101 protein-coding genes, 1 rRNA gene, 2 pseudogenes and 1 riboswitch are annotated in these 101,667 nt (G+C 74.1%); of the genes and pseudogenes, 69 read left to right on the forward strand and 35 right to left on the reverse strand.

Annotated elements, in window-relative coordinates; genetic code table 11:
- A 5S ribosomal RNA gene (rrf, locus tag SM577_RS29885) occupies nt 1–90 on the forward strand; the annotation flags it as partial.
- Nucleotides 91–576: 486 nt separating this feature from the next.
- Here the strand turns inward: rrf and SM577_RS29890 are convergent.
- On the reverse strand, nt 577–1,257 hold the full coding sequence (locus SM577_RS29890; protein ID WP_474588553.1) for a hypothetical protein: 681 nt from the start codon (nt 1,255–1,257) through the stop codon (nt 577–579).
- Nucleotides 1,258–1,326: 69 nt separating this feature from the next.
- On the opposite strand from SM577_RS29890, the gene SM577_RS29895 reads away from it, so the two are divergent.
- The 3 genes from SM577_RS29895 to SM577_RS29905 are packed head-to-tail and all read left to right on the forward strand — an operon-like array spanning nt 1,327 to nt 5,710.
- Nucleotides 1,327–3,945 (forward strand): valine--tRNA ligase, encoded by a 2,619-nt coding sequence (locus SM577_RS29895; RefSeq protein ID WP_474581838.1) that lies wholly within the window; start codon nt 1,327–1,329, stop codon nt 3,943–3,945.
- Nucleotides 3,946–4,004: 59 nt separating this feature from the next.
- A complete protein-coding gene (locus tag SM577_RS29900; RefSeq protein ID WP_474581901.1) occupies nt 4,005–5,276 on the forward strand; it encodes a bifunctional folylpolyglutamate synthase/dihydrofolate synthase in 1,272 nt (423 codons plus the stop codon).
- Nucleotides 5,273–5,710 carry a DUF4233 domain-containing protein gene (locus SM577_RS29905; protein WP_474588554.1) on the forward strand — a complete coding sequence of 146 codons (438 nt, stop codon included), beginning with the start codon at nt 5,273–5,275 and terminating at the stop codon, nt 5,708–5,710. The genes SM577_RS29900 and SM577_RS29905 overlap by 4 nt, the downstream gene beginning before the upstream one ends.
- A 28-nt stretch (nt 5,711–5,738) precedes the next feature.
- On the opposite strand, the gene SM577_RS29910 is transcribed toward SM577_RS29905, so the two are convergent.
- Entirely contained in the window at nt 5,739–7,034 is a 1,296-nt protein-coding gene (locus tag SM577_RS29910) for a VOC family protein (RefSeq protein WP_474588555.1), read from the reverse strand.
- 143 nt (nt 7,035–7,177) lie between these two features.
- On the opposite strand from SM577_RS29910, the gene ndk reads away from it, so the two are divergent.
- The gene (ndk, locus tag SM577_RS29915; protein ID WP_088992371.1) at nt 7,178–7,603 is read left to right on the forward strand and encodes a nucleoside-diphosphate kinase; all 426 of its coding nucleotides are present in this window, start codon (nt 7,178–7,180) and stop codon (nt 7,601–7,603) included.
- 86 nt (nt 7,604–7,689) lie between these two features.
- Here the strand turns inward: ndk and sigJ are convergent, their stop codons facing one another.
- Both sigJ and SM577_RS29925 read right to left on the reverse strand, forming a co-directional pair.
- Nucleotides 7,690–8,568 carry an RNA polymerase sigma factor SigJ gene (gene sigJ / locus SM577_RS29920; protein WP_474588556.1) on the reverse strand — a complete coding sequence of 293 codons (879 nt, stop codon included), beginning with the start codon at nt 8,566–8,568 and terminating at the stop codon, nt 7,690–7,692.
- The gene (locus SM577_RS29925; protein ID WP_302919049.1) at nt 8,565–9,005 is read right to left on the reverse strand and encodes a carboxymuconolactone decarboxylase family protein; all 441 of its coding nucleotides are present in this window, start codon (nt 9,003–9,005) and stop codon (nt 8,565–8,567) included. Before SM577_RS29925 ends, sigJ begins: the two co-directional genes overlap by 4 nt.
- 393 nt (nt 9,006–9,398) lie before the next feature.
- Between SM577_RS29925 and ileS the strand changes: the two genes are divergently transcribed.
- Together ileS and SM577_RS29935 are read left to right on the forward strand one after the other, a co-directional pair.
- Nucleotides 9,399–12,545: an isoleucine--tRNA ligase gene (gene ileS, locus SM577_RS29930; protein WP_474588557.1), complete on the forward strand. Its 3,147-nt coding sequence runs from the start codon at nt 9,399–9,401 to the stop codon at nt 12,543–12,545.
- A gap of 186 nt (nt 12,546–12,731) precedes the next feature.
- Nucleotides 12,732–13,427: a lysophospholipid acyltransferase family protein gene (locus tag SM577_RS29935; RefSeq protein WP_474588558.1), complete on the forward strand. Its 696-nt coding sequence runs from the start codon at nt 12,732–12,734 to the stop codon at nt 13,425–13,427.
- A 39-nt stretch (nt 13,428–13,466) separates the two neighbouring features.
- On the opposite strand, the gene SM577_RS29940 is transcribed toward SM577_RS29935, so the two are convergent.
- On the reverse strand, nt 13,467–15,128 hold the full coding sequence (locus SM577_RS29940) for a hypothetical protein (protein WP_474588559.1): 1,662 nt from the start codon (nt 15,126–15,128) through the stop codon (nt 13,467–13,469).
- Nucleotides 15,129–15,301: 173 nt separating this feature from the next.
- Here SM577_RS29940 and SM577_RS29945 point away from each other — a divergent pair, with 173 nt between their 5' ends.
- The 8 genes from SM577_RS29945 to SM577_RS29980 all read left to right on the forward strand — a co-directional run bounded on the left by SM577_RS29945 (nt 15,302) and on the right by SM577_RS29980 (nt 24,712).
- Nucleotides 15,302–17,281, forward strand: a complete 1,980-nt coding sequence (locus SM577_RS29945; RefSeq protein ID WP_302919046.1) for a TIGR03960 family B12-binding radical SAM protein — start codon at nt 15,302–15,304, stop codon at nt 17,279–17,281.
- 176 nt (nt 17,282–17,457) lie between these two features.
- Nucleotides 17,458–18,177, forward strand: coding sequence for a TIGR03936 family radical SAM-associated protein (locus SM577_RS29950; protein ID WP_302919652.1), 720 nt, complete (start codon nt 17,458–17,460; stop codon nt 18,175–18,177).
- A gap of 131 nt (nt 18,178–18,308) precedes the next feature.
- Nucleotides 18,309–21,284, forward strand: a complete 2,976-nt coding sequence (locus SM577_RS29955; RefSeq protein WP_474588560.1) for an Rne/Rng family ribonuclease — start codon at nt 18,309–18,311, stop codon at nt 21,282–21,284.
- 118 nt (nt 21,285–21,402) lie between these two features.
- Nucleotides 21,403–21,885, forward strand: coding sequence for a hypothetical protein (locus SM577_RS29960; RefSeq protein ID WP_302919044.1), 483 nt, complete (start codon nt 21,403–21,405; stop codon nt 21,883–21,885).
- A gap of 165 nt (nt 21,886–22,050) precedes the next feature.
- Nucleotides 22,051–22,365 carry a 50S ribosomal protein L21 gene (gene rplU / locus SM577_RS29965; protein ID WP_088992380.1) on the forward strand — a complete coding sequence of 105 codons (315 nt, stop codon included), beginning with the start codon at nt 22,051–22,053 and terminating at the stop codon, nt 22,363–22,365.
- 11 nt (nt 22,366–22,376) lie between these two features.
- The gene (rpmA, locus tag SM577_RS29970) at nt 22,377–22,631 is read left to right on the forward strand and encodes a 50S ribosomal protein L27 (protein WP_302919043.1); all 255 of its coding nucleotides are present in this window, start codon (nt 22,377–22,379) and stop codon (nt 22,629–22,631) included.
- Nucleotides 22,632–22,722: 91 nt separating this feature from the next.
- Nucleotides 22,723–24,192, forward strand: coding sequence for a GTPase ObgE (gene obgE, locus SM577_RS29975; RefSeq protein WP_474581846.1), 1,470 nt, complete (start codon nt 22,723–22,725; stop codon nt 24,190–24,192).
- Between the two features lie 70 nt (nt 24,193–24,262).
- Nucleotides 24,263–24,712, forward strand: a complete 450-nt coding sequence (locus SM577_RS29980; RefSeq protein WP_474581847.1) for a GNAT family N-acetyltransferase — start codon at nt 24,263–24,265, stop codon at nt 24,710–24,712.
- Nucleotides 24,713–24,773: 61 nt separating this feature from the next.
- Here SM577_RS29980 and SM577_RS29985 read toward each other — a convergent pair whose 3' ends face one another.
- Complete coding sequence (locus SM577_RS29985; protein WP_302919040.1) at nt 24,774–25,433, reverse strand: DUF6766 family protein; 660 nt, start codon at nt 25,431–25,433, stop codon at nt 24,774–24,776.
- A 109-nt stretch (nt 25,434–25,542) separates the two neighbouring features.
- Nucleotides 25,543–26,025 (reverse strand): DUF4383 domain-containing protein, encoded by a 483-nt coding sequence (locus SM577_RS29990; RefSeq protein WP_474588561.1) that lies wholly within the window; start codon nt 26,023–26,025, stop codon nt 25,543–25,545.
- A 252-nt stretch (nt 26,026–26,277) separates the two neighbouring features.
- On the opposite strand from SM577_RS29990, the gene SM577_RS29995 reads away from it, so the two are divergent.
- From SM577_RS29995 to SM577_RS30005, 3 genes are read left to right on the forward strand one after another with little or no spacing between them, the layout of a single operon-like run.
- A complete protein-coding gene (locus SM577_RS29995; protein WP_474581849.1) occupies nt 26,278–27,051 on the forward strand; it encodes a hypothetical protein in 774 nt (257 codons plus the stop codon).
- A gap of 28 nt (nt 27,052–27,079) precedes the next feature.
- Nucleotides 27,080–27,547 (forward strand): phage holin family protein, encoded by a 468-nt coding sequence (locus tag SM577_RS30000; protein ID WP_474588562.1) that lies wholly within the window; start codon nt 27,080–27,082, stop codon nt 27,545–27,547.
- Entirely contained in the window at nt 27,544–28,194 is a 651-nt protein-coding gene (locus SM577_RS30005; RefSeq protein ID WP_302919036.1) for a DUF3618 domain-containing protein, read from the forward strand. Before SM577_RS30000 ends, SM577_RS30005 begins: the two co-directional genes overlap by 4 nt.
- Nucleotides 28,195–28,353: 159 nt before the next feature.
- Here the strand turns inward: SM577_RS30005 and SM577_RS30010 are convergent, their stop codons facing one another.
- On the reverse strand, nt 28,354–29,454 hold the full coding sequence (locus tag SM577_RS30010; RefSeq protein ID WP_474588563.1) for a glycosyltransferase family 2 protein: 1,101 nt from the start codon (nt 29,452–29,454) through the stop codon (nt 28,354–28,356).
- Nucleotides 29,451–30,188: a class I SAM-dependent DNA methyltransferase gene (locus SM577_RS30015; RefSeq protein WP_474588564.1), complete on the reverse strand. Its 738-nt coding sequence runs from the start codon at nt 30,186–30,188 to the stop codon at nt 29,451–29,453. The genes SM577_RS30010 and SM577_RS30015 overlap by 4 nt, the downstream gene beginning before the upstream one ends.
- A gap of 145 nt (nt 30,189–30,333) precedes the next feature.
- On the opposite strand from SM577_RS30015, the gene SM577_RS30020 reads away from it, so the two are divergent.
- Entirely contained in the window at nt 30,334–30,969 is a 636-nt protein-coding gene (locus SM577_RS30020) for an SRPBCC family protein (protein WP_474581852.1), read from the forward strand.
- Nucleotides 30,966–32,138, forward strand: coding sequence for a zinc-dependent alcohol dehydrogenase (locus SM577_RS30025; RefSeq protein ID WP_474581853.1), 1,173 nt, complete (start codon nt 30,966–30,968; stop codon nt 32,136–32,138). The genes SM577_RS30020 and SM577_RS30025 overlap by 4 nt, the downstream gene beginning before the upstream one ends.
- A 74-nt stretch (nt 32,139–32,212) precedes the next feature.
- Here SM577_RS30025 and SM577_RS30030 read toward each other — a convergent pair whose 3' ends face one another.
- A complete protein-coding gene (locus tag SM577_RS30030; RefSeq protein ID WP_302919031.1) occupies nt 32,213–33,460 on the reverse strand; it encodes a cytochrome P450 in 1,248 nt (415 codons plus the stop codon).
- Nucleotides 33,461–33,809: 349 nt separating this feature from the next.
- On the opposite strand from SM577_RS30030, the gene SM577_RS30035 reads away from it, so the two are divergent.
- The gene (locus SM577_RS30035; protein WP_474588565.1) at nt 33,810–34,196 is read left to right on the forward strand and encodes a hypothetical protein; all 387 of its coding nucleotides are present in this window, start codon (nt 33,810–33,812) and stop codon (nt 34,194–34,196) included.
- Nucleotides 34,197–34,210: 14 nt separating this feature from the next.
- Here the strand turns inward: SM577_RS30035 and SM577_RS30040 are convergent, their stop codons facing one another.
- Nucleotides 34,211–34,429 (reverse strand): DUF397 domain-containing protein, encoded by a 219-nt coding sequence (locus SM577_RS30040; RefSeq protein WP_109899781.1) that lies wholly within the window; start codon nt 34,427–34,429, stop codon nt 34,211–34,213.
- Nucleotides 34,430–34,497: 68 nt separating this feature from the next.
- Between SM577_RS30040 and pepN the strand changes: the two genes are divergently transcribed.
- Nucleotides 34,498–37,014, forward strand: a complete 2,517-nt coding sequence (gene pepN, locus SM577_RS30045; protein WP_474588566.1) for an aminopeptidase N — start codon at nt 34,498–34,500, stop codon at nt 37,012–37,014.
- Nucleotides 37,015–37,118: 104 nt separating this feature from the next.
- On the opposite strand, the gene SM577_RS30050 is transcribed toward pepN, so the two are convergent.
- Nucleotides 37,119–38,324, reverse strand: a complete 1,206-nt coding sequence (locus SM577_RS30050) for an FAD-dependent monooxygenase (RefSeq protein ID WP_474588567.1) — start codon at nt 38,322–38,324, stop codon at nt 37,119–37,121.
- A gap of 153 nt (nt 38,325–38,477) precedes the next feature.
- Nucleotides 38,478–39,125, reverse strand: coding sequence for a PadR family transcriptional regulator (locus SM577_RS30055; RefSeq protein WP_474588568.1), 648 nt, complete (start codon nt 39,123–39,125; stop codon nt 38,478–38,480).
- A gap of 98 nt (nt 39,126–39,223) precedes the next feature.
- Here SM577_RS30055 and nadD point away from each other — a divergent pair, with 98 nt between their 5' ends.
- The 9 genes and pseudogenes from nadD to SM577_RS30100 all read left to right on the forward strand — a co-directional run.
- Nucleotides 39,224–39,820 carry a nicotinate-nucleotide adenylyltransferase gene (nadD, locus tag SM577_RS30060; protein ID WP_302919026.1) on the forward strand — a complete coding sequence of 199 codons (597 nt, stop codon included), beginning with the start codon at nt 39,224–39,226 and terminating at the stop codon, nt 39,818–39,820.
- A gap of 110 nt (nt 39,821–39,930) precedes the next feature.
- Nucleotides 39,931–40,335 carry a ribosome silencing factor gene (gene rsfS, locus SM577_RS30065; protein ID WP_302919025.1) on the forward strand — a complete coding sequence of 135 codons (405 nt, stop codon included), beginning with the start codon at nt 39,931–39,933 and terminating at the stop codon, nt 40,333–40,335.
- Nucleotides 40,332–40,961 carry a histidine phosphatase family protein gene (locus SM577_RS30070; protein WP_302919024.1) on the forward strand — a complete coding sequence of 210 codons (630 nt, stop codon included), beginning with the start codon at nt 40,332–40,334 and terminating at the stop codon, nt 40,959–40,961. The genes rsfS and SM577_RS30070 overlap by 4 nt, the downstream gene beginning before the upstream one ends.
- Nucleotides 40,962–41,009: 48 nt before the next feature.
- The gene (locus SM577_RS30075) at nt 41,010–41,873 is read left to right on the forward strand and encodes a DegV family protein (protein WP_474588569.1); all 864 of its coding nucleotides are present in this window, start codon (nt 41,010–41,012) and stop codon (nt 41,871–41,873) included.
- A gap of 305 nt (nt 41,874–42,178) precedes the next feature.
- Nucleotides 42,179–42,946 (forward strand): SDR family NAD(P)-dependent oxidoreductase, encoded by a 768-nt coding sequence (locus SM577_RS30080; RefSeq protein ID WP_302919022.1) that lies wholly within the window; start codon nt 42,179–42,181, stop codon nt 42,944–42,946.
- Nucleotides 42,947–43,477: 531 nt separating this feature from the next.
- A complete protein-coding gene (locus SM577_RS30085) occupies nt 43,478–44,272 on the forward strand; it encodes a ComEA family DNA-binding protein (protein WP_474588586.1) in 795 nt (264 codons plus the stop codon).
- Nucleotides 44,269–46,734, forward strand: a complete 2,466-nt coding sequence (locus SM577_RS30090; protein WP_474588570.1) for a ComEC/Rec2 family competence protein — start codon at nt 44,269–44,271, stop codon at nt 46,732–46,734. The genes SM577_RS30085 and SM577_RS30090 overlap by 4 nt, the downstream gene beginning before the upstream one ends.
- Before the next feature lie 124 nt (nt 46,735–46,858).
- A complete protein-coding gene (gene holA / locus SM577_RS30095; RefSeq protein ID WP_474588571.1) occupies nt 46,859–47,839 on the forward strand; it encodes a DNA polymerase III subunit delta in 981 nt (326 codons plus the stop codon).
- A pseudogene (locus SM577_RS30100) lies at nt 47,836–48,315 on the forward strand (hypothetical protein); the annotation flags it as partial. The gene holA and the pseudogene SM577_RS30100, both read left to right, overlap by 4 nt.
- 525 nt (nt 48,316–48,840) lie before the next feature.
- On the opposite strand, the gene rpsT reads toward SM577_RS30100, so the two are convergent.
- Together rpsT and SM577_RS30110 are read right to left on the reverse strand one after the other, a co-directional pair.
- Nucleotides 48,841–49,107 (reverse strand): 30S ribosomal protein S20, encoded by a 267-nt coding sequence (gene rpsT, locus SM577_RS30105; RefSeq protein WP_302919019.1) that lies wholly within the window; start codon nt 49,105–49,107, stop codon nt 48,841–48,843.
- A gap of 328 nt (nt 49,108–49,435) precedes the next feature.
- Nucleotides 49,436–50,422: a phosphotransferase family protein gene (locus SM577_RS30110; protein WP_474588572.1), complete on the reverse strand. Its 987-nt coding sequence runs from the start codon at nt 50,420–50,422 to the stop codon at nt 49,436–49,438.
- A gap of 45 nt (nt 50,423–50,467) precedes the next feature.
- Between SM577_RS30110 and SM577_RS30115 the strand changes: the two genes are divergently transcribed.
- The 9 genes from SM577_RS30115 (at nt 50,468) to SM577_RS30155 (ending at nt 59,050) form a co-directional block, all read left to right on the forward strand.
- Nucleotides 50,468–51,082, forward strand: a complete 615-nt coding sequence (locus tag SM577_RS30115) for a DUF4240 domain-containing protein (protein ID WP_474588573.1) — start codon at nt 50,468–50,470, stop codon at nt 51,080–51,082.
- Entirely contained in the window at nt 51,079–51,615 is a 537-nt protein-coding gene (locus SM577_RS30120) for a DUF4240 domain-containing protein (protein ID WP_302919016.1), read from the forward strand. Before SM577_RS30115 ends, SM577_RS30120 begins: the two co-directional genes overlap by 4 nt.
- A 207-nt stretch (nt 51,616–51,822) precedes the next feature.
- Nucleotides 51,823–53,700 carry a translation elongation factor 4 gene (lepA, locus tag SM577_RS30125; protein ID WP_302919015.1) on the forward strand — a complete coding sequence of 626 codons (1,878 nt, stop codon included), beginning with the start codon at nt 51,823–51,825 and terminating at the stop codon, nt 53,698–53,700.
- A 408-nt stretch (nt 53,701–54,108) separates the two neighbouring features.
- Entirely contained in the window at nt 54,109–54,396 is a 288-nt protein-coding gene (locus SM577_RS30130) for a GlsB/YeaQ/YmgE family stress response membrane protein (protein ID WP_088992413.1), read from the forward strand.
- A 293-nt stretch (nt 54,397–54,689) separates the two neighbouring features.
- Entirely contained in the window at nt 54,690–54,974 is a 285-nt protein-coding gene (locus tag SM577_RS30135; RefSeq protein ID WP_302919014.1) for a GlsB/YeaQ/YmgE family stress response membrane protein, read from the forward strand.
- Between the two features lie 217 nt (nt 54,975–55,191).
- Nucleotides 55,192–56,481: a sugar ABC transporter substrate-binding protein gene (locus tag SM577_RS30140; RefSeq protein WP_302919013.1), complete on the forward strand. Its 1,290-nt coding sequence runs from the start codon at nt 55,192–55,194 to the stop codon at nt 56,479–56,481.
- Nucleotides 56,478–57,464: a carbohydrate ABC transporter permease gene (locus SM577_RS30145; protein WP_302919012.1), complete on the forward strand. Its 987-nt coding sequence runs from the start codon at nt 56,478–56,480 to the stop codon at nt 57,462–57,464. Before SM577_RS30140 ends, SM577_RS30145 begins: the two co-directional genes overlap by 4 nt.
- A gap of 23 nt (nt 57,465–57,487) precedes the next feature.
- A complete protein-coding gene (locus SM577_RS30150) occupies nt 57,488–58,318 on the forward strand; it encodes a carbohydrate ABC transporter permease (RefSeq protein ID WP_302919649.1) in 831 nt (276 codons plus the stop codon).
- Between the two features lie 84 nt (nt 58,319–58,402).
- Entirely contained in the window at nt 58,403–59,050 is a 648-nt protein-coding gene (locus tag SM577_RS30155; RefSeq protein WP_474588574.1) for an MOSC domain-containing protein, read from the forward strand.
- Between the two features lie 81 nt (nt 59,051–59,131).
- Here SM577_RS30155 and SM577_RS30160 read toward each other — a convergent pair whose 3' ends face one another.
- The 3 genes from SM577_RS30160 to SM577_RS30170 form a co-directional block, all read right to left on the reverse strand.
- Nucleotides 59,132–60,037 carry a phytanoyl-CoA dioxygenase family protein gene (locus tag SM577_RS30160; protein ID WP_233257757.1) on the reverse strand — a complete coding sequence of 302 codons (906 nt, stop codon included), beginning with the start codon at nt 60,035–60,037 and terminating at the stop codon, nt 59,132–59,134.
- A gap of 220 nt (nt 60,038–60,257) precedes the next feature.
- Entirely contained in the window at nt 60,258–61,121 is an 864-nt protein-coding gene (locus tag SM577_RS30165; RefSeq protein ID WP_302919010.1) for a hypothetical protein, read from the reverse strand.
- A gap of 192 nt (nt 61,122–61,313) precedes the next feature.
- On the reverse strand, nt 61,314–62,120 hold the full coding sequence (locus tag SM577_RS30170) for an enoyl-CoA hydratase-related protein (protein ID WP_474588575.1): 807 nt from the start codon (nt 62,118–62,120) through the stop codon (nt 61,314–61,316).
- Nucleotides 62,121–62,138: 18 nt separating this feature from the next.
- Here SM577_RS30170 and hemW point away from each other — a divergent pair, with 18 nt between their 5' ends.
- Complete coding sequence (hemW, locus tag SM577_RS30175) at nt 62,139–63,362, forward strand: radical SAM family heme chaperone HemW (protein ID WP_302919008.1); 1,224 nt, start codon at nt 62,139–62,141, stop codon at nt 63,360–63,362.
- A gap of 42 nt (nt 63,363–63,404) precedes the next feature.
- On the opposite strand, the gene SM577_RS30180 is transcribed toward hemW, so the two are convergent.
- Nucleotides 63,405–64,064, reverse strand: a complete 660-nt coding sequence (locus tag SM577_RS30180) for a DUF4870 domain-containing protein (protein WP_474588576.1) — start codon at nt 64,062–64,064, stop codon at nt 63,405–63,407.
- A 215-nt stretch (nt 64,065–64,279) separates the two neighbouring features.
- On the opposite strand from SM577_RS30180, the gene hrcA reads away from it, so the two are divergent.
- From hrcA to SM577_RS30195, 3 genes are all read left to right on the forward strand, one after another.
- The gene (hrcA, locus tag SM577_RS30185; protein WP_088992423.1) at nt 64,280–65,302 is read left to right on the forward strand and encodes a heat-inducible transcriptional repressor HrcA; all 1,023 of its coding nucleotides are present in this window, start codon (nt 64,280–64,282) and stop codon (nt 65,300–65,302) included.
- A gap of 73 nt (nt 65,303–65,375) precedes the next feature.
- Nucleotides 65,376–66,518 (forward strand): molecular chaperone DnaJ, encoded by a 1,143-nt coding sequence (dnaJ, locus tag SM577_RS30190; RefSeq protein ID WP_302919648.1) that lies wholly within the window; start codon nt 65,376–65,378, stop codon nt 66,516–66,518.
- Nucleotides 66,519–66,603: 85 nt separating this feature from the next.
- On the forward strand, nt 66,604–67,338 hold the full coding sequence (locus tag SM577_RS30195; RefSeq protein ID WP_474588577.1) for a 16S rRNA (uracil(1498)-N(3))-methyltransferase: 735 nt from the start codon (nt 66,604–66,606) through the stop codon (nt 67,336–67,338).
- 68 nt (nt 67,339–67,406) lie between these two features.
- On the opposite strand, the gene SM577_RS30200 is transcribed toward SM577_RS30195, so the two are convergent.
- Complete coding sequence (locus SM577_RS30200) at nt 67,407–68,168, reverse strand: SDR family NAD(P)-dependent oxidoreductase (RefSeq protein ID WP_474581866.1); 762 nt, start codon at nt 68,166–68,168, stop codon at nt 67,407–67,409.
- 68 nt (nt 68,169–68,236) lie between these two features.
- Here SM577_RS30200 and SM577_RS30205 point away from each other — a divergent pair, with 68 nt between their 5' ends.
- The 8 genes from SM577_RS30205 to SM577_RS30240 all read left to right on the forward strand — a co-directional run bounded on the left by SM577_RS30205 (nt 68,237) and on the right by SM577_RS30240 (nt 75,813).
- A complete protein-coding gene (locus tag SM577_RS30205; protein ID WP_302919004.1) occupies nt 68,237–68,587 on the forward strand; it encodes a histidine triad nucleotide-binding protein in 351 nt (116 codons plus the stop codon).
- A 45-nt stretch (nt 68,588–68,632) separates the two neighbouring features.
- Nucleotides 68,633–70,009: a serine hydrolase domain-containing protein gene (locus SM577_RS30210; protein ID WP_474581867.1), complete on the forward strand. Its 1,377-nt coding sequence runs from the start codon at nt 68,633–68,635 to the stop codon at nt 70,007–70,009.
- Nucleotides 70,010–70,141: 132 nt separating this feature from the next.
- Nucleotides 70,142–71,200, forward strand: a complete 1,059-nt coding sequence (locus SM577_RS30215) for a PhoH family protein (protein WP_302919002.1) — start codon at nt 70,142–70,144, stop codon at nt 71,198–71,200.
- A gap of 14 nt (nt 71,201–71,214) precedes the next feature.
- Complete coding sequence (gene ybeY / locus SM577_RS30220) at nt 71,215–71,688, forward strand: rRNA maturation RNase YbeY (protein ID WP_088992429.1); 474 nt, start codon at nt 71,215–71,217, stop codon at nt 71,686–71,688.
- Nucleotides 71,664–73,079, forward strand: coding sequence for a hemolysin family protein (locus tag SM577_RS30225; protein ID WP_302919647.1), 1,416 nt, complete (start codon nt 71,664–71,666; stop codon nt 73,077–73,079). The genes ybeY and SM577_RS30225 overlap by 25 nt, the downstream gene beginning before the upstream one ends.
- Entirely contained in the window at nt 73,072–73,458 is a 387-nt protein-coding gene (locus SM577_RS30230) for a cytidine deaminase (RefSeq protein WP_109899809.1), read from the forward strand. Before SM577_RS30225 ends, SM577_RS30230 begins: the two co-directional genes overlap by 8 nt.
- A 64-nt stretch (nt 73,459–73,522) precedes the next feature.
- Nucleotides 73,523–74,419 (forward strand): GTPase Era, encoded by an 897-nt coding sequence (gene era / locus SM577_RS30235; protein ID WP_474581868.1) that lies wholly within the window; start codon nt 73,523–73,525, stop codon nt 74,417–74,419.
- A 206-nt stretch (nt 74,420–74,625) separates the two neighbouring features.
- The gene (locus SM577_RS30240; protein ID WP_474588578.1) at nt 74,626–75,813 is read left to right on the forward strand and encodes an acyltransferase family protein; all 1,188 of its coding nucleotides are present in this window, start codon (nt 74,626–74,628) and stop codon (nt 75,811–75,813) included.
- Here the strand turns inward: SM577_RS30240 and SM577_RS30245 are convergent.
- Nucleotides 75,794–76,570, reverse strand: coding sequence for a DUF4097 family beta strand repeat-containing protein (locus tag SM577_RS30245; protein ID WP_474581870.1), 777 nt, complete (start codon nt 76,568–76,570; stop codon nt 75,794–75,796). The genes SM577_RS30240 and SM577_RS30245 overlap by 20 nt on opposite strands.
- A 101-nt stretch (nt 76,571–76,671) precedes the next feature.
- Between SM577_RS30245 and recO the strand changes: the two genes are divergently transcribed.
- The 5 genes from recO (at nt 76,672) to SM577_RS30270 (ending at nt 79,763) form a co-directional block, all read left to right on the forward strand.
- Complete coding sequence (gene recO, locus SM577_RS30250; protein WP_302918998.1) at nt 76,672–77,481, forward strand: DNA repair protein RecO; 810 nt, start codon at nt 76,672–76,674, stop codon at nt 77,479–77,481.
- Nucleotides 77,482–77,489: 8 nt separating this feature from the next.
- Complete coding sequence (locus tag SM577_RS30255; protein WP_302919646.1) at nt 77,490–78,290, forward strand: isoprenyl transferase; 801 nt, start codon at nt 77,490–77,492, stop codon at nt 78,288–78,290.
- A gap of 70 nt (nt 78,291–78,360) precedes the next feature.
- Nucleotides 78,361–78,546, forward strand: coding sequence for a hypothetical protein (locus SM577_RS30260; protein WP_474588579.1), 186 nt, complete (start codon nt 78,361–78,363; stop codon nt 78,544–78,546).
- A gap of 231 nt (nt 78,547–78,777) precedes the next feature.
- Nucleotides 78,778–79,005 carry a thioredoxin reductase gene (locus SM577_RS30265; protein WP_302918996.1) on the forward strand — a complete coding sequence of 76 codons (228 nt, stop codon included), beginning with the start codon at nt 78,778–78,780 and terminating at the stop codon, nt 79,003–79,005.
- Nucleotides 79,002–79,763, forward strand: a complete 762-nt coding sequence (locus SM577_RS30270) for a pirin family protein (protein ID WP_474588580.1) — start codon at nt 79,002–79,004, stop codon at nt 79,761–79,763. Before SM577_RS30265 ends, SM577_RS30270 begins: the two co-directional genes overlap by 4 nt.
- Nucleotides 79,764–79,840: 77 nt before the next feature.
- On the opposite strand, the gene gndA is transcribed toward SM577_RS30270, so the two are convergent.
- Together gndA and SM577_RS30280 are read right to left on the reverse strand one after the other, a co-directional pair.
- A complete protein-coding gene (gndA, locus tag SM577_RS30275) occupies nt 79,841–81,286 on the reverse strand; it encodes an NADP-dependent phosphogluconate dehydrogenase (RefSeq protein WP_474588581.1) in 1,446 nt (481 codons plus the stop codon).
- A 136-nt stretch (nt 81,287–81,422) separates the two neighbouring features.
- The gene (locus SM577_RS30280; protein WP_302918993.1) at nt 81,423–81,719 is read right to left on the reverse strand and encodes an MTH1187 family thiamine-binding protein; all 297 of its coding nucleotides are present in this window, start codon (nt 81,717–81,719) and stop codon (nt 81,423–81,425) included.
- A gap of 297 nt (nt 81,720–82,016) precedes the next feature.
- Between SM577_RS30280 and SM577_RS30285 the strand changes: the two genes are divergently transcribed.
- Nucleotides 82,017–82,259, forward strand: a complete 243-nt coding sequence (locus SM577_RS30285) for a hypothetical protein (protein ID WP_302918992.1) — start codon at nt 82,017–82,019, stop codon at nt 82,257–82,259.
- Nucleotides 82,260–82,358: 99 nt separating this feature from the next.
- On the opposite strand, the gene SM577_RS30290 is transcribed toward SM577_RS30285, so the two are convergent.
- The 3 genes from SM577_RS30290 to SM577_RS30300 form a co-directional block, all read right to left on the reverse strand.
- Nucleotides 82,359–83,159 (reverse strand): energy-coupling factor transporter transmembrane component T family protein, encoded by an 801-nt coding sequence (locus SM577_RS30290; RefSeq protein ID WP_302918991.1) that lies wholly within the window; start codon nt 83,157–83,159, stop codon nt 82,359–82,361.
- Entirely contained in the window at nt 83,156–84,571 is a 1,416-nt protein-coding gene (locus SM577_RS30295; protein WP_474588582.1) for an ABC transporter ATP-binding protein, read from the reverse strand. The genes SM577_RS30290 and SM577_RS30295 overlap by 4 nt, the downstream gene beginning before the upstream one ends.
- A gap of 120 nt (nt 84,572–84,691) precedes the next feature.
- Entirely contained in the window at nt 84,692–85,282 is a 591-nt protein-coding gene (locus SM577_RS30300; protein ID WP_474588583.1) for an ECF transporter S component, read from the reverse strand.
- 71 nt (nt 85,283–85,353) lie between these two features.
- A riboswitch (TPP riboswitch) is annotated at nt 85,354–85,459 on the reverse strand.
- Nucleotides 85,460–85,537: 78 nt separating this feature from the next.
- Here SM577_RS30300 and SM577_RS30305 point away from each other — a divergent pair.
- From SM577_RS30305 to SM577_RS30320, 4 genes are all read left to right on the forward strand, one after another.
- Entirely contained in the window at nt 85,538–86,371 is an 834-nt protein-coding gene (locus SM577_RS30305) for an alpha/beta fold hydrolase (protein ID WP_474588584.1), read from the forward strand.
- A gap of 39 nt (nt 86,372–86,410) precedes the next feature.
- Nucleotides 86,411–87,160, forward strand: coding sequence for a sugar isomerase domain-containing protein (locus SM577_RS30310; RefSeq protein ID WP_302918987.1), 750 nt, complete (start codon nt 86,411–86,413; stop codon nt 87,158–87,160).
- A 133-nt stretch (nt 87,161–87,293) separates the two neighbouring features.
- The gene (locus SM577_RS30315) at nt 87,294–87,794 is read left to right on the forward strand and encodes a DUF6328 family protein (RefSeq protein ID WP_302918986.1); all 501 of its coding nucleotides are present in this window, start codon (nt 87,294–87,296) and stop codon (nt 87,792–87,794) included.
- Nucleotides 87,795–87,928: 134 nt separating this feature from the next.
- A complete protein-coding gene (locus tag SM577_RS30320) occupies nt 87,929–89,950 on the forward strand; it encodes an acyl-CoA dehydrogenase family protein (RefSeq protein ID WP_474581875.1) in 2,022 nt (673 codons plus the stop codon).
- A gap of 186 nt (nt 89,951–90,136) precedes the next feature.
- On the opposite strand, the gene SM577_RS30325 is transcribed toward SM577_RS30320, so the two are convergent.
- The 8 genes from SM577_RS30325 to SM577_RS30360 all read right to left on the reverse strand — a co-directional run bounded on the left by SM577_RS30325 (nt 90,137) and on the right by SM577_RS30360 (nt 94,637).
- Complete coding sequence (locus SM577_RS30325; protein ID WP_302918984.1) at nt 90,137–90,304, reverse strand: hypothetical protein; 168 nt, start codon at nt 90,302–90,304, stop codon at nt 90,137–90,139.
- A gap of 9 nt (nt 90,305–90,313) precedes the next feature.
- Nucleotides 90,314–90,919 (reverse strand): hypothetical protein, encoded by a 606-nt coding sequence (locus SM577_RS30330; RefSeq protein ID WP_302918983.1) that lies wholly within the window; start codon nt 90,917–90,919, stop codon nt 90,314–90,316.
- Between the two features lie 75 nt (nt 90,920–90,994).
- Nucleotides 90,995–91,390 carry a Fur family transcriptional regulator gene (locus SM577_RS30335; RefSeq protein ID WP_302918982.1) on the reverse strand — a complete coding sequence of 132 codons (396 nt, stop codon included), beginning with the start codon at nt 91,388–91,390 and terminating at the stop codon, nt 90,995–90,997.
- Complete coding sequence (locus SM577_RS30340; protein ID WP_302918981.1) at nt 91,387–91,686, reverse strand: ArsR/SmtB family transcription factor; 300 nt, start codon at nt 91,684–91,686, stop codon at nt 91,387–91,389. The genes SM577_RS30335 and SM577_RS30340 overlap by 4 nt, the downstream gene beginning before the upstream one ends.
- A gap of 43 nt (nt 91,687–91,729) precedes the next feature.
- Nucleotides 91,730–92,596: a metal ABC transporter permease gene (locus tag SM577_RS30345; RefSeq protein WP_302918980.1), complete on the reverse strand. Its 867-nt coding sequence runs from the start codon at nt 92,594–92,596 to the stop codon at nt 91,730–91,732.
- Between the two features lie 2 nt (nt 92,597–92,598).
- Nucleotides 92,599–93,360 carry a metal ABC transporter ATP-binding protein gene (locus tag SM577_RS30350; RefSeq protein ID WP_302918979.1) on the reverse strand — a complete coding sequence of 254 codons (762 nt, stop codon included), beginning with the start codon at nt 93,358–93,360 and terminating at the stop codon, nt 92,599–92,601.
- On the reverse strand, nt 93,357–94,325 hold the full coding sequence (locus SM577_RS30355) for a metal ABC transporter solute-binding protein, Zn/Mn family (protein ID WP_474588585.1): 969 nt from the start codon (nt 94,323–94,325) through the stop codon (nt 93,357–93,359). Before SM577_RS30355 ends, SM577_RS30350 begins: the two co-directional genes overlap by 4 nt.
- A gap of 54 nt (nt 94,326–94,379) precedes the next feature.
- Nucleotides 94,380–94,637: a hypothetical protein gene (locus tag SM577_RS30360; RefSeq protein WP_302918977.1), complete on the reverse strand. Its 258-nt coding sequence runs from the start codon at nt 94,635–94,637 to the stop codon at nt 94,380–94,382.
- A 27-nt stretch (nt 94,638–94,664) separates the two neighbouring features.
- Between SM577_RS30360 and SM577_RS30365 the strand changes: the two genes are divergently transcribed.
- The 7 genes from SM577_RS30365 (at nt 94,665) to dusB (ending at nt 101,196) form a co-directional block, all read left to right on the forward strand.
- A complete protein-coding gene (locus SM577_RS30365) occupies nt 94,665–95,006 on the forward strand; it encodes an antibiotic biosynthesis monooxygenase family protein (RefSeq protein WP_109899743.1) in 342 nt (113 codons plus the stop codon).
- A gap of 24 nt (nt 95,007–95,030) precedes the next feature.
- The gene (locus tag SM577_RS30370; RefSeq protein ID WP_302918976.1) at nt 95,031–95,606 is read left to right on the forward strand and encodes a hypothetical protein; all 576 of its coding nucleotides are present in this window, start codon (nt 95,031–95,033) and stop codon (nt 95,604–95,606) included.
- A gap of 114 nt (nt 95,607–95,720) precedes the next feature.
- Nucleotides 95,721–97,100, forward strand: a complete 1,380-nt coding sequence (locus SM577_RS30375; protein ID WP_302918975.1) for a glycine--tRNA ligase — start codon at nt 95,721–95,723, stop codon at nt 97,098–97,100.
- A gap of 190 nt (nt 97,101–97,290) precedes the next feature.
- The gene (locus SM577_RS30380; protein ID WP_302918974.1) at nt 97,291–98,112 is read left to right on the forward strand and encodes a hypothetical protein; all 822 of its coding nucleotides are present in this window, start codon (nt 97,291–97,293) and stop codon (nt 98,110–98,112) included.
- Nucleotides 98,113–98,179: 67 nt separating this feature from the next.
- On the forward strand, nt 98,180–99,094 hold the full coding sequence (locus tag SM577_RS30385; RefSeq protein ID WP_302918973.1) for a hypothetical protein: 915 nt from the start codon (nt 98,180–98,182) through the stop codon (nt 99,092–99,094).
- A 22-nt stretch (nt 99,095–99,116) separates the two neighbouring features.
- Nucleotides 99,117–99,920 carry a hypothetical protein gene (locus SM577_RS30390; protein ID WP_302918972.1) on the forward strand — a complete coding sequence of 268 codons (804 nt, stop codon included), beginning with the start codon at nt 99,117–99,119 and terminating at the stop codon, nt 99,918–99,920.
- 103 nt (nt 99,921–100,023) lie between these two features.
- Nucleotides 100,024–101,196: a tRNA dihydrouridine synthase DusB gene (gene dusB / locus SM577_RS30395; RefSeq protein WP_474581878.1), complete on the forward strand. Its 1,173-nt coding sequence runs from the start codon at nt 100,024–100,026 to the stop codon at nt 101,194–101,196.
- 375 nt (nt 101,197–101,571) lie between these two features.
- Here the strand turns inward: dusB and SM577_RS30400 are convergent.
- Nucleotides 101,572–101,667, reverse strand: a pseudogene (locus SM577_RS30400) (C39 family peptidase); the annotation flags it as partial.

A 101,667-nucleotide genomic window follows, 5' to 3' on the forward strand; every position in this document is an offset into this window, starting at 1 on the left:
CCCGGTCACATTCCGAACCCGGAAGCTAAGCCCTCCAGCGCCGATGGTACTGCACTCGCGAGGGTGTGGGAGAGTAGGACACCGCCGGACAATCTTCCATTCAGGGCCACCCCCACCAAGGGGGTGGCCCTGAATGCGTTCACCCCCACCTTCCCACCCGGCCGCCAACCACCCCGCCGAACACAGCGGGGCCACACCCCACCCGGCCGCTAACCATGATCACCGCCGAGCAGTTGGAGGCCCGACCCGAGACCGCCGGCGCCTTTTGCGGTGTGCGCGCGATCGCTCTGAAGGCCCTCGCCCGCTTGGCGGGTGGACTAAACCGCGGCCGGGAGCCGTTCCACCGCTGCGTTTCTGGCGCTACCGCTTGGCCGCACCGACCGTCGAGCCCTGACCTCGACGAGGGTGTGGCCCGCCGTGCCCGGCGGAGGGACCAAGCCTGACCGCCCGGAGCCGGCGGCGGGCCACACCCCCAACCGTAACCGCATAGCGGCGGCCCAGCCACGTTCCAGCCGCCGCGGGAAAGTAGTCGGAGGGCACGCCGATAACGACGGCCGCGGGGGCGGCGAAAGGGCCTCAGTCCCGGGTCTGGATGCCCTCGCGGATCTTGCGCAGCAGCTCGCCCGCCTGGTCGACCGGACGTCCGGGGAACATCGCCATCACCACGCTGCCGTGGTCGGCCCAGCCGCAGATGGCGAAGTCGCCGCCCTCGCCGCTGGTGCTGCCGCACTTCATCACCCCGCCGAGCCGGCCGGCCGGCACCTCACGCAGCCCGGTCACCTTGCCGGTCTCGTCGGACATCAGGCGGAAGAGGGTGTCCAGGTCGCGCTCGGGCTGCCAGAGCAGCGTGGCGCCGCCGAAGATGAGCACCGACTTCCGCTCGTCGGCCGGGTCGCGGTAGACGGTGCCGAAGCTGCGGTCCAGGTCGATGTCGGCGGCGAAGCCGCTGCGCAGGTAGTCGGCGGTGCTGCGGGCCCGTTCGCTGTCGTCCCGGGTCAGGCCGGCCACCCGCTCCGGCGTGGCCAGGTCGGTGTCCTTCTGCTGGCTCACCCGCCAGCCGGCAGTGCCCAGCGCACCGGCGCCGGCCAGGCCGGCGACGAGCAGCGCCGCGAGCAGCACCCGCCGGCGCCGCGACCGGGGCCGCCGTTCGGCGGCTGCCTCCGGGTCCCGGTTGCTCAGCTGGATCGGCTCCTCGGTCAGGTCGATGGGCTCCCGCCCGTCGTCGACCGGGCGCTCGGTGAGATGTGCGTCGGACATAGCCGACACCGTACGCGAAGCACCGGTGGCGCACGTCAGGTCCGCGGAAGCGCTCCGTAGACTTTCAGGGTGACCGAGAGACTGGATGCCCGACGCCCCGACGCCCCGACCCTGCCCGGCCAGTACCAGCCGGGCGAGGTAGAGCAGCGACGGTACGAGCAGTGGGTAGCCGCCGGCCACTTCCGGGCGTCGGCGGAGAGCGACAAGCCCCCGTTCACCATCGTCATCCCGCCGCCGAACGTCACCGGCTCGCTGCACATGGGCCACGCGTTCGAGCACACCCTGATGGACGCGCTCACCCGGCGCAAGCGCATGCAGGGCTACGAGGCGCTCTGGCTGCCCGGCATGGACCACGCCGGCATCGCCACCCAGAACCTGGTGGAGCGGCAGCTCGCCACCGAGGGGCTGTCCCGGCACGACCTGGGCCGGGAGAAGTTCGTCGAGCGGGTCTGGCAGTGGAAGGCCGAGTCCGGCGGCGCGATCCTCGGCCAGATGCGCCGCCTCGGCGACGCCGTCGACTGGGACCGCGAGCGCTTCACCATGGACGAGGGCCTGTCCCGGGCCGTGCAGACCATGTTCAAGAAGCTCTTCGACGACGGTCTGATCTACCGGGCGAACCGGATCATCAACTGGTGCCCGCGCTGTCTCACCGCGCTCTCCGACATCGAGGTGGAGCACACCGACGACGAGGGTGAGCTGATCTCGATCCGCTACAGCGACGAGGTGGTGGTGGCCACCACCCGGGCCGAGACGATGCTCGGCGACACCGCGGTCGCGGTGCACCCGGACGACGAGCGGTACCGGCACCTGATCGGCACGGAGGTGGCGCTGCCGCTCACCGACCGGCGGATCCCGATCGTCGCCGACGAGCACGTCGACCCGAGCTTCGGCACCGGCATGGTCAAGGTGACCCCGGCGCACGACCCGAACGACTTCGAGATCGGCCAGCGGCACGACCTGCCGGCGCTGACGATCATGGACGAGCGGGGCGTCATCACCGCGCCCGGCCCGTTCGAGGGGCTGGACCGGTACGAGGCCCGCCCGGCGATCGTCGCCGCGCTGCGCGAGCAGGGCCTGATCGTGGCCGAGAAGCGGCCGTACCTGCACGCGGTGGGGCACTGCTCGCGGTGCAAGACCACCGTCGAGCCGCGGCTGTCGCTGCAGTGGTTCGTGAACACCGGCCCGCTCGCCCAGGCCGCCGGCGACGCGGTGCGCGACGGCCGGGTGAAGATCGAGCCGGCCGAGCTGGCCAAGCGCTACTTCGCCTGGGTCGACAACATGCACGACTGGTGCATCTCCCGCCAGCTCTGGTGGGGGCACCGCATCCCGGTCTGGTACGGCCCGAACGGCGAGATCGTCTGCGTCGGCCCGGACGAGCAGCCGCCGACCGGCGAGGGCTGGCGGCAGGACGAGGACGTCCTGGACACCTGGTTCTCCAGCGGCCTGTGGCCCTTCTCCACACTGGGCTGGCCGGAGCAGACCCCGGACCTGGCGAAGTTCTACCCGACCAGCGTCCTGGTCACCGGCTACGACATCCTCTTCTTCTGGGTCGCCCGGATGATGATGTTCGGCCTCTACGCGATGGACGGCGTACAGCCGTTCGACGTGGTGGCGCTGCACGGCATGGTCCGCGACGAGCACGGCAAGAAGATGTCCAAGTCGTTCGGCAACGTGGTCGACCCGCTGGACTGGATCGACCGGTTCGGTGCCGACGCCACCCGGTTCACCCTGGCCCGGGGCGCCAACCCCGGTCAGGACGTGCCGGTCAGCGAGGAGTGGTGCCAGGGCTCCCGCAACTTCTGCAACAAGCTCTGGAACGCCACCCGGTTCGCGCTGATGAACGGCGCGCACACCGAGGGGCCGCTGCCGGCGGCCGAGGCGCTGTCGACCGTCGACCGGTGGATCCTGTCCCGGCTGGCGCACGTCACCGCCGAGGTCGACGAGCAGTTCGAGGCGTACGAGTTCGCCAAGGTCTGCGACCTGCTGTACCACTTCGCCTGGGACGACGTCTGCGACTGGTACGTCGAGCTGAGCAAGCCGGTGCTGGCCGAGGGGGGACCGGCCGCCGAGGCCACCCGCCGGGTGCTCGGGCACGTGCTGGACCAGCTGCTGCGGCTGCTGCACCCGGTCATCCCGTTCGTCACCGAGGAGCTGTGGTTGGCCCTGACCGGCGGCGAGACGGTGATGACCGCCGCCTGGCCGACCGCCGACCGGGCGCGGCTCGACGACGCCGCGGAGGCCGAGGTCGGCACCCTGCAACGGGTGGTCACCGAGGTCCGCCGGTTCCGCTCCGACCAGGGCCTGCGCCCCACCCAGCGGGTCGCCGCCCGGCTCGACGGCCTGGCCGCCGCCGGGATCGCGGCGCACGAGCCGCTGATCCGGTCGCTGGCCCGGCTGGACGCGGCCGGTGACGACTTCCAGGCCAGCGCCACGCTGGCCATGCCCGGCTCGGTGAACGTCGCCCTGGACACCCGGGGCTCGATCGACGTGGCCGCCGAGCGGGCCCGGCTCACCAAGGACCGGGCGGCGGCCGAGAAGGAGGCCGCGCAGGCCCGGGCCAAGCTGGACAACCCGGCGTTCGTCGGCAAGGCCCCGGAGCCGGTGGTCGCCAAGATCCGCGACCGGCTCGCGGTGGCCGAGGCCGACCTGGCCCGGATCGACGCGGCTCTGGAGGCGCTGCCCTCGTGACCGATCGTGACTCGTTCGCCGCGCTGGAGGCCGAACTGGCCGGCCGCGGGTTCACCCGGATGGTCTTCGAGCTGGACCGGATCCAGTCCCTGCTCGACCTGCTGGGCGACCCGCAGCGGGCGTACCCGGCCATCCACCTGACCGGGACGAACGGCAAGACCTCCACGGCCCGCATGATCGATTCGCTGTTGCGGGCGTTCGGCCTGCACACCGGCCGCTACACCAGCCCGCACCTGGAGACCGTCCGGGAGCGGATCAGCCTGGACGGCGAGCCGGTGAGCGAGGAGCGGTTCACCGCGACGTACCGGGAGGTCGAGCCGCTGGCCCGGCTGGTGGACGAGCGGTCGGCCGAGCCGCTGACCTACTTCGACATGACCACCGCACTGGCGTTCGCCACCTTCGCCGACGCCCCGGTCGACGTGGCGGTGGTCGAGGTGGGCCTCGGCGGCGCCGAGGACTCGACCAACGTGATCCAGGCCGGCGTCGCGGTGATCACCCCGATCGGGCTGGACCACACGGAGTGGCTCGGCGACACGGTCGAGGACATCGCGCTGCACAAGGCCGGCATCATCCACAAGGGCGCGACCGTCATCTCGGCGGCGCAGGAGGAGGAGGCGGCCCGCCCGATCCTGGAGCGCTGCGCCGAGGTCGGCGCGACCATCGCCCGCGAGGGCTCGGAGTTCGGCGTGCTCCGGCGGGCCGTCGCCGTGGGTGGGCAGGTGCTCACCCTGCAGGGCCTGGGCGGCGTCTACGAGGAGGTGTTCGTCCCGCTGCACGGCGCCCACCAGGCGCAGAACGCGGCGGTGGCGCTCGCCGCCGTCGAGGCGTTCCTCGGCGCCGGCGCCCGGCGCCAGCTGGACGTCGAGACGGTCCGCGAGGGATTCGCGGCGGCCAGCTCGCCGGGGCGGCTGGAACGGGTCCGCAGCGCGCCGACGATCCTGCTGGACGGGGCGCACAACCCGCAGGGGATGGCCGCCACGGTCACCGCGCTCCAGGAGGAGTTCGCGTTCAGCAAGCTGGTGGCGGTGCTCGGCGTGCTCGCCGACAAGGACGCCGCGAGCCTGCTGGAGCTGCTGGAACCGGTGGTCGACCAGGTGGTGGTGACCCGCAACAGCTCGCCGCGGGCGATGCCGGCGGGGGAGTTGGCCGCGCTGGCCGCCGAGGTGTTCGGCCCGGACCGGGTCGAGGTGGCTGAGGAGATGCCGGACGCGATCGAGGCGGCGGTGGCGCTGGCCGAGGAGGACGTGCCGGGCGAGTTGAGCGGGGTCGGCGTACTGATCACGGGCTCGGTGGTGACCGTGGCCGACGCCCGCCGGCTGCTGAAGCGATGACCGGCCCGGAACAGCAGCGGGCCGGCGCGCCCGACGGGCCGGCCGGTGCACCGGGCGAGCCGGGCGGGCGCGGCGGGCCGCCGGCGGGTGGGCCGCGGCGGTCCGGGCTGCGGAACCCGGGGCGGGCGGTACGCGGCCTGGGCGCCGGCACGCTGAGCCTGGAGGCGTTGGTGCTGCTGCTCGCCATCCAGCCGATCCGGGTGGTCGGCGGTGACCTGAGCGGCACCGCGATCGGCGCGGTGGTGGCGCTGGCCGTGACGGCGGTGGTGCTGGCCGGCATGATGCGCCGGCCGTGGACCTGGCACGCGGGCACCGCCCTGCAGGGGCTGCTGATGCTGGCCGGCCTGCTGCACTGGTCGCTGTTCGCGCTGGGCGTCATCTTCGCCCTGGTCTGGGCGTACGCCCTGCACGTCCGCCGGGTCATCCTCGGCTGACCGCGGCCCGGCGCCGGGCGGCGGCGGTTCAGGCCTCGGCGCGTTCCCGCCACTGGGTCAGCGCGATGCCGTGACCGTCCGGGTCGCGGAAGGCGGCCGCCCACACCTCCAGCCGGCTGCCCCGGTTGACCACCCGGGGCGCGTAGGTGAACCGCACCCCGGAGTCGCGCATCCGGTCGTACGCGGCCTGGATGTCGTCGACCTCCAGGTTGACGTGCACCAGCCGCCGGTTCACCGCCGCCGCCTCGGTGTTCTCCCGCAGCACCAGCCGGGTCGCGCCGGAGGCGAGCACCGCGTTGCCGGCGCCCCGGTCGACCTCGGTGAAGCCGAGCACGTCCCGGTAGAACGCCAGCGAACGGGACAGCTCGGTGACCAGCAGGGTGAGCCCCACCCCGCTGATCGGTGCGGCCGGGTCGGCCGGCGCCGCGTCCGGGTCGAAGCCGAAGATCGCCTCGTCCAGCTCCTCCGGGGTGACCGCCTCCTCGCGCGGCCGGGGCGGCGGCAGCGGGTCGTCCAGCGGCAGGTCGATCGGGTCCAGCGGCTCGGCCGCGGGCGGGTCGAACCGCTCCTCGGCGGGCGGCCGCGGGGCGGGGGTGGCCCGGCGGGGCAGGGTGCCGCTCTCCGTCGACTGCTCGACCACGGTGCCCTCCAGCACCACCGGACCGCCGGGACGCTGGTGCATCCGCACCGGCTCGCGCTCGTCGGCGGGTGGGCCGAGCTCGTCGACCAGCGGGTCCGGCCCGAGCGGCCCGAGCGGGTCGTGCGGTTCGTCGCGCAGGTCGTCCTCGGGCGCCCGGTCGGCCCACGGCGGGGCCTCCTGCTGGATCAGCACCTCCTCCACCGGCTCGGCGTCGGCGTACTCGGGCGGGAGGTCGGCGGCGGCCGCGGCGGTCTCGGTGTGGGTGGGCACCTCGTCCCAGAGGACCCGGACGTGCCGCTGGTCGTCCAGCGCCACCCGGATCGGCAGGGCCTGGCCGAGCGAGGGCCACTTCGCCACCGGCACCCGCGGCTCGATGATCTTCTTGGAGCGGGGCGGCAGGCCGGGCGCGTCGATCACCAGTTGCAGCTCGCAGCGGCCGAAGGCGTACTGGGTGGGTGGCTCGGAGGCGCTGTGCACGTGCCCGACCCCGACCACCCAGGTGCGCCCGCCGCCGCGCACCGTGGCCAGCGCGATGGCCAGCACCAGCAGGGCCACCCCGAGCGCCACGATCGCCCAGCTGGTCATGCCGAGGCCGAAGAGGATCACGAAGGTGGCCACGGTGCCGAGCACCGCGGCGATCAGCTTGCGTACCGGCGCGATGGGTCGGTTCCCGCCATTCGCCACTGTGGACCTCCCGGGGGTCAAGGGCCAGGCTAGGCCGGACCGGTGGCCGGGGGAAAGACCGGCCGCCGCGCCGGCGCCGGGACCGGGTCGCTAGGCTGACCGTACCCAGCAGGACGGTCTTGCGCGCACAGGAGGAACCCAGCGTGTCCAGCAGCAGCCCGGATGAGCGCACCCTCGTACTGATCAAGCCGGACGCGGTGCGCCGCGGGCTGGTCGGCGAGGTCATCTCCCGTTTCGAGCGCAAGGGGCTGCGGATCGACGCGATGGTGACCCGGACGATGGACGCCGCGCTGGCCGACGAGCACTACGCCGAGCACGTCGACAAGCCGTTCTACCCGCCGCTGAAGGACTTCATGACCGGCGGCCCGCTGGTCGCCCTGGTGCTCTCCGGCGACCAGGTCATCGACGTGGTACGCGGGCTGGTCGGCGCGACCGACGGGCGCAAGGCGGCCGCCGGCACCATCCGCGGCGACTTCTCCCTGTCCAACCGGGAGAACCTGGTGCACGCCTCCGACTCCCCGGACAGCGCCAAGCGCGAGATCGCGCTCTGGTTCCCCGAGCTGGGCTGACCGACCTTCCCGGGTCCGGGATGCCGAACCTCCCCGCGGAGCCCGGCGGCGGCCGCCGCCGGGCCGTACGGGCTCCGGACCCCGGCTCAGTCGGTGAGCGCCGATAGCTTGTCCGGGTTCCCCATGACGTAGAGCCCGGTGATCCGGCCGCCGGTGGCGGCCACGGTGATCGCGTACCGGCTGCCGTCGGGCCGGACGATCAGCGCCGCCGGCTGGCCGTTGAGCTCCAGCCGGCGTGCCGAGAACGGGACGCCGCCGTAGATGCCGGCGAAGAAGCGGGCGATCCGGTCCGCCCCGGCCACCGGGTTGCGGGCCGCCTTCACCCGACCGCCGCCGTCGGTCCAGGCGGTGGCGTCCGCGGCGACCAGCCCGGTCAGCCTCGCCAGGTCGCCGTCGCGGGCGGCGGCGAGGAAGGCGTCCAGCAGCCGCTCCTGCTCGGCCCGGTCGGCGGCGAACCGGCGCCGGTCCTGCCCGATCCGGGCCACCGCCCGGTGGTGCAGCTGCCGGCAGTCCGCCGGCGACCGGTCCAGGATCTCCGCGATCTCGGCGTACGGCAGCTCGAAGGCGGTGTGCAGCACGTAGACCGCCCGCTCCGGCGGGCTGAGCCGTTCCAGCAGGTGCAGCAGCGCGGTGGCCAGCGAGTCGCGCTGCTCGGCGCGGTCCAGCGGGCCGAACGGCGAGGGCGCGGTGGGCACCGGCTCGGGCAGCCAGGGGCCGACGTACGCCTCCCGGGTCGACTGCCGGGCCCGGAGCCGGTCCATGGCCAGCCGGGTGACCACCCGGGACAGGTACCGGCGCGGCTCGGCCACGCGCGTCCGGTCGACGGTGAGCCACCGCAGGTAGGCGTCCTGGAGCACGTCCTCCGCGTCGTGCCGGCTGCCGAGCAGGCGGTAGGCGAGGCCGAGCAGCATCGGCCGGTGCGCGTCGAGCGCACCGGCCGCCTGTGCCGCTTCGGTAGTGGTCACACGTCCAGCGGCGGCTGGGTCCGGCTGGGCACCGCGATCCGGTTCCACACGTTGATTGTGGCAATCGCGATCAGGAGATCCGCGAGTTCCTTCTCCGACCACACCTTCGCCGCGGCGTCCCACACCTCGTCCGGCACGCCGTCCTCGCCCAGCCGGGTGACGGCGTCGGTGAGCGCCAGCGCGGTCCGCTCCCGCTCGTCGAAGAAGGGCGCCTCCCGCCAGGTGGCCACCGCGAAGAGCCGCCGGCTCGACTCGCCCTCGGCGAGCGCGTCCCGGCTGTGCATGTCGACGCAGAACGCGCACCCGTTCAGCATCGACGCCCGGAGCTTCACCAGGTGGTACACGGTGCGCTCGACGTTCGCCCGGGCGTACTTCTCCAGCCCCAGCACGGCCTGGTACGCCTGCGGCGCCACCTCGGCCACGTTGATCCTCTGCATGACGACCTCCTCGGTCCGGTCGGTGTCGACACCCGAACGACGGATCGGCCGGGGCCGGGCGTGACAGCCGGCGCTGTGACGCCGGTCATGCCCGCCGGCCCGCCACCGCGGCCGTTACTCGGCGGCGATCTCCGCCGGAGGTCGGGTAACCTTGACTGCCGTAAGGCGATGACCCGGCCATCACCGGCGAGCCTCCGGAAGAACAGCCGGGTGACCGGCCCAGTAGAACCGGACGGGTCCGGCCCGTCACAGCCGGCCAACGAGCGGGCGGTCGATCCTGACCGCCAAGCGGGGTGGTACCGCGGGCCCACCCGGGGCGCCGACAGGCGTACCGGAACGGCTCGTCCTCGCAGACCCACACGACGCGTGAGCTGCTGAGGAGAGCGACCCCCGATGGCCTATCCGTTGCACGACCCGACCGCCGCCGGCGTGCCGGCGAGCCCGGACCTGCCCGCGGTCGAGCGCCGGGTGCTGGAGCACTGGACGGCCGACAAGACCTTCGAGGCCAGCGTCGAGGCCCGCCCCGCCGGCACCGACGGCAAGAACGAGTACGTCTTCTACGACGGCCCGCCGTTCGCCAACGGCCTGCCGCACTACGGCCACCTCTTCACCGGCTACGTCAAGGACGTGGTGCCGCGCTACCAGACCATGCGCGGCCGGCACGTCGAGCGGCGCTTCGGCTGGGACTGCCACGGCCTGCCCGCCGAGGTGGTGGCCGAGAAGCAGCTCGGCATCACCAGCAAGGCGGAGATCCTCGACCTCGGCGTGGCCCGGTTCAACGAGGCGTGCCGCACCTCGGTGCTGGAGTTCACCCAGGACTGGGAGCGGTACGTCACCCGGCAGGCCCGCTGGGTCGACTTCGCCAACGACTACAAGACCCTCGACCTGGACTACATGGAAAGCGTCATGTGGGCCTTCAAGACCCTGCACGACAAGGGTCTGGTCTACGAGGGCTTCCGGGTGCTGGCGTACTGCTGGCGCTGCGAGACGCCGCTGTCGAACACCGAGACCCGGATGGACGACGTCTACCGGGACCGGCACGACCCGACGCTGTCGGTGTGGTTCGAGCTGACCCCGGACGAGCGCGCCCCGGAGCTGGTGCGCGGGCCGGTGCGGCTCGGCGTCTGGACCACCACGCCGTGGACCCTGCCGTCCAACCTGGCGCTCGCCGTCGGCCCGGACATCGAGTACGCGGTGCTGGAGCGCGACGGCCAGCGGTACGTGGTCGGCGCGGCCCGGCTGGCCGCCTACGGCAAGGAGCTGGAGGGGTACGAGCAGGTCGGCACGGTGCGCGGCGCGGACCTGGTCGGGCGCCGGTACACCCCGCTCTACGACTTCCTCGTCGAGCAGGCCGGCCCGAACGCGTACCAGGTGCTCGGCGCGGACTTCGTCACCACCGAGGACGGCACCGGGATCGTGCACCTCGCCCCGGCCTTCGGTGAGGACGACCAGAACGTCTGCAACGCGGCCGGCATCCCGACCGTCGTCACGGTGGACGACCACACCCGGTTCACCGCGCTGGTCCCGCCGTACCAGGGCGAGCAGGTCTTCGACGTCAACAAGCCGGTGATCCGGGAGCTCAAGGAGCGGGGGGTGGTGCTCAAGCAGGACACCTACACCCACTCCTACCCGCACTGCTGGCGCTGCGACACCCCGCTGGTCTACAAGGCGGTGTCGTCGTGGTTCGTCGCGGTGACGCGGTTCAAGGACCGGATGGTCGAGCTGAACCAGCAGATCAACTGGACACCGGGGCACATCAAGGACGGCTCGTTCGGCAAGTGGCTGGCCAACGCCCGGGACTGGTCGATCAGCCGGAACCGGTTCTGGGGCTCGCCGATCCCGGTGTGGAAGTCCGACGACCCGAACTACCCGCGGGTCGACGTCTACGGCTCGCTGGCCGAACTGGAGCGGGACTTCGGCGTACGCCTGACCGACCTGCACCGGCCGGCGGTGGACGAGCTGGTCCGCCCCAACCCGGACGACCCGACCGGGCGCTCGATGATGCGCCGGGTCCCCGAGGTGCTGGACTGCTGGTTCGAGTCCGGCTCGATGCCGTTCGCCCAGGTGCACTACCCGTTCGAGAACCGCGACTGGTTCGAGCACCACTACCCGGGCGACTTCATCGTGGAGTACATCGGGCAGACCCGCGGCTGGTTCTACACCATGCACGTGCTGGCCACCGCGCTGTTCGATCGGCCGGCGTTCCGCAACTGCCTCAGCCACGGCATCCTGCTCGGCTCCGACGGGCGCAAGATGTCCAAGAGCCTGCGCAACTACCCGGACGTCTACCACGTCTTCGACTCGTACGGTTCGGACGCGATGCGCTGGATGCTGATGTCCTCGCCGGTGCTGCGCGGCGGCGACATGCCGGTCACCGAGGCGGGCATCCGGGACGCGGTGCGCCAGGTGCTGCTGCCGCTGTGGAACGTCTGGTACTTCTTCTCGCTCTACGCCAACGCGGAAGGGTACCAGGCGCGCCGCCGGACCGACAGTAGCCACCTGCTCGACCGGTACGTGCTGGCGAAGACCCGGGAGCTGGTCGACACGGTTCAGGCGCAGCTGGACGCGTACGACATCTCCGGTGCCTGCGCCACCGTGCGGTCCTACCTGGACGCGCTGACCAACTGGTACGTGCGCCGCTCCCGGGACCGGTTCTGGTCGGGTGACCACGACGCGTTCGACACCCTGTGGACGGTGCTGGAGACGCTCTGCCGGGTGGTGGCGCCGCTGGCGCCGCTGACCGCCGAGGAGATCTGGCGCGGGCTCACCGGCGAGCGGTCGGTGCACCTGACCGACTGGCCGGACGCCACCGGGTTCCCGGCCGACCACGAGCTGGTGGCGGCGATGGACGACACCCGGGCGGTCGCCTCGGCGGCGCTGTCGCTGCGCAAGGCGAAGGGCCTGCGGGTGCGGCTGCCGCTGTCCCGGCTCACCGTCGCCTCCCCGGCGGCGGAGCAGCTGCGGCCGTTCGCCGACCTGGTCGCCGACGAGGTCAACGTCAAGGCGGTGGAGTTCACCGGCGAGGTGTCCGCGTACTGCCAGCAGGTGCTGACAGTGGTGCCCCGGGCGCTCGGCCCGCGGGTCGGCAAGCAGGTGCAGCAGGTCATCAGGGCGGTCAAGGCGGGGGAGTGGGAGCTGGTCGACGGCGCCCCGGTCGCCGCCGGGGTCACCCTGGCCGAGGGTGAGTACGAGCTGCGCCTGGTCGCCGCCGACGCCGAGCACTCCGCGCCGCTGCCCGGCGGTGAGGGGGTGGTCGTGCTGGACACCGAGGTCACCCCGGAGCTGGCCGCCGAGGGGCTGGCCCGGGACGTGGTGCGGGTGGTGCAGCAGGCCCGCCGGGACGCCGACCTGGACGTCTCGGACCGGATCGTGGTGGCGCTGTCGGCGTCCGAGGAGGTGCGCGCGGCGGTGGCCGGGTTCGCCGACTTCGTGGCGCGGGAGGTGCTGGCCGACCAGATCGACGTCGTCGAGGGCGTCGAGGGGTTCACCGGGGAGGTCGGTGAGGGCGATCGGGTGACGGTCGCCGTTCGCCGGGTATGAGATCCGGGTGAGCCGGCCGTAGTGGCCCCTTCCGTCGCGTTCGCGCGGCGGAAGGGGCTCTCCCGGTCCCTCGCCGCCCACCCGGACCAGCCCGCGGACCGCCCGCCACCCGCGCGGGGTGTCCCGGTGGCGTCCGCTAACGTGACACCGCCCGACCAGCCGACCAGTCCGACCGCCGGAGGATCCGTGCCCCTGCTCTACACCATCGGCAAGCTCACCGTGGCGCCCGCGCTCCGGTTGGCCTGGCGCCCCACCGTGGAGGGGCTGGAGCACATTCCGCCGACCGGCGGGGCGATCTTCGCCGCCAACCACCTCTCGGTCGCCGACGAGCTGCTGCTGGGCACGGTGGTGCCCCGGCACCTGGCGTTCTGGGCCAAGTCGGACTACTTCAAGGGCACCGGCCTGCGCGGCCGGTTCAGCAAGGCGGTGCTCACCGGCCTCGGCGCGATCCCGGTCGAGCGGGCCGGCGGGCGGGCGGCGCTGTCGGCGTTCGACGCGGCGATCCCTGCCCTCAAGGGCGGTGACCTCGTGGTGGTCTATCCGGAGGGGACCCGGTCGCCGGACGGTCGGCTCTACCGCGGGCGCACCGGGGTGGCCCGGCTGGCGGTCGCCGCGCAGGTGCCGGTGATCCCGGTCGGCACCATCGGCACCGAGAAGGTCCAGCCGATCGGCGCCCGGATGCCCCGGCTGCTGCCGGCGGACATCACCATCCGGTTCGGCAAGCCGCTGGACTTCACCGGCCGGCCGGACGACCGGACCTCGTTGCGGGCGATGACCGACGAGGTGATGAGCGAGATCCAGAAGCTCACCGGCCAGGAGTACGTGCCCCGGTACGCCCCGCCGCGGACGCACTCGGCCACCCCCGGCGACACCCCGGCCTGACCCCCGGCCGACCCGGTCGGTCGGGGGCCGCCCGTCGGCTCACTTCTGGTCGGCCGTCACGATCTGCCTGCGCATCCGGTCGAGCAGCCGGGCGCTGTCGTCGACGGAGAGCCGGGTGAACACCGCGGTGGCGATGCTGCCGTGGTCGGCCGAGGTGCAGACCACCACGTCCGTGCCGCCGTCCCGGCCGACCGCGCAGCGCCCGTGCCGGCCGCGCACCCCGGTCTCGACCACCTGCGCCTCGCCGAGCTGGTACTGCTCGGCGAGCCGGTTCAGTTCCTCCTCGGCGTCCGACTCCGGGGTGATCCGGAAGCCGGTGCCGCCGAACACGGTCACCCGCTTGCCGTCGCCGGTGGCGTAGACGCCGGCGAAGGTCTCCTCGGCCAGCCAGTGCGCCTTGCGTACCTCGGTCTCCAGTTGCCGGGCGGTCTGCTCCGACCGGCTGTCGTCGCGCAGCCGCAGATCGTCCACCTCGGCCGGCAGCGCCGCCTTCGCCGGGTACTGCGCCGTCATCGGCATGCCGTAGTAGGCCGGGCAGCCGCAGCAGCAGGCCAGGGTGAGCAGCAGCAGCCAGGGCCAGCGCCGGCGCTTGCGGACCGGGACCGGGACGTATCCCTTGGGGGCCTGCCAGCCGGGCGGCGGCGCCACCGGCGGCGGGGTCTTCCCGCGTCGTTGCCGGGGTGGCCGGACCGGGGCCGCCGGCGGCGGGGCGACCGGGGCCGGTGGACGGGCGACCGGGGCCGGTCGGGCGACCGGGGCCGCTGGCGGGGCCGGCGGACGGGCGACCGGTGGTGGCGGCAGCGGCGCGGGCGGCGGCGCGACCGGGTTGGCGGGTGGTGGGGCGGGCGGCCCGGAGTACGGCCGGGTCGGCGGCGGGGCCGGGTAGGGCAGCGTCGGCGGCAGCGCGGGCAGCTCGGCCGAGGGCAGCTCCCAGCCCCCGGTGTCCGCGCCCGCCCACGGGTCGACCGGCGGCCGGTGCTCGGGCGGCTCGGGCGGGGCCGGCGGCACGGGGGTCGGCTCCGCCGACTCACCCCAGGCCCGCCGGCGCGGCGGCGGGGGCGGGACCGGTGCCGAGCCGCTCCACCGGGGCGCGGGTGCGGCCGCCGGCTCACCGGCCGGCAGCCGCCGGGTGCCCTGCGGCCCACGGTCCGGACCGCCGTCCCCGGCGGCGGGGTCCGGGGTCGGCGCGGTGGCGTCGGCGGGCAGCCGGCGGGTGCCCTGCGGGCCGTCGCCGGCCACCGCGTCGACCGGTGTCGCGTCGGCGTCCCGCGGGCCCGGACCGGGCTGGTCGGCGGGCGGCTCGGGGGCGTCCGCGGGGGCCGGGTGCGGGGCGGCGTGGTCCGGCTGGTCGGCGGCGGCGCCCCGCGCGCCGATTTCGGGCGGGCTGGCCGGGGACGGGTGCGGGGCGGGCGGCTCGGGTTCGCCGGTGGTGGCGGCCCGTGGGTCCGCGCCGGGCTGGTCGTCGGCCGGCGGCGGCCCGCTCGCGGCCGTGGTGGGCGCGCCGGCCGGGCCGTCCTCCGGGGTTTGGCCGGGCCGGTCGGTGGGCAGCTCCCGGGTGCCCGCCGGGCCGGTGCGGGGCGCCTCGTCCGGCGGTACGGGGGAGAGGGTCGGCTCCTCGTTGACCGCCGGATCCCGGTCCGGGTGCTGCTCCGGGGGGCTCCCGTCGGCCGGCCGGTCTGCTCCCGGCTGCGGCTGCGGCATCGCGGCAATCTCCTCTCGCGCCGATCCGAGGTTAGTACCGCTGTGCCACCGTCGCCGATCCGCCCACCGCCAGCGCGGGTGACCCGGGCCGGCGGCGGCGGAGCACCCCGTCCGGTCACGTGCCGGTGGCGTGCACGCCACCACCGCCACCGGGCCGCGTACCCTTGGGCATCATGAGCGTCCCGTCCACCACCCCGCGCCCCGTCGCGGGCGAATCCGTCTGGCCCCGGCTGGAGCCGCTGCTGCCCCAGGTGACCAAGCCCATCCAGTACGTCGGTGGCGAGCTGGGTGCGGTGGTCAAGGACTGGGCCGCGGCGACCGTGCGCTGGGCGCTGATGTATCCCGACGCGTACGAGGTGGGCCTGCCCAACCAGGGCGTGCAGATCCTCTACGAGGTGCTCAACGAGCTGCCCGACGTGCTCGCCGAGCGCACCTACGCGGTCTGGCCGGACCTGGAGAAGCTGATGCGCGCGCACGGCGTGCCGCAGTTCACCGTCGACGCGCACCGCTCGGTGCGCGACTTCGACGTGTTCGGCGTCTCCTTCTCCACCGAGCTGGGCTACACCAACCTGCTGACCGCTATCGACCTGGCCGGCATCCCGCTGCTCGCCGCCGACCGCACCGACGCCGACCCGGTGATCGTGGCCGGCGGCCACGCCGCGTTCAACCCGGAGCCGATCGCCGACTTCGTCGACGCCGCCGTGCTCGGCGACGGCGAGGAGGCGGTGCTGGAGATCACCGCTATCGTCCGGGAGTGGAAGGCCGAGGGCTCCCCGGGCGGGCGCGACGAGCTGCTGCTGCGCCTGGCCCGCACCGAGAGCGTCTACGTGCCGCGCTTCTACGACGTGGACTACCTGCCCGACGGCCGGATCCAGCGGGTCGTGCCGAACCGGGCGGATGTGCCGTTCCGGGTGCACAAGCGCACGACGATGGACCTGGACGCCTGGCCGTACCCGAAGAAGCCGCTGGTCCCGCTCGCCGAGACGGTGCACGAGCGGTACGCGGTGGAGATCTTCCGGGGGTGCACCCGGGGCTGCCGGTTCTGCCAGGCCGGCATGATCACCCGGCCGGTCCGGGAGCGGTCCATCACCACGGTGGGGCAGATGGTGCAGCAGGGGCTGGAGTTCTCCGGCTTCCACGAGGTGGGCCTGCTGTCGCTGTCGTCGGCCGACCACTCCGAGATCGGCGACATGTGCTCCGGCCTGGCCGAGCAGTACGCGGGCACCAACGTCTCGCTGTCGCTGCCCTCCACCCGGGTGGACGCGTTCAACATCGACCTGGCGCAGGAGCTGTCCCGCAACGGCCGGCGTACCGGCCTGACCTTCGCCCCGGAGGGCGGGTCGGAGCGGATCCGCAAGGTCATCAACAAGATGGTGTCGAAGGAAGACCTGATCCGCACGGTCGTCACCGCGTACACCAACGGCTGGCGGCAGGTGAAGCTCTACTTCATGTGCGGCCTGCCCACCGAGACCGACGAGGACGTCCTCGAGATCGCCGACATGGCGCACGAGGTGATCCGCGCCGGCCGGGCGGCCACCGGTTCCAAGGACATCCGCTGCACCGTCTCCATCGGCGGTTTCGTGCCGAAGCCGCACACCCCGTTCCAGTGGGCGGCGATGGAGCGGCCGGAGGTCATCGACGCCCGGCTCAAGCTGCTCAAGCAGGCGATCAACGCGGACCGCTCGCTGGGCCGGGCGATCGGCTTCCGCTACCACGACGGCGAGCCCTCGCTGATCGAGGGCCTGCTCAGCCGGGGTGACCGCCGGGTCGGCGCGGTGATCCGCAAGGTGTGGGAGAACGGCGGCCGGTTCGACGGGTGGAGCGAGCACTTCTCCTACCAGCGCTGGGTGGACGCGGCGGCCGAGGTGCTGCCCGCGTTCGGGGTGGACCTCGACTGGTACACCACCCGGGAGCGCGACGAGCTGGAGGTCCTGCCCTGGGACCACCTGGACTCGGGGCTGGACAAGGACTGGCTCTGGCAGGACTGGCAGGACTCGCTGAGCGAGTACGAGCAGGACGACTGCCGGTGGACGCCGTGCTTCGACTGCGGCGTCTGCCCCGCCATGGACACCGAGATCCAGATCGGCCCCACCGGCAAGAAGCTTCTCCCGCTGACCCCGATCAACGGCCTCAAACTCCCCACTCCCCAGTAGCCCGCCCGCCCCGCGCCCCGGGCCCACTCGGTTGATCATGAAGTTGTCGTCACCGCCACCGCGTGTCGCCGACGACAACTTCATGATCAACGAGCACTGACCGAACGAGGAGCACGACGATCAGTAAGAGACCACAGCCGGAGGGCGGGCAGGCGCCGGTCGTCCAGCGCGTCCGGATCCGGTACGCCAAGCGCGGACCGTTGCGGTTCACCTCGCACCGGGACTTCGCCCGCGCCTTCGAGCGGGCGCTGCGCCGGGCCGGGGTGCCCGTCGCCTTCTCCCAGGGCTTCACCCCGCACCCCAAGATCTCGTACGCCAGCGCGGCGCCGACCGGGGTGGCCAGCGAGGCCGAGTACCTGGAGATCGGCCTGCGCGAGCAGGTCGACCCGGCGGAGCTGCGCGCCGCCCTGGACGCCGCGCTCTCGCCCGGCCTCGACGTGCTGGACGCCGTGGTGGCCAGCGGGGGCAGCCTGGCCGACCGGATCGAGGCGTCCCACTGGCGGATCGAGCTGCCCGAGGTCGACCCGCGCGTGCTGTCGGCCGCCGTGTCCGCTTTCACCACCGCCGAGGAGGTGCTGGTGGAGCGGATGACCAAGCAGGGCCGGCGTACCTTCGACGCCCGGGCGGCAGTCATCGCTATCGATGTCGTCGCGCCGACGGAGACGCCTTCCGAGGTGGCGGGCGTACCGTGTGCGATACTCGAACTGGTCGTGCGGCAGGTCACCCCCTCCGTACGGCCCGATGACGTCCTTTCCGGCCTCCGCGTGGTGGCCGCCCTGGAGCCGCCGGTTCCGCCGAGAGTGACCCGGCTGGCTCAGGGCACGCTGACCGCGCAGGGTGCGATCGCGGATCCGTTGGACGCGGACCGCGACGGGGCAACCATCGGCGGGCACTGACCGACGGTCAGCGCCCAGGCAGGCAGACTTCGCCGGTCGCACGACTCGCGCGCCCGGCGGAAACACCTTTGCGGCAACCCTGCGTGGCAGCGCTCACCCGCGCCCGGGGTAGCCAGAACTGGAGAACGTCCATGCTCGAGAACGAGCCCGAGGGCGGCGAACGGACCGGTTCACAGCCGGCCGGCGAGACCGCCGACAGCAGCAACACCCTCGACGGCAGCGCCGTCGGAAGCGCCCCGCTGGCGGGACCGGAGGGCGAGGCCCCGGCCGCGCCGGCCCGGCGGCGGGCCACCCGGCGGCGGACCACCCCGCTGAACCAGCCGGAGCAGGTCGAGACGCCGGTCGAGGCGTCCACCGCGCCCACGCCGGGCAGCGGGGAGGCCCCGGAGGCCGAGGTCCTCGCCCCGATCTCCGGCGACCTCGACGCCACGCCGAAGACGCCGCGTCGCCGGCGCAAGGCCACCACCGCGAAGGCCGCCGAGGAGCAGCCGGCCGAGGTGACGGAGGCGGCCGCCGAGGCCCCGCCGGTCAAGGCGACCCGTACCCGGCGGCGGAAGGCCGCCCCCGCGGCGGCCGAGCCGGCCGCCGAGACGCCGGCCGAGGGCGCCGCCCCGGACACCGAGCCGGCGGCCGGCACCGACTTCGGCGCGGCCGCACCGGCGACCGACAGCGGGGCGGAGCCCCGCTCCGGCGAGGTGCCGCCGGGCGTGGCGGTCAGCCCGCCCGCCGACGAGGAGACCGAGCCGGTCGCCGTCGAGCCGGAGGTCGTGGAGCCGGAGGTGGTCGAGCCGGAGCCCCGGACCCGCCGCCGGCGGGCCGCGCTCTCCGCGCCCACCGTCCTGTTCATGGCACCGCAGCCGGAGGAGATCCCGGTCGCCCGGGTCGTGCCGCCCGCTCCGGTCGAGGAGCCCGCCGAGGAGGCGGCCGAGCCGTCCCGCCGGCGCCGCCGTGGTCGCCGCGAGGCCGAACCGGTGGAGGCGGTGGAGGTCGAGGAGGAGCCGACCGAGGAGCCCGAGGAGGGCGCCGAGGAGGACGAGGACGAGACCGCGGCCGCCCGCCGTCGTCGCCGCCGGGGTCGCCGGGGCCGGGGCCGCGGCAAGGGCGGCGTCGAGGACCTCGAGGACGAGGAGGCCGAGGAGGCCGTCCGGGCCGACGCCGAGGAGGCCGACGCCGAGGAGGCCGAGGCGGAGGAGGCCGAGGAGGACGAGGCCGAGGGCGGCGAGGGGCTGACCCGCCGCCGGCGTCGTCGTCGCCGCCGGGGCGCCGGGGACACCGAGGGCGCCGCCGAGGACGGCGTGCCGACCGTGGTCAAGATCCGCGAGCCCCGCCGGACCGTCGACGAGGTGCAGGGCGTCTCCGGTTCGACCCGGCTGGAGGCCAAGCGGCAGCGCCGCCGGGACGGCCGCGAACAGCGCCGGACCCGCCCGCCGATCCTCAGCGAGTCGGAGTTCCTGGCCCGCCGCGAGGCGGTCGACCGGGTGATGGCGGTGCGCCAGCGCGGTGACCGCACCCAGATCGCCGTCCTGGAGGACGGCGTGCTGGTCGAGCACTACGTCACCCGCAACTCCGCCGGCACCATGGCCGGCAACGTCTACCTGGGCAAGGTGCAGAACGTGCTGCCCAGCATGGAGGCGGCCTTCGTCGACGTCGGCCGCGGCCGTAACGCGGTGCTCTACGCCGGCGAGGTCAACTGGGACTCCACCGGTCTGGAGGGGCGGGCCCGCTCGATCGAGCAGGCGCTGAAGTCCGGCGACTCGGTGCTGGTGCAGGTCACCAAGGACCCGATCGGGCACAAGGGCGCCCGGCTGACCAGCCACATCGCGCTCTCCGGCCGGCACCTGGTCTACGTGCCGAACGGCAACGCCTCCGGGATCAGCCGGAAGCTGCCGGACAACGAGCGCAAGCGGCTGCGGGACGTGCTGAAGAAGCTGGTTCCGGACGGCGCGGGCGTGATCGTGCGGACCGCCGCCGAGGGCGCCAGCGAGGACGAGCTGGCCCGCGACGTGAAGCGGCTCCAGGCGCAGTGGGAGGACATCCAGGCCAAGGCGGCCTCCGGTGGCGCCCCGGTGCTGCTCTACGAGGAGCCGGACCTGGTCATCCGGGTGGTCCGGGACCTGTTCAACGAGGACTTCCGCGAGCTGGTCATCGAGGGCGACGAGGCGTACGACATGGTCGAGTCGTACCTGTCGCACGTCTCGCCCGACCTGGTGGCCCGGCTGCGCCGGCACGTCGGCACCACCGACGTCTTCGCCGAGTACCGGATCGACGAGCAGATCCTCAAGGGGCTCGACCGCAAGGTCTTCCTGCCCTCCGGCGGCCACCTGGTGATCGACCGGACCGAGGCGATGACCGTGGTCGACGTGAACACCGGCAAGTACACCGGCGCCGGCGGCAACCTGGAGGAGACGGTCACCCGGAACAACCTGGAGGCCGCCGAGGAGATCGTCCGCCAGCTCCGGCTGCGCGACATCGGCGGCATCGTGGTGATCGACTTCATCGACATGGTGCTGGAGTCGAACCGGGAGCTGGTGCTGCGCCGGCTGACCGAGTGCCTGGGTCGGGACCGCACCAAGCACCAGGTCACCGAGATCACCTCGCTGGGTCTGGTGCAGATGACCCGCAAGCGGATCGGCGCCGGCCTGCTGGAGGCGTTCAGCGAGACCTGCGACTGCTGCAAGGGTCGCGGTGTGATCATCCACACCGAGCCGGTGCCCGAGAAGCCGCGTGCCGGCGGGACGGCGGAGAAGGTCAAGGCGGTCGCCTCCGCGGTCGCCGCCCCCGAGTCGGCCGGCGGGACGTCCCGGCGGCGGGCCCGCAAGAGCGCGCCGGCCGAGCGGACCGTGGTCGAGGTGACCGACACCGACACCGCCGCCACCACCACGACGGACGCCGACTACCACGACACCATGGGCTACGACCTGTCCCGCTACGAGGCGGACACCGCGGCCGCGCCGGAGGTGTCCGACAGCCAGCAGGGCGAGTCGGCCCGGCTGGCCGCGCCGGACGACCCGGACGCGCTCGCCGAGGCCGAGGCCGAGGAGTCGGAGGGCGGCGCCGGGCGGCGCCGGTCCCGCCGGGGCGGCGCGCGGCGGCGTACCCGGCCGTGACCGGCTGACCAGCCTCGGGTTTGACAGGGCCCCTTCCCCGGCAAAGTCCGGTGGGAGGGGCTCTGCCGTCCGCGCCGGCCGGGACGGGACCGGTTCGCCCCGGGACTGGAGGAGAAGGATGCGCCGTCTGCTCGCCGTCACGGTGGCCGCCACCGCCCTGCTCGTTCCGGCGGGTTGCGCCGCCGACCGGCCGGAGCCGGCCGAGCCGGTCACCCCGGCCGCGTCGGCCGGCGCCCTGACCTCCGGCCCGGCGGCGAGCGGGGTGGCTGGCGGCGACGCCACCGGGGCGTGCGCCGCCGCGCGGCAGGCCGGCGCCACCGCGGTGAGCACGTACGTCGAGCAGGTGGGCAGGATGCTCGCCGCGACCGGGGCGAACGACGCCGCGACGGCGGAAACCGCCCGCCGGCGGGCCGAGGCCGCCCTCGTCGGCTGGCGGACCGCCCTGCGGCAGCAGGCGGAGCGGGCCGGGGATCCCCAGCTCAAGACCCTGCTGGCTGACCTGGCCGGTGAGCTGGAGGCGCTGGGCACCGACCTCGACGCGATAGACGAGAGCGAGCTCGACCGGCTCCAGCAGCGCCTTGACCAGCTCTGCGGCCGCTGACCGGCCGGCCCGGTTTGGGCGTCCGGCCTGCCATGGCGTACGCTTGCCTGCGGCGCACTTTGGTGTGCCGAGTTCCCGCGTGCCCACGCCGCCGTGCCACTGCTACCCGGCGAGCCGCCGCGGGGACTACCGCCAGCAGCCTCAACGACAGGGAGTCCGCCTCCGATGTACGCGATCGTCAAGACCGGCGGCAAGCAGTACAAGGTCGCCGAGGGCGACGTGATCGAGGTCGAGAAGCTCGCCGGTGCCCCCGGCGACGCGGTGAAGCTCGCCGCGGTGCTCCTCGTCGACGGTGACGACCTGGTGACCGACGCGGCGAAGCTTGCCAAGGTCGAGGTGTCCGGCGAGATCGCCGCGCACACCAAGGGCCCGAAGATCCGGATCCACAAGTTCAAGAACAAGACCGGCTACCACAAGCGCCAGGGTCACCGCCAGCCGCTGACCCAGGTCAAGGTGACCGGCATCTCCAGCGGGAAGTAGGTCGTCCTCCAATGGCTCACAAAAAGGGTGCGTCCAGCTCGCGTAACGGCCGTGACTCCGCGGCCCAGCGGCTCGGCGTGAAGCGCTTCGGTGGTCAGGTCGTCAGCGCCGGCGAGATCATCGTCCGGCAGCGTGGCACCAAGTTCCACCCCGGTGACCTGGTCGGCCGCGGCGGGGACGACACGCTCTTCGCGCTGGCCGCCGGTGCTGTGCAGTTCGGCACCAAGCGCGGTCGCAAGACCGTCAGCATCGTGCCGCAGCAGTAGTTGTTCGGTCGAAGCGGGCCGCGGACCTGGTGTCCCGGCCCGCTTCGCCGTTTCTCGTGCGGGGGCGTGCCTCGCTGGAAGGATTGGCGTCGTGACGACGTTCGTTGACCGGGTCGTCCTGCACCTGCAGGCCGGCGACGGCGGGCACGGCTGTGTCTCGATCCACCGGGAGAAGTTCAAGCCCTTCGGCGGGCCCGACGGCGGCAACGGCGGGCACGGCGGCAGCGTCTCGCTGGTGGTCGACCCGCAGGTGCACACGCTGCTCGACTTCCACTTCCGACCGCACGTCAAGGCGCCGAACGGCAAGGGCGGCGCCGGCTCGAACCGGGACGGCGCCAACGGCGGCGACCTGGTGCTCAAGGTGCCCAACGGCACGGTGGTGCAGACGCTCGACGGCACGGTGCTGGCCGACATGGTCGGCGCCGGCACCACCTTCGAGGTGGCCCGGGGCGGCCGGGGCGGCCGGGGCAACGCCGCGCTGGCCAACGCCCGGCGCAAGGCCCCCGGCTTCGCCGAACTGGGCGAGCCCGGCGAGCAGCTCGACGTGGTGCTGGAGCTGAAGAGCGTCGCCGACGTCGGCCTGGTCGGCTTCCCGTCGGCCGGCAAGTCGTCGCTGATCTCGGTGCTCTCGGCGGCCAAGCCCAAGATCGCCGACTACCCGTTCACCACCCTGGTGCCCAACCTCGGTGTGGTCCGGGTCGACAACCACACCTTCACCGTCGCGGACGTGCCCGGCCTGATCCCCGGTGCGGCCACCGGCAAGGGGCTCGGCCTGGAGTTCCTCCGGCACGTCGAGCGCTGCGCGGTGCTGGTGCACGTGATCGACACGGCGACCCTGGAGCCGGGGCGGGACCCGCTCGCCGACATCGACGCCATCGAGTCCGAGCTGACCGAGTACGGCGGGCTGGCCGACCGGCCCCGGCTGGTCGCGCTGAACAAGGTCGACGTGCCGGACGGCCGGGACCTCGCCGAGATCGTCCGCCCCGACCTGGAGGCGCGTGGCCTGCGGGTGTTCGAGGTCTCCGCGGCCACCCGGGAGGGGCTCAAGGAGCTCAGCTACGCGATGGCCGAGCTGGTGGAGGCGTCGCGCAAGGCGGCCCCGCCGGCCGAGCCGACCCGGATCGTGATCCGCCCGACCGCGGTGGACGACGCCGGGTTCACCATCGAGCCGGCGCCGGACGGCGCCTGGGTGGTGCGCGGCGTACGGCCGGAGCGCTGGGTGCGGCAGACGAACTTCGACAACGACGAGGCGGTCGGCTACCTGGCCGACCGGCTGGCCCGGCTGGGCGTCGAGGAGAAGCTCGCCAAGGCCGGCGCCGAGGCGGGCGACCTGGTCCGCATCGGCGACCGGGAGTTCGACTGGCAGCCCACCCTCTACGCCGGCGTCGACTTCATCCCCGGCAACCGGGGCACCGACGTCCGGCTGGAGGAGAAGTCGGCCCGCGCCTCGGCGGCGGAGCGGCTGGCGGCCCGCAAGGCCCGCCGGCAGCGGCCGGCCGACGAGGTCGAGGCCGGCGAGGTGGCGGCCGGCGAGTCGGCCGTGGAGGCCGACGCCGAATAGCTCGTTGCGCTCCGTGACCAGGTTGCCCGCTGGAAACCTGGGCGAAATCCGCGCGTCGTAACGTGGCGTGATGCTGATCGAGTCACGTCCCGCCACCGATCCGGAGATCGCCGCCCTGGTCGCGGCCCAGCAGCGCGAGCTGCGCGAGGCCGACGGCGGGCTGGACGGGCAGGCCACCGTGACCCACGACGACATCCGTTACCTGGCGGTGGTGGTCGACGGGCGCGCGGTGGCCTGCGGCGGGATCCAGGCGCTGGACGCCGGCACCGGCGAACTCAAGCGGATGTACGTCCGGCCCGCGTACCGGGGGCGGGGGATCGCCCGGCAGTTGCTCGTCGCGCTCGAGGAACTGGCCTTCCAGCAGGGGCACGAGAGGCTCTGCCTGGAGACCGGCAGTTACCTGCCGGCGGCCATCGGCCTCTACACCTCCTGCGGCTACCAGCCGATCCCGGTCTACGGCGAGTACGTCGACAACCCGTACAGCGTCTGCTTCGCCAAGCGGCTGCCGGTGCCGGCCTGACGGCCGGTCGACCGCCCGGCGGGCTGGCGGCCGGTCGACCGGCCGGGCGGCTGCCGGCCGGTCAGGCGCCGGTGTGCGCGTGCTCGACGGTGACCGGCTTCGACTCCGGGGAGGCGTGCTGGCGCAGGAAGATGCTCAGCACGATCAGGGTGCCGACGGCGAGGAACTCGCTCTGCCAGTTCTGCATGGACTGGAACCAGAAGTCGCTGGTGCCGAGGAAGTCCCAGACGCCGATCGGCGGGGCGCCGCTCTGCAACGCCTGCTGCTGGTTGTACTCGGCGGTGCCGGCGAACAGGTGGCCGAGGAACGAGCCGGCGAAGATCAGCAGCAGCGCGATGGAGAGGCTGTTGCGGTACACCACCAGGGGCAGCCCGCCGACGCGTACCGGCCAGGGGGATTCCGGCTTGGCCCGCCGCTCGTCGTCCTCCGGCCGGTCGGTCTGCTCCAGCGGCTTCGACTCCGCCGATCCGCGCTGCACCAGGTACGCGGTGAGCAGCACGTAGCCGCCCATCTGGAGGAACTCCGACTCCCAGTTCTCGAAGACCGCCTCCAGGAAGTGTCCGCTGCTCAGGTACGCCACCCAGCTGACCTGGGGGGCGCCGAACTCGGCCAGTTCCTGGTTGTGGGTCTGCCAGCCGAACACGCTCTGCAGCACCAGGAAGACCAGGAACGCGCCGAACATCGACACGCTCAGTGCGTTGTTCCGTAGCCACCGGGGCATCGTCGCCTCCTCGTCGGAGATCCGGTGACTCTCCGTTGCCCCAACGGATCAGCCGGCAAACTCCGCCGCCGCCTCCGTCACCCGGTTGGTACGGCGGCAGCACCGCCGGTCAGGGGCGGTCGAACGGGGTGTCGAGCCGGCTGCCGGTGCCGAGCCGGTTGGACAGCAGCAGGCCGAAGGCGAGCATGCCGAAGCCGAGCACCAGGTGCAGCCAGTTGTCGGCGTCGTTGACCGGGATGAAGTTCGCCACGCTCTCCCGGTCGATGACGAAGCCGTAGAGCCAGAGCCCGAGGTAGAGGGCGCCACCGCCGGCCAGGAAGATCCGGGACCCGGCGATGCTGCGGGCCATCACCAGGCCGACCAGCCCGAAGCCCAGGTGCAGGATGTTGTGCAGGATCGACACCTGGAACACGCCGAGCAGCTTGGCCCCCGAGTGGTGCCCCGCGAAGTCCAGCTCGTCGTAGCCGGTGGTGATGCCGGGGATGAACCCGAGCACCCCCACCAGGGCGAAGACCCCGGCCGCGGCCACCGCGGCGATCTGGACCCCGGGTTTGCGCCCCGCGACCGCGCCACCGCGTGCGTCACGCGCCATCGATGTCACCTCCGTGGATCCGCGGCCTCTCCGCGGCGCCGGTCGCGAGAAGCGCTCGTTACCGTCCGCATCGGCGACGTCACCCCAACCCGACGATCCTCCATTTTGTAACCCTGCGCGGACCGCTCCGCAGAGAAATGGCGAATCAGGTATGGACCCGGCGACGCAGGGTAGGTGAATCTGCGCGGCGGTCGGACGGCCGGCGCATCCCCCCAGCACACCCGCGACGACTTTCCGAGCGGAAGGGACATCATGACTTACGATCTGTCACCCACGTCTGCCACCTACGGGCAGGAGTCGAACGGCGGCGGCGTCCGCGAACAGGCCCGCCAGGTCGGCTCGGAGGCCAAGCAGGCCGGCGGCGCCGTCGCGCAGACCGCCAAGGAGCAGGGCACCGAGGTCGGCCGCGAGGCGGCCCGGCAGGCCCGCAACCTGTACGGCGAGGCGCGCACCCAACTCGCCAGCCAGACCAGCGAGCAGCAGCGCCGCGCCGCCGGCGGGCTCCGCTCGCTGGCCGACGAGATGCGGACGATGGCCGAGCAGGGCGGGCAGGCCGGCCCGGTGAGCGAACTGGCCCGCCAGGCCGCCGACCGGGTGCACGGGGTGGCCGGGTGGCTGGAGGCGCGCGAGCCCGGCGACATCCTCGCCGAGGTGCGCGACTACGCCCGCCGCAACCCGGGCACCTTCCTGGTGGGCGCGGCCGTGCTCGGCGTGCTCGCCGGCCGGCTGACCAAGAACATCGCCGCCACCGGTGACGGCCAGGGCGGCGGCCACCGGGCGTACGGCTCGGGCGCCGGCTACGACCCGGAGCAGACCGCGGTCATCCCCACCCCGCCGGCCCCCCGCGCGGTTCCGGACGCCGCGCCCCCGGGCGGCTACCTCGACCCGACGCCAGGCGCCTACCCCGACCCCGGCACCACCACCAGCTACGCCGACCCGGCCGGCGGCACCGGCCAGCCGCTGCCGCCGGTGAACCAGACCGACCCGCTGCCGGGCGTGCCGTCCAGCGGAACCACCCGTCCGTGAGCCGAGTCATCCGAAGGGAGGCGGCGGCATGAGCATGCCGACGCAGGGGTCCGGACTGGACTCCGGTTACCAGCCCTCCGCGGGTGCGCCGCACACCGCGGACGAGGTCAGGGGCAGCTCGATCGGCGAGCTGATGCGCCAGGTCACCACCGACCTGTCCACCCTGATGCGCCAGGAGGTGGAGCTGGCCAAGGCGGAGATCCGCCAGGAGGGCAAGAAGGCGGGCAAGGCCGCCGGGTTCTTCGGCGGCGCCGGCTTCGGCGGCTACATGGTGGCGCTCTTCCTCTCGCTGGCCCTGTGGGCCGGGCTGTCCAACGTGATGGACGCCGGCTGGGCGGCGCTGATCGTGGCCGTGATCTGGGGCGTGATCGCCGCCGTCCTCTACTCCATGGCGAAGAAGAACGCGGAGCGGATCCGCGGCCTCAAGCAGACCAACGACAGCGTGCAGCGGATCCCCGACGCGCTCAAGCCCCACCCGCAGGAGGTCACCCGATGAGCACCGACCCCGCCCAGATCCGCCGGGAGATCGAGGCCACCCGCAACAACCTGAGCTCCGACGTGGACGCGCTGGCGTACAAGGTCAGCCCGAGCCGCATCGTCGACGACCGTAAGCAGCGGGTCCGCACCGCGCTGCAGAATGTGAGGGACAAGGTTATGGGAACCGCTTCGGACCTGGGCCACGGCACCGGCCACGCCGCCCACTCGGTGGGCGACCGGGCCTCGTCGGCGGCGCACACGGTCAGCGACAAGGCCCAGTCGGCGGCCTCGACCGTCGGGGACGCCGCGCAGCGGGCGCCGCAGGTGATCCGGGAGAAGTCCGAGGGCAACCCGCTGGCCGCCGGCCTGATCGCGTTCGGCGTCGGCTGGCTGGCCTCGTCGCTGATCCCGGCCACCCGCCGCGAGCAGCAGGTGGCCACGCAGGTCAAGGAGAAGGCCAGCGAGCACACCGGCGCGGTCAAGGAGAAGCTGACCGAGGTGGCCGGTGAGCTGAAGGAGGAGCTGCGCGAGCCGGCGCAGCAGGCGACCGAGTCGGTGAAGTCCACCGCGCAGGAGGCCGTGCATGCCGTCAAGGACGACACGAGGTCCGCCGCGCAGGACGTGAAGGACCAGGCGCAGCAGTCCCGCGACCAGGTGCGGTACTGACCGGCCGGTCACCGTACACCGCAGCTCGCGGCCACTACCCGGCACCGCCGGTGAGTGGCCGCGAGCTGCCGTGTGCGTCCCGGCTCTCGCGATCGTGCACCCTGGGTTCGGCATCCGCGGCGTTACCACCCCGCCGGGGCGGAACGCGCACGATCGCGGTCAGCGGAGGCGGCGGCGGAGGGCGCGTTCGGAGTGGGCGGCGCGGCGGACGCGGGTGCCCGCGTAGCGGACGCCGCCGAAGAGGACCCGGCGGCCGACCGCCAGCCAGGCGCAGACGCCCCGCTCCAGCAGCCACAGCGGCGCCGCCAGGGCGGTGGCGGGCGGGAAGACCACCGTGCCGCCGGCCCGCCGCCGGCCGACCTCGGCCAGCCCCACGGTGGTCGCGGCCGCGCCGAGCAGCAGCCCGGGTCGCCGGGCCAGGGTCACCGCCGCCAGCGCCGGCAGGACCGCCAGCGAGGTCACCAGCCGCACCGGCTGGGCCAGGTCGTCGTACGCCTGGCGGACCCGCTGGCCGCGGAAGTGCGCGGTGTCCGGGGGCAGCCGACGGACGTACAACCCGGCCGGGGCCGCCTCGGTGCCCCCGTACGCGCGCACCGTGCGGATCAGCTCCAGGTTCTCGAAGAGCACGTCCGGGTCGTAGCCGCCCATGCCGAGGAAGGTGCTCCGGCGCACGGCGAGGGTGCCCGGGTAGTCCGCGCCGAGCGCCCGGTTCAGCAGGGTCCGCCCGGTGTCCCAGTACGCGTGCCACGGCAGCGGGTCGAAGTAGTTCTGCGGCCGGACCAGGTCCACCCGGTGCAGCAGCCGGTGTACCGCGCGCAGCCCGGCCTCGTCGTAGCGGACGTCGTCGTCGGCGACCACCACGTGCTCGTGCCGCGCCGCCCGGACGCCGGTGAGCACCCCGACGACCTTGCCGTTCACGCCGCGCAGCGCCGGATCCGGGGGCATGTGCCGGAGCAGCCCGCGCCAGGCGCGCGCGTGCCGGGCGAAGACCTCCGGGGCGGAGCCGTCCACCACTGTCACCTCGACCCGGGTGGCGAGCCACCGCAGGTAGTCGGTCAGCTCGGCCAGGCCGGCGTCGTCGGCCCAGCGCAGCGGCAGCACGTACGACATCGGCAGCGGGCGCGGCCGGTCGCCGGCGGGCCCGGCCGTGGCGGCCCGGGCGGATTCGTCGCCGCTGGTCGGACCGGTCGGACCGGGCGCGGGCGGGCGGGCCCGGTCGTCGCCGGTGGCCCCGCCGGCCGGGCGGGTCGGGGCGCTCACGCCGCCACCGGCCGGCGCCAGACCGAGACGTGCTCCCGGCTGTCGTCGCTGAACGGCCGCCCGGACCAGTCCGCCCAGCGGTGCTCCCGGGCCATCCCGGCCAGCTCGGCCATCAGGTCCAGCTCGGCCGGCCAGGCGTAGCGGTGGTTCGCCGGCAGCAGCCGCACCCCGCCGTCGGTGAGCCGGATCTTCGTGGTGGTCATCCGCTGCTCGGCCGGGTGCAGCACGGCCGCCTCCAGCAGCACCTCGTCCTCGGCGACCCGCACCGGCCGCAGCGCGGACCCGGCCCGGAACGCGCCCGGGTCCGGCACCCACGCCTCGACCACGAACCGGCCGCCCGGACGCAGGTGGGCGGCGACGTTGCGGAAGCAGGCCACCTGAGCGGCCTGGTCCGGCAGCGCGAAGATGGTGTTGAAGGCCAGCACGACCAGCGCGAACTCGCCGGGCACCCGGGTCTGCGCGAAGTCGCCGACGGCTACCTCCATCCGGTCGCCGCCCGGCTTGGCCCGCAGCCCGGCCACCATCTCGGGCGAACCCTCGATGCCGGCGACGGTCAGGCCCCGCGCCAGCAGCGGCAGCGCCAGCCGCCCGGTGCCGACGCCGAACTCGCAGACCGGGCCGCCGTCGGCCAGCGCCGCCAGCCGCTCCACCGCCTCGGCCGGGTCCAGGTGGGCGTACGTGTCGTCGTAGACGGCGGCGACGTGCCGGCCGTAGGCGCTGGCGTCGAAGGGCAACGGGGCCTCCCGGGCGAGATGTCGGTGCCCGCAGCAGGTGCCCGGATATCGCTGGATCAAACCGGTCTGTCGTTTCGCGGGGCCGGTGCCGGGTAGCGCAACGGCACGGGCTGTCCACCCCGAGGCGCCCGGTGGAGGAGACGTGATGACCAGCAACGGAACGAGGTGGGTGCTGCTCGGCGCCGGGGCGTTGACCGCGGTCGGCGTCGGCCGGACGGTGGCCCGGCGCCGCCGTCGGCACCAGCCGGAGCGGCAGGACGGCTGGTACGTGGTGCGGCGCGGGATCACCGTGGACCGGCCGGTGGACGAGGTGATCGGCTTCTGGACCGACCGGGAGCGGCTGGACCGGGCGCTGGCGGAGTGGGCGACGCTGGAGCAACTGGCCGACAACCGCTGGCGGTGCGTGGCCCGCGACCCGGCCGGCGGCGGCACCGAGTGGTGCGCCGAGATCCAGGTCGCCGGCCCGGGACGGCTGACCTGGCGGGTGACCGACGGGCCCGAGCAGCACGGCACGGTCGAGCTGGTGCCCGCGCCGCAGGACCGGGGCACCGAGATCCGGGCCGAGCTGCGCTACCGCTCCGGGCGGTTGCGCCGGGCGTTCGGCCTGGCCGCCGGCGACGAGCCGGACCTGGGCCTGCGGGACACCCTGCGCCGGGTGAAGTCGCTCATCGAGGCCGGGCAGGTGATCGACACCCGTCGGGACCCGTCCGGTCGGAGCCCGGCCCAGGAGGCGGCGACCGACAGGGTGCGCGAGAAGCTGACGACGGGAGGCCGGGCGTGAGGGCGCTGTGCTGGGAGGGAGTCGGCAAACTGGCCGTGCGCGACGTCCCCGAGCCGCGGATCCGCGCCGAGGGCGACATCATCGTCAAGGTCCGGGCCAGCAGCGTCTGCGGATCGGACCTGCACCTGATCAACGGCTACCTGCCGGCGATGCGCGAGGGGGACGTGCTCGGTCACGAGTTCATGGGCGAGGTGGTGGAGACCGGGCCGGGGGTACGCCGGCTGAAGGTCGGCGACCGGGTGGTGGTCGGCTCGGTGGTGGCCTGCGGCGGCTGCTGGTACTGCCGGACCGAGCAGTACTCGCTCTGCGACAACTCCAACCCGCAGCCGGTCTTCACCGAGAAGCTCTGGGGGCACTCCCCGGCCGGCATCCTCGGCTACTCGCATGCCGCCGGCGGCTACTCGGGCAGCCACGCGGAGTACGTCCGGGTGCCGTTCGGCGACGTCGGGGCGTTCCCGGTGCCCGACGGGGTGCCGGACGACTCGGTGGTCTTCGCCTCCGACGCCATGCCCACCGGCTGGATGGCCGCCGACTTCTGCGGGCTCACCGGCGGCGAGGTGGTCGCGGTCTGGGGCGCCGGCGGGGTGGGGCAGATGGCCGCCCGCGCCGCCCAGTTGCTCGGCGCCGGGCGCGTGATCGTCATCGACCGGCTGCCGGAGCGGCTGGCCACCGCCGCCGACCGGCTCGGCGTGGAGACTGTCAACTACGCGGATACCGACGTGCTGGAGGCGCTGCGCGAGATGACCGCCGGACGGGGGCCGGACGCCTGCATCGAGGCGGTCGGCATGGAGAGCCACGACGTCGGCCCGGCGTACGCGTACGACAAGGCCAAGCAGACCGCGCGCCTGCAGTCCGACCGGCCCACCTCGGTCCGCCAGGCGATCATGGCCTGCCGCAAGGGCGGCACGGTGAGCATCGTCGGCGTCTACGGCGGGCTCGTCGACAAGTTCCCGCTCGGCGCGGCGATGAACAAGGCGCTGGTGCTGCGGATGGGGCAGATGCACGCCCAGCGCTACATCCCGATGCTGCTGGACCGGCTCGCCGCCGGCGAGATCGATCCCGGCTACCTCGCCACCCACCCGCTGTCGCTGGAGCAGGGGGTGCGCGGCTACGAGGTGTTCGAGAAGAAGCAGGAGGGCTGCCTGCGCAGCGTGCTGCACCCGGCCTGACCGGCTGGCGCGCCGGCCCCGCCCGCCGAAGGGCCGCCCCCACGCCGGGCGGCCCTTCGGCGGGCGGCCGGACGTCAGGCGGTCCGCCGCACGTTGGTGATCAGGAAGCCGCTGGGCGGCAGCGCCGGCATCCGGCGCAGGCTCACCGCCAGGTCCTGCGGCGGCACGTCGTACCGCATGGCGGTGGTCAGGTTGGTCACCGCCCGCTTCATCAGCTCGATGGTGATCCACTCGCCGGCGCAGCGGTGCCCGGTCAGGTGCTCACCGCCGCCCTGCGGGATCAGCCCGAACGGGTCGGCCCGCCAGTTGGCGAAGCGCTCCGGGCGGAACTGCTCGGGCTGCGGCCAGAGGGTGGGGTCGTGGTTGGTGCCGTACAGGTCCAGCACCACCCGCCGCCCGCGCGGGAAGTGGTAGCCCTGCCAGTCGAAGGAGCGCCGGACCCGGGCCGCCGCCATCGGGAAGAACGGGTAGTAGCGGCGGACCTCCTGCACGAAGCACTCGGCGGCCTCGTCGCTCTCCCCGGCCCGCTGTCGCCAGGCCGGGTGGTCGTGCAGGGCCAGCGCGGCGAAGACGATGAAGCGGTCCACGGCGACCGTCGGCCGGAGCACGTTGAGCAGTTCCACCGCGGCGATCCGGCGGGGCAGCGGCCGCCCCCGCTCGTCCCGGTGCTCGGCGATCACCCGGAGCGCGCTGCCCTCCGGGGCGGGCAGGGTGCCGACCCGGGCCCGCTCGACGAGGTCGCCCGCCCAGTGTTCGCCCCGGCGGCGGCCCAGCAGGCCCCGCCAGTGCCGGGGGCCGAGCGCGGCCGGCCCGTCGATCATCGCGTGCAGCTCGTCGGTGCGCCGGAGCACGTCGCCGTCGGCCAGCGGCACCCCGGCCCAGGCGCAGACCGCGCGGGTGAGCATCCGGCCCAGCTCGTCGTAGAGCACGACCGGCCCGGACTTCTCCCAGACCGGGATCCGGGCCCGCCACTCGTCGTCGAAGAGCTGGCCGATCTGCCGGACCGCGGTCGGCGTCATGATCGACATCAGCATCGCCTTGCGGTCCCGGTGGGTCGCGCCGTCGAGCCCCTGCACGCCGCCGCGACCGGTGAGCGTCCGCTGGGCCCGCAGCGGCATGGCGCCGGCGCGGACGAAGCGTTCGTTGTCGTAGAAGAGCACCGCCGCCGGCCGGCCGCGCAGGCAGATGGTGCGTTCCAGCAGCAGCCGGGTCTGGAAGATGTCCGTGCCGTACCGGTCGCACCGGGCACCGACGAAGCGGTAGCCGTCGCGCAGGAAGGCGAGGGTGCTGTCCGGGCTGCGGTCCGCCGGGATGGACGGCATGGCGCCTCCTGACGCTGCGGTGCGGGGCCGTGACCGTGGCCGGCCCGCCGATGTGCTTCGGCCACGTTGCTTCTACCCAGGTCAGGGGCGCTGAATCCCGGGTCCGGCCGGCCCCGACGGCACGGCTGGCCGGGGAGGGGCCAGCAAACCGCCCGCCGGCTGGCCCCTCCCCGGAGCGGCCGGATCTGCTTGGCTGGGTGGGCGGCGTCGGGTGCGGTGGCGCGGGCCGTCCGGCAGCGGACCGGTTCGCCGGGCCACCGGCGGGTCACCCCCGGGTGGTCGGCCGGCGTGCCCGGCGAGGCGGCGCCGGGCGGGCCGGCGCCGATGAGTCGACCACGGGGAGGGGCCCATGCGGGACAACACGTCGCCGTACTGGCGGCAGCGTACGGTCGAGCGGCTCGGCGGGGGACGGGACGCCGCCGGGGCGCCGCTGCTCGCGCCGCCCCCGCGGGCCGCCCGGCCGGTCCGCTTCTACACCGTGCACCTCGGCTTCACCGCCGCCGGCCCGGCCGACGCCCGCGAGCTGGCGGTCGGCTACGCCGAGGCGCTGAGCCTGCTCCGGCCCGAGCTGGCGCTCGGCGCGGCCGCGTTGTCGCCCGCCGACGCCTGGCACCGGGCCGAGCGGCTGTTCTGCGGGGCCGTCGGTCCCGACGGCGAGCGCTGCGCGGACGTGGCCGAGCATCCGGGGTTCCACCACGCGGCCGGCCCCGGCGGTCTCGGCTGGGGCGACGGGTGAGCCCGCCGCTCCGGTCAGTCCAGGTCGAACTCGCCATCCTGGGCGCCGGCCACGAAGGCGTCCCACTCGGCCTGGGTGAAGACCAGCACCGGCCCGTCCGGTTCGGCCGAGTTGCGCATGCCGATCAGGTCGTCGACGAAGGCGACCTCGACGGCGCTGTCGGAGGTGTCGCCCTCGGCCCGTTGCCAGACCGCCCGGGACAGGTCGAAGTCGCCCTTGGGGTGCGAAGCCATGGTTCATCCTCCAGTGCCACGGGTCACGGGGGAGACACGTGCGGTTCCCCATCCGGCAGGATAAGCGGATGCCCAGCCTGACCCGTGTAGAGGCGACCGCGCGTGGCGCGGCGATCACCGTCGAGTCCTACCAGGTGGACCTCGACTTCACCGGCGGTGCGGAGCGGTTCCGCTCGCACGTCACCATCCGGTTCCGGGCGACCGCCGGCACCGCGACGTTCGTCGAGGTCAAACCCGCGAAACTGCTGGCGGTACGGCTCAACGACAGCGACCTGGACCCGGCCACGCTGGACGACAACCGGCTGCCGCTGACCGGGCTGGCCGAGACCAACACGCTGACCGTCGAGGCCGAGATGGCCTACACCAACACCGGCGAGGGGATCCACCGGTTCGTCGACCCGGCCGACGGCGAGACCTACCTCTACGCCATGTCCTTCCTGGACGACGTGCAGCGCATCTTCGCCGCCTTCGACCAGCCCGACCTGAAGGCCCCGGTCACCCTCGCGGTGACCGCCCCGGAGCACTGGACGGTGGCGGCCAACGGCGTGCTCGCCGCCACCCCGCGCCCCGGCCGCTGGGAGTTCGCCCCGACCGCGCCGCTGGCCACCTACTTCGTCTCGCTCGTCGCCGGGCCCTGGCACGTGCGACGCGACGAGCACGACGGCATCCCGCTCGGCGTCTACTGCCGCCGCTCGCTCGCCGAGCACCTGGACGCCGACGCGGACGAGATCTTCACCGTCACCAAACAGTGCCTGGACCGGTTCCACCAGCTCTTCGACGAGCGCTACCCGTTCGGCAAGTACGACCAGGCGTTCGTGCCGGAGTTCAACGCCGGCGCGATGGAGAACCCGGGGCTGGTCACCTTCCGCGACGACTACGTCTTCCGGTCCGCGGTGACCGACACCCAGCGCGAGCTGCGCGCCACCACCATCGCCCACGAGATGGCGCACATGTGGTTCGGCGACCTGGTCACCATGCGCTGGTGGGACGACCTGTGGCTGAACGAGTCCTTCGCGGAGTACCTGGGCACCCGGGTCACCGCCGAGGCGACCCGCTTCGACCAGGCGTGGACCACCTTCGCGATGCGCCGCAAGGCCTGGGGCTACGCCGCCGACCAGCGCCCCTCCACCCACCCGGTGGCGCCCGAGGAGGTGGCCGACGCCGCCCAGGGGCTGCTCAACTTCGACGGCATCTCGTACGCCAAGGGCGCCAGCGTGCTGCGGCAGCTGGTGGCCTGGCTCGGCGACGACGCCTTCCTCGCCGGCCTGAACGCCCACTTCGCGAAGCACCGCTTCGGCAACGCCACCCTGGCCGACCTGCTCGGCAGCCTCTCCGCCGCCAGCGGACGCGACCTGGCCGGCTGGGCCGAACGCTGGCTGCGCCGCGCCCAGGTCAACACGCTGCGCGCCGAGGTCGCCGTCGACGCCGACGGCCGCTACCGCGAGGTGACGGTGGTGCAGACCGCCCCGGAGACGCACCCGGTGCTGCGCCCGCACCGCATCGGCGTGGGCCGGTACTCCGCCGACGGCACTGTCGACCGGATCGAGGTGGATCTCGACCCGGACACCGACGGCGGCCGGACGGTGCTCGCCGAGCTGACCGGCCAGCCGGCGGCCCGGTTGCTGCTGCCCAACGACGGCGACCTGACCTTCGCCAAGGTCCGCCTCGACCCGGCCTCGGCCGACGCCGTGCCGCTGGTGCTGCCGGGTCTGGCCGACCCGCTGGCCCGGGCGCTGCTGTGGCGCGAGGCGCTGGACGCCGCCATCGACGGGGAGCGGCCGGTGAGCGGGCTGGTCGAGCTGATCGCCGCCGCGCTGCCCGCCGAGACCGAGGTGATCGTCGCCGAGGACGTGCTCACGCTCAGCCGCTCGCTGATCGACCGCTACCTGGAGCCGGCGGCCCGCACGGCCGCGCTGGCCCGGGTCGCCGACGCCTGCCGGCACCTGCTCGACGGCGCCCCGGCCGGCCGGTCGTTGCAGCTGGCCGCGGCCCGCGCCTGGATCGCCGCCACCACCGACGCCGACCTGCTCACCGGCTGGCTGGCCGGGCGCGGCGTACCGGCCGGGCTGGCCGTCGACGCGGAGCTGCGCTGGGCGGTGCTCTACCGGCTGGTGGTGCTCGGCGCGGCCGGCGAGACGGAGATCGCCGCCGAGGCGGCCGCCGACCCGAGCGCCGCGGGCGCCGAGCGGGCCGCCCGGTGCTGGGGCGCGCTGCCCGACCCGGCGGCGAAGCGGGCCGCGTGGGAGATCGTCGTGTCGAACGCCGAGCTGTCCAACCGGCTGGTCGAGGCGACCGCGGAGGGCTTCTGGCAGCCCGAGCAGGCCGAGCTGACGGCCGGGTACGTCGAGCGCTACTTCGCCGACATGCCGGCCGCGGCGCGGCTGCGTACGCCCTGGACGGCGGACCGGGTGGCCGGCCTGGCCTTCCCCCGCTACGCGGTGGCGCAGCCCACCCGGGAGGCGGCCGCGGCGCTGCTGGCCCGCGACGACCTCACTCCCGGTCTGCGCCGGGTGGTCACCGACGCCGACGACGACCTGCGCCGGGCGCTGGTCGCCCGCACCGCCGTCGCCGCCGCCACCGCCTGATCCGGCCGGGCGGCGGGCCGCCGCCTTCGGTCGACCAGGGTGGACGGTGCGGCGTGCGCCAGTGGGGTGGCACACCGAGCCCGGTGTGCCACCCCACTGGCCGGTCAGCGCCGCGCCGGCTCGGGCGCCACCGGGGCGTCCCAGTCGATGACGTAGCGCTGTTCCGGGCCGACCGTCTTCTCCGGGTTCATCGCGGTCTTCACCAGCAACGGCATCAGCAGCGGCATCAGCGCGCGGGCCACCGGGCCCGGCGCCTTGGCCTGGTTGATCCGGGCCGCCCGGGCGGCGATCCGCTCCACCCGGGCGCGCCGCAGCCGCTCGAAGGTGGCGAACGCCGAACCGACGTCGGGCAGGTCGCGCAGGCAGCGGGCGAGCTGCACGGCGCTCTCGATGGCCAGCGACGCGCCCTGCCCGGAACTGTTCGAGGGCGCGTGCGCCGAGTCGCCGACCAGCACCATCCGCCCCCGGTGCCAGTGCGGCACCGGCGGCATGATGTGCAGCGCGCCCACCACCTGCAGGCCGGCCGGGTCGCTGGTGCGGAGCAGGTCGCGGCCCGGGTCGTCGTCGGCGTACGCGGCCCGCAGCGTGCGCAGCCACTCGTCCGGCGCGACCGCGCGGGCCTCGACCAGGCTCATCGGCCGCTGCCCGGGCAGGTTGACCCCCCACCGGGTGCCGCCGCCCGGCTCGGGCCAGTAGAGGTAGTAGCCGCGCTGGCCGAAGGCGAAGGTCATGGTGCCCGGTTCGACGTCCACCTCGTGCCGGGCGACCGACTCGAAGCCGAGCAGGCCGGTGAACCGCGGGCCGGGCGCCGCCGGGTCGATGAGGGTGCGCACGGTCGACCGGACGCCGTCGGCGCCGATCAGCACGTCGGCCGTGGCGGTGCTGCCGTCGGCGAAGACCGCGGTCACCCCGGCGGCGGTCTCCCGCGCCTCGACCAGGCGCTTTCCGTGCTCGATCGGTACGTCCGCGGCGCGGGCCCGCTCGTGCAGCACCCGGTGCAGTTCGTTGCGGTGCACCACCCGCAGCGGTGGCACGTCGGCCAGGCCGGGCAGGTCGATGCGCTTGCGGCCGACGGCCATCACCGTCCGGTGGATGGGGGTGGCGATCGCGGTCACCGCGTCGGCGGCGTCGACGGTACGCAGGGCGGCGACGCCGTTCGGGGCGAGCGCGAGGGTGCCGCCGATGCCGTCGGTGGTGCTCGGGTACGCCTCGTGGACGGTGGCGGCGATGCCGGCGCGGCGTAGCGCCAGCGCGGTCACCGGGCCGGCGATGCCGCCGCCGATGACGAGGGCTGTCCTCACTCGGGTCATGGGTCCTCTCCAGGGGTTCGATGGTGTGCGAAACCGTCCTGGGTGGGAGCCCGGTTATCCTCGTGGTTGCCGCTTCGGGCCGGGCACCTTCCCAGGTGTGGTTCGAGGTAAGGGCCCCGGCGCGGTGTTGGCGCACCGCGCCGGGGCCGCCGGTCACTCGGTGCGGCGGCTCCTCTCCGCGACGTCGGTCAGCTCGGCCGGCAGCTCACCGGTCTCGTGGAAGGTCCGCCACTGGTCGAGCCCGGGGAAGTCGCCCGAGGTGAAGGCGGCCAGCAGGTCGCGGACCCAGGCCGCCTCCGCCTCCTGGACCGCCAGGTCGTACTCGGACTCGACCAGGAACAGCCGGGGCACCTGGCGCAGGTGCTCGGCGAGCGCCGCCCGACCGGCCCGGATCAGCTCGTCGAGCAGTTCCAGCCGGCGCCGCAGCAGCGCCGTCGCCTCGTCGGGGTGCAGCGCGGCGAGCACGGAGAGGCCGGCGCGGAACCGGGACTGCTCCGACTCCGGGGTGGAGACCAGCTCCCGCGCCCAGTCGACCAGCTCGGCCCGGCCGGCGTCGGTGATCCGGTAGACCGTGCGCTCGGGTCGCCGGCCCGCCCGGACGCTCTCCACCGCCGCGATCAGCCCGTGCCGGTCGAGGTTGCGGATGACCGTGTAGAACGACCCCCACTTGATCTCCATGTCCTGGTCCTTGCCCCAGGCCCGCAGCGCGGTGGCGATCTCGTACGGGTGCATCGGCCGCTGGACGAGGGCGGAGAGCACGGCCAGCGCCAGCAGGTTCCCCACCTTGCGTCGCTTGGGCATGGCCACCTCCTCGCCGCACTCGCCTGCGATTACTCGTAGACGAGTATAAGGGTGGCCGCGCCGGCTCCGCGACCCCCTGGCCGGCATAGGATCACGGGGTGGAGGAAGACATCCGGCGGATCGGGATCATGGGTGGCACCTTCGACCCCATCCACCACGGACACCTCGTGGCGGCCAGCGAGGTGGCCGACCGGTTCGGGCTGGACGAGGTGGTCTTCGTCCCCACCGGCCAGCCGTGGCAGAAGGCCGACGAGCCGGTCAGCCCGCCCGAGGACCGCTACCTGATGACGGTGATCGCCACCGCCTCCAACCCCCGCTTCCAGGTCAGCCGGGTCGACATCGACCGCGGTGGCCCCACCTACACCGTCGACACGCTGCGCGACCTGCACGCCGAGTACGGCCCGAAGGTCCAGCTCTACTTCATCACCGGCGCCGACGCGCTGGCGAAGATCCTCAGCTGGAAGGACCTCGACGAGATCTTCGAGCTGGCCCACTTCATCGGGGTGACCCGGCCCGGGTTCGAACTCTCCGACGCGCACCTGCCGGCCGACACGGTCAGCCTGATCCAGGTGCCCGCGATGGCCATCTCGTCCACCGACTGCCGGGCGCGGGTCGCCCGCGGTGAGCCGGTCTGGTACCTGGTGCCCGACGGTGTGGTGCAGTACATCGCCAAGCGGCGCCTCTATCAGCAGTGATTTCGCCCGGTACCGACCAGACCGTGCGGGTAATCGGCCAGAACTGACAAGTCGGAATTCGGCCGCGTGTGAGACGCTTGGAGGATCGCACGGTTGATCGAAGGAGAACGGTGACAGTTTCCGAACGCGCTCACGAGCTGGCGATCGCTGCCGCACAGGCCGCCGCCGACAAGAAGGCGCAGGACATCGTCATCATCGACGTGGGCGACCAGCTCGCCATCACCGACGCGTTCCTGCTCGCCGCGGCCCCCAACGAGCGCCAGGTGCTGGCCATCGTCGACGCCATCGAGGAGCGACTGCTCCAGCTGCCCGAGAAGGCCAAGCCGGTGCGCCGCGAGGGCGAGCGCGGCGGCCGTTGGGTGCTGCTCGACTACGTCGACGTCGTGGTGCACGTCCAGCACACCGAGGAGCGCGAGTTCTACGCCCTCGACCGGCTCTGGAAGGACTGCCCAACCATCCCGTTCGTTGACCGGGACCTGGTCGAGGCCGAGTCCGGCACCGCCGCCGCGGAATGACCCGCCTGATCATCTGGCGGCACGGCAACACCGACTGGAACGCCGCCGGCCGGGTCCAGGGGCAGACCGACGTACCCCTCAACGACCTGGGCCGCGAGCAGGCCCGGGCCGCCGCCCCGCTGCTGGCCGGGCTGCGCCCGGACGCCATCGTCGCCAGCGACCTGCGGCGCGCGGCGGACACCGCCGCCGCGCTGGCCGCGGTCACCGGGTTGCCGGTACGCACCGACCCCCGGCTGCGCGAGCGGCACTTCGGCCAGTGGCAGGGGCTGGAGCTGGCCGAGGCGGCCCGCCGCTACCCGAGCGAGTACGCCCGCTGGCGGGCCGGCGACCCGGACCCCGGCGCCGGCATCGAGACCCTCGACGACCTCGGCAAGCGGGTCGGCGCGGCGTTGCAGGACGCCGCCGACGCGGTGGCCGGCGGGACCGTCGTGGTCGCCACCCACGGCGGCGGCGCCCGGCAGGGCTGCGGCCAGCTGCTCGGCTGGGACCACCAGGTGCTGCGCACCATCGGCTCGCTGCAGAACTGCCACTGGACCGAGCTGCGCCACGACGAGGTGCGGGGCTGGCACCTGCGCGCCCACAACGTCGGGCTGATCAGCGCACCGGCCCCGGCCGAGCCGGTCTGAGGGGCGCGGCCTCGGCGCACCGGGGCGGCATCGGCTAGCGTGCCGGGCATGCCCGTCGCGGTCGTCACCGACTCCACCGCCTACCTGCCCGCCGAACTGCTCGCCGCCCACCGGTTGACCGTGGTGCCGCTGACCGTCGTGCTCAACGGGGCGGAGGGGCTGGAGGGCGTCGAGACGTTCCCGGCCGACGCGACCCGGGCGCTCGGCGGCCGGCGGGTCTCGGTGAGCACCTCCCGGCCCGCCCCGGAGCAGTTCGCCCAGACGTACCGCCGGCTGCTCGACGAGGGTGCGGACGGCATCGTCTCGGTGCACATCTCCGCCGAACTCTCCGGCACGGTGGAGGCGGCCCGGCTGGCCGCCGCGGAGTTCGGCGACCGGGTCGCGGTGGTCGACAGCCGCTCCTGCGGCATGGGCCTGGGCTTCCCGGCCGTGGCGGCCGCCGCGGCCGCCGACCGGGGCGCCGACCTCCCGGCGGTACGCGACGCCGCGCTGGCCACCGTCGGCCGCACCACCATCTGGTTCTACGTCGACACGCTGGAGTTCCTCCGCCGGGGCGGCCGGATCGGCGCGGCCGAGGCGCTGTTCGGCACCGCCCTGTCGGTAAAGCCGATCATGCACATGCCGGACGGCGCGATCGTGCTCAAGGACAAGGTGCGCACCGCGAGCCGGGGCGTGGCGCGGCTGGTCGACCTGGCCGTCGAGGCGGCCGGCGACGCCGAGGTGGACCTCGCCGTGCACCACCTCGCCGCCCCGCAGCGGGCCGAGGCGCTGCTGACCGCGTTGCGCGAGCGGCTCGGCGACCGCCTGCACGACGCGTACGTCTCGGAGGCCGGTGCGGTGGTGGCCGCGCACGCCGGTCCGGGCCTGGCGTGCGTGGTGGTGCACCGCCGGCCCGCCCCCGACGGCGGCTGACCGGCCGGTCCCCGCCGGGGTGCGGCCTGTTCGGACGGTGCCCGTCCCGTCGAGCTGGCAGGGTTGGTGTGGCGTGCGTGCCCGGCCGGTGGCGGCTCTCCGCTGAGGCCGGGCCGGGCGGCGGAGGACGGGTCGGGCTGGCAGGTTGGCTTCGTGGAGCTGCCCGGGCCGGGTGGTCGGCTCCGCTGGGTTGCCCGGCGCGGCAGGCGGAGGGCGACGTGTCCTTTCGAGCTGCCCGCACGGATGGGGCAGCGGCCGGCAGGCAAGCGTGTTGGCCAGGGTGACGGCGGGGGAGAGGAGCGGCGATGTCCATCGTGGTGACCGGCGGTGGCCGGGGCGTGGGCCGGGCCGTCGCGGAACGGCTGGCGGCCGCCGGCGACACCGTCGTGATGATCGAACACGACGGCGACGCGCTCGACTGGCTGCGCCATTCGGCTACCCCGGAACGGCTGGTGGCGGTGATCGGGGACGCCGGCGCCGAGGAGATCGTCACGCGCGCCGCCGACCTGGCGGAACGCGCCGGCCCGCTGACCGGGTGGGTGAACAACGCGGCGGTGTTCCGGGACGCCTCGGTGCACGCCGCGCCCGCGGCCGAGGTGCTCGACCTGATCGGGCTCAACCTGCGCCCGGCCGTGGTCGGCGCGGCCACCGCGGTCCGCCGGTACCTCGCCGCCGGCACCGCCGGCGCCATCGTCAACGTCTCGTCCCACCAGGCCCGCCGGCCGGTGCGCGGCTGCCTGCCGTACGCGACGGCGAAGGCGGCCGTCGAGGGGCTGACCCGGGCGCTGGCCGTCGAGTACGGCCCGCACGGCATCCGCACCAACGCGGTCGCGCTCGGGTCGATCGCCACCGAACGGCACGCCGCCTTCCTCGCCGAGCGGGAACCGGCCGAGGCGGAGTGGATCGACGCGGAGTTGCGGCGCCTGCACCCGGTCGGGCGGATCGGCCGGGTCGAGGAGGTGGCGGAGGCGGTCGCCTACCTGTTGTCGCCCGCGGCGGGCTTCGTCAACGGGGTGACCCTGCCGGTCGACGGCGGCCGTTCGGTGCTCGGCATCGACCCCGAGGCGCACTGACCAGCGCGGTCGCGGACGCGCCGGGGAGGAATGCGTGGCCCGGCGGCTCGGCTCGTGTCGATCATGATCACTGCGAAGGACCTGGCCGAGCGTCTGTCAGGACGGCTGGGTGGTGGCCCGAGCGGTGCGGGGGTGACACCGGCACCGCTGGTTCGACGGGCTCGACCTGGCCGGCCACCTGCGCCTCTGGCCGGCGCACACCGACGCGGCTGCGAGCATTCGCTAGCACACCCGCCGCATGATCAGGGCGCTGTCCACAGGGCAGGTGTGTGTCCACAGCCGGACCGGCGCGAGCGTACGGGGGCGGTCGGAGCGGCCTAGCCTCGCGCCGTGTCGAATGACGAGGACGCGGTGGTGCGCCAGCGCCTGCGGCGCCTGCTGCCCGGCGCGGCGGCCGACGACGCGGAGGGGCCCGATGCGCCTCCTGCCGGGCGGTCCGGCGCCGCGCCGGGGCTCGCGGCAGACCCGCCCGACCTGAGCGCTGCCCCGGGGTCGTTCGGCGGCGAGCCGCCGCTCGCCGGACCGGATCGGGTGGGCGGCCCTTCGCCCGCTGTCCCCGAGGATCTGCTGTCCGGGCTCGGCCACGTGCCGGTCCGGGCCACCCTGTCGCGGCCTGCCGCCCGGTCGGGTCCCGACCCGGAAGCGGTGGGCGGGGCGGGGGCCGGCCCGTCGACGCCCCGCCTGCCCGGCCCCGGGGTCTTCGATCCGGGGCGGCGGGGCGTACGGGCGCTGGCTCTGGTGGCCGTGCTGGTCGTGCTCGGCGCCGGCTTCTGGGCCTGGCGGTCCCGGCCACGGGCCGAGCCGGTCGCCCCGCTGGCGACCGCGGCACCGGCCGGGCCGCTCGGCTCGTCGTCGCTCGACGATCCGGTGGCGTCACCGGCCGGCGAGTTGGTGGTGGCCGTGGCGGGCAAGGTACGCCGGCCCGGGCTGGTCCGGGTGCCGGCCGGTGCCCGGGTCGCCGACGCCGTCGAGGCGGCCGGCGGGGCGCTGCCCGGCGTGGACGTGGCCCTGCTCAACCCGGCCCGCAAGGTCACCGACGGCGAGCTGATAGTGGTCGGCGTCCCGGCGCCGCCGAACGTGGCGGGCGCACCCGGCGCACCGGCCGGGCCGGGGCCCGCAGCGGCGGCACCCGGCGGGCGGGTCAACCTGAACACCGCCACGCTGGCGCAGCTCGACTCGCTGCCCGGCGTCGGGCCGGTGCTCGCCCAACGCATCCTCGACCACCGCGAGCAGCACGGCGGGTTCCGGGCCGTCGGCGACCTGCGCCAGGTGGACGGCATCGGCGACGCCCGGTACGAGCAGCTCAAGGACCTGGTGACGGTGTGAGTACCCGGCACCCGCCCGCTCCCGGCGCCGGCCGAGCCGGCACACCGGCTGCCCCACCCCGTTCGGCCCGGCCCGCAGGCACGGACAGGGCAGCGGATCCGGAGGCGGTGCCGGACCTGCGGCTGGCCGGGCTGGCGGTGGCGGCCTGGCTGGCAGCGCTGGCCGGGCTGCACCTCACCGCCGCGCGCACGCTGCTGCTGGCCGCGACGGCGGCCGCGCTGGCCGTCCTCGGCGCGCTGCGTCTGCTGGGCGTCCTCGGCCGGCCGTCGGCGCGCCTGCGGCGGTACGGCTGGATCGCCGTCGCGGTCCTGATCGGGGTGGTCTGCGGCGCCAGCGCGACCGCCGCCCGGCTGGCCGTCCGGGACGCCGGGCCGGTCCGCGCCCTGGTCGACGAGCGGGCCAGCGTCACCGCCGAGCTGGTGGTGCGCGACGATCCCCGGCCGGTCCGCGGCGGCGCCATGGGCCGGCCGGCGATGCTGCTGGTGGCGGCCGAACTGGTCGGCGTCACCGGCCCGGACGGTCGGCGGGTGGTCGCGCCGGTGCGCGTGCTGGTGCTCGCCACCGACCCGGGCTGGCGGGGACTGCTGCCCGGGCAGCGCCTCACCGCCGAGGGGCGACTGGCCGCCCCGCGTGGCGGCGACCTCACCGCCGCCGTGCTGCGCGCCACCGGTGCGCCCGAGCCGCACGGCCCGGCGCCGGCCTCCCAGCGGGCCGCCGGCCAACTCCGGGCCGGTCTGCAACGCGCCTGCGAGCCGCTGCCGGACGAGCAGGGTGGACTGCTGCCCGGCCTGGTGGTCGGGGACACCAGCCGGCTGCCGGCCACGGTGGAGGAGGACTTCCTGGCCACCGGCATGACCCACCTGAACGCCGTCTCCGGGTCCAACGTGGCGATCGTCGTCGGTGCGGTGCTGCTGCTGGCCCGGTGGGCGCGGGCCGGCCCGTGGCTGGCGGCGGGGCTGTGCGCCGTGGCGCTGGTGGGCTTCGTCATCCTGGTCCGTCCGTCGCCGAGCGTGGTGCGGGCCGCCACCATGGGCGCGATCGGGCTGGTCGCGCTGGCCGCCGGCCGACCCCGCGCCGCGCTGCCGGCCCTGGCCGCGGCGGTGACGGTGCTGGTGCTGGTGGACCCGGAGCTGGCCGGCGACCCCGGCTTCGCGCTCTCCGTCCTGGCCACCGGTGGCCTGCTGCTGCTCGCGCCCCGGTGGCGGGACGGGTTGCGTCGCCGGGGCGTACCGGCCGGGCTGGCCGAGGCTCTGGCGGTGCCGGCCGCCGCACAGCTCGCCTGCGCTCCGGTGGTCGCCGGGATCTCCGGCACGGTCAGCCTGGTCGCGGTGCCGGCCAACCTGCTGGCGGTACCGGCGATCGCGCCGGCCACCGTGCTCGGCGTGCTCGCGGCGGCGGTGTCACCGGTCTGGCCGACCGGGGCCGAGTTCGCCGCCTGGCTGGCGAGCTGGCCGGCGTGGTGGCTGGTCACGGTCGCCCGGTACGGGGCGCAACTGCCGGCCGGCACCCTGCCCTGGCCGGGCGGCGTGCCGGGCGCGCTGCTGCTGGCCGGCCTGACCGGCGCGCTGCTGGTGGCCACCCGACGGCCGCTGGTGCGCCGTTTGGTCGCGGTGGTCGGGGTCGCCGTGATGCTCGGCACGCTGCCGGTCCGGCTGGTGGCGGACGGCTGGCCGCCGGCGGGCTGGGTGGTGGCCGCGTGCGCCGTCGGCCAGGGCGACGCGATCGTGCTGCCGGTGAGCGCCGGGCGGGCCGTGGTGGTCGACGCCGGCCCGGAGCCGGCGGCGGTGGACGCCTGCCTGCGCCGGCTCGGCGTACGGGAGGTGCCGCTGCTGGTGATCAGCCACTTCCACGTCGACCACGCCGGTGGCGTGGCCGGGGTGTTCCGGGGACGCCGGGTCGCGGCCGTGCTCGCTCCACCGTGGCCGGAACCGGAACACGGTCGGGACCTGGTCCGGTTGGAGGCGGCGGCACGGGCCGCCGAGCTGCTGACCGTGACGCCCGGCTGGCGCTGGCGGGCGGGTGCGGTCGAGCTGGCCACCCTCGGGTCGGCGCATCCGTTGCGCGGCACCCGTTCCGACCCGAACAACAACTCGATAGTGCTGCGTGCCGTGGTGTCCGGGGTGCGGATCCTGCTCACCGGCGACGCGGAGACCGAGCAGCAGCGGGCGCTGCTGGCCGACGTACCGGCGGGGGAGCTGCGGGCGGAGGTGCTGAAGGTGCCGCATCACGGCTCGGCCTATCAGGACCCGGCGTTCCTCGACGCGGTCCGTCCGGCGGTCGCCCTGGTGCCGGTCGGCACCGGCAACACCTACGGGCACCCGAATCCGGCGCTGCTGGCCCGGCTGGCCCGGGGCGGGGCACGGGTGCTGCGTACCGACACCGACGGCGACCTGGCGGCGGTGGTCGGGCGCTCCGGCCTGGCGGTGGTGACCCGGGGCGTCGACCCGGGGCGCCAGCGTTGACGGATCGACGGCGATTCCAGCGATTAGCGATGAATCAACATAGATGTCTGGATTTGCGCTGAGTGCGGGCTCCGCGAGCGGAGTACCGATGACCAGGCTGGATCCGGCAGCGTGCCGTGCGAATATGGGCGGCGTGACCGCCGCCAGCCTCGCTCCCATTCTGCTCGTCCTCGGCGACGAAGAGCTGCTCGCCACGCGGGCGGTGTCCGAAGCCGTCGCCCGGGCCCGCAGTGTGGACCCCGACGTGGACGTCCGGGAGTACCAGGCCGGCTCGCTGACCGTCGGCGAGATCGCCGAGATGCTCAGCCCGTCCCTGTTCGGCGGCCGGCGGGTGCTGGTCCTCCGGTCCGGTCAGGACGCCCGCAAGGACCTGGTCACCGCCCTGCTGGCGTACGCGAAGAATCCCGACCCGGAGGTGCAGCTCGTCGTGCTGCACCTCGGCGGCGCCAAGGGCAAGGCGTTCGCCGACGGGCTCAAGGCGGCCGGCGCCACTGTCGTGCCGGCGGCCAAGCTCAAGGGCCACCGGGACCGGGTGGCCTTCGTCCGCGACGAGATCCGCCGGGCCGGCGGCAAGTGCACCGAGGACGCCGCCGAGGCGCTCATCGCGGCGGTCGGCAACGACCTGCGCGAGCTGGCCGCCGCCTGCTCCCAGCTGATGGCCGACACCGACGGCCGGATCGGCGCCGACACCGTGGCGCGCTACTACCGGGGCCGGGTCGAGGTGACCGGCTTCACCGTCGCCGACGCCGCCATGGTGGGCGACCTGCCCGGGGCGCTGGAGGCGTTGCGCTGGGCGCTGCACGTGGGGGTCGACCCGGTGCCGATCGCCGACGCGATCGCCGACGGCGTGCGCACCGTGGCCCGGGTCGCGGCGGCCGGGCGGGGCGACCCCTACCAGTTGGCGAGCACCCTCGGCATGCCGGCGTGGAAGATCCGCTCCGCCCAGCAGCGCGCCCGCGGCTGGACGCCGGAAGGGCTGGTACAGGCCATGCAGGCCGCCGCCGAGTGCAACGCCGCCGTCAAGGGCGGCGCGGACGACCGGGCGTACGCCCTGGAGCGGGCGGTCTTCTCGGTCGCGGCCGCCCGGCAGGGTGGCGCCCGGTGAGCGGAGCGAGCCACGGCTCGTGGGCGACGATCCCGGCCGACGAGGAGCGGTACCGGCCGCTCTACGCCCGGATCCTCGGCCTGCGCTTCGTCAATCCCGGCGGGGTGCTCTGCTTCCTATTCTTCGAGGGCGTCGTCGCGCTCGCCGCGCTGCTCGCCCTCGCCGAGCTGGTGACCTGGTGGGCGGTGCTGGTCCTGCCGGCCGCGGTGGCGGTGATGGTGAAGCTCAACGACATGGTGGCCGCGCTGGTGGTCCGGTCCGCGGCGGCCGTGCCCGAGCAGGAGCGGGAGCGGTTCCGGCGGCAGATGGAGCCGGTCGTCGGCCGGGCCCAGGTCGAGTGGATCACGCACAGCGTGCCGGGGGTGGTCATCACGTCCGAGCCGGTGCGCAGGCCCGCTCGGAACAAGTCGGGCGGCGGGGACCGGCCGACCGGCGTCGCCCCGGCGACCGGGGCGGGCGGATCGGACCCGCCGGGCGGTCCCGGCTCGGTGCGCCGGGCGTCGAGCCCACCCGAGATCGCTCCCGGCGTGCGCCGGGCGTCGAGCTCACCCGAGATCGCTCCCGGCGCGCGCCGGGCGTCGAGCCCACCGGAGATCGCTCCCGGCGTGCGCCGGGCGTCGAGCTCACCCGAGATCGGCCCCGGCGGGCGCGGGCCGTCGAGCCCACCGGAGACCGGCCCCGGCTCGACCACCGGCCGCCCGACTCCGCTGACCTGAACCGCCAGCGGCGGCAGCCCATCACCTACTGGGTGCGTCTGTGGTCGTGGGAACGACAACAGGTGCACCCGCAGGCGCCACGCCCCGGCCGACGGTAGCTGTGGCCCGCACCGAACGCCGGTGGCCGCGCCGCCATCTGGCAGCAGTGGCGGTAGCCGTCACTCGGGCACAGTGACGCGGCCGCACCCGGGCGCCGGACCGGCGGCGGGGGAAGTGCCCGCGCACACACAGACGGAAGCCCCGGGCATCGCCCCGGGGCTTCCGGTCAGGTCTGGGTCCGCCGGATCAGGCGGAGAGCGACACCACGCGCTTGGCGATCGCGGACTTGCGGTTCGCGGCCTGGTTGGCGTGGATCACGCCCTTGCTGGCGGCCTTGTCCAGCTTGCGAGCAGCGTCGCGCATGAGGACGGTGGCCTTCTCCGCGTCGCCGGCCTCGGCGGCCTCGTGGAACTTGCGGATGGCGGTCTTCAGCGACGACTTGACCGACTTGTTACGCAGCCGGCGCTTCTCGTTCTGCCGGTTGCGCTTGATCTGGGACTTGATGTTCGCCACGCGACAGCCTCGTCTTGATAGCTCGGGTTGGTCTGCTTGTGCGCCCGACGAGCATGCGTCATCGCTGCGCGAAGAGCCAGGTTACCAGGTCGCCCGGGACGAGCCAAAACGGCCGGCTCCGCGATGCCCGGATCGGGCGCCGGGCGAGGACCGACCGCCCCATCCTGCCCCCGCCACGCCGGGGTCGACCAATGCCAGCCCGCGGCGGCTCGCAGGGACGCCGGCTCGGGTCGTCCCGCGGGACGCCGGGCTCAGGGGACCGGCGCGGAAGCCGGCTCGTGGCCGGTCCGCGCGGGGACGCCGGGGCGGAGCGGCGCAGTCAGCGGGGTCACGCCCAGCCCTGGCGGCGGGCGAGCCAGTCGAGTGCCTGCTCGCCGCTCCAGCGCTGGTGCGTCCGCAGGTGCACCGAGGCGGTCGGCGGGGCCGAGGCGGCGGTGGTGAGGAAGTAGCCGGCGAGCGCCGCCAGGGTGACGTCCAGCACGTCCGGGGGAGCACCGGCGGCGGCCGGGTGGGCGGCGAAGAGGGCGTCCGCGTCCAGTCCGCTGGCGTACCCGGTGATCAGCAGGCTGGCCAGGTCGAACCAGGGCGGGCCGTGGCAGAGCCAGGTCCAGTCGCAGAACCAGGCCCGGCCGGCGGCGTCGAGGAGCACGTTGTCCAGCCGCAGGTCGCCGTGGATCAGCCCGGGGGCGCCGGCGGCGTACCCGGGCAGGCGGGACTCCAGGGCGACCAGGTCGGGCAGCCGGTCCCGGACCGGGCCGGGCAGGGGCGGCGGTGGCTCGCGGCCGGCGGCCACCTCACCCCACCAGAGGATGTCCTCCCGGGCCAGGTCGGCGAGCTGGGGAAGCCCCAGGGCGACCAGTTCGGCCGGCGGATCGGCCAGCGCGGCGGCGAGCCGGGCGTACCCGGCCAGGGTGGCCGCCAGCTCGGCCGGGTGCCAGGGCAGCTCGGGCGTACGGCCGTCGATCGCCTCCTGGCCGACCGCGAACCAGCCCGCCGCGCGCAGCGTCCAGCGGGGGCGGGGCGCCGGCAGGCCGGCGGGCAGCCGGTCGAGGATCGCCGCCTCCCGGGCGTACCAGTCGACCAGGTGCGGTTGCCCGGCGGCCGGCGCGGCCTTGACGAAGACCCGGCCCCCGTCGGCGGTGCTGAGCACACCGGCGAACCCGCGGGTGAAGCCGGCTCCGGCGACCCGGACCGCGACCACCGGGGCGCCGAGCCGGTCGGCCAGCGCCGCGCGCAGCCCGGCCGGCAGGTCGGCCCAGTCCGGCCGCAGCGCCGTCGCGTCGTACGGCACCGGGGGCAGCGACGGCGGGGTCACGCCTCCATGCTGCCGGCTGTCGTACCGCCCCGCGATACTGCGTCGGTGATCGCCACCGACGACTTCTGGGCGCTGATCGAGGCGTCCGCCGCCGCCACCGCCGACCCGGACGCACGCCTCGACTGGCTCACCGACCGCCTGGCCGAGCGGCCCACCGACGACCTGGTCGACTTCGCGCTCCGGCTCGACGAGGCCCGCGCCCGGGCCGACACCTGGTCGCTGTGGGGCGCCGCGCTGCGCGTCTGCGGCGGGCTCTGCTCCGACGACGGCTTCCACTACTTCCAGGCCTGGCTGGTGGGGCTGGGCCGGGCGACGTTCGAGCGGGTGGTCGCCGCCCCGGACGCGCTCGCCGACGTGCCGCAGGTCCGCCGGCTGGCCGGCCGGTCGACCCGGGACTGGGCCGATCACGAGTGGCCCGACTGGGAGTCGCTCGACTACGTTGCCGAGCGGGCGTACGAGCGGATCACCGGCGACGAGGACGGCCTGGCGGGGGCGCTGGCGGCGCGCGGGCGGGACGTGAGCATGTCGCCCGATCCGCAGGACGAGGAGTGGGCGCTGGAGGATCCGGTCGAGTTCGCCCGGCGCTTTCCCCGGCTCGACGCGCTCTTCCCGCTGCCCGACCGGCGGCCGTGGTCGGTCTGGGAGACTGCCAGGCCATGAGGACCGACGACTTCTGGCAGTTGATCGACCGGGCCCGCGCCGGCGGCGGGGGCGAGCCGGGCGCGGTCGCCGCGCGGGCGGCGGCGCTGCTGGCCGAGCGCGACCCGGCCGACATCGTCGGCTACGCGCGCCACCAGCAGCGGGTGCTCGCCGCTTCCTACCGGGTGGACCTCTGGGGCGCGGCCTACCTGATCAACGGGGGCGCCTCGGACGACGGCTTCGAGTACTTCCGGGGCTGGCTGATGACCCAGGGCCGGGAGGTCTTCGCCCGGGCCGTGGCCGATCCGGACTCGCTGGCCGAGCTGCCGCAGGTGCGGGCCGCCTCGCTCAGCGGCGAGGAGTTCGAGTGCGAGGAGATGCTCTCGGTGCCCTGGGACGCGTACCGCAAGGCGACCGCGACCGACCTGCCGGCGGACCGTGACCCGGTCCCGGTGCCGGACCTCAACGACTTCTGGGACTTCGACGACGAGGAGGAGGCCCGCCGGCGGCTGCCGAAGCTCGCCGCGCTCTTCGTCGAGCCGCCCGCCGAGTAAGGGCGAGCCGCCCGCCGAGTCAAGGCGAGCCGCCCGCCGGGTGAGGCCGGCGCGGGCACGCCCGACGCCCCCCGCCCGGCGGCCGGCGGCACGAGGTCGCCGGCCGGGGATCGCCCGCGCAGCGGGAGCGCGCCGGCGACGTGGGAGCATAGAGGGGGCCGGCGTCGCGCCGGCCTGTTCAACGTCAGCCGACCAGAACGGACAGCTGTGCCTCCGACGCTCGATTCCGGCGCGAACGCTCCTGGTGCCACCGACCCGGCACGGATCAGGAACTTCTGCATCATCGCCCACATCGACCACGGGAAGTCGACCCTGGCCGACCGGATGTTGCAGCTCACCGGCGTGGTCGACCCCCGGCAGATGCGTGCCCAGTACCTCGACCGGATGGACATCGAGCGCGAGCGCGGCATCACCATCAAGAGCCAGGCCGTCCGGATGCCGTGGACCATCCGGGAGGGCGAGCGGGCTGGCGAGCAGGCCGTGCTCAACATGATCGACACCCCGGGCCACGTCGACTTCACCTACGAGGTGTCCCGCTCGCTGGCCGCCTGCGAGGGCGCCATCCTGCTGGTCGACGCCGCCCAGGGCATCGAGGCGCAGACGCTGGCCAACCTCTACCTGGCGCTCGAGAACGACCTGCACATCATCCCGGTGCTCAACAAGATCGACCTGCCGGCCGCCCAGCCGGAGAAGTACGCCGAGGAGTTGGCCCACCTGATCGGCGGCGACCCGGCCGACTGCATCAGGGTCTCCGGCAAGACCGGCGAGGGCGTGCCGCACCTGCTCGACGAGATCGTCCGGCAGTTCCAGCCGCCGGTCGGCGACGCCGACGCGCCGGCCCGGGCGATGATCTTCGACTCGGTGTACGACGTGTACCGGGGCGTGGTCACCTACGTCCGGGTGATCGACGGGCACATCAACGCCCGGGACCGGATCAAGATGATGTCCACCGGCGCGGCGCACGAGCTGCTGGAGATCGGGGTCATCTCGCCGGAGATGCAGAAGGCCGACGCGCTCGGCGTCGGCGAGGTGGGCTACCTGATCACCGGCGTGAAGGACGTCCGGCAGTCCCGGGTCGGTGACACCGTCACCATCAACTCCCGGCCGGCCACCGAGGCGCTCGGCGGCTACAAGGACCCGAAGCCGATGGTCTACTCCGGCCTCTACCCGATCGACGGCTCGGACTACCCGAACCTGCGGGACGCGCTCGACAAGCTCAAGCTCAACGACGCCGCGCTCACCTACGAGCCGGAGACCTCCGGTGCGCTCGGCTTCGGCTTCCGCTGCGGCTTCCTCGGCCTGCTGCACCTGGAGATCATCCGGGAGCGGCTGGAGCGCGAGTTCAACCTCGACCTGATCTCCACCGCGCCGAACGTGGTCTACCGGGCCGTCCAGGAGGACGGCCAGGAGGTGGTGGTCACCAACCCGAGCGAGTACCCGACCGGCAAGATCGCCGAGGTGTTCGAGCCGACCGTGCGGGCGACCGTGCTCACCCCGAACGACTACGTCGGCGCGGTGATGGAGCTCTGCCAGGGTCGCCGGGGCAACCTGCTCGGCATGGACTACCTCTCCGCCGACCGGGTGGAGCTGCGCTACACCCTGCCGCTGGCCGAGATCATCTTCGACTTCTTCGACCAGCTCAAGAGCCGCACCAAGGGGTACGCCTCGCTGGACTACGAGCCCTCCGGCGAGCAGTCGTCCGACCTGGTGAAGGTGGACATCCTGCTGCACGGCGAGCCGGTGGACGCGTTCAGCGCGATCGTGCACAAGGACAAGGCGTACAACTACGGCACCTCCATCGCCGCGAAGCTGCGCAACCTGATCCCGCGCCAGCAGTTCGAGGTGCCGATCCAGGCGGCGATCGGCAGCCGGGTGATCGCCCGGGAGACCATCCGGGCGATCCGCAAGGACGTGCTCGCCAAGTGCTACGGCGGTGACATCAGCCGTAAGCGCAAGCTGCTGGAGAAGCAGAAGGAAGGCAAGAAGCGGATGAAGATGGTGGGCCGGGTAGAGGTCCCCCAGGAGGCCTTCATCGCCGCGCTCTCCTCCGACTCCGGGGACGGCAAGGCTCCCGGCAAGAAGTGAGGCCGCCGCCGGTCCGACCGGCGGCAGACGTACGACGGCCGGCGCCCCGGTCGGGCCCGGACCCCACGGTCCGGCGCCATCCGGGGCGCCGGCCGTCGTCGTGTCCGGCCGCCGCCGCGGTGGGTGGTCGGGATGCCCCGGCGGGCGGTCGACGGGGGCTCTTGCCGGTCCGGCGGCGGTCGGCGAAGGAATTTTCCGGTGCCCGGCATCGGCCGCCGTCGCCGTCCGAAGGGTGGCCGCGAACTGCGCAAACGCCGGCCGAAGCGGAATCGGAGCCGGCCCGGGCATCGACCGCGGACGAGATCGACGGCGGCCGGACCGGTTTGGCTTTCCGACCGGTCGGGAACTTAGCGGTCACGACAGGAAGCACACACCGTGTGACAGACATTCTGCTGAAGGAGGGCGACCGTGGAGCTCACCGTTTGGGGCATCATCACCGCGCTCGTTGTCGGTCTCATCGTCGGCGCTCTGGGCCGCCTGGCCGTGCCGGGCCGCCAGAACATGCCGATGTGGCTGCACATGCTGATCGGCGTGGGCGCCGCGCTGCTCGGCACGGTGCTCGCCCGGGCCATGGGCATCGCCACCGAGACCGCCGGCATCGACTGGGGCGAGCTGCTCGTCCAGGTCGTACTGGCCGCCATCGCCGTGGCCCTGGTGGCCGGCGTGGGCCGACGCCGCAGCGTCACCCACCGGTAATCCCGTAACAGCTTGAACCGCGGACGGGCGCCCGACCAGCAGGTCGGGCGCCCGTCCGCGTCCCGGTCGCCGGGCCGGGCGCGAGGGCACGGGCGGCCGTACCGCCGGGTCGCCGGCCGTGCACCGGGTGCGGCGGCGCCGCGCGCCGGCTCTCCGGTGGTACGTCCCGTTCTGGTGCCGCTCGCGGCGCCCTGCCCCCGAAGGTCGGTTTGGTTTTCCGGGGCATCGGGCAATCAGGGGGCGCGACACGAACACCACCCATCGTCAGAGACACCCATTGAAGGAGGGCGACCGTGGAGCTGACCGTCTGGGGCATCATCACTGCGCTCATCGTTGGTCTGATCGTCGGCGCTCTGGGCCGGCTGGCCGTGCCGGGCCGCCAGAACATGCCGATCTGGCTGCACATGCTGATCGGCGTCGGCGCCGCACTGCTCGGCACGGTGATCGCCCGTGCCTCGGGCTTCGCCGACACCGCCGGTATCGACTGGCGTGAGCTGCTGCTGCAGGTCCTGCTGGCCGCGGTCGCCGTGGCCCTGGTGGCCGGGGTGGGCCGGCGCCGCGGCGTCACCCACCGGTAAATCCGCACAGCCTGAACACGACGGGCGCCCGACCGGCAGGTCGGGCGCCCGTTCGTCTGCGTACGCCCTGATTCGCCCCGTTGCCCGGCTGTCCCCGGAGCCGGGCCTGCGATACGGTCGCCTCGCTTCCGCCGAGCGTCCACTGTCGTAAAGGAATTTTTCCTACTAAGGTGCGGCGGAGAAGGTTAATGCCAGAACGGCGCGAGGGAGATATGGCGTGAACAGGTGGAAGCGGCTGGCTCCGGTCACCGCCGTCGTGGCCTCGGCCGCGATGGTGCTGTCCGGCTGCGGCGGCTCGGACGACGACGCGGCGGCCGACAACAGCAAACTGACGGTCTGGATGATGGGCGAGGGCAGCGAGGCGCAGACCAAGTTCCTCGACGGCGTCGAGACCGAGTTCCGGCAGAAGCACCCGGACACCGACGTCGTGGTCCAGTACGTCCCCTGGCTGGAGGCGCCGAAGAAGTTCCAGGCGGCGCTCGCCGGCGGTGAGGGCCCGGACGTCACCGAACTCGGCAACACCGAGACCCAGGGCTGGGCCGCCCAGGAGGCGCTGGCCGACCTGACGGGCAAGTTCGGCGGCTGGGCCGAGGGCAAGGACATCCTCCCCGACCTGGTGCAGAACGCCCAGCTCGACGGCAAGCAGTACGGCGTGCCGTGGTACGCGGGCGTGCGCGGCATCTACTACCGCACCGACTGGTTCGCCGAGGCCGGCGTGCAGGTGCCGAAGACCTGGGACGACCTGGTCGCCGCGGCCAAGGCCGTGCAGGCGAAGAAGCCGGGCACCTACGGCATCGCCCTGCCCGGCAACTCCGAGCTGCCGTTCTACTCGTTCCTCTGGGGCGCGGGCGCGGAGATCGCCACCAAGCAGGGTGACTCCTGGAAGTCCGGCTACAACACGCCGGAGGCCCAGAAGGCTGTCAAGTTCTGGACCGACCTGGTGACCGTGCACAAGGTCGCCCCGCCGGCCGCGGCCGGCTGGAACGAGATCGACGCGCGGACCCAGTTCGCCACCGGCAAGGCGGCCATGGCGTTCGGCGGCAGCTGGCAGCAGGGCGCGATCAAGAAGGACAACCCGGAGATCGAGAAGGTCTGGGGGACGTTCCCGATCCCCGGCCCCGACGGCCAGCCCGCGCCGGCCTTCGCCGGCGGCTCGGACATCGCCGTCTGGAAGGACAGCGAGCGGCAGGACCTGGCCTGGGACTACCTGACCGTGCTGCTGAGCAAGAAGAACGACGCGGCGTTCGCCGAGAGCCTGGGCTTCTTCCCGGTCTACCAGGACCTGGTCGGTGGGGACAAGTACACCAGCGACAAGATCATGGCGCCGTTCGCCACCGCTATGCAGAACACCAAGCTCACGCCGCTCACCCCGAAGTGGGTGGAGGTCAGCCGGACCAAGACGGTGACCCAGGCGATGAACAGCTCGGTCATCAAGGGTCAGAAGACGGTCGAGAAGGCCACCGCCGACGCGGCCGCGGAGATGGAAAGCATCCTCAACGCCAAGTGACCACGCTGACCGAGGTGCCGGAGACGTCCGCCGCGCGGGAGACCCCCGCGCGGCGGCGTCGCCGGGTGGACCGCCTCCCGTACCTGCTGCTCCTGCCCTGCCTGGTGATCATCGCCGTGCTGCTGCTCTGGCCGCTCGGCCAGGTGGTGGCGATGTCCTTCTTCCGGCTCAACAACGTCCGCCAGTTGCGCGGCGACCGGGAGTGGCCGTGGGTGGGCTTCGAGAACTACGCCGAGATCATCGGCGATCCGTTCTTCCTCACCGTCCTGCGCAACACGGTGCTCTTCGCGGTCGCCAACGTGGTGCTGACGATGATCCTCGGCACCCTGGTCGGGCTGCTGCTCAACCGGCTGGGCCGCAAGATGGCCGCGTTCGTGGCCAGTTGCGTGATGCTGGCCTGGGCCACCCCGGCGCTGACCGGCACGATCGTCTGGAAGTGGATCTTCGACGACACCAGCGGCCTGGTCACCTGGCTCTTCAACGCCCTGCCCGACGGGCTCTCCACCAGCCTGTTCGGCCGCAGCGACTGGACCGGCTACGGCTGGTTCAACTCGCCGCTGCTGTTCTTCTCGATCCTGACCCTGGTGGTGGTCTGGCACTCGTTCCCGTTCATCGCGGTGAGCGTGCTGGCCGGGCTGAAGAGCGTACCGAGTGAGCTGCACGAGGCGGCCCGGGTGGACGGGGCCGGCCCCTGGAAGGTGTTCTGGCGGATCACCTTCCCGCTGCTGCGGCCGGTCTTCGGGATCCTGATCGTGCTCTCGACGATCTGGGACTTCAAGGTCTTCACCCAGCAGTTCGTGCTCGCCGGCGGCACCCAGGACCGGCCGACGTTCATGCTCTCCATCTACTCGTACGCCGAGGCGTTCTCGCCGCCGCCGAAGTACGGTCTGGGCGCGGCGATCGCGGTGATCCTCACCCTGATCCTGCTCGTGGTGACCGGCTTCTACGTCCGCATGGTGCTCAAGCAGGAGGAGGACGCGTGACGCGACGCGGGCGCAGCGCAGGCGTGAAGCGGATCGCCCTCAACGGCGCGGGTCTGCTGGTGGCGCTCTTCGCGGCCTTCCCGGTCTACTGGATGATCGCCACCTCGCTGAAGCCGAGTTCGGAGATCTTCTCCAGCACGCCCCGGCCGGTGCCGAGCGAGCCCACCCTGGCGCACTACCGGGAGATCCTCACCGGCAACCTGATCCCCGGCGTGACCTTCGCCGACTTCTTCCTCAACAGCGCGCTGGTAGCGGTCTCCACCGTGCTGCTCAGCGGCCTGGTCGCGCTGCTCGCCGCCACCGCGGTGGCCCGGTTCCGGTTCAAGCTGCGGACCAGCTTCCTGATCATGCTGCTGGTGGTGCAGATGATCCCGCTGGAGGCGCTGGTCATCCCGCTGTTCCTGATGATCCAGCGGCTCGGGCTCTACAACACGCTGCCCAGCCTGATCCTCACCTACCTGGGCTTCTCGCTGCCGTTCGCGGTCTGGATGCTGCGCGGGTTCGTCGCCGCGGTGCCCAAGGAACTGGAGGAGGCCGCCGCGATCGACGGGGCCAGCCGGGCGCAGATCTTCCGGAAGGTCCTCTTCCCGCTGGTGGCACCCGGGCTGGTGGCGACCAGCATCTTCTCGTTCATCACCGCCTGGAACGAGCTGATCTTCGCGTTGACCTTCATCAACGACCAGGACCGCTACACCCTGCCGGTGGCGATGACCTTCTTCTTCGGCCGCGACGACACCGCGTGGGGCCCGGTGATGGCCGCTTCCACGCTGTTCACCCTGCCCGTGATCATCTTCTTCCTGCTGGTGCAGCGCCGGATGGTCTCCGGCCTGGTCGCCGGCGCCGTGAAGGGCTGAGCGTCGGGGCGGCGCAGCCCCGGCGTGCGGCCGGAGTGGATCTCGGAAGAGGGTGCCGGGGCGGGCCCGACTAGGCTGATCACCATGACGGGCAGGCTGGCGGCGGTGAACCTCGGCATCGTGACCGAGGCGGAGTGGGCGGGCGATCCGAGCGGCCGCAGCGGCATCGACAAGCGGCCGGTGGACGGCCCGGTGCTGATCCGTACCGAGGGCGTGGCCGGTGACTTCATCGGCGAGCGGGCCCACCACGGCGGGCCGGACCAGGCCGTCTACGCCTACGCCGAGGAGGACGCCGCCTGGTGGGCCGCCGAGCTGGGCCGGTCGATCGGGCCCGGCGGCTTCGGCGAGAACCTGACCACCTCCGCGGTCGACGTGACCGGGGCGGTGATCGGCGAACAGTGGGCGATCGGCTCGGTGCTGCTCCAGGTGACCAAGCCGCGTACCCCGTGCACCACGTTCGCCGGCTTCTGGGGCCTGCCCGACCTGATCAAGCGGTTCACCGTGCGCGCGCTGCCCGGGGCGTACCTGCGGGTGCTGCGCGAGGGCGAGGTCGGGGCGGGAGACCCGGTCGAGGTGGTCGAGCGCCCGGCGCACGGGGTGACCATCGGCGAGGTGTTCCGGGCGCTGAACCTGGAGCCGGAGCTGCTGCCCCGGCTGCTGGACGCGGCGGACCTGCCGGAGTCGATCCGGGACAAGGCGCGCCGCCGGCTCGCCGGCCGCACCCCCCGCTGACCCACCCCGCGTCCCGCGTGCGGGGCCGTGCGAAGCGGAACGGGCCCCGTCCCGCGAGGGAGGGGCCCGTTCGGCGTCGGGTCAGCGCAGCCAGGGGATGCTGCGGTCGAGCAGACCGCGCTCCTTGAGCTCCTTGCGCAGCGGGATCTCGTCGTCGATGTAGCCGTCCCAGTTGATGCCCCAGTAGTTGGCGGTGTGCGTGCCCTCACCGCAGAGCTGGCGCTGCACCGGGGTGCGGTTGGCCCACCACTCGCCGTCCTTGTCGATGTGCAGCTCGTCCAGCGGGCGGATCCACCGGTAGGTGTAGCCGACGAAGAGCATCTTGCGGGTGATGGTCGACAGGTTGGTCGACCGGGAGTGCCACTGGCGGCGGTCGAAGATGAACGCGTCACCCGGGTTGGCGGTGATCTCCACCGTGCCCTCCGGGTCCGGGTTGTGCACGGTGGTGTCAGCCGGGCGGGGCAGCGAGTTCCACAGGTGGCTGCCCGGGATGACCTTGGTGGCGCCGCGCCCGGTCTCCGACAGGTCGGAGAGCACGTAGGCGACCTTCAGCGAGAACATCGGCCGGGGGAGGTTCGGGTCCATCGTCTCCGGGTCGGAGTTCTGCCGGTACCCGTCCTGGTGCCAGCCCCAGTACGGCTTCTCCGGCTCCAGCGCCGGCGGGGTCACGTCGAGGTGGTTGTGGTGGCTGTAGATGTTCCACCCGGCCAGGCCCCACATGTACGGGAAGGCGATCGGGTGGGTGAGCAGGTCGCCGAAGAGCTCGTCCCGGTTCAGGAAGCCCAGCAGGTGCAGGGTGCCGTCCTTGGTGGTGTTGCCCTTGGCCTTCTCCTCGGCGTAGACACGGTCGACCGCCGCCTCCAGCGCCGCCCGGTGGTCCTCCGTCAGGACGTTCCGTAGCAGCAGGAAGCCCTGCTCGTGAAACTCCTTACGGTCAGTGTCGCTGATCGGTTCGTAACCGGTCCGGTCGCCGTAGTCGAACGCCACGTCGTACCCCTCCCCATGAGGCGAAACCATTGCTGGCACAGGCCGCCGATCGTAACGCGCTGCAAGGGCGGGCGGGAATGCCCGACTCGCCGCGGAGCGCGCCAGCCGGACCAAGGGCAGTGGTACGAGTGCGGTGCGTATACCCCGGCCACCTGCGGTGGGGCTATCGTCGGAAATGCCGGTTTGTGCGGTGACTGCCGGTAAGGAGATCGGGGGTCCTTCACCCCTCGGCGAAGACCTCCGCCACCACCCGGGACTCCTCCGCCGAGCCGTCGGTCACCGGGTTCCAGGTGCCGCCCCGGGCGGTCCACTCCAGGCCGCCGAAGCGCACCCGCTTCACCCCGTGGTCGCCGGCGTGGGAGACCAGCCAGTGCGCGTACCGCCAGCCGCCGCGCTGGTCCGCGGCGGGCACGCTGAGGCCGGTCAGGTCGGTGGCGGCGGCCGACGCCGCCAGCCCCCAGTCGAGCGTCAGGCCGCGGGTCAGCGCCGCCGTCGCGGCAGTGCCCCGCATCGCCGGATCCCGCCCCACGGAGCAGGCGACCGCGCCGGTGGCGTGCCCGAGCAGCGCCCGGGTGAGCACCTGGGACTCGTCCGCCCACTTCTGGTACGCCTCCGGGAAGGCCGACCGCTGCACCTTCTGCGCCGCGTCGGTGACCCGCATCCGCTCCCAGCCGCGCACCTTCTTCAAGGCCGCGTAGAACCGGTTCGTCGCGTAGCGGGGGTCGCTGATCTGCGCCGGCGTGCCCCAGCCCTGGCTCGGCCGCTGCTGGAACAGCCCGATCGAGTCGCGGTCGCCGCCGTCGAGGTTGCGCAGCCCGGACTCCTGGTACGCGGTGGCCAGCGCGACCACCACCGCCCGCTCCGGCATCTCCCGCTGGATCCCGATGGCCGCGATGGTCGCCGCGTTGGCCATCTGGTCGGCGTCCAGCGCCACCTTGCCGTCGGCCTGGACGGTGCAGGTGCGGCTGGCCAGCGGCAGCCGCAGGCCTTCGCCGAACTGCCGGACGACGTACAGGATCCCGATCACGGCGACGAGCACGAGGACGACTCCACCCGCCACGACTGCCCGAGTTCGCACCCACACCCCCTGTTCGACAGCGCGACAAGCGTACGTCCCCGAACGGCCACTCCGGGTCGTCCGACCGGTTCAGCCCCGCCCCGCCGGATGCGCCGCCCCTGACGGGTGACCGGAAGTTCCCCGTCCAGCCGCTGTCTCACCTGGTCGTCCGGACCACCGGGCGGCACCGGGCCGTCGGCGAAGCGGAGCGTGCCTCGCTCAGCCGGCGACCTCCGCCGCCCCGTCCAGCTCGGCCACCCAGCGCGGGGCACGCTTCTCCCGGAACGCCAGGACGCCCTCGCGGCCGTCCTCGGAGAGGAAGAAGCCGGTGGAGATCCCGGCCAGGTCGGCGATCTCGGCGCGCAGGTCGGTGGCGGCCGGCCGGCGCAGCAGCCGCTTCGCCCCGGCCAGCGCGGCCGGCGCCCCGCGCACCAGCGAGTCGCAGTACCGGGCCACCGCGGCGTCCAGCCCGTCCGCCGGCACCGCGGCGGTGACCAGGCCGATCTCGGCGGCCCGCCGGCCGTCGAAGGTGTCCCCGGTCAGGTACAGCTCGGCCGCCGCCCGCGGGTGCAGCCGGGGCAGCACGGTCGCCGAGATCACCGCCGGGATCACCCCGATCCGCACCTCGGTGAAGGCGAAGGTGGCCTCCTCGGCGCAGACGGCCAGGTCGGCCGCCGCGATCAGGCCGAGGCCGCCGGCCCGGGCCGGCCCGGCGACCCGGGCGAGCACCGGCTTCGGGCACTCCCAGACGGCGGCCAGCACGTCGCCGAGCATGCCCGCCGGCACGGTTCCGCTGGCGTACGCGGCGGCGGTCTCCTTCAGGTCGGCGCCGGAGCAGAAGACCGGGCCGGTGTGGTCGAGCACGATCATCCGGACCGCGTCGTCGGCGACCGCGGCGGCCAGGCCGGCGAGCAGCTCGGTCATCAGCGGGGTGGAGAGCGCGTTGCGGTTGTGCGGGCTGTCCAGGGTGAGGGTGGTCACCCCACGGGCCGTGGCGACCCGCACCAGCGCGTCGGGAGAGGTCATGCGGGCACACTAGTGGCCATGCCCGGCGTCCTTCCAGAAGGCGAACCCGTCCCCGCCGACGGTTCGCTGCCCGCCACCGCCACCCGCGCGGTCGGCGCGCGTGGCTTCGGCGTGTACGTGCACGTGCCGTTCTGCGCCAGCCGCTGCGGCTACTGCGACTTCAACACGTACACGGCGGCGGAGCTGGGCGGCGGCGCGAGCCGGGAGGGCTACGCCGACACCGTGCTGGCCGAGCTGGCGCTCGCCGCCCGGGTGCTCGGCGACGCGCCGCCGCCGCGGGTGGACACGGTGTTCGTCGGCGGCGGCACGCCGACCCTGCTGCCCGCCGACGACCTGGCCCGGATCCTGGACGGCATCGACCGCACCTGGGGGCTGGCCGCCGACGCCGAGGTGACCACCGAGGCCAACCCGGAGTCGGTCACCCCGGAGTCGCTCAAGACGCTGCGTGCGGCCGGCTACACCCGGATCTCGCTGGGCATGCAGTCCGCCTCGCCCGGGGTGCTGGCGATCCTGGACCGTACGCACAGCGCCGGCCGGGCCACCGCCGCCGCGGCGGAGGCGCGCGACGCCGGGTTCGACCACGTCAACCTGGACCTCATCTACGGCACGCCGGGGGAGAGCGCGGAAGACTTCGCCGCCTCGCTGGCGCAGGTGGTGGCGGCCGGCGTCGACCACGTCAGCGCGTACGCCCTGATCGTGGAGGACGGCACCCGGCTGGCCGCCCGGATGCGCCGGGGCGAGCTGCCGTACCCCAGCGACGACGTCGCGGCGGACCGCTACCTGGCCGCGGAGGCCGCCCTCTCCGCCGCCGGTTTCTCCTGGTACGAGGTCTCCAACTGGGCCCGTACGCCGGCCGGCCGGTGCCGGCACAACCTGCTCTACTGGACCGGCGGCGACTGGTGGGGCCTCGGCCCGGGCGCGCACAGCCACGTCGGCGGGGTGCGCTGGTGGAACGTCAAGCACCCCACCGCGTACGCCCAGCGGCTCGCCGCCGGACGGTCGCCCGGCCTGGCCCGGGAGGTGCTCACCCCCGACGAGGCGCACACCGAGGACGTCATGCTCCGGCTGCGGCTCGCCGCCGGGCTGCCGCTGGCCGGCCTGGACGCGGCCGGCCGGGCCGGCGCCGAGCGGGCGCTGGCCGACGGGCTGCTGGCCGCGCCCGAGTACGCGGCCGGCCGGGCCGTGCTCACCCTGCGCGGGCGGCTGCTGGCCGACGCCGTGGTGCGCGACCTGCTGCCCTGATCCGGGCTGCCCGGAGCCGGCCGGGGGAGCGGCCGGCCCGGGTCACCGGGTGAAGCTGTAGGTCATCGGGTAGCGGTAGAGCACGCCCTCGTTGGCCTTGAACCCGCCGATGATCCCGAAGATCAGCGGCACCAGCCAGACGAGCATCGGGACGAAGAACAGGATCCCGCAGGTGACCAGCGTGAGCACCCAGCTCAGCACGCTGACGATCGTCCAGGTGAGCTGGAAGTTCAGCGCCGCGACGGCGTGTGCGCGGACGCTCGGCGACTGCTGCCCGCGGACCATCATCGCGATGAGCGGCGCCAGCCAGCCGAGCAGGCCGCCGCCGACGATCACGCCGGCCGCGCCGCCGAAGTGGGCGATCAGGGCCCAGGTCTTGTCCTCGTTGTTGGCGTAGCCGGCGGGCGGGCCGTAGCCGCCACCGGCCGGGTAGCCGGGCCCCGGCGGGTAGCCACCGGGCGGCGGGTAGCCACCGTACGGGGGCGCGCCGGCTGGCGGAGGGTAGCCACCCGACGGCGGTTGGTCACCGGTGGGCGGCGGATAGCCACCGGGCGGGGGATAGCCGCCCGAGGCCGGCGCCCCGGACAGTGGTGCGGTGGGTTCGTCACCGGCCGACGGGCCGGGGACGGCCGACGGAGCGGTCGGATCCGGCGGCGGAGCGCCGGGGCCGTCGGCTCCCGGGGGGCGAGGCGGTTCGGTCATGCACGTCACGGTAGGGGCAGCCGGCAAGGACACACCAGAGCGACATCGACCGGCTTGTCCGGATGATCGGTCGGTGCGGCCGCACCGGCGGTCCGTCTTGATCATCGCGCCGGCGGGCCCACCGACGTAGACTGGCACTCGCTACAGTCGAGTGCCAGGACGCGCCGCGCCGCCGGCAGTGCGCCGCCGGCCGACGTGCGACAGGAGGTGGGGAGATGGGTCTCGACGACCGCAAGCTCGCGGTGCTGCGCGCGATCGTCGAGGACTACGTCGCCACGCAGGAGCCGGTCGGCAGCAAGGCGCTGGTCGAGCGGCACCAGCTCGGGGTCTCCCCGGCCACGGTGCGCAACGACATGGCCGTGCTGGAGGAGGAGGGCTACATCCGGCAGCCGCACACCAGTGCCGGCCGGGTGCCCACCGACCGCGGCTACCGGCTCTTCGTGGACCGGCTGTCCCGGGTCAAGCCGCTCAGCCCGGCCGAGCGCCGGGCGATCGAGCGCTTCCTGGTCGGCGCGGTCGACCTCGACGACGTGGTGCACCGCACGGTGCGGCTGCTGGCGCAGCTGACCCGGCAGGTCGCCGTCGTGCAGTACCCGAGCCTGGCCCGCTCCTCGGTGCGCCACCTGGAGCTGGTGCCGATCTCCACCACCCGGCTGATGCTCGTGATGATCGCCGACACCGGCCGGGTCGAGCAGCGGCTGGTCGAGATGCCCGGCCCGATCCCGGCCGACGACGTCCTCGACCTGCGCCGGCTGGTCAACGAGAAGCTGGTCGGCACCCGGCTGTCGGAGACCCCGCCGCTGGTGCAGGCGCTGGTCGACGAGGCCACGCCCGACCTACGGCCGGCGATGGCCACCCTCTCCACCGTGCTGCTGGAGACGCTGGTCGAGCGGCACGAGGAGCGGATCGCGCTGGCCGGCACGGCCAACCTCACCCGGGGCGGGCTGCTCGACTTCCAGGGCTCGCTGCGGCCCATCCTCGAGGCGCTCGAGGAGGAGGTCGTGCTGCTCAAGCTCATCGGTGAGGTCGAGCCGAGCACGCTGCGGGTCCGCATCGGCGACGAGAACGAGATCGACAACCTGCGCGCCGCCTCGGTGGTCAGCACCGGCTACGGACCGGGTTCGACCATCGTCGGTGGCCTCGGCGTGCTGGGGCCGACCCGGATGGACTACCCCGGCACCATCGCCACGGTGAGGGCCGTGGCACGCTACGTGGGCGACCTGCTGGCCCAGAACTGACCAGGCAGAACCGACGGCCGGTTCCGGCCGGCGACCGGCGCAACGCGAGACGAACATGAGGACACGGAACGCAGTGGCCAGGGACTACTACGGCATTCTCGGCGTGAGCCGGGACGCCTCCGACGACGAGATCAAGCGCGCCTACCGCAAGCTGGCGCGGCAGTACCACCCGGATGTCAATCCGGACCCGGAGGCACAGGAGAAGTTCAAGGACATCAACGCCGCGTACGAGGTCCTCTCGGACGACCGGAAACGGCAGATCGTCGACCTGGGTGGCGACCCGCTCGCACCGGGCGGCGGGGGCCCGGGCGGCCCCGGGGGCCCCGGCGGCGCCGGTCCGTTCGTCGGCTTCCAGGACATCATGGACGCGTTCTTCGGCGGCGCGGGCGGCTCCCGCGGGCCGCGGCCGCGTACCCGGCCGGGCGCGGACGCGATCCTGCGGCTGGAACTGGACCTGCACGAGACGGCGTTCGGCGTGGAGGCCCCGATCACCGTCGACACCGCCGTGCTCTGCACCACCTGCTCCGGCGCCGGCACCGCCGCCGGCACCCACCTGGCCACCTGCGAGGCGTGCGGCGGCCGGGGCGAGGTGCAGTCGGTGCAGCGCACCTTCCTCGGCCAGGTCGTCTCGGCCCGCCCGTGCACGGTCTGCCAGGGCTACGGCACCACCATCCCGCACCCCTGCCCGACCTGCGCCGGCGACGGCCGGGTCCGCACCCGCCGGTCGCTGACCGTGAAGATCCCGGCCGGGGTCGAGGACGGCATGCGGATCCGGCTGGCCCAGCAGGGCGAGGTGGGCCCGGGCGGCGGCACCGCCGGCGACCTCTACGTGGAGATCCACGAGCGCCCGCACGACGTCTACTCCCGCAAGGGCGACGACCTGCACTGCCGGGTCACCGTGCCGATGACCGCCGCCGCGCTGGGCACCCGGCTGACCATCAAGACGCTGGACAGCGAGGAGACGGTCGACGTCAAGCCGGGCACCCAGCCGGGCAGCACGCTGCGGCTGCGCGCCCGGGGCGTGCCGCACCTGCGCGGCACCGGCCGGGGCGACCTCTACGTCCACCTCGACGTGCGCACCCCCACCAAGCTCGACGCCGAGCAGGAGCGGATGCTGCGCGAGTTCGCCAAGACCCGGGGCGAGGAGGTCGCCGAGCTGACCAAGCAGGGCGGCTTCTTCTCCCGGATGCGCGACGCCTTCAACGGCCACGCCTGAGCCGGCCGGCAGGCCGCGCCGCACCCCGGGTGCGGCGCGGCCGCCTCACCGCCCCGGCCGGCGGCGCTGCCGATAGCCTGATCCCGTGTCCGCGCCGCTGTTCCTGGTCGAGTCGCTGCCGACCACCGACTCGCTGACCCTCGACGGCCCGGAGGGCCACCACGCCGCCACGGTGCAGCGCCTGCGGGTCGGCGAGGAGCTGCTGCTCGCCGACGGGCACGGGGGCACGGCCACCGCCGTGGTCACCGCCGTCGGCCGGGGCAGCCTGGAACTCGACATCCGCTCCCGGGGGTACGTCGACGCGTCCGTCCCGCGGCTGGTGGTGGTGCAGGGCATCGCCAAGGGCGACCGGGGTGAGCTGGCCGTGCAGGCGATGACCGAGGTCGGGGTGGACGAGATCGTGCCCTGGGCGGCGGCCCGCTCGGTGACCCAGTGGCGCGGCGACCGGGGCGTACGGGCACGGGAGAAGTGGGCGGCGACCGCCCGGGAGGCCGCCAAGCAGGCCCGCCGGGCCTGGCTGCCGGTGGTCGCCGGGGCGCCGGACGAGCCCACCGGCACGGTGGCCCGGCGGATCGCCGGGGCGGCCGCCGCGTTCGTGCTGCACGAGGAGGCCGACGACCGGCTGACCACCGCCGAGCTGCCCGACTCCGGCGAGATCGTGCTGGTGGTCGGCCCCGAGGGCGGCATCACCCCGGCCGAGCTGGACGCGTTCGCCGCGGCCGGCGCCCGCCCGGTGCGGCTCGGCCCGTCGGTGCTGCGCACCTCGACGGCCGGCGTCGCTGCGCTCGCCGTGCTGGCGACCCGCCTGCACCGCTGGTAGCCGTTCCGCCCGGCGCCCCGACCGGGTCGCGGCGGCGCGAGAGGCGGGCGGCGTCTCGACCGGGCCGGTCAGCTACGCAGGTAGGAGGCGCCGTTGAGGTCGACGATGGTGCCGGAGGCCCACTCGGCCTCGGGAGAGGCGAGCCAGTGCACCGCGGCGGCGATCTCCTCCGGGCGGGCGACCCGGTTGAACGGGCTCTGGGCCCGTACCGCCGCGCCGCGCTCGGCCTTCAGGTGCTCGTTGGTCATGTCGGTCGCCACGAAGCCGGGCGCGACAGTGGCCACCGCGATCCCGTACGGGGCCAGCGCCACCGCGAGCGACTGCCCCATCGCGTTCAACCCCGCCTTGCTCGCCCCGTACGCCGGGTTGCCCGGCTCCCCCCGGAACGCGCCGCGCGAGGAGACGTTGACGATCCGCCCACCGCGCCCGCGCATGTGCTGGGCGGCGCACCAGGTGGCGTTGGCCGCGCCGAGGAGGTTGGTGTCGACGACCTCGCGCCAGCGCTGCCGCCACTGCTCGTAGCTGCTCTCGAAGACCGGGTGCGGCGGATCGGCGGGCCCGAACACGCCCGCGTTGTTCACCAGCACGTCCAGCCCGCCGAGCCGTTCCGCGGCCTCGTCCACCATCGCCCGGACCGCGTCCGGGTCGGCGAGGTCGGCCCGGACCACCACGTGCCCGTCGCCGGGCAGCTCCGCCCGCAGCTCCTCGGCCAGCTCCGCCGAGTCCCGGTGGTGGATCGCCACCCGGTCGCCCCCGGCCGCGAAGGCCCGGACCACCGCCCGCCCGATGCCGCGCGAGCCCCCCGTCACCAGTACCGCCCGTGAAGTCACGCCGGCCATCATGCCGCAGCGGCCCGGCCCTGCTCACCGGCCCCCGGCGCAGCGCTTAACATGCCCGAATGGGAGCCGACTGCCTGTTCTGCCGCATCGTCGCCGGGGAGATCCCGGCCACCGTGGTCCGGGAAACGGACACCACCCTCGCGTTCCGCGACATCGACCCGAAGGCGCCGGTGCACGTGCTGGTGATCCCCAAGGAGCACTACGCCGACGTGGCCACCCTCGGCCAGGGCGACCCGGCGCTGGCCGGTGCGGTGCTCGCCACGGCCGCCGCGGTGGCCGAGGACGAGGGACTGCTCGGCGACGGCTTCCGGCTGATGTTCAACACCGGCACGTACGGCGGCCAGGAGGTCTTCCACGCGCACGCGCACCTGCTCGGCGGCGCGCCGCTCGGCCCGATGCTCTGCCGCTGACCCGTCGCCGCCCGCCGGCCCGCCGCGCCTCCTTACACTGCCCGGGTGACGGATGTGGGGGACCGCCTCGGGCGGATGGTGCGGCGGGTGCAGGCGCAGGCGCGGGTGCCGGCGGTTTCGGCGGCGCTGCACCGGGCCGACCGGCCGTTGTGGCAGTGCACGGTCGGCTGGACCGGCAACGACACCGCGCTCGACCCGGAGACCCGGTTCCGGATCGGCTCGGTCACCAAGACCTTCACCGCCGTGCTGACCCTCCAGTGCCGCGACGACGGCCTGCTCGACCTCGACGACCCGATCGGCCGGCACCTCGACCTGCCGGCGCACGGCGAACTGACCGTCCGCCGGCTGCTGTCGCACACCGCCGGCCTGCAACGGGAGCCGTACGGCGACGTCTGGGACACCCTGCGGGCCCCGGACGCCGACGCGCTCCTGGCCGACCTGGCCCGCGCCGAGCGGGTGCTGCCGCCGGGACGTCGCTACCACTACTCCAACCTGGGCATGGCGCTGCTCGGCCGGATGGTCGGCGAGCTGCGCGGCGGCACCTGGGCCGAGGTGCTGACCGAGCGGGTGCTCACCCCGCTGGGGCTGACCCACACCTCGGTGACGCCCGGCCGGCGGGCCGCGACGGGCTTCCTGGTCGACGCGTACTCCGACGAGGCGCACCCCGAGCCGCCGACCGACTTCGGCGCGGTCGGCCCGGCCGCCCAGCTCTGGAGCACCGCCGGGGACATGGCCCGGTGGGCCGCCTTCCTGGCCGATCCCGCGGCGCTCGACGCGGCCGGCCGGGTGCTCGCCCCGGCGACCCTGGACGAGATGCGCTGGCCGGTGACGATGACCGACGAGACGCTCTGGGCCGGCGGTTTCGGGCTCGGGCTGATCCTGGTCCCGCAGGGCCGGCGGATCATGCATGTCGGGCACGACGGCGCGATGCCGGGCTTCCTGGCCGCCGTCTACGGCCGGCGGGGCGGCGAGGGCACCGCAGGCGCGATGGGCGCGGCCGTGCTCGGCTCCTCCGGCACCGCCGCCGAACTGTTCGAGCTGACCCACCGGCTGCTCGACGCGGCGGTGGAGCACGACCCCGCCGAGATCGAGCCGTGGCGGCCCGGCCCGCCGGCCCCCGAGGCGGTACGCGGGCTGCTCGGCCGCTGGTGGGGCGAGGGCTTCGAGTACGTCTTCTCCTGGCACGACGGGGCGCTGCGGGCGCGGGGGGCCGACGACCCGGCGGGGAAGCCGCCGGCGGTCTTCGCGCCGCTGCCGGACCAGCCGGACGTCTACCGCACGGTGTCCGGCCGGGAGGTCGGTGAGCTGCTCCGGCTGACCCGGGACGAGCGCGGCACGGTGGTCCGGATGCACTGGGCGACCTACCGGTTCACCCGCACCCAGGAGACCTTCGAGCGGTACGACTTCCGCGCCGGAAGCTGACCGCCGGCCGGCGGAAATGGGCGAGGTGCCACCCGTGTTGAACCGATACGATGGGTGTAACGTCCGCACGCCGTGCCAGCAGGGCCGGCGCTGATTCGAGAGCAGGTGGCGCAGGGCCCCTCGGCCCGACCTATGACCGGCACCCCACCTCCCGGCCCGCCTCGGGTGCAGACCAGGATCACGGTTCCCGATTCCAAGATCATGGTCAACCTGCTCGGCGCGGGTGACGAGATCCTGCGACTGGTCGAGCGCTCGGTGAACAGCGACGTGCACGTCCGGGGCAACGAGATCACGATCAGTGGCGCGCCCGCGGACAACGCCCTCGCCGAGCGGCTCTTCAGCGAGCTGCTCGAACTCATCGAGAAAGGCGAGACCCTGACCACAGACGCCGTCCGGCGTACCGTCGGCATGCTCGAGCAGGGCGGCGCCGAGCGGCCCGCCGAGGTCCTGACGCTCAACATCCTCTCCCGGCGCGGCCGCACCATCCGTCCCAAGACGCTGGGGCAGAAGCGCTACGTCGACGCGATCGACGCGCACACCATCGTCTTCGGCATCGGCCCGGCCGGTACCGGCAAGACCTACCTGGCCATGGCGAAGGCCGTGCAGGCGCTCCAGGCCAAGCAGGTCAACCGGATCATCCTCACCCGGCCGGCGGTCGAGGCGGGGGAGCGGCTGGGCTTCCTGCCCGGCACGCTGAACGAGAAGATCGACCCCTACCTGCGCCCGCTCTACGACGCGCTGCACGACATGCTCGACCCGGACTCGATCCCGAAGCTGATGGCGGCGGGCACGATCGAGGTAGCGCCGCTGGCGTACATGCGCGGCCGGACGCTCAACGACGCGTTCATCATCCTCGACGAGGCGCAGAACACCACGCCCGAGCAGATGAAGATGTTCCTCACCCGGCTGGGCTTCAACTCCAAGATCGTCGTCACCGGCGACGTGACCCAGGTGGACCTGCCCGGCGGCACGACCAGCGGCCTACGGGTGGTCCGGGAGATCCTGGCCAACGTCGAGGACGTGCACTTCGCCCAGCTCTCCAGCTCGGACGTGGTCCGGCACCGGCTGGTCGGGGAGATCGTCGACGCGTACGCCCGCTGGGACGCCGAGCGGGAGAACCAGCAGGCGCAGAGCGTGCGCGCCGTGCCGGGGCGGGCCGCCCAGGGCGGCCGTGCCGGCCGGCGCCGCTAGACAGAGGAAGTCACTTGTCCATCGAGATCGCCAACGAGTCCGGTGTCGACGTCGACACCGACGCCGTGCTCGCCGTCGCCCGGCACGCCCTCGACGAGATGGGGGTCAACCCCCTCGCCGAGCTCTCCGTGCTGCTGGTCGACGTCGACTACATGACCGAGCTCAACCACCGCTGGATGGGTGGCGACGGGCCGACCGACGTGCTCGCCTTCCCCATGGACGAGGGCAGCGTCGACCACGGGCCGGGGGAGGCCACCGCCGCGGGCGGCGAGCCGGCCCTGCTCGGTGACATCGTGCTCTGCCCCGAGGTGGCGGCCAAGCAGGCGGCCACCGCCGGGCACTCCGCCGCCGACGAGCTGCACCTGCTCACCGTGCACGGCGTGCTGCACCTGCTCGGCTACGACCACGCCGAGCCGGAGGAGGAGCGGGAGATGTTCGCGCTCCAGGCCCGCCTGCTGGCGAGCTGGCGGTCGACCCGGTCCCGGTGATGTCCACACCGCTACTGGCGGCCGGCGCCACCGCCGGCCTGCCCGACGCGCAACTGATCGTCTTCGCGGCCGGGCTGGTGGTGCTCGCCGGCCTGATCGCGATGACCGAGGCCGCGCTGGCCGCGGTCTCCCCGGCCCGGGCCGCCGAGCTGGCCCGCGACGGCGCCCGCGGCGCGCGTACCCTCCAGGTCGTCGCCGGTGACGTGGTCCGCCACCTCAACCTGCTCCTGCTGCTGCGGCTGCTCGCCGAGCTGACCGCCACCACCCTGGTGGCCCTGGTCGCGGTGGACACCTTCGGCGCGGGCTGGCGGGCCGCGCTGATCACCGCCGGCGCGATGACCGTGGTCAGCTTCGTGGTGGTCGGCGTCGGCCCGCGCACCCTCGGCCGGCAGCACGCGTACGCGGTGGGCCGCGCGGTCGCGCCGCTGGTGCGCTGGCTCGGCCGGGCGCTCAACCCGCTCGCCTCGCTGCTGATCCTGATCGGCAACGCGGTGACCCCGGGGCGCGGCTTCCGCGAGGGGCCGTTCGCCACCCAGGTGGAGCTGCGCGAGCTGGTCGACCTGGCCGAGCAGCGCGGCGTGGTGGAGCACGGCGAACGCCAGATGATCCACTCGGTCTTCGCGCTCGGCGACACCATCGCCCGCGAGGTGATGGTGCCGCGTACCGAGATGGTCTGGATAGAGGCGAACAAGACCCTCTCCCAGGCGCTGGCGCTCTTCCTGCGCTCCGGCTTCTCCCGGATCCCGGTCATCGGCGAGAACGTCGACGACGTGCTCGGCGTGCTCTACCTCAAGGACCTGATCCGGCGCACCCAGGGCGGCGCGCCGGAGGACCGGCGGCTGCCGGTCGCCGAGCTGATGCGCCCGGCCACCTTCGTGCCCGAGTCCAAGCCGGTCGACGACCTGCTCTCCGAGATGCAGGCCGCCCGCAACCACCTGGTGATCGTCGTCGACGAGTACGGCGGCACCGGCGGGCTGGTCACCATCGAGGACATCCTGGAGGAGATCGTCGGCGAGATCACCGACGAGTACGATGTCGAGCGCCCGCCGGTCGAACGGCTGGAGGACGGGGCGGTGCGGGTCACCGCCCGGCTCCCGGTGGAGGACCTGGGCGAGCTGTTCGACACCGAACTGCCCGCCGACGAGGTGGAGACGGTCGGCGGCCTGCTCGCCCAGTCCCTGGGCCGGGTCCCGATCCCCGGGGCGCAGGCCGAGGTGGCCGGCCTCCGGCTGGTCGCCGAGGGCACCACCGGCCGGCGCAACCGGATCGACACGGTGCTGGTGCGCCGGGTGGAGTCGACCGGCGAACCGGACGGCTCCGGCCGGGGCGAGCACCCCGAGTCCCGGGGCGACCACAACCGATCCGAGGAGAGGCAACCCGCCGATGCCTGAGTCATCCGCCGCGCCGGCCGCCCGGCCCACCCCGTCCGAGCCGGTCGAGCTGAGCGCCGAGGACGCCAAGCTGGTCGTGCTGGCCCGGGGCGCGCGGGGCCGGGTGGGTGCCGTGGAGGGCGCTGCGGTCCGCGACCAGGACGGCCGGACGTACGCGGCGGCCAGCGTGTCGCTGCCGTCGCTGACGATCACCGCGCTCCAGCTGGCCGTCGCCTCGGCGGCCGCGGCCGGGGCCACCCGGCTGGAGGCGGCCGTGGTGGTGACCGAGGCGTCGACGCTGGACGGCGCCGGGCACGCCGCGGTGCGGGACCTCTCCGCCGACGCGCCGGTCCACGTGGCCGCGCCGGACGGCACCGTCCTCGGCACGGTGACCGCGTGACCCGGCGGACCGTCGCGCCCCGGGGCTTGGCCCCGCGCGCCGCCGCACCGGGCGGGGCTGCCGCGTGAGCGACCTGGCCCAGCGGCCGTACCGGGCCGGATTCGCCTGCTTCGTCGGCCGGCCCAACGCCGGCAAGTCGACGCTGACCAACGCGATCGTCGGGCAGAAGATCGCGATCACCTCGAACAAGCCGCAGACCACCCGGCACGTGATCCGGGCCGTGCTGCACCGGCCCGACTCGCAGCTCGTGCTGGTCGACACCCCCGGCCTGCACCGCCCCCGGACGCTGCTCGGCGAGCGCCTCAACGACCTGGTCCGGCAGACCTGGAGCGAGGTCGACGTGATCGGGCTGTGCATCCCGGCCGACGAGCCGGTCGGCCGGGGCGACCGGTTCATCACCGGCGAGCTGGCCGGGCTGAAGGCCACCGTGCTGGCCGTGGTGACCAAGACCGACCTGGTGGACCGCAAGCGGCTCGCCGAGCAACTGCTCGCGGTCAGCGAGCTGGGCGAGTTCGCCGAGGTGGTGCCGGTCAGCGCGGTCTCCGGGCACCAGGTCGACACGCTGGTCGACGTGATGACCCGCTACCTGCCCGAGTCGCCCCAGCTCTACCCGGACGACATGCTCACCGACGACCCGGAGCAGGTGCTGGTCGCCGAGCTGATCCGGGAGGCCGCCCTGGAGGGCGTCCGCGACGAGCTGCCGCACTCGATCGCGGTGGTGGTCGAGGAGATGATCCCCGAGGGGCAGCTCACCAGGATCTACGCCGACGTCTACGTGGAGCGGCCCAGCCAGAAGGCGATCGTGATCGGCCACCGGGCCAGCCGGCTGAAGGAGGTCGGCACCACCGCCCGCCGGCAGATCGAGGAGCTGCTCGGCACCCGGGTCTACCTCGACCTGCACGTACGCGTGGCCAAGGACTGGCAGCGGGACCCGAAGCAACTGCGCAAGCTCGGCTTCTGACCGGCCCGGCCCGGACGGCGGCGGTCACCACGGACCGCCGCCGCGAGGGGCACGGTGGCGACCCCCCGGATGCCGCAGGGCGGAATGATCGGTATCGGTCGGGCATATGGGGATTTTCACGTTCGATCGGGGCCTCTGTCGTTTGGCGGGCCGGCGGCGCAGGGTAGGGGAGGAAGATCCCCCTGCCCCCGGACCCCTGCAGGCTGATGCGAAACCGATACCTGGACCTGCTCCGCTTCCTGGCCATCGTTCGAGTCGTCGTCTACCACGTCACCGGCTGGGCCACCCTGACCCTGGTCTTCCCGGCGATGTCGGTGATGTTCGCGCTCGCCGGTTCGCTGATGGCCGCCTCGCTGCACCGCTGGGGTCCGTCCGCCGTCGTCCGCCGGCTGCGCCGCCTGCTGCCGTCGCTCTGGGTGGTGGCCGCTGTCTTCGTACCGGCGATGCTGCTCACCGGGATGCCGCTGAGCCCGAAGGTGCTGCTCTGGCTCTTCCCGGTCGCCGACCCGCCGGCCAACGACTGGGGCGCCCTGGCGCTGAGCGTGATCTGGTACCTGCGCGACTACCTCTGGTTCGTGCTCGCCTCGCCGGTCGCGCTCTGGCTGTTCCGGCGCGCCCCGGTGCCCACCCTGCTCGCCCCGTACGCCCTGCTCGCCGCGGTGGAGTTCGGCCTCTACCCGACGGCGCCGGTGGTGTTGCGCGAGTTCGGCCTCTACTTCGGCGCCTGGCTGCTCGGCTTCGCCCACCAGGCCGGGATGCTGCGCCGGCTGGCCAACCGGGTGCTGCTGCCGGTCGCCCTGGCCCTCGCCGCGGCCGGCGGCGCCTGGATCGTCACCCACCCGGGCCCGCGGGGTTTCGACCTCAACGACAACCACCTCGGCAACGCCCTCTGGTCGGCCGCCTTCGTGCTCGTCCTGCTGGGCCGGGCGCCGGCCGGCGCGGCCTGGCTGGGCCGGTTCCCCCGGTTCGACCGGCTGGTGACCGTGTTCAACCGGCGGGCGTTGACCGTCTACCTGTGGCACATGCCGTTCGTGGTCGCGCTCACCCCGCTGGTCGACGTGGTCGGCTGGTCACACCAGGACCCGCTCGGCCTGGCCATCCGGGTCGCGCTGGTCTTCGCGCTGGTAGCGGTGGTGACCGCGCTGGTCGGCTGGGTGGAGGACGTGGCGGCCGGCCGCCGGCCGGAACTGGTCCCCGGCGGCCGCCGCCCCGCCCCGCCCCGCCCGGCCCGCCCCGGTGCGCGCGTCGGCGCGGCGCCCGGCGAGCCGGTGCCGTCCAGCCCGCCGCCCGCCGGCGCCGCGCACCTGCCCGTGCCGGTCAGCGGCCGGGCCCCGGTACCGGTGCCGCGCGGCGGCGAGGTCGAGACCGTCGAGCTCAGCGCTGGGCGACCGTGACGTTGCCGCTGCCGGTGCCCACGTCGATGACCAGTCGCGCGGTCGGGTCGTCGGGTACGGCGACCTGCACGTCGCCCGAGTCGGCCTGGGAGCGGACCCGGTAGGGGCCCGGGGGCACCACCAGGGTGACGTCGCCGCTGGAGGCGTGCACGCGGGCCGAGGCCGCGGTGCGCAGCTCCACCGTGACGTTGCCGGAGCTGGCCTCGGCGTCGACCTCGCCACCGAGCCGGCTGGCGGTGATGTCGCCCGAGGAGGCGCGCAGGGTGGTCGGGGCCGCCACGTCGGCGATGTCGATGTTGCCCGAGCCGGTCTCGGCGCGTACCGGACCGCTGGCGCCGCTGACCCGGATGTTGCCCGAGCCGAGCCGGAACTCCACCGGGCCGACCCGGCTCAGCTCGACGTCGCCGGAGCCGGTCTCGCCCTGGACCGCGACCCCCTCCGGGGCGGTGACCTCGTAGGAGACGCTGCACCGGTTTCCGCAGTCGGCGTCCAGCACCAGCTCGGCGCCCTTGATCTCGTACCGGGCGTCGGGCTGGCCGCCCTGGTAGCGCACCACCCGCTTGATCCGTACCTCGCCGGCCGGGCCGCTGGCCCGGACCACCACGTCGCCGGAGCCGGGCAGCACCCGGATGGTGGTGATCCGCGCCGCCTCGGTGTTGTCGTAGTCGAGGCGCCGGAAGGAGAGGTTGTCGCACCCGGCGAGGACGATGAGGGTGGCGGCCGCGGCGACAGCGGCGGTGGTTCGGTGCAGGGCCATGGCGAGCACGCTACGGCGGATACCCGGTGCCACACATCCGGGACGGCCGGCCGCGCACCCCGAACCGACCCTGATTTCCCACCCCGAGGGAGAATGACCCGATGGCCGGGTACCGCCGACAGCTCTACCGCGACGACGCGGTGGTCCTGCGCGTACAGAAGCTCGGCGAGTCCGACCGGATCATCACCCTGCTCACCCGCCGGCACGGCCGGCTGCGCGCGGTCGCCCGCGGCATCCGGCGCACCACCAGCAAGTTCGGCGCCCGGCTGGAGCCGTTCGGGCACGTCGACCTCCAGCTCGCCGGCGACCCGAAGGGCAACCAGGGCAGTTCGCTGCACACCGTGAGCCAGGTCGAGGGGATCGACCTCTACGGCAAGCGGTTCCTGGGCGACTACCCGCGCTACACGGCGGCCAGCGCGATCGCCGAGACGGCCGAGCGGCTCACCCCGGTGGAGCGGGAGCCCTCGCTGCGGCTGTTCCAGCTCACCCTCGGCGCGCTGCGCGCGCTCGCCGACGGCAGCCACGCCACCACCCTGGTGCTCGACGCCTACCTGCTGCGCGGGATGGCGCTGGCCGGCTGGGCGCCGGCGCTGACCGCCTGCGCGGTCTGCGGCACCCCGGGGCGGCACCGGGCCTTCTCGGTGCCGGCCGGGGGAGCGGTCTGCCCGGACTGCCGGCCCCCCGGCGCCGCCCACCCCGCCCCGGCCACCATCGACCTGATGTCCGCGCTGACCAGCGGCGACTGGCGGGTCGCCGACGCCACCGAGGCCGGTGTACGCCGGGAGTGCAGCGGTCTGGTCGCGGCGCACCTGCAGTGGCACCTGGAGCGCGCGCTACGCTCGCTGCCGCTGGTCGACCGGGGCGCCCCGGCGCCCGGCGCGGAAGGCGCGAGCAGGGAGAAGAGCGAGTGATCCGATCCATGAGGGCCGGCCGGCGCGAGCCGGTGCCGCCGACACCGCACCCGTCCGGCGCGCGGCCGCCGGCGCTGCCCCGGGAGGCGGTGCCCCGGCACGTCGCCGTGGTGATGGACGGCAACGGCCGGTGGGCCAAGGAGCGCGGGCTGCCCCGCACCAAGGGCCACGAGGCGGGCGAGTTCTCCCTCTTCGACACCATCGAGGGCGCCATCGAGCTGGGCATCCCCTACCTGTCGGCGTACGCCTTCTCCACCGAGAACTGGCGGCGCTCGCCGGAGGAGGTCCGCTTCCTGATGGGCTTCAACCGGGACGTCATCCGCCGCCGCCGCGACCAGCTGGTCGACCTGGGCGTCCGGGTGGTCTGGTCCGGCCGGGCCGGCCGGCTGTGGAAGAGCGTGATCTCCGAGTTGCAGACCGCCGAGGAGATGTCCCGCGGCAACTCCACGCTGACCCTCCAGTTCTGCGTCAACTACGGCGGGCAGGCCGAGATCGCCGACGCCGCCGCCGCGATCGCCCGGGACGCCGCGGCGGGCCGGCTCGACCCGTCGAAGGTCACCGAGAAGACGGTGGCGAAGTACCTCTACCACCCCGAGGTCCCCGAGGTGGACCTCTTCCTCCGCCCCTCCGGCGAGCAGCGGATCTCCAACTACCTGCTCTGGCAGACCGCGTACGCCGAGCTGGTCTTCCTCGACACGCTCTGGCCGGACTTCGACCGCCGGCACCTGTGGTACGCCTGCGAGCTGTACGCGCAGCGCGACCGGCGCTTCGGCGGCGCGCTGCCCAACCCGGTCGCACCGACCACCTGAGGCGCAGGCTTACCCGCCCGTCACGCCGGGTATCAATCCGGTCAGCAGTCACTGACGGAGGTGAACCCACATGATCCAGAAGCGCATTGCCCAGTGGGCGGTGATGGCGATCGCGGTGCCGCTCGCGGCGGCCGGCGTGCGCCGGCTGAGCCACACGCTGGAGACCCGGCGCGGCCCGTCCGGGGTCACCCGCATGCTCACCAAGGGCGCCGACCTGCTCCGCCCGCAGAAGGCCAAGCGTCGCCGCTTCTTCTGACCCGTCCGGCGCCCGCCTCCGGCGGCGTCGCCCGCCGCCCCGACCCGGCGGCGATCGGGCGGTTCCCGGTGTCCCGCGACGGTCACCCGACCGGGTGGCTCGCCCACCGCAACCGCCCGCTCGACCCCCGGGTCGGGGTTCGTGGTTTCCGGCGTGGGCGGGGGTGGCGGTGCCTAGGATCGGGGGCGGGGCAGGGGCAGGCCCCGACCGCGTCGAGCCTCGGGGGTGGGGATGCGGGATCTCCGGTACAAGATGATCATGGCGCTGAACGCCGCCGACCTCGGCGACCCGATCTGCGAGCAGGTGGCCGAGATCTGCGCCGAGATCGCCGAGCAGCACTGCGCCGAGTTCGGCCACACGCCCCGGCTGCGGTCGGGGGAGATCGCCGAACTGGCCACCGGGGAGCCGGCCCTGACCTGGGCCCCCGCGCCCACCGACACCGGGCAGCGTGCCTGGTGACACTCCCCGTCCCGGGGGTGGACGTCCGCCGGGCCGACGACCGCTTCGCCACCCGGATCTCCTGGCTCGACTCGAAGCACTCCTTCTCGTTCTCCCGGCACTACGACCCGGCCAACACCCACCACGGCCTGCTGCTGGTCAACAACGACGACGTGGTGCGGGCGGGCGCCGGCTTCGAGACCCACCCGCACGAGGACATGGAGATCGTCACCTGGGTGCTGCGCGGGTCACTGGTGCACCAGGACTCCACCGGGCACTCCGGGGTGATCTATCCCGGGCTGGCCCAGCGGATGAGCGCCGGCACCGGGATCCTGCACTCGGAGAAGAACGACGCCTGGCGGCTCGACGGCCGGGACCCGCACACCGACCCGGTCCACTTCGTACAGATGTGGGTGCTGCCCGACACCGAGGGCGTCGATCCCGGCTACGAGCAGCTGGAGATCGACGACCAGTTGCTGCGCGGCGGCCTGGTGCCGGTGGCCTCCGGCATGGACCGGTACGACGGGGCCTCGGCGATCCGGATCCGCAACCGGTACGCCACCCTGCACGCCGCCCGGCTCCAGCCCGGCGACGAGGTGGTCCTGCCGGACGCGCCCTTCGTGCACCTCTACGTGCCGGTCGGCGCGGTGACCCTGGAGGGCAGCGGCCCGCTCGGCACCGGCGACGCCGCCCGCCTCACCGCCACCGGCGGCCAGCGGGTCACCGCCACCGACCCCGCCGAGATCCTGGTCTGGGAGATGCACGCCACCATCGCCTGACCCCACCCGCCTGGCCCGCGATCCCGCACCCTCGGCCCCCGTGACGCGGCGGTGAACCCGGGCGATCACGGATCGGGTCAGGCCTCCAGTTCGGTGCGGTCGCCGGCCCAGCGGGTGTGGAAGGTGCCGTCGCGGTCGACGCGGTGGTAGGTGTGCGCGCCGAAGTTGTCCCGCAGCCCCTGGATCAGCGCGGCGGGCAGCCGCTCGGCGCGCAGCGCGTCGAAGTACGCCAGCGAGGAGGCGAACGCCGGCGCCGGCACCCCGGCCCGGGCCGACTCGGCCACCACCCGCCGCCAGCTCGGCACGCCGTCGTTGACGGTGTCCGCGAACCAGGGCGCGACCAGCAGCGTGGGCAGGTCCGGCTGCTCGTCGTACGCCTGCCGGATGCGGTCCAGGAAGCGGGCCCGGATGATGCAGCCGCCCCGCCAGATAGTCGCGGTGCCGCCCAGGTCGATGTCCCAGTCGTACTCCCGGCTGCCGGCGCGGATCTGGTCGAAGCCCTGCGCGTACGCGACGATCTTGCTGGCCAGCAGCGCCCGCCGGACGTCCTCGACGAACGCGTCCCGGTCGGTGACCTGCCACGTCTTGTCGCCCGCGGCCGGGAACGCCCGGCGGGCCGCCGCCCGCTGGTCGGCGTGCCCGGACAGCGACCGGGCGAAGGTCGCCTCGGCGATGCCGGTGATCGGGATGCCGAGGTCGAGGGCGCTCTGCACGGTCCACCGGCCGGTGCCCTTCTGCTCGGCCTGGTCCAGCACGACGTCGACGAACGCCCGCCCGGTGGCCGCGTCCCGGTGCGCCAGCACGTCGGCGGTGATCTCGATGAGGAAGGACTCCAGCTCGCCGGCGTTCCAGTCGCGGAAGATCTCCGCGAGCTCCGCCGGCTCCGCGCCCAGCCCGGCCCGCAACAGGTCGTACGCCTCGGCGATGAGCTGCATGTCGGCGTACTCGATGCCGTTGTGCACCATCTTCACGAAGTGCCCGGCGCCGTCCGGGCCGATGTGCCGGCAGCACGGCACCCCGTCCACCTGGGCCGCGATCTTCTCGAAGATCGGCCCGAGCTTGCGGTAGGACTCGGCGGAACCGCCGGGCATGATGCTCGGCCCGCGCAGCGCGCCCTCCTCGCCGCCGGAGACCCCGGTGCCGACGAAGTGCAGCCCGTGGCCGCGCAACGCCTCCTCCCGGCGCCGGGTGTCGGCGAAGTGCGCGTTGCCGCAGTCCACGATGATGTCGCCGGCGTCCAGCAGCGGGACCAGCTCGTCGATCACCGCGTCGGTGGGGCCGCCGGCCTTGACCATGACGATCACCGCACGGGGCCGCTCCAGCGCGGCGACGAAGCCGGCCATCGACTCGGCCGGCACGAACCTGCCCTCGTCGCCGTGCTCGGCGACCAGGCTGCGGGTGCGCTCCGGCGAGCGGTTGTGCACCGCCACGGTGAAGCCGTTGCGGGCCAGGTTGCGGGCCAGGTTCCGGCCCATCACCGCCAGCCCGGTCACCCCGATCTGCGCCGTCGCCTGCTCGGCCATCCGTCGTCACCTTCCGCCGTGGACACCTGCCGCTGCGACCGTATCGCGGCCCGGACGGCCAGCGCGCCGGACATCGACAGCGGGTGACCGCGACGTCGCGGCCGGTCGGTCTGGAGCGGGGCGACGCGGGGCCGGTTCAGCCCTCGGCGAGGCGGGCCTCGACGTGCGCCACCTTGGCGGTGAGCGCGTCGGTCACGCCGGGCCGGATGTCGGCCTTGAGCACCACGCTGACCCGGGGCGCCTGGGCGGCCACCGTGTCCACGGCCCGCTTCACCACCGCCATCACCTCGTCCCACTCGCCCTCGACGGTGGTGAACATGGCGTCGGTGCGGTTCGGCAGGCCGGACTCCCGGACCACCCGGACCGCCTCGGCGACCAGGTCGCCCACGGACTCGCCGACGCCGAGCGGGGTGACGGAGAACGCGATCAGCATGCCGCCGATGGTGCCAGTAATTCGGCTGCGCGGGTCGGGGTGGGGGGCTACTGTGTTCCCATGCGCAAGTGACGCCCCACCTCCGAGCCGGCCCGCCGCCCTGTGCCGCGGGTCCGCGTGCTCCCGGGCGTCCGCATTCCCCACCCGCCGCGTCGGCGGTGGTGTCCTCCGTGGTCGGTCCCGGCGAGCAGTCCCGAATCCGTACGACCGTCGCCCGACGGTCACCTGACGAGCCGGGTCGTCCCGTCGCCCGCGCCCAGCGCCGGCCGGAACGGTCCGCAGACAAGGAGGCACCGGATGCCCGCCAAGCGCAATCCGAAGAAGTCCCGCAGCGCCCTGCCCACGCCGTCGGTCGCGGACCTGACGCCGGTCAACCTCGACCAGGTGGCGATCGCGCCGGTGTCGCCGGCCGGTCCGGTGCTGCCGGCCACCCGGCCCACCGCCCCGAAGGCCGGTCCGCCGGTCCTCGGCGGCGGCAAGGCCGCCGGTCGCGGCCAGCGAGCCGGGCAGACCCGCCGGTACGCCTTCCGGCGCAGCTGACCGGCACCCCGGGTGGAGGTGCCGCTGCCCCGCCGGCAGTGGCCCCTCCACCCGGTACCGCCACCCACCGGCGGTGACCCTTCCACCCGGCGCGGCCGGTCAGCCGATCAGCGGGCGGAAGGTGCCGAGCAGCACGCTGACCGTCAGGGCCGCGCCGGCCACCGCCGCCGCCCCGGCGATCAGCAGCACGTCGGCGGCGCCGAACCGCTGCCGCCGGGCGACCGTGCGCGGCGTGTCCGCGTCGAAGCCCCGGGCGTCCATCGCCACCGCCAGCCGGGTGCCCCGCCGGATCGCCCCGACCAGCAGCGCGAAAGCGGTCGAGACGAAGAGCCGCAGCCTCGCCAGCGGGTTGCGTCCGGCGTCCACCCCGCGCGCCCGCCGGGCCAGGCTGATCATCTGCCACTCCTGGCCGAGCAGCGGCACCAGCCGGAACGCGGCCAGCGCCCCGATGGCGAACCGGGCCGGCGCCTTCGCGTTCTGGATCAGCGCGTCGGCCAGGTCGGTCGGGTCGGTGGTGGCGAAGACGATCACGCCGGGCAGCGCCACCGCGAACATCCGCAGCACCAGGCCGAGCGCGGTGAGCAGCACCCCGGAGGTGACCACCGCGGGACCGGCCTCCACCAGCACCCGGCCGGACCGCTCGGCGGCGAAGAGCACCAGGGTGACCAGGATGCCCACCGCACCGAGCAGCAGCGGCCAGGCCCGCCGGGCCAGCACCCGGAACCGGACCCCGAACAGCGGCAGCACGGCCAGTTCGGCGGCGACCGCGATGGCCGGCGCCACCGGGTCCAGGGTGGCGATCATGATGAACGAGAAGACCAGCGCCGCGGCCAGCTTGGCCACCGGGTTGCGCCGGGCCAGCGGGGCGTCCGGCGCGGCGACCGGCTCCAGCGTGATCACGGACGGCTCACGGTGAGGGTGCGGTCGGCCAGCGCGGCGACGAACTCCGGGTCGTGGGTCACCGTGACCACGCCGTGCCCGGCGTCACGCAGCTCGGCGAAGAGGTCCACCAGCTCCAGCCAGGTCCGCCGGTCCTGGCCGAAGGTGGGTTCGTCGCAGATCAGCAGCCGGGGCGCGGTGGCCAGCGCGGTCGCCACGCTCAGCCGCCGCGCCTCGCCGCCGGAGAGGGTGTACGGGTTGGCGCCGGCCAGCCGCTCCAGCCGCAGCCGGGCGAGCAGCGCGTCCACGGTGGCGCGTACCGCCGGCTCGGGCGAGCCGGTGCGGCGCGGACCCAGCGCCAGCTCGTCGAAGACCGTGCCGGTGACGAACTGGTGCTCGGGATCCTGGAAGACCGAGCCGATCCGGCGGGCCAGCGCCGGGGCCCGCCACCGGTGCGGGGGAGTGCGGGCGTCCGGGCCGGCCAGCGCCGGGCTCGCGGCCACCGTGCCGGCGCCGGGCCGGAGCAGCCCGCCGAGCAGCAGGGCCAGGGTCGACTTGCCGGCCCCGTTCGGGCCGAGCACGGCGAGCGCCTCGCCGGCGCGTACCGCCAGGTCGGTGGGGGCCAGCCGGGGCGGCAGGCCGAGCCGGTCGGCGGCGAGCAGCGGGTCGCCGGCCGGCGCGGTGGCGCGGCGCGGCGGCACCGGACGGCCCGGCACCCAGACCCCCTCGGCGGCGAGCGCGTCGCCGTGCGCGCCGAACACCGCCTCCGGGGTGCCGTCGGCTCGGACGCCGCCGCCGGGTTCCAGCACCACCACCCGGTCGACCAGCGGCAGCGCGTCGGCGACCCGGTGCTCGACCAGGATCAGCGTGGTGTCGGCGTCCACCGCCCCGGCGACCGCGTCGCGGACCAGCGCGGCGCCGGCCGGGTCGAGGTTGGCGGTGGGTTCGTCGAGCAGCAGCAGGCCGGGGCGCAGGGCGAGCACCCCGGCCAGGGCGAGGCGCTGCTGCTCGCCGCCGGAGAGCGCGGCGGTGGGCCGGTCCCGGTGGTACGGGAAGCCGACCCGGCGCAGCGCCTCGTCCACCCGGGGCCAGATCTCCCCGGCGGGCACCCCCCGGTTCTCCAGCCCGAACGCGACGTCGTCGCCGCTGCGGGCCATCACCAGTTGGCTCTCCGGGTCCTGGAAGACGATGCCGACCCGTTCCCGGCCCTTGCGCGGGTCGAGCCCGTCGATCTCGACGGTGCCCTCCTGCTCACCGGAGTCCTCGGGCAGCAGGCCGGCCAGCGCGGCGAGCAGCGTGCTCTTGCCGGCCCCCGAGGGCCCGAGCAGCAGCACCCGCTCCCCGCTCTCCACCCGCAGGTCCACCCCCCGCACCGCCCACGCCCGCCGCCCGGCGTGCCGCCACCCGAACCCCCGCACCAGCACGGAACTCACACCCCCACCCCCGCCCGGCCAGGGTTGACCATGAAGTTGCCACCACGACAGGCCGCTGCGGAGGGCAACAACTTCGTGATCGACGCGGTGGGGCGGGGGTGGGGGTGCATGGTGGGCGGGTCAGACCGGGGTGCGGTCGCGGGCGGCGGGGAAGCGGTCCAGGGCGCCGGTGCCGGCCAGGGCGCGGGTGAGGTACCAGCCGCCGGCGCCGGCGACGACCGCGGCGCTGACCACGGTCAGCAGCGCGTACGGGATCCGGTAGCTGCCCAGCGCGTAGTCGACGTTCCAGACGAAGAAGTCGAACAGCGCCGCGCCGAGGCCGGTCAGCGCGCCGGCGAGCAGCGCGGTCGGCAGCCGGAACGAGCGGTACCGGAAGGCGGCGAAGGCCAGCTCGGCGCCGAGGCCCTGGATCAGGCCCTGGACGATGGTGATGCCGCCCCACTCGGAGCCGAGCAGTGCGGAGATCGTCGCGGCGACCGCCTCGCAGAACAGCGCCGCGCCGGGCTTGCGGATGACCAGGCCGCCGAGCACCGCCGGCACCAGCCAGACGCCGTACATGACCGCCTGGCCGGCCGGGAAGAACGCGAACGCCGGGTCGACGGCCCGCCAGAGCAGGCCCCAGGCCCAGAAGATGACGCCGAAGGCGACCGCGATCACCGCGGCCACGACGATGTCGATGGTGCGCCACCGGTTGCTGGTGGGGTGAGTCATGAGTGCTCCCAGTCCTGAGTGCGAACCAGGAGAAGACGCACGCCGCGCCCGGTGTCCCGGACGGCGGCGCGGCTGGAGGTCGACCGAACTCCCTGCGCTGGCATTACCCAGATCAGGTTCGAGGGTCTGCGGGTGGTGCCCGCACTCTCAGCGCTGTGCGCTCCCCTGTCGGATGTGAAGTTGTCCCGGCAGACGCTAGCACCGCCGGCAGCGCCGGGACGAGTCGCCCGCGCCGGCCTGGGTAGGCTGCCGATCATGCGCATCGACGCCCGGCAGTTGCGGTTCGAGGTACGCGCCGGCGGTCCGGAGGACGGCGAGCCCGTGCTCCTGCTGCACGGCTTCCCGCAGCACGGCGGGGAGTGGGACGACGTGGTCCCCGCGCTGCACGCCGCCGGGCTGCGCACGTACGCGCCGGACCAGCGCGGTTACTCGCCCGGCGCGCGGCCGGAGGCGGTCGAGGCGTACCGGATGGCGGAGCTGGTCGCCGACGCGCTGGCCGTGCTGGACGCCCTCGGCGCGCGGACCGCGCACGTGGTCGGCCACGACTGGGGCGCGCTGGTCGGCTGGGAACTGGCCGTCCGGCACCCGGAGCGGGTGCGCACGCTGACCGCGGTCTCCGTGCCGCACCCGGCCGCCATGGCGTACGCGCTGGCCAACGACCCGCAGCAGAAGGTGCGCTCGGCGTACATCGTGCTGTTCCGGCAGCCCGGCAAGGCGGAGAAGGTGCTGCTCGGGTTGAACGCCACGGCGCTGCGCCGGATGCTCGGCGGGGTCGGCGACGCCGACCGGGTGGCGGCGTACGCCGAGCCGATGCGCGAGCCGGGCGCGCTCACCGCGGCGCTGAACTGGTACCGGGCGATGCCGTCGCGGTCGGAGCTGGCCGCCACCGGCCCGGTGACCGTGCCGACCACGTTCGTCTGGAGCGACCAGGACGTGGCGATCGGCCGGACCGCCGCCGAGGCGTGCGCCGCGCGGGTGACCGGGGACTACCGCTTCGTGGAACTGCCCGGGGTGAGCCACTGGATCCCGGACGAGGCGCCGGCGCCGCTGGCCGAGGCGATCCTGGCCCGGGTACGCGGACTGGCCTGACGCCGACGCGAGGTGCAGGCAGCGATGGACGGAGGAAGCATGACGGTGAGTGCCGAGGACTACCTGGCAGTGGTGACCGAGACGATGGGCCGGGTCGCCGCCAGCCAGCGCGAGGCGGTCGGTCGGGCGGCCGACCTGATCGCCGGGGCGGTGCGCGCGGACGGTGTGGTGCACGCCTTCGGCACCGGGCACTCGGAGGCGCTGGCGATGGAGATCGCCGGGCGGGCCGGCGGGCTGGTGCCGACCAACCGGATCGCCCTGCGGGACCTGGTGCTGCTCGGCGGCGAGCCGGTCGACCTGCTCGGCCCGACCCTGGAGCGGGACCCGTCGGTGGCGCACAAGCTCTACGACCTCGCCCCGGTCCGCCCCGGGGACGTCTTCGTGCTGGCCTCCAACTCGGGGGTCAACGGGGCGATGGTGGAGTTCGCGTCCCTGGTGAAGGAGAAGGGGCACGCCCTGGTGGCGATCACCTCGGCTCAGCACTCCGCGCAGATGACCTCGCGGCACCCGTCGGGGCGCAAGCTCGCCGACTTCGCCGACGTGGTGCTGGACAACGGCGCCCCGTACGGCGACGCCACCCTGCCGCTGCCCGGCGGCGGCGCGGTCGGTGCGGTCTCGTCGATCACCGCCGCGCTGCTGGCCCAGCAGATCACCGTCGAGGTGGTGGCCCGGCTGCTGGCGGCGGGGGAGCGCCCGCCGGTCTACCTGTCGGCCAACATCGCCGGCGGCGACGAGCACAACCACGAGCTGGAGGCCCGGTACGCCGGCCGGATCCGCCGCGGGGCGTGAGCCGGGAGGCCCCGGCGCGGTGCCGTGCGGCGCCGGTTGTGAGCCGGTTTCGTGACGCGTGCGGTGGGGCATCAGCGTTGCTGCCGGCGGGCTGGACCCCGCCGGCAGTAGCGTCTCACCGGAGGTGGCCCCCGTGTCGAAGGAAACCGAGCGGCAGCGCTGGCAGCGCAACTTCGCCGACCTGCTCCAGGAGTTGCGGGTCGCCCAGACCGGTGTGCAGATCCTCTTCGCCTTCCTGCTCACCCTGCCGTTCAGCAACGGTTTCACCAGCACCAGCGGCTTCCAGAAGGACGTCTACATCGTCTCGCTGCTGGCGGCGGCGGCCGCGACCGCGATGATCATCTCGCCGGTGGCGTTCCACCGGGCGCTGTTCCGCCAGGGGCGCAAGCCGGAGCTGGTCCGGTTCGCCCACCGGATGGCCAGTGCCGGCCTCGCCTTCATGCTGATCTCGATGGTCAGCGCGGTGCTGCTGATCACCGACTTCGTGCTGGACCGGAGCATCGCCCTGGTGCTCAGCGGCGTCACCGGCCTGTGGTTCCTCACCTTCTGGGTGATCCTGCCGTTCGCCCGGCGCAACTGGGGCGAAGACATCGACGACGAGGAGGACGACCCGCGGAGCATCCCCGGCGACTGAGCCGGGTGGCTCGGCACCGACCGCGTCGAGAAAACTCGATCTTTACGTAACGCTACCCCTGGGTAACACCCGGGGGTAGCGTTGCGTGTGTCGAGCACGTTGACGCAGCCGGACCGAGGTTCGAGGGGGCAACCGTGACCACGACGCAGAACAGCCGATCCGCGCCCGACGGCGCCGGCCCCGACCAGCCCACCCCCGCCGACGGCGTGACCACACCCGGCGTCGCCGGGCCACTGCCGACCGAGGCGGGTCAGGTCTCCGAAAAGGAGGCCCGCCAGGTCGCCGAGGCGGCCCGGGAGTCCACCTGGGACCGTCCCAGCTTCGGCAAGGAACTCTTCCTCGGCCGGTTCCGGCTCGACCTGATCAACCCCTGGCCCCGCTCGGACCCGGCCGACGCCGAGCGGGCCGAGGAGTTCCTCGGCCGGCTCCGCGGGTTCCTCACCACCGAGGTGGACGGCGCCGCGATCGAGCGCGACGCGTCCATTCCCGACGAGGTCTTCCATGGCCTGGCCCGGCTCGGCGCGTTCGGCATGAAGATCGACCGGAAGTACGGCGGGCTGGGGCTGAGCAACCTGCACTACTGCCGCGCCCTGATGCTGGCCGGCTCGGTGAGCCCGGCGATCGGCGCGCTGCTCTCGGCGCACCAGTCCATCGGGGTGCCGCAGCCGCTGAAGATGTTCGGCACCGACGAGCAGAAGCAGCGCTTCCTGCCCCGGCTGGCCGCCGGCGAGGTCTCCGCCTTCCTGCTCACCGAGCCGGACGTCGGCTCCGACCCGGCCCGGCTGGCCACCACCGCCGAGCCGACCGAGGACGGCACCGGCTACCGGCTCAACGGCGTCAAGCTGTGGGCCACCAACGGCACCGTCGCCACCCTGCTCGTGGTGATGGCCCGGGTGCCGGCCGCCGAGGGGCGCCGCGGCGGCATCACCGCCTTCGTGGTCGAGGGCGACAGCGAGGGCATCACCATCGAACGGCGCAACGCCTTCCTCGGCCTGCGCGGCCTGGAGAACAGCGTCACCCGGTTCCACGACGTCTTCGTGCCCAAGGAGAACGTGATCGGCGGCGAGGGCAAGGGGCTGAAGATCGCCCTGACCACCCTCAACACCGGCCGGCTGTCGCTGCCGGCGATGTGCGTCGGGGCCGGCAAGTGGGCGCTGCACGTGGCCCGGGGCTGGGCCGCCGAGCGGGTGCAGTGGGGCCGGCCGGTCGGTGAGCACGAGGCGGTCGCCCAGAAGCTCTCCTTCATCGCCGCCACCACGTACGGCATGGAGACGATGCTCGACCTGTGCTGCCTGCTGGCCGACGACGACCGCAACGACATCCGGATCGAGGCGGCGCTGGTCAAGCTCTACGCCAGCGAGATGGCCTGGCGGATCGCCGACGACCTGATCCAGATCCGGGGTGGTCGCGGCTACGAGACGGCCGAGTCGCTGGCGGCCCGGGGCGAGCGCCCGGCCGCGGTCGAGCAACTGCTGCGCGACCTGCGGATCAACCGGATCTTCGAGGGCTCGACCGAGATCATGCACCTGCTGATCGCCCGGGAGGCGGTCGACGCGCACCTCTCCGTCGCCGGGGACATCATCGACCCGGACGCCGGGCTCGGCCGCAAGGCGCGGGCCGGTGCCCGGGCCGGGGCCTTCTACGCGAAGTGGCTGCCCACCCTCGCCGTCGGCCGGGGCCAGACCCCCGGCGCGTACGCCGAGTTCGGGCCGCTCGCCAGGCACCTGCGGCAGGTGGAGCGCTACTCCCGCAAGCTGGCCCGCTCGACGTTCTACGCGATGTCCCGCTGGCAGGGCCGGATGGAACGCAAGCAGGCGTTCCTCGGCCGCGTGGTGGACATCGGCGCCGAACTGTTCGCGATGTCCGCGGTCTGCGTCCGGGCGTACGCCGAGCGGGACAGCCGGCCGGAGAACGTGGAGTTGGCCGACCTGTTCTGCCGGCAGGCCCGGGTCCGGGTCGACGCGCTCTTCACCGCGCTGTGGGACAACACCGACTCGGTCGACACGGCCGCCGCGAAGCGGATCCTCGACGGGCGCTACGCCGACCTGGAGTCCGGCGTCATCACCCCGGCCGACGACCTGCCCTGGGTGGCCCGCTGGTCGCCCGGCCCGTCCACCGCCACCGACGTCCGCCGCCGGGTACCGCCACCGCGCTGACCGTCGGCTGACCGCCCCGCCCCAGCCCGCGCCCCGGCCGCCCGCGTCGAGGCGCGGGCCTCGGCCGTCCGCGCCGGGTGCCTCGGTTGTCCGCGCCGGGGCGGGTGCTCGGCCTTCCGCGCCGAGGCGCGTGTTCGGCTGTCCGGCGCCGGGGCGTGCCGGCGCCGCCTCAGCCGGCTGCCGGGGTCAGCGGGCGATGGCCCAGGCCAGGACCGCCGCGAGGATCAGCCCGTTCAGCGCGGCCAGCCCCAGGTACGCCTGCGGCGGGATCTTGCGACCCTTGCGGACGAAGTTGACCAGGACGGCGGCGTAGACGAGCAGCAGGACGGCGATGACGACCAGGAAGTAGAACACCCGACGACCTTAGCGGCCCCCGCGCAGGCCGAGTTGGCGCAGTTCCAGTGCGGCCAGCGCGTCGACCGTGGCGTCGTCGCCGCGCCGCCACGCCTCGGCCACGTCCGGCGCGATCCGGGTCAGCCGGCCCAGCGGTTGGGTGGCCAGCGCGCGCAGGGCCAGCAGGTCCCGGCCGGCCGGGGCGGCGGCCAGCTTCGCGGCGGATCCGGCGCGGCGCATCCAGCGCACCCGCAGCGGCAGCCAGCCGAAGAGCACCAGGCCGAGCGGGAAGACGAGCACCGCGACGGCCAGGGCCAGAGCCAGCTGGTCGACCAGCTCCTGCTGGTCCCGGCCGGCCTCGGCCAGCGACCGGGCGGCCCCGGCGGCCCGCTCGAACGGCGCGGTCAGTTCGTCACCGACCAGCGGCACCCGGCCGACCTTGCCGCCCGCCTCGGCCAGGTTGTCGGCCAGCCCGCCGCCGGCCCCCTCCAGCTTCTGCCCGGGTACGGCGAGCTTCTGCACCAGGTCGTGCAGCCAGAGCGCGCCGCGGACGGCGGCGTACACCCAGGCGACGACGAGCAGGTCGGTGATCAGCTGTCGGACGGCGGTGGGGAAGCGATCAGCGTAGATCTTCACGCCGGACAGCGTGCCACGGCCGGCCGCCGGCGGCATCCCGCCGGGGCCGCCCGGGAAGGGGTGGCCCCGGCGGCGTCAGCGGGCGCAGTCCGGGCAGGTGCCGAAGATCTCCAGGGTGTGGCTGACGTCGGCGTAGCCGTGCTGGGCGGCCACCCGCTCGGCCCAGGTCTCCACCGCCGGGCCGGCCACCTCGACCGTCCGGCCGCAGGCCCGGCAGACCAGGTGGTGGTGGTGCCCCTCGCTGCACCGGCGGTAGAGGTGCTCGCCGCCGGGCGGCCGCATCACGTCGATCTCGCCCGCGTCGGCCAGCCCCTGCAACGTCCGGTAGACAGTGGTCAGCCCGACCCGCTCGCCGCGCTGGCGCAGCATGGCGTGCAGGTCCTGGGCGCTGTGGAAGCCCTCCACCTCGGCCAGCAGGGCGCTCACCGCCGAGCGTTGACGGGTGTTGCGGACCGCGGCGCCGCTGCTCATGATCCCTCCCCGGCGTGACTGACCGCGTCGGCCACGATGTGCGCGACGTGCTCGTCCACCAGCGTGTACGCGATTTCCCGGCCCCGGCGGGAGCCGCGCACCACGCCCGCGCCGCGCAGCACCCGCAGGTGCTGGGAGACCAGCGGCTGCGCGACGCCGAGCTGCTCCACCAGCTCGTGCACGCAGCGCTCGCCCCCGGCGAGTTCGCTGACGATGGCCAGCCGGATCGGCGCCGACAGGGCACGCAGCAACTCGCTCGCGCCCTCGTACGCGTCGTAGCCTGACCCGCTGCTCACCGGATAACGGTAACCAATCCCGCCGACGGGGTGCCGCACCGGCTCAGTGGAGCACCACCTCGTGCGGCTCGGGGGCGGGCTCGGGCGCCGGGGTGCTCCGCCGGCGCAGCGCCCGCCACGCCGCCCCGGCCCCGGCGACCACGGCGAACGAGGCGATCGCCAGCAGCACCACCGAGGCGCCGGGGGCGGTGTCGGCGGTGGCGGCCACCCAGACGCCCGCGCCGGCGGCGAACAGGCCGAGCGCCATCGCCGCCGTCATGGTGCTGCGGAAGCCCCGGGTGACCTGCTGCGCCGTGGCCACCGGCACGACCATCAACGCGCTGATCAGCAGTACGCCGACCGCCCGCATGGCGATGGTCACCGTCACCGCGGTGGTGACCGCGATCAGCAGGTTGAGGGTCCGCACGGGCAGGCCGGAGACCCGGGCGTACTCCTCGTCGTGGCTGACCGCGAAGAGCGCCGGGCGCAGCGCCAGCATGGTGACCAGGATGGCGACGCCCAGCACCGCGATGGTGGTCAGGTCGGCGGGGGAGATGGTGGTCAGCGACCCGAACAGGTAGGCGTTGAGGTTGGCGCTGGTGCTGTCGGAGAGGCCGACCAGCATCACGCCGCCGGCGATTCCGCCGTAGAAGAGCAGCGCCAGGGCCAGGTCGCCGGAGGTGCGCCCACGGGAGCGGACCACCTCGATGGTGACCGCGCCGATGGTCGCCGCGATCACCGCGACGAGCACCGGGGACCGGTTGAGCAGCAGGCCGGCGCCGACGCCGGTGAGCGCCACGTGCCCCACCCCGTCGCCGATCAGCGCCAGCCGGCGCTGCACCAGGTAGATGCCGAGCGCCGGGGCGGCCAGCCCGATGACCAGCGCGCCGATCAGGGCACGCTGCATGTAGGGGTACTGGAAGAGTTCCATGGTCAGCTGCTCCAGAGCCCGGCGGGCTCGTCGGGACCGTGCGGATGCACGTGGTCGTGGTCGGGCTCGGCGTGGTGGCCGGCCGGCTCGGGCACCGCCCCGTCGTGGCAGATGCCGCCCTCGTGCACCACGACCGCGCGGCTGATCAACGGGCGCAGCGGGCCGAGTTCGTGCGCCACCAGCAGCACCGTCCCGCCGCCGGCGACGAAGTCGCGCAGCGCCTCGGCGAACGCCTCCTGGCTGTGCGCGTCCACGCCGGCGGTGGGCTCGTCGAGCACCAGCAGCTCGGGCCGGCCGGCCAGCGCCCGGGCGATCAGGGTGCGCTGCTGCTGCCCGCCGGAGAGGGTGGCGACCGGGTCCCTGGCCCGGTCGGCGAGCCCCACCGCGGCCAGCGCCGCGTCGACGGCGGCCCGGTCGGCAGCGCCGGGCGGGCGCAACACCCCGCGCCGGGCGAGCCGGCCGGAGGCCACCACCTCGCGCACCGTGGCCGGTACGCCGCCACCGGCGCCGAGGCGCTGCGGGACGTAGCCGATCCGGTGCCACTGGCGGAACCGCCGCAGCGGGCGGCCGAAGAGGGTGACCGATCCGGCGCCGAGCGGGACCAGCCCGAGTACGGCGCGGATCAGCGTGGACTTGCCGGAGCCGTTGGCGCCGAGCACGGCGACCACCTCGCCGGCGGTCACGGTCAGCGAGACGTCCCGCAGCACGGGGCGGCCGTCGTAGCCGACCACCCCGTGCGTGACGGAGATGACAGGTGCGCTCACGAGCAGCTCAACGCCGTCCGGAGGGTCTCCAGGTTGGTACGCATCACCGAAAGGTAGTCCCCGCCGTTGTCGGCCGACAGGCCTTCCAGCGGGTCCAGCACGGCGGTGCGGGCGCCGACCTCGGCGGCGATGGTCTCGGCCACCTTCGGGCTGACCAGCGTCTCGAAGAAGATGGTGGTGGCGCCGTGCTCGCGGGCCTCCTCGGCCACCTCGGCCAGCCGCTGCGGGGCGGGCTCGACCTCCGGGCTGAGCCCGGTGAGGCCGATCTGCTCCAGCCGGTAGCGCTCGGCCAGGTAGCCGAAGGCGGTGTGGCTGACCACGATCTCCCGGCGCTGGCAGGTCTTCAGCCCCTCGGTGTACTCGGCGTCCAGCTTCTCCAGCTCGGCGCGGAGCGCCGCGGCCCGGGCGGTGTAGTCGGCGGCCCGGTCCGGGTCGGCCTGGCCGAACCGCTCGGCGAGCCGGTCGGCCACGGTGGCCAGCCGGGTCGGGTCGAGCCAGAGGTGCGGGTCCTTGCCGCCGGCCTCGTCGGCGTGCCCGGCCTCCTCGCCCTCGCCCTCGCCCTCGCCTTCGTGCTCGTGCCCGCCGGCGCTGGCGTCCAGCAGCGGCTGCACGGTGGTCACGTCGAAGGAGCGGTCGGCGGCGTTCTGGGCGACCGCCTCGTCCACGGCCGGCTGGAAGCCCTTGAGGTAGACCACCAGCTCCGCCTCGGTGACCTGGCCCACCTGGCGCGGGTTGAGTTCCAGGTCGTGCGGCTCGGCGCCCGGTTTGACCAGGTTGCTGACGGTGACCGCGTCCCCGCCCACCCGCTCGGCGACGAACTGCAACGGGTAGAAGGCGGCCACCACGTCGACCCGCTGCGGGTCGGCGCCGGCCGCGCCGTCGTCGGAGCAGGCGGCCACGCCGCCGAGAGCGAGCAGGGCGGCGGTGGCGGTGGCCAGGACGCGCGGAGCGGTGCGGATGTTCATGACGTCAACTGTCCGCGCGAACGATAATGATTGTCAAAAACGCATGATTGCATGTCAGAGCAGCTTCACCAGACCCGCGGTGACCAGCAGGGTGAGCACCAGCAGCCGGATCACCCGGGTCTGCGGGGTCTGCACCGGCCAGGTGGTGACCAGCAGCGCGGCCAGCCCGGCGGCCAGCAGCAGGGTGAGCAGCCCGCCCGGCACACCCGGGGTGAAGAAGGCCACCAGCACCAGCACCAGCGTGACCAGGAACACCGTCGTCGGGTTCGCCCGGGCCAGTCGGCCCGGCAGGGAGCTCTGCGTACGCTGCATCCCACAGACTCTACGAGGAGGTGGCCGGTGCTGGTGACCAACCGGTTCGTGGTCGAGGTCGATGTCGCGGAGGCGTTCACCGAGCGGGCGCACGCCGCCCTCGCGGCGCTCGCCGCCCGACCCGGCTACCTGCGCGGCCAGTTGGTCCGGGCGCTGGACGACCCGCGGCACTGGTGCCTGGTCACCGAGTGGGAGTCGGTGGGCACCTACCGGCGCGCCCTGGGCGGCTTCGACGTCAAGGTCACCGCCGTCCCGCTGCTCGCCGAGAGCCTGGACGAGCCGTCCGCGTACGAGGCGCTGGCCACCGCCGCACCGGGCGGCGAGGTGGTGGTGGCGGCGAGCGATCGGGCCGCTGGTCCTTACCGCTGAGCCGGTGGGCACTACCCTGCTCCTATGACCGCTCCCGGACCGGCAGCCCCCTCGCCGTACCCGCAGCTGCCCGGCCACGGGGGTGCGCAGCCGCCCGCGGTGCCCGGTCCGCCGGCGGAGCCGGGCGCTCCCACGCCGCCGCAGGGGCCCGGGGTGGCCCCGCCGTTCGCGGCGCCGCCGACCGAGGGCCGGCGCACCCGGCTCTGGCTCGGCCTCGGCGCCGGGGCGCTGGCGGTGCTGATCTGCTGCGGCGGTGGCGGCGCGGCGGTGGTCGGGCTGGCGGTCAGCGGGGTGCAGGCGATCGAGGAGCAGGGCCGCACCGTCTCCACCGACTACTACCAGGCGCTCGTCGAGCGGAAGTTCGGCGCGGCGTACGACCAGCTCTGCGACGACGCCCAGCGGCGCGAGTCGCGGCGGGAGTTCGAGCGGCGGGTGGCCGCCGAGCCGCAGGTCGCCGCCTACCGGGTCGGCGAGGTCGACACCACCAGCCTGACCGTGCCGGTCGACGTGACCTTCAGCGGCGGCCGGCAGGAGCGCCAGCAGGTGATCCTCGGGCAGGACCAGCAGACCGGTGGCCTGGAGGTGTGCGGGGTCAACTGACCCGCCCCCGGTATTCTCCTGGGCTCGGGACCCTGCTGGCCGTACCGTTGTCCCGAACTGTTCGTTCCGTCCACATCACGTCCCCGCCGACCGCCAGCCGGCGTAGGAGGAAACATGCCAGCCGACCGTATCGACGCCGTCGTCAGCCTCGCCAAGCGCCGGGGCTTCGTCTTCCCCTCCAGCGAGATCTACGGAGGCACCCGGTCGGCCTGGGACTACGGTCCGCTCGGCGTCGAACTCAAGGAGAACGTCCGCCGGCAGTGGTGGAAGACCATGGTCCAGCAGCGCGACGACGTGGTCGGCCTGGACTCCGCGGTGATCCTGGCCCGCGACGTCTGGGCCGCCTCCGGCCACCTGGACGCCTTCGTCGACCCGCTGACCGAGTGCCAGTTCTGCCACAAGCGGTTCCGGGCCGACCACCTCGAGGAGGCGTACGCCGAGAAGCACGGCAAGCCGCTGGCCTCGCTGGCCGAGCTGAACTGCCCCAACTGCGGCAACAAGGGCACCTTCACCGAGCCGAAGATGTTCAACGGGCTGATGAAGACCTTCCTGGGCCCGGTGGAGAGCGACGAGGGGCTGCACTACCTGCGCCCGGAGACCGCCCAGGGCATCTTCGTCAACTACAAGAACGTCGAGACGGTCGCCCGCAAGAAGCCGCCGTTCGGCATCGCGCAGACCGGCAAGTCGTTCCGCAACGAGATCACCCCGGGCAACTTCATCTTCCGCACCCGCGAGTTCGAGCAGATGGAGATGGAGTTCTTCGTCGAGCCGGGCACCGACGAGCAGTGGCACGAGTACTGGCTGCGGGAGCGCTGGAACTGGTACCTCGACCTCGGCCTGTCGGAGGACAACCTGCGCTTCTACGAGCACCCGAAGGAGAAGCTCTCGCACTACTCGAAGCGGACGGTGGACATCGAGTACCGCTTCCAGTTCGGCGGCACCGAGTTCGCCGAGCTGGAGGGCATCGCCAACCGCACCGACTTCGACCTCTCCACGCACAGCAAGCACTCCGGCGTCGACCTGTCCTACTTCGACCAGACCAAGGGCGAGCGCTGGGTGCCGTACGTCATCGAGCCGGCCGCCGGCCTCACCCGGGCGGTGCTGGCCTTCCTGCTGGAGGCGTACGACGAGGACGAGGCGCCGAACACCAAGGGCGGCGTGGACAAGCGGACCGTGATGCGGTTCGACCCGCGGCTGGCCCCGGTCAAGGTGGCGGTGCTGCCGCTGTCCCGCAACGAGGCGCTCTCCCCGAAGGCCAAGGAGCTGGCCGCCACGCTGCGCAAGCGCTGGGTGGTGGAGTTCGACGACTCGCAGGCGATCGGCCGCCGCTACCGCCGGCAGGACGAGATCGGCACCCCGTTCTGCGTGACCGTCGACTTCGACACCCTGGACGACAACGCGGTGACCGTGCGCAACCGGGACACCATGGCCCAGGAGCGGATCTCGCTGGACCAGGTCGAGCGTTACCTGATCGAGCGTTTGCCCGGCTGCTGAGCCACCCGTGCGACGGCCCCGCCCCGATCCCGGGGCGGGGCCGTCCGCCGTCTGCCGCCGGGGCGCGTTCACTTTCCGGGCGATGCGGACCAATCGTCTGATCGGCCGAGGTCAGCGGCCACCCGGTGGTTGAGCGGCCCATGATCTCGTGCGAGCATTCCCCGCGTCGAATCTCGTCACGGGGGTGTGTATGACGCGCGCGTCGCAGGAACACGACCACGACCCGAACCGCCGGCGGCTGCTGCGCCGGGCGGCCACGGTCGCCGCCACCACGGCCGGCGCGGGAGTCGCCGCCGCGGTCGGCCTGCCCGGCACGGCCCAGGCCGCCCCGGGCGACAACCTCGTCATGGGTACGACGAACGACGCCGGCCCGGCCACCACCACGCTGAACGGCGCCTACCCGACGCTGACGCTGAAGAACAGCGCCGGTGCGCCGCTGCGGCTGGTGCCCGGCGACTCGATCTACCCGCAGGTGCTGGACGCTCCGGTCGGCACCCTGGCGGTCGACAACCAGGGCGACCTGTTCGTCCGGGCCGGCACCGCGGGGCAGGAGACGAACGGCTGGGCCTGGACCACCGAGTGGGCCACCACATCCGTCGCGGTGCGGCCGACCCGGGTGCTCGACACCCGCGACGTCAACCTCCGCCGCAACATCGTCTCCGGCTCGCTGGACTCGCTCGGGCGGGTCCAGCCGGGCGCTCCGATCGTCCTCGCCCTCGACTCCTACGTGCGCGACGGCTACGCCCTCAAGGGGAACGTCACGGTGGTCGGGATGACCGGCGCCGGCGTGCTCACCGTCTGGGGCGCCGGCACCAAGCCGGCCACCTCCACCGTGAACTGGTCGGCCGCCGGCACCGTCCTGTCCAACTTCCTCTTCACCGAGTTGGGCGCCACCGGGGCCTACCGCAGCGTCATCACCATCCAGGCGACCGCTTCGCCGACGCACGTGATCGTCGACATGACCAGCCTGTTGGTCGGCCACCCGAGCCAGGTCCTGGCGCCCCAGGCCTAGTCGACCGGCCGGTCGCCCCGGCCCACTTCCGACCTTCACCGTCAGACCGACCCACGGGGGAAACGAGATGTCCTCGACCGAACCTGACCGTCCCGCGTCACGGCGCACGCTGCTGCGCCGCGCGGCAGTCACCGGTGGCGCCGCGGTCGCCGCGACCGCGGTGACCGCCACCCCGGCCTCCGCCGCCCCCGGCGATCCCGTCGTCATCGGCCTGCCCAACTCGGGTGGCCCGACCACGGTGACGAGCGCCGCCCCGGCCGGGGGCGCCACCCTGGCGCTGCGGAACGCCACCGGCGCGACCCTCCACATCGAGAAGGGGCCCAGCTACACGTCCCCGGCGCCCACCGGCGCCCTCTACGCCGAAGGGACGGCGCTCGCCGTCTCCAACGGCAACGGCGCCTACTCCGCGTTCAGCACGGCCAACGCCACCATGCTGGTGCCGGTGCCGCCCACGCGCATCCTGGACACCCGCAGCGCCGCCGGCCGGGCCCGGCTGATCGAGGGCGCGGGCCGGATCGACGCGCAGGGCCGGGCCGTCGCCGACAGCTTCCTGGTCGTACACCTGCAGGGCATCGCCGAGTACGCCGACGGGATGCTGGGCAACATCACCGTCGCCAACACCGAGAAGGCCGGCTTCGTCACCGTCTACGGCCGGGGCGACCGCCCGAACGCCTCCACCATCAACTGGTGGAGCGCCGGGCAGTTGCTCTCCAACGGCGTGATCACCCAGCTCGGCGCGTACGAGACCGCCAACGGTGACTACTACCCGGACGTCGTCGGGATCTACGTGCCGAAGGCGAGCGCCACCGCGCTGATCCTCGACGTGACCGGGCTGCTGGTCTTCCACCCCGACTCGGCGGTCATCAACAGCCCCAAGACGGCCGGAGCGCGCGTCGCCGCCGACGGTAACCGGGGCGTGCGGGCCCAGGCGATCAAGGAGGCCGCCGAGCGCGGTGACCGGGCGGTGCACACCGGTGCGTGACCACGGAACCCAGGAGAGCAGCATGACCACCGACGAGAACTCGACCACCCGCCGCCGGATCATCAAGGCCGGCGTCGCCGCGGGTGCCGGTGTCGGCGCGGCGGCCGTGGTCGCCTCCCCGGCCAGCGCGGCGCCCGGCGATCCGGTCATCCTCGGCCAGGTCAACGACGCCGGAGCGGCCGAGACCGTGCTCGTCGGCGGCTCGTCGGCCAACCCGACCCTGACGGTGCAGGGCACCTCGCCCAAGCTGGTGTTGGCCCCGACGCCGGAGGCGAACATCCCGCAGGAGCTGCCCACCGGATCGCTCGCCGTCACCCCGGCGGCCGACCTGGTGATCGGCGGCCGTGGTGGCACCCGGGCGTACGTCAACACGACCCGCTGGGCGAACCGGACGATGGCCGTCCCGCCCCAGCGGATCATGGACACCCGATCCCTGAGCACCTACTCCGGGAACGTGCTCCACGGTGCCGCCAACGTCGAGGCCGGGAAGCTGAAGGCGAAGACCTTCATGCACCTGACGCTGAAGAACGTGTCGCCGGTGGTGGCGGAGAAGGCGGTCTCCGCGTATGTCAACATCACGGTGGCCGGCACCGTCGCGGCGGGCTTCCTCACCGCGTACAGCTCGGGGCTCGCCAGCGTCCCGGAGACCTCGTCGCTGAACTGGTGGGGGCCGAACCAGATCCTCTCCAACCTGGTCGAGGTGCGGCTCGGCAGCTACAACGGGGGGGACCCGTTCAGCTTCGCGATCTACGTCAACAGCGCGACCTCGGTGATCGTCGACGTCTCCGGGCTGACGCTGGCCGCTCCGGACGGAGCACTGGCCTGATCGACCGCATCGGTCGCCGCCGCGGTGCGAGTTCGCTCACCATCGCGGCGGCGACCGGCCACCGGCACCGGCCCGCCCCGGCCGGCGTGGGATTCTTGGGTACGTGACCAGTCCCGCCGTTCCCGCGCTCCGCCCGCTCACCCTCGGGCGGCACCAGGTGTGGCCGCCGGTGGTGCTCGCCCCGATGGCCGGCATCACGAATGTCGGCTTCCGTCAGCTCTGCCGGGAGCAGGGCGGCGGCATCTACGTCTGCGAGATGATCACCACCGTCGCGCTGGTGGAGCGGAACCCGAAGACGCTGCGGATGATCGCCTTCGGCCCGGACGAGCGGCCGCGCAGCCTCCAGCTCTACGGCACCGACCCGGAGACCACCGCCGCCGCCGTGCGGATCGTGGTCGAGAAGGACCTCGCCGACCACATCGACCTCAACTTCGGCTGCCCGGTTCCGAAGGTCACCCGCAAGGGCGGGGGTGCGGCGCTGCCCTGGCGGCGCCGGCTCTTCGCCCGGCTGGTGCGGGCCGCGGTGGACGCCGCGTCGCCCGCCGGGGTGCCGGTCACTGTCAAGATGCGCAAGGGCATCGACGACGACCACCTGACGTACGTCGAGGCGGGGCTGGCCGCCCAGGAGGCCGGCGTGGCGGCGGTCGCCCTGCACGGGCGTACCGCCGCGCAGCGCTACTCGGGCACCGCCGACTGGGACGCCATCGCCACCCTGAAGCAGGCGCTGGACGTGCCGGTGCTCGGCAACGGCGACATCTGGGAGGCCGACGACGCGCTGCGGATGGTGGCGCACACCGGCGTGGACGGGGTGGTGATCGGCCGGGGCTGCCTGGGCCGGCCGTGGCTCTTCGCCGACCTGGAGGCCGCGTTCGACGGCCGGCCGGAGCGGCGGCTGCCCACCCTCGGCGAGGTGGCCGCGACCATGCGCCGGCACGCCGAGCTGCTGGTCGACCAGTTCAGCGCCGGGGCGCGTACGCCGGCTCGGGGCGAGCGGGACGGCTGCACCGACTTCCGCAAGCACGTCGCCTGGTACCTCAAGGGCTTCCCGGTCGGCAGCGAGCTGCGCCGGGAACTCGCGATGATCGACAGCCTGGCCCAGCTCGACGACCTGCTCGGCAAGCTGGACCCGACCGAGCCGTTCCCGGTGGCCACGCTCGGCCAGCCGCGGGGGCGGACCAACTCGCCGGGCAAGGTCTTCCTGCCCGACGGCTGGCTGGCCAGCCGGGACGACGACACCGTCCCCGAGGGCGCCGAGCTGGACGACTCCGGCGGCTGAGACGCCGGCGCTCCGGTGCGGCGTGCCCGACGCCGAGCGCGGCCCGGTCGTGCCCTGACGCCGGGCCGGGCGAGTCCGTGCCCCTGACGTCGGGCCCGGCGCGGCCGTGCCCTTACGCCGGGGCCGGGCGAGTGTGTGCCCTGACGCCGAGCCGGGCGAGTCCGTGCCCCTGAGGCCGAGCCCGGCGAGGCCGTCCTCTGACGCCGGGCCGGCCGAGACGTCCCCCGTCTGCGCCCCTGGACGTCGCCTTGCTTGCGTCCCGGAGCGTCGCCCTGCCTGCGCCCCTTGGACACGCCGAAGGGCCGGCCCCCGGTTGGGGGTCGGCCCTTCGGTGTTGTTCCGCCTGTTCGGTTGTTGGTCGCCGGTGGTGGGTCGTCAGGCGGTGTAGCCGCGGGTGGCGATCCAGTCGGCGAGGTTGTCGATGCTCATCCGGTAGCTGGCGGTGTCCGGGTTGGCCGAGTCGGCGATGGT

The organism is Micromonospora desertarenae, assembly GCF_056150265.1.

Coding starts and splice junctions, on each gene's coding strand:
- SM577_RS29890 (WP_474588553.1), bottom strand. CDS start 1,257: ATGTCCGACGCACATCTCACCGAGCGCCCGGTCGACGACGGGCGGGAG.
- SM577_RS29900 (WP_474581901.1), top strand. CDS start 4,005: ATGGTCTTCGAGCTGGACCGGATCCAGTCCCTGCTCGACCTGCTGGGC.
- SM577_RS29905 (WP_474588554.1), top strand. CDS start 5,273: ATGACCGGCCCGGAACAGCAGCGGGCCGGCGCGCCCGACGGGCCGGCC.
- SM577_RS29925 (WP_302919049.1), bottom strand. CDS start 9,005: ATGCAGAGGATCAACGTGGCCGAGGTGGCGCCGCAGGCGTACCAGGCC.
- ileS (WP_474588557.1), top strand. CDS start 9,399: ATGGCCTATCCGTTGCACGACCCGACCGCCGCCGGCGTGCCGGCGAGC.
- SM577_RS29940 (WP_474588559.1), bottom strand. CDS start 15,128: ATGCCGCAGCCGCAGCCGGGAGCAGACCGGCCGGCCGACGGGAGCCCC.
- SM577_RS29945 (WP_302919046.1), top strand. CDS start 15,302: ATGAGCGTCCCGTCCACCACCCCGCGCCCCGTCGCGGGCGAATCCGTC.
- SM577_RS29955 (WP_474588560.1), top strand. CDS start 18,309: ATGCTCGAGAACGAGCCCGAGGGCGGCGAACGGACCGGTTCACAGCCG.
- SM577_RS29960 (WP_302919044.1), top strand. CDS start 21,403: ATGCGCCGTCTGCTCGCCGTCACGGTGGCCGCCACCGCCCTGCTCGTT.
- rplU (WP_088992380.1), top strand. CDS start 22,051: ATGTACGCGATCGTCAAGACCGGCGGCAAGCAGTACAAGGTCGCCGAG.
- rpmA (WP_302919043.1), top strand. CDS start 22,377: ATGGCTCACAAAAAGGGTGCGTCCAGCTCGCGTAACGGCCGTGACTCC.
- SM577_RS29980 (WP_474581847.1), top strand. CDS start 24,263: ATGCTGATCGAGTCACGTCCCGCCACCGATCCGGAGATCGCCGCCCTG.
- SM577_RS29985 (WP_302919040.1), bottom strand. CDS start 25,433: ATGCCCCGGTGGCTACGGAACAACGCACTGAGCGTGTCGATGTTCGGC.
- SM577_RS29990 (WP_474588561.1), bottom strand. CDS start 26,025: ATGGCGCGTGACGCACGCGGTGGCGCGGTCGCGGGGCGCAAACCCGGG.
- SM577_RS29995 (WP_474581849.1), top strand. CDS start 26,278: ATGACTTACGATCTGTCACCCACGTCTGCCACCTACGGGCAGGAGTCG.
- SM577_RS30000 (WP_474588562.1), top strand. CDS start 27,080: ATGAGCATGCCGACGCAGGGGTCCGGACTGGACTCCGGTTACCAGCCC.
- SM577_RS30005 (WP_302919036.1), top strand. CDS start 27,544: ATGAGCACCGACCCCGCCCAGATCCGCCGGGAGATCGAGGCCACCCGC.
- SM577_RS30020 (WP_474581852.1), top strand. CDS start 30,334: ATGACCAGCAACGGAACGAGGTGGGTGCTGCTCGGCGCCGGGGCGTTG.
- SM577_RS30030 (WP_302919031.1), bottom strand. CDS start 33,460: ATGCCGTCCATCCCGGCGGACCGCAGCCCGGACAGCACCCTCGCCTTC.
- SM577_RS30035 (WP_474588565.1), top strand. CDS start 33,810: ATGCGGGACAACACGTCGCCGTACTGGCGGCAGCGTACGGTCGAGCGG.
- SM577_RS30040 (WP_109899781.1), bottom strand. CDS start 34,429: ATGGCTTCGCACCCCAAGGGCGACTTCGACCTGTCCCGGGCGGTCTGG.
- pepN (WP_474588566.1), top strand. CDS start 34,498: ATGCCCAGCCTGACCCGTGTAGAGGCGACCGCGCGTGGCGCGGCGATC.
- SM577_RS30050 (WP_474588567.1), bottom strand. CDS start 38,324: ATGACCCGAGTGAGGACAGCCCTCGTCATCGGCGGCGGCATCGCCGGC.
- SM577_RS30055 (WP_474588568.1), bottom strand. CDS start 39,125: ATGCCCAAGCGACGCAAGGTGGGGAACCTGCTGGCGCTGGCCGTGCTC.
- SM577_RS30070 (WP_302919024.1), top strand. CDS start 40,332: ATGACCCGCCTGATCATCTGGCGGCACGGCAACACCGACTGGAACGCC.
- SM577_RS30075 (WP_474588569.1), top strand. CDS start 41,010: ATGCCCGTCGCGGTCGTCACCGACTCCACCGCCTACCTGCCCGCCGAA.
- SM577_RS30080 (WP_302919022.1), top strand. CDS start 42,179: ATGTCCATCGTGGTGACCGGCGGTGGCCGGGGCGTGGGCCGGGCCGTC.
- holA (WP_474588571.1), top strand. CDS start 46,859: ATGGGCGGCGTGACCGCCGCCAGCCTCGCTCCCATTCTGCTCGTCCTC.
- SM577_RS30120 (WP_302919016.1), top strand. CDS start 51,079: ATGAGGACCGACGACTTCTGGCAGTTGATCGACCGGGCCCGCGCCGGC.
- SM577_RS30155 (WP_474588574.1), top strand. CDS start 58,403: ATGACGGGCAGGCTGGCGGCGGTGAACCTCGGCATCGTGACCGAGGCG.
- SM577_RS30170 (WP_474588575.1), bottom strand. CDS start 62,120: ATGACCTCTCCCGACGCGCTGGTGCGGGTCGCCACGGCCCGTGGGGTG.
- hemW (WP_302919008.1), top strand. CDS start 62,139: ATGCCCGGCGTCCTTCCAGAAGGCGAACCCGTCCCCGCCGACGGTTCG.
- SM577_RS30180 (WP_474588576.1), bottom strand. CDS start 64,064: ATGACCGAACCGCCTCGCCCCCCGGGAGCCGACGGCCCCGGCGCTCCG.
- hrcA (WP_088992423.1), top strand. CDS start 64,280: ATGGGTCTCGACGACCGCAAGCTCGCGGTGCTGCGCGCGATCGTCGAG.
- SM577_RS30205 (WP_302919004.1), top strand. CDS start 68,237: ATGGGAGCCGACTGCCTGTTCTGCCGCATCGTCGCCGGGGAGATCCCG.
- SM577_RS30215 (WP_302919002.1), top strand. CDS start 70,142: ATGACCGGCACCCCACCTCCCGGCCCGCCTCGGGTGCAGACCAGGATC.
- SM577_RS30230 (WP_109899809.1), top strand. CDS start 73,072: ATGCCTGAGTCATCCGCCGCGCCGGCCGCCCGGCCCACCCCGTCCGAG.
- SM577_RS30240 (WP_474588578.1), top strand. CDS start 74,626: ATGCGAAACCGATACCTGGACCTGCTCCGCTTCCTGGCCATCGTTCGA.
- SM577_RS30245 (WP_474581870.1), bottom strand. CDS start 76,570: ATGGCCCTGCACCGAACCACCGCCGCTGTCGCCGCGGCCGCCACCCTC.
- recO (WP_302918998.1), top strand. CDS start 76,672: ATGGCCGGGTACCGCCGACAGCTCTACCGCGACGACGCGGTGGTCCTG.
- SM577_RS30255 (WP_302919646.1), top strand. CDS start 77,490: ATGAGGGCCGGCCGGCGCGAGCCGGTGCCGCCGACACCGCACCCGTCC.
- SM577_RS30260 (WP_474588579.1), top strand. CDS start 78,361: ATGATCCAGAAGCGCATTGCCCAGTGGGCGGTGATGGCGATCGCGGTG.
- SM577_RS30265 (WP_302918996.1), top strand. CDS start 78,778: ATGCGGGATCTCCGGTACAAGATGATCATGGCGCTGAACGCCGCCGAC.
- gndA (WP_474588581.1), bottom strand. CDS start 81,286: ATGGCCGAGCAGGCGACGGCGCAGATCGGGGTGACCGGGCTGGCGGTG.
- SM577_RS30280 (WP_302918993.1), bottom strand. CDS start 81,719: ATGCTGATCGCGTTCTCCGTCACCCCGCTCGGCGTCGGCGAGTCCGTG.
- SM577_RS30285 (WP_302918992.1), top strand. CDS start 82,017: ATGCCCGCCAAGCGCAATCCGAAGAAGTCCCGCAGCGCCCTGCCCACG.
- SM577_RS30300 (WP_474588583.1), bottom strand. CDS start 85,282: ATGACTCACCCCACCAGCAACCGGTGGCGCACCATCGACATCGTCGTG.
- SM577_RS30305 (WP_474588584.1), top strand. CDS start 85,538: ATGCGCATCGACGCCCGGCAGTTGCGGTTCGAGGTACGCGCCGGCGGT.
- SM577_RS30310 (WP_302918987.1), top strand. CDS start 86,411: ATGACGGTGAGTGCCGAGGACTACCTGGCAGTGGTGACCGAGACGATG.
- SM577_RS30335 (WP_302918982.1), bottom strand. CDS start 91,390: ATGAGCAGCGGCGCCGCGGTCCGCAACACCCGTCAACGCTCGGCGGTG.
- SM577_RS30345 (WP_302918980.1), bottom strand. CDS start 92,596: ATGGAACTCTTCCAGTACCCCTACATGCAGCGTGCCCTGATCGGCGCG.
- SM577_RS30355 (WP_474588585.1), bottom strand. CDS start 94,325: ATGAACATCCGCACCGCTCCGCGCGTCCTGGCCACCGCCACCGCCGCC.
- SM577_RS30360 (WP_302918977.1), bottom strand. CDS start 94,637: ATGCAGCGTACGCAGAGCTCCCTGCCGGGCCGACTGGCCCGGGCGAAC.
- SM577_RS30370 (WP_302918976.1), top strand. CDS start 95,031: ATGACCGCTCCCGGACCGGCAGCCCCCTCGCCGTACCCGCAGCTGCCC.
- SM577_RS30375 (WP_302918975.1), top strand. CDS start 95,721: ATGCCAGCCGACCGTATCGACGCCGTCGTCAGCCTCGCCAAGCGCCGG.
- SM577_RS30380 (WP_302918974.1), top strand. CDS start 97,291: ATGACGCGCGCGTCGCAGGAACACGACCACGACCCGAACCGCCGGCGG.
- SM577_RS30385 (WP_302918973.1), top strand. CDS start 98,180: ATGTCCTCGACCGAACCTGACCGTCCCGCGTCACGGCGCACGCTGCTG.
- SM577_RS30390 (WP_302918972.1), top strand. CDS start 99,117: ATGACCACCGACGAGAACTCGACCACCCGCCGCCGGATCATCAAGGCC.